Annotated in this window: 108 protein-coding genes, 3 tRNA genes, 1 pseudogene and 1 riboswitch; of the genes and pseudogenes, 56 read left to right on the top strand and 56 right to left on the bottom strand. The window is 69.6% G+C overall.

The features are described from left to right. Positions 1-258 precede the first annotated feature (258 nt). On the top strand, positions 259-2103 hold the full coding sequence (locus ACIREI_RS07670) for a putative bifunctional diguanylate cyclase/phosphodiesterase (RefSeq protein ID WP_403328540.1): 1845 nt from the start codon (positions 259-261) through the stop codon (positions 2101-2103). A 3-nt stretch (positions 2104-2106) separates the two neighbouring features. On the opposite strand, the gene ACIREI_RS07665 is transcribed toward ACIREI_RS07670, so the two are convergent. The 3 genes from ACIREI_RS07665 to ACIREI_RS07655 all read right to left on the bottom strand — a co-directional run bounded on the left by ACIREI_RS07665 (position 2107) and on the right by ACIREI_RS07655 (position 5017). After that, entirely contained in the window at positions 2107-3222 is a 1116-nt protein-coding gene (locus tag ACIREI_RS07665; RefSeq protein WP_403328537.1) for an LLM class flavin-dependent oxidoreductase, read from the bottom strand. A gap of 243 nt (positions 3223-3465) precedes the next feature. After that, positions 3466-4197 carry a decarboxylase gene (locus ACIREI_RS07660; protein WP_403328534.1) on the bottom strand — a complete coding sequence of 244 codons (732 nt, stop codon included), beginning with the start codon at positions 4195-4197 and terminating at the stop codon, positions 3466-3468. A gap of 10 nt (positions 4198-4207) precedes the next feature. Beyond that, the gene (locus ACIREI_RS07655; RefSeq protein WP_403329437.1) at positions 4208-5017 is read right to left on the bottom strand and encodes an aspartate/glutamate racemase family protein; all 810 of its coding nucleotides are present in this window, start codon (positions 5015-5017) and stop codon (positions 4208-4210) included. Positions 5018-5200: 183 nt separating this feature from the next. On the opposite strand from ACIREI_RS07655, the gene ACIREI_RS07650 reads away from it, so the two are divergent. After that, a complete protein-coding gene (locus ACIREI_RS07650) occupies positions 5201-6184 on the top strand; it encodes a D-2-hydroxyacid dehydrogenase (protein WP_403328531.1) in 984 nt (327 codons plus the stop codon). Positions 6185-6207: 23 nt separating this feature from the next. Continuing rightward, entirely contained in the window at positions 6208-7608 is a 1401-nt protein-coding gene (locus ACIREI_RS07645; protein WP_403328528.1) for an amidase, read from the top strand. Here the strand turns inward: ACIREI_RS07645 and ACIREI_RS07640 are convergent. Continuing rightward, entirely contained in the window at positions 7589-8083 is a 495-nt protein-coding gene (locus ACIREI_RS07640) for a DUF3830 family protein (RefSeq protein WP_403328525.1), read from the bottom strand. The genes ACIREI_RS07645 and ACIREI_RS07640 overlap by 20 nt on opposite strands. Positions 8084-8130: 47 nt before the next feature. On the opposite strand from ACIREI_RS07640, the gene ehuB reads away from it, so the two are divergent. The 6 genes from ehuB to ACIREI_RS07610 all read left to right on the top strand — a co-directional run bounded on the left by ehuB (position 8131) and on the right by ACIREI_RS07610 (position 12338). Continuing rightward, positions 8131-9060 (top strand): ectoine/hydroxyectoine ABC transporter substrate-binding protein EhuB, encoded by a 930-nt coding sequence (ehuB, locus tag ACIREI_RS07635; protein ID WP_403328523.1) that lies wholly within the window; start codon positions 8131-8133, stop codon positions 9058-9060. Then, a complete protein-coding gene (gene ehuC, locus ACIREI_RS07630) occupies positions 9057-9779 on the top strand; it encodes an ectoine/hydroxyectoine ABC transporter permease subunit EhuC (protein WP_403328520.1) in 723 nt (240 codons plus the stop codon). Before ehuB ends, ehuC begins: the two co-directional genes overlap by 4 nt. Next, positions 9776-10426, top strand: coding sequence for an ectoine/hydroxyectoine ABC transporter permease subunit EhuD (gene ehuD / locus ACIREI_RS07625; protein ID WP_403328518.1), 651 nt, complete (start codon positions 9776-9778; stop codon positions 10424-10426). The genes ehuC and ehuD overlap by 4 nt, the downstream gene beginning before the upstream one ends. Before the next feature lie 10 nt (positions 10427-10436). Further along, the gene (ehuA, locus tag ACIREI_RS07620; RefSeq protein ID WP_403328515.1) at positions 10437-11213 is read left to right on the top strand and encodes an ectoine/hydroxyectoine ABC transporter ATP-binding protein EhuA; all 777 of its coding nucleotides are present in this window, start codon (positions 10437-10439) and stop codon (positions 11211-11213) included. A gap of 172 nt (positions 11214-11385) precedes the next feature. Next, positions 11386-12144, top strand: coding sequence for an IclR family transcriptional regulator (locus ACIREI_RS07615; protein WP_403328512.1), 759 nt, complete (start codon positions 11386-11388; stop codon positions 12142-12144). A 120-nt stretch (positions 12145-12264) separates the two neighbouring features. Continuing rightward, positions 12265-12338: transfer RNA gene (locus ACIREI_RS07610), tRNA-Lys, on the top strand. On the opposite strand, the gene ACIREI_RS07605 is transcribed toward ACIREI_RS07610, so the two are convergent. The 5 genes from ACIREI_RS07605 to ACIREI_RS07585 all read right to left on the bottom strand — a co-directional run bounded on the left by ACIREI_RS07605 (position 12304) and on the right by ACIREI_RS07585 (position 18052). Then, entirely contained in the window at positions 12304-13965 is a 1662-nt protein-coding gene (locus tag ACIREI_RS07605; protein ID WP_403328509.1) for an AMP-binding protein, read from the bottom strand. The two genes, ACIREI_RS07610 and ACIREI_RS07605, sit on opposite strands and share 35 nt — an antisense overlap. A gap of 40 nt (positions 13966-14005) precedes the next feature. Beyond that, the gene (locus ACIREI_RS07600) at positions 14006-14527 is read right to left on the bottom strand and encodes a hypothetical protein (RefSeq protein ID WP_403328506.1); all 522 of its coding nucleotides are present in this window, start codon (positions 14525-14527) and stop codon (positions 14006-14008) included. A gap of 78 nt (positions 14528-14605) precedes the next feature. Then, the gene (locus ACIREI_RS07595) at positions 14606-15211 is read right to left on the bottom strand and encodes a lytic polysaccharide monooxygenase (protein WP_403328503.1); all 606 of its coding nucleotides are present in this window, start codon (positions 15209-15211) and stop codon (positions 14606-14608) included. A 138-nt stretch (positions 15212-15349) separates the two neighbouring features. Further along, entirely contained in the window at positions 15350-16477 is a 1128-nt protein-coding gene (locus ACIREI_RS07590; RefSeq protein ID WP_403328500.1) for an SPFH domain-containing protein, read from the bottom strand. 75 nt (positions 16478-16552) lie between these two features. Next, on the bottom strand, positions 16553-18052 hold the full coding sequence (locus ACIREI_RS07585) for a peptidoglycan-binding protein (protein ID WP_403328497.1): 1500 nt from the start codon (positions 18050-18052) through the stop codon (positions 16553-16555). Positions 18053-18237: 185 nt separating this feature from the next. Here ACIREI_RS07585 and ACIREI_RS07580 point away from each other — a divergent pair. From ACIREI_RS07580 to ACIREI_RS07565, 4 genes are all read left to right on the top strand, one after another. Next, positions 18238-18311 (top strand) — tRNA-Lys (locus tag ACIREI_RS07580). A gap of 214 nt (positions 18312-18525) precedes the next feature. Next, complete coding sequence (locus ACIREI_RS07575; protein ID WP_403328494.1) at positions 18526-19242, top strand: FadR/GntR family transcriptional regulator; 717 nt, start codon at positions 18526-18528, stop codon at positions 19240-19242. A 326-nt stretch (positions 19243-19568) separates the two neighbouring features. Next, positions 19569-21584 (top strand): glycosyltransferase family 2 protein, encoded by a 2016-nt coding sequence (locus ACIREI_RS07570; RefSeq protein WP_403328491.1) that lies wholly within the window; start codon positions 19569-19571, stop codon positions 21582-21584. Next, positions 21581-23518, top strand: coding sequence for a galactose oxidase-like domain-containing protein (locus ACIREI_RS07565; RefSeq protein ID WP_403328488.1), 1938 nt, complete (start codon positions 21581-21583; stop codon positions 23516-23518). The genes ACIREI_RS07570 and ACIREI_RS07565 overlap by 4 nt, the downstream gene beginning before the upstream one ends. A gap of 76 nt (positions 23519-23594) precedes the next feature. Here the strand turns inward: ACIREI_RS07565 and ACIREI_RS07560 are convergent, their stop codons facing one another. Then, positions 23595-24626 carry a glycoside hydrolase family 6 protein gene (locus ACIREI_RS07560; RefSeq protein WP_403328485.1) on the bottom strand — a complete coding sequence of 344 codons (1032 nt, stop codon included), beginning with the start codon at positions 24624-24626 and terminating at the stop codon, positions 23595-23597. Between the two features lie 208 nt (positions 24627-24834). Between ACIREI_RS07560 and ACIREI_RS07555 the strand changes: the two genes are divergently transcribed. Then, positions 24835-25608 carry an ANTAR domain-containing protein gene (locus tag ACIREI_RS07555; protein ID WP_403328484.1) on the top strand — a complete coding sequence of 258 codons (774 nt, stop codon included), beginning with the start codon at positions 24835-24837 and terminating at the stop codon, positions 25606-25608. Positions 25609-25832: 224 nt separating this feature from the next. Here ACIREI_RS07555 and ACIREI_RS07550 read toward each other — a convergent pair whose 3' ends face one another. The 5 genes from ACIREI_RS07550 to ACIREI_RS07530 all read right to left on the bottom strand — a co-directional run bounded on the left by ACIREI_RS07550 (position 25833) and on the right by ACIREI_RS07530 (position 30201). After that, complete coding sequence (locus ACIREI_RS07550; RefSeq protein ID WP_403328481.1) at positions 25833-26498, bottom strand: class F sortase; 666 nt, start codon at positions 26496-26498, stop codon at positions 25833-25835. A 2-nt stretch (positions 26499-26500) separates the two neighbouring features. Further along, positions 26501-27013, bottom strand: coding sequence for a hypothetical protein (locus ACIREI_RS07545; protein WP_403328478.1), 513 nt, complete (start codon positions 27011-27013; stop codon positions 26501-26503). 128 nt (positions 27014-27141) lie between these two features. Beyond that, positions 27142-27921, bottom strand: coding sequence for an HAD-IIA family hydrolase (locus ACIREI_RS07540; RefSeq protein WP_403328476.1), 780 nt, complete (start codon positions 27919-27921; stop codon positions 27142-27144). 112 nt (positions 27922-28033) lie between these two features. Next, entirely contained in the window at positions 28034-28867 is an 834-nt protein-coding gene (locus tag ACIREI_RS07535; protein ID WP_403328473.1) for a hypothetical protein, read from the bottom strand. Between the two features lie 161 nt (positions 28868-29028). Continuing rightward, positions 29029-30201 (bottom strand): ROK family protein, encoded by a 1173-nt coding sequence (locus ACIREI_RS07530; protein WP_403328470.1) that lies wholly within the window; start codon positions 30199-30201, stop codon positions 29029-29031. 48 nt (positions 30202-30249) lie between these two features. On the opposite strand from ACIREI_RS07530, the gene ACIREI_RS07525 reads away from it, so the two are divergent. Both ACIREI_RS07525 and ACIREI_RS07520 read left to right on the top strand, forming a co-directional pair. Further along, entirely contained in the window at positions 30250-31323 is a 1074-nt protein-coding gene (locus tag ACIREI_RS07525; RefSeq protein ID WP_403328467.1) for a Gfo/Idh/MocA family oxidoreductase, read from the top strand. Further along, positions 31320-31838: a heme-degrading domain-containing protein gene (locus tag ACIREI_RS07520; protein WP_403328464.1), complete on the top strand. Its 519-nt coding sequence runs from the start codon at positions 31320-31322 to the stop codon at positions 31836-31838. The genes ACIREI_RS07525 and ACIREI_RS07520 overlap by 4 nt, the downstream gene beginning before the upstream one ends. Positions 31839-31944: 106 nt before the next feature. Here ACIREI_RS07520 and ACIREI_RS07515 read toward each other — a convergent pair whose 3' ends face one another. The 4 genes from ACIREI_RS07515 to ACIREI_RS07500 all read right to left on the bottom strand — a co-directional run bounded on the left by ACIREI_RS07515 (position 31945) and on the right by ACIREI_RS07500 (position 35007). Beyond that, positions 31945-32802 carry a fumarylacetoacetate hydrolase family protein gene (locus ACIREI_RS07515; RefSeq protein WP_403328462.1) on the bottom strand — a complete coding sequence of 286 codons (858 nt, stop codon included), beginning with the start codon at positions 32800-32802 and terminating at the stop codon, positions 31945-31947. A gap of 150 nt (positions 32803-32952) precedes the next feature. Next, on the bottom strand, positions 32953-33669 hold the full coding sequence (locus ACIREI_RS07510; RefSeq protein ID WP_403328459.1) for a YidC/Oxa1 family membrane protein insertase: 717 nt from the start codon (positions 33667-33669) through the stop codon (positions 32953-32955). 172 nt (positions 33670-33841) lie between these two features. After that, positions 33842-34153, bottom strand: a complete 312-nt coding sequence (locus tag ACIREI_RS07505) for a DUF6412 domain-containing protein (protein WP_403328456.1) — start codon at positions 34151-34153, stop codon at positions 33842-33844. A 74-nt stretch (positions 34154-34227) separates the two neighbouring features. Beyond that, positions 34228-35007, bottom strand: coding sequence for a class E sortase (locus tag ACIREI_RS07500; RefSeq protein ID WP_403328453.1), 780 nt, complete (start codon positions 35005-35007; stop codon positions 34228-34230). A gap of 355 nt (positions 35008-35362) precedes the next feature. On the opposite strand from ACIREI_RS07500, the gene ACIREI_RS07495 reads away from it, so the two are divergent. The 3 genes from ACIREI_RS07495 to ACIREI_RS07485 all read left to right on the top strand — a co-directional run bounded on the left by ACIREI_RS07495 (position 35363) and on the right by ACIREI_RS07485 (position 38435). After that, entirely contained in the window at positions 35363-36835 is a 1473-nt protein-coding gene (locus tag ACIREI_RS07495; protein WP_403328450.1) for a glycoside hydrolase, read from the top strand. 38 nt (positions 36836-36873) lie between these two features. Beyond that, entirely contained in the window at positions 36874-37251 is a 378-nt protein-coding gene (locus ACIREI_RS07490; protein WP_403328448.1) for a hypothetical protein, read from the top strand. Positions 37252-37412: 161 nt separating this feature from the next. Continuing rightward, on the top strand, positions 37413-38435 hold the full coding sequence (locus tag ACIREI_RS07485) for a hypothetical protein (RefSeq protein WP_403328445.1): 1023 nt from the start codon (positions 37413-37415) through the stop codon (positions 38433-38435). Positions 38436-38548: 113 nt separating this feature from the next. Here ACIREI_RS07485 and ACIREI_RS07480 read toward each other — a convergent pair whose 3' ends face one another. Beyond that, positions 38549-38845: a hypothetical protein gene (locus ACIREI_RS07480; RefSeq protein WP_403328442.1), complete on the bottom strand. Its 297-nt coding sequence runs from the start codon at positions 38843-38845 to the stop codon at positions 38549-38551. A 268-nt stretch (positions 38846-39113) separates the two neighbouring features. On the opposite strand from ACIREI_RS07480, the gene ACIREI_RS07475 reads away from it, so the two are divergent. The 5 genes from ACIREI_RS07475 (at position 39114) to ACIREI_RS07455 (ending at position 46888) form a co-directional block, all read left to right on the top strand. Then, complete coding sequence (locus ACIREI_RS07475) at positions 39114-39758, top strand: dihydrofolate reductase family protein (protein ID WP_403328439.1); 645 nt, start codon at positions 39114-39116, stop codon at positions 39756-39758. Positions 39759-40617: 859 nt separating this feature from the next. Further along, positions 40618-42171, top strand: coding sequence for an ATP-binding protein (locus ACIREI_RS07470; RefSeq protein ID WP_403328436.1), 1554 nt, complete (start codon positions 40618-40620; stop codon positions 42169-42171). Positions 42172-42231: 60 nt separating this feature from the next. Continuing rightward, complete coding sequence (locus ACIREI_RS07465; RefSeq protein ID WP_403328433.1) at positions 42232-45252, top strand: Z1 domain-containing protein; 3021 nt, start codon at positions 42232-42234, stop codon at positions 45250-45252. A 105-nt stretch (positions 45253-45357) separates the two neighbouring features. Continuing rightward, complete coding sequence (locus ACIREI_RS07460; RefSeq protein WP_403328430.1) at positions 45358-46377, top strand: NaeI family type II restriction endonuclease; 1020 nt, start codon at positions 45358-45360, stop codon at positions 46375-46377. 37 nt (positions 46378-46414) lie between these two features. Continuing rightward, a complete protein-coding gene (locus tag ACIREI_RS07455) occupies positions 46415-46888 on the top strand; it encodes a very short patch repair endonuclease (protein ID WP_403328427.1) in 474 nt (157 codons plus the stop codon). Here ACIREI_RS07455 and ACIREI_RS07450 read toward each other — a convergent pair whose 3' ends face one another. Continuing rightward, positions 46889-48055 carry a DNA cytosine methyltransferase gene (locus ACIREI_RS07450; RefSeq protein WP_403328424.1) on the bottom strand — a complete coding sequence of 389 codons (1167 nt, stop codon included), beginning with the start codon at positions 48053-48055 and terminating at the stop codon, positions 46889-46891. 161 nt (positions 48056-48216) lie between these two features. Here ACIREI_RS07450 and ACIREI_RS07445 point away from each other — a divergent pair, with 161 nt between their 5' ends. After that, positions 48217-48966: an HNH endonuclease gene (locus ACIREI_RS07445; RefSeq protein WP_403328421.1), complete on the top strand. Its 750-nt coding sequence runs from the start codon at positions 48217-48219 to the stop codon at positions 48964-48966. Here the strand turns inward: ACIREI_RS07445 and ACIREI_RS07440 are convergent. After that, positions 48963-49595 carry an ATP-binding protein gene (locus ACIREI_RS07440; RefSeq protein ID WP_403328418.1) on the bottom strand — a complete coding sequence of 211 codons (633 nt, stop codon included), beginning with the start codon at positions 49593-49595 and terminating at the stop codon, positions 48963-48965. The two genes, ACIREI_RS07445 and ACIREI_RS07440, sit on opposite strands and share 4 nt — an antisense overlap. Before the next feature lie 215 nt (positions 49596-49810). Between ACIREI_RS07440 and ACIREI_RS07435 the strand changes: the two genes are divergently transcribed. The 3 genes from ACIREI_RS07435 to ACIREI_RS07425 all read left to right on the top strand — a co-directional run bounded on the left by ACIREI_RS07435 (position 49811) and on the right by ACIREI_RS07425 (position 51631). Next, positions 49811-50656 carry a helix-turn-helix domain-containing protein gene (locus tag ACIREI_RS07435; RefSeq protein ID WP_403328416.1) on the top strand — a complete coding sequence of 282 codons (846 nt, stop codon included), beginning with the start codon at positions 49811-49813 and terminating at the stop codon, positions 50654-50656. Beyond that, on the top strand, positions 50657-50860 hold the full coding sequence (locus ACIREI_RS07430; protein WP_403328413.1) for a DUF397 domain-containing protein: 204 nt from the start codon (positions 50657-50659) through the stop codon (positions 50858-50860). 225 nt (positions 50861-51085) lie between these two features. Then, positions 51086-51631: a DUF6879 family protein gene (locus ACIREI_RS07425; protein ID WP_403328410.1), complete on the top strand. Its 546-nt coding sequence runs from the start codon at positions 51086-51088 to the stop codon at positions 51629-51631. Here the strand turns inward: ACIREI_RS07425 and ACIREI_RS07420 are convergent. Together ACIREI_RS07420 and ACIREI_RS07415 are read right to left on the bottom strand one after the other, a co-directional pair. Next, positions 51549-52106, bottom strand: coding sequence for a DUF3291 domain-containing protein (locus ACIREI_RS07420; protein WP_403328407.1), 558 nt, complete (start codon positions 52104-52106; stop codon positions 51549-51551). The genes ACIREI_RS07425 and ACIREI_RS07420 overlap by 83 nt on opposite strands. A 358-nt stretch (positions 52107-52464) precedes the next feature. Continuing rightward, positions 52465-53016: a dihydrofolate reductase family protein gene (locus tag ACIREI_RS07415; RefSeq protein WP_403328404.1), complete on the bottom strand. Its 552-nt coding sequence runs from the start codon at positions 53014-53016 to the stop codon at positions 52465-52467. Between the two features lie 367 nt (positions 53017-53383). On the opposite strand from ACIREI_RS07415, the gene ACIREI_RS07410 reads away from it, so the two are divergent. Together ACIREI_RS07410 and ACIREI_RS07405 are read left to right on the top strand one after the other, a co-directional pair. Then, positions 53384-54130, top strand: a complete 747-nt coding sequence (locus ACIREI_RS07410) for a hypothetical protein (RefSeq protein ID WP_403328401.1) — start codon at positions 53384-53386, stop codon at positions 54128-54130. A gap of 166 nt (positions 54131-54296) precedes the next feature. Then, positions 54297-54494, top strand: coding sequence for a hypothetical protein (locus ACIREI_RS07405; protein ID WP_403328398.1), 198 nt, complete (start codon positions 54297-54299; stop codon positions 54492-54494). 114 nt (positions 54495-54608) lie between these two features. On the opposite strand, the gene ACIREI_RS07400 is transcribed toward ACIREI_RS07405, so the two are convergent. After that, positions 54609-56369, bottom strand: a complete 1761-nt coding sequence (locus tag ACIREI_RS07400; protein WP_403328395.1) for a sigma-70 family RNA polymerase sigma factor — start codon at positions 56367-56369, stop codon at positions 54609-54611. A 253-nt stretch (positions 56370-56622) separates the two neighbouring features. Between ACIREI_RS07400 and ACIREI_RS07395 the strand changes: the two genes are divergently transcribed. After that, entirely contained in the window at positions 56623-57036 is a 414-nt protein-coding gene (locus tag ACIREI_RS07395) for an SsgA family sporulation/cell division regulator (RefSeq protein ID WP_403328392.1), read from the top strand. Positions 57037-57208: 172 nt separating this feature from the next. Here the strand turns inward: ACIREI_RS07395 and ACIREI_RS07390 are convergent, their stop codons facing one another. Both ACIREI_RS07390 and ACIREI_RS07385 read right to left on the bottom strand, forming a co-directional pair. After that, positions 57209-57976: a PE-PPE domain-containing protein gene (locus ACIREI_RS07390; protein WP_403328389.1), complete on the bottom strand. Its 768-nt coding sequence runs from the start codon at positions 57974-57976 to the stop codon at positions 57209-57211. A 158-nt stretch (positions 57977-58134) separates the two neighbouring features. Further along, the gene (locus ACIREI_RS07385; protein WP_403328386.1) at positions 58135-60474 is read right to left on the bottom strand and encodes an NACHT domain-containing protein; all 2340 of its coding nucleotides are present in this window, start codon (positions 60472-60474) and stop codon (positions 58135-58137) included. A 247-nt stretch (positions 60475-60721) separates the two neighbouring features. On the opposite strand from ACIREI_RS07385, the pseudogene ACIREI_RS07380 reads away from it, so the two are divergent. The 7 genes and pseudogenes from ACIREI_RS07380 to ACIREI_RS07350 all read left to right on the top strand — a co-directional run. Beyond that, positions 60722-61828: pseudogene (locus ACIREI_RS07380) on the top strand (BTAD domain-containing putative transcriptional regulator); the annotation flags it as partial. Positions 61829-62427: 599 nt separating this feature from the next. Then, entirely contained in the window at positions 62428-63138 is a 711-nt protein-coding gene (locus ACIREI_RS07375) for a DUF6585 family protein (protein WP_403328383.1), read from the top strand. Positions 63139-63323: 185 nt separating this feature from the next. Continuing rightward, positions 63324-63551 (top strand): hypothetical protein, encoded by a 228-nt coding sequence (locus ACIREI_RS07370; protein WP_403328380.1) that lies wholly within the window; start codon positions 63324-63326, stop codon positions 63549-63551. 289 nt (positions 63552-63840) lie between these two features. After that, the gene (locus tag ACIREI_RS07365; protein WP_403329435.1) at positions 63841-64686 is read left to right on the top strand and encodes an LLM class flavin-dependent oxidoreductase; all 846 of its coding nucleotides are present in this window, start codon (positions 63841-63843) and stop codon (positions 64684-64686) included. A 100-nt stretch (positions 64687-64786) separates the two neighbouring features. Further along, a complete protein-coding gene (locus ACIREI_RS07360; protein ID WP_403328377.1) occupies positions 64787-65284 on the top strand; it encodes a hypothetical protein in 498 nt (165 codons plus the stop codon). Positions 65285-65345: 61 nt separating this feature from the next. Further along, the gene (locus tag ACIREI_RS07355) at positions 65346-65648 is read left to right on the top strand and encodes a hypothetical protein (protein ID WP_403328374.1); all 303 of its coding nucleotides are present in this window, start codon (positions 65346-65348) and stop codon (positions 65646-65648) included. Positions 65649-65702: 54 nt separating this feature from the next. Next, on the top strand, positions 65703-66011 hold the full coding sequence (locus ACIREI_RS07350) for a barstar family protein (protein WP_403328371.1): 309 nt from the start codon (positions 65703-65705) through the stop codon (positions 66009-66011). On the opposite strand, the gene ACIREI_RS07345 is transcribed toward ACIREI_RS07350, so the two are convergent. Next, on the bottom strand, positions 65979-66380 hold the full coding sequence (locus tag ACIREI_RS07345) for a VOC family protein (RefSeq protein ID WP_403328369.1): 402 nt from the start codon (positions 66378-66380) through the stop codon (positions 65979-65981). The two genes, ACIREI_RS07350 and ACIREI_RS07345, sit on opposite strands and share 33 nt — an antisense overlap. 149 nt (positions 66381-66529) lie before the next feature. Here ACIREI_RS07345 and ACIREI_RS07340 point away from each other — a divergent pair, with 149 nt between their 5' ends. Next, positions 66530-67987: an alginate lyase family protein gene (locus ACIREI_RS07340; RefSeq protein ID WP_403329432.1), complete on the top strand. Its 1458-nt coding sequence runs from the start codon at positions 66530-66532 to the stop codon at positions 67985-67987. Positions 67988-68033: 46 nt separating this feature from the next. Here the strand turns inward: ACIREI_RS07340 and ACIREI_RS07335 are convergent, their stop codons facing one another. Together ACIREI_RS07335 and ACIREI_RS07330 are read right to left on the bottom strand one after the other, a co-directional pair. Then, a complete protein-coding gene (locus ACIREI_RS07335; RefSeq protein ID WP_403328367.1) occupies positions 68034-69512 on the bottom strand; it encodes an MFS transporter in 1479 nt (492 codons plus the stop codon). A 64-nt stretch (positions 69513-69576) separates the two neighbouring features. Continuing rightward, a complete protein-coding gene (locus ACIREI_RS07330; protein ID WP_403328364.1) occupies positions 69577-70944 on the bottom strand; it encodes a DUF445 domain-containing protein in 1368 nt (455 codons plus the stop codon). Between the two features lie 232 nt (positions 70945-71176). On the opposite strand from ACIREI_RS07330, the gene ACIREI_RS07325 reads away from it, so the two are divergent. Then, the gene (locus ACIREI_RS07325; protein WP_403328361.1) at positions 71177-72514 is read left to right on the top strand and encodes an SGNH/GDSL hydrolase family protein; all 1338 of its coding nucleotides are present in this window, start codon (positions 71177-71179) and stop codon (positions 72512-72514) included. 187 nt (positions 72515-72701) lie between these two features. Here the strand turns inward: ACIREI_RS07325 and ACIREI_RS07320 are convergent, their stop codons facing one another. From ACIREI_RS07320 to ACIREI_RS07305, 4 genes are read right to left on the bottom strand one after another with little or no spacing between them, the layout of a single operon-like run. Continuing rightward, a complete protein-coding gene (locus ACIREI_RS07320; RefSeq protein WP_403328358.1) occupies positions 72702-73394 on the bottom strand; it encodes a DUF1707 domain-containing protein in 693 nt (230 codons plus the stop codon). Between the two features lie 33 nt (positions 73395-73427). Next, the gene (locus tag ACIREI_RS07315; RefSeq protein ID WP_403328355.1) at positions 73428-74456 is read right to left on the bottom strand and encodes an ATP-binding cassette domain-containing protein; all 1029 of its coding nucleotides are present in this window, start codon (positions 74454-74456) and stop codon (positions 73428-73430) included. Positions 74457-74465: 9 nt separating this feature from the next. Next, positions 74466-75278 (bottom strand): ABC transporter permease, encoded by an 813-nt coding sequence (locus ACIREI_RS07310; RefSeq protein ID WP_403329430.1) that lies wholly within the window; start codon positions 75276-75278, stop codon positions 74466-74468. Between the two features lie 46 nt (positions 75279-75324). Then, complete coding sequence (locus ACIREI_RS07305; RefSeq protein WP_403329427.1) at positions 75325-76125, bottom strand: ABC transporter permease; 801 nt, start codon at positions 76123-76125, stop codon at positions 75325-75327. 230 nt (positions 76126-76355) lie between these two features. Here ACIREI_RS07305 and ACIREI_RS07300 point away from each other — a divergent pair, with 230 nt between their 5' ends. Next, positions 76356-78734, top strand: coding sequence for a transglycosylase domain-containing protein (locus tag ACIREI_RS07300; RefSeq protein WP_403328352.1), 2379 nt, complete (start codon positions 76356-76358; stop codon positions 78732-78734). Here ACIREI_RS07300 and ACIREI_RS07295 read toward each other — a convergent pair. From ACIREI_RS07295 to ACIREI_RS07285, 3 genes are all read right to left on the bottom strand, one after another. Continuing rightward, positions 78728-79048, bottom strand: coding sequence for a DMT family transporter (locus ACIREI_RS07295; protein ID WP_403328349.1), 321 nt, complete (start codon positions 79046-79048; stop codon positions 78728-78730). The two genes, ACIREI_RS07300 and ACIREI_RS07295, sit on opposite strands and share 7 nt — an antisense overlap. Positions 79049-79081: 33 nt before the next feature. Beyond that, positions 79082-79151: riboswitch (guanidine-III (ykkC-III) riboswitch) on the bottom strand. Between the two features lie 59 nt (positions 79152-79210). After that, the gene (locus ACIREI_RS07290; protein WP_128428777.1) at positions 79211-79567 is read right to left on the bottom strand and encodes a co-chaperone GroES; all 357 of its coding nucleotides are present in this window, start codon (positions 79565-79567) and stop codon (positions 79211-79213) included. A 55-nt stretch (positions 79568-79622) separates the two neighbouring features. Next, positions 79623-79952, bottom strand: coding sequence for a DUF3618 domain-containing protein (locus tag ACIREI_RS07285; protein ID WP_403328345.1), 330 nt, complete (start codon positions 79950-79952; stop codon positions 79623-79625). A gap of 95 nt (positions 79953-80047) precedes the next feature. Between ACIREI_RS07285 and bcp the strand changes: the two genes are divergently transcribed. Continuing rightward, positions 80048-80515 (top strand): thioredoxin-dependent thiol peroxidase, encoded by a 468-nt coding sequence (gene bcp / locus ACIREI_RS07280; protein ID WP_403328342.1) that lies wholly within the window; start codon positions 80048-80050, stop codon positions 80513-80515. Positions 80516-80554: 39 nt separating this feature from the next. After that, positions 80555-80641 (top strand) — tRNA-Leu (locus ACIREI_RS07275). 1 nt (position 80642) lies between these two features. Here ACIREI_RS07275 and rdgB read toward each other — a convergent pair. From rdgB to ACIREI_RS07255, 4 genes are all read right to left on the bottom strand, one after another. Next, entirely contained in the window at positions 80643-81248 is a 606-nt protein-coding gene (gene rdgB / locus ACIREI_RS07270; RefSeq protein ID WP_403328339.1) for an RdgB/HAM1 family non-canonical purine NTP pyrophosphatase, read from the bottom strand. A gap of 156 nt (positions 81249-81404) precedes the next feature. Next, positions 81405-81809, bottom strand: coding sequence for a hypothetical protein (locus tag ACIREI_RS07265; RefSeq protein ID WP_403328336.1), 405 nt, complete (start codon positions 81807-81809; stop codon positions 81405-81407). Between the two features lie 149 nt (positions 81810-81958). After that, positions 81959-82696 carry a ribonuclease PH gene (rph, locus tag ACIREI_RS07260; protein WP_403329426.1) on the bottom strand — a complete coding sequence of 246 codons (738 nt, stop codon included), beginning with the start codon at positions 82694-82696 and terminating at the stop codon, positions 81959-81961. Between the two features lie 112 nt (positions 82697-82808). After that, positions 82809-83042 (bottom strand): glucose PTS transporter subunit EIIB, encoded by a 234-nt coding sequence (locus tag ACIREI_RS07255; RefSeq protein ID WP_031478364.1) that lies wholly within the window; start codon positions 83040-83042, stop codon positions 82809-82811. A 127-nt stretch (positions 83043-83169) separates the two neighbouring features. Between ACIREI_RS07255 and ACIREI_RS07250 the strand changes: the two genes are divergently transcribed. Both ACIREI_RS07250 and ACIREI_RS07245 read left to right on the top strand, forming a co-directional pair. After that, entirely contained in the window at positions 83170-84459 is a 1290-nt protein-coding gene (locus ACIREI_RS07250) for a PTS transporter subunit EIIC (RefSeq protein WP_403328333.1), read from the top strand. 201 nt (positions 84460-84660) lie between these two features. After that, complete coding sequence (locus tag ACIREI_RS07245; protein WP_403328330.1) at positions 84661-85926, top strand: PTS transporter subunit EIIC; 1266 nt, start codon at positions 84661-84663, stop codon at positions 85924-85926. Between the two features lie 116 nt (positions 85927-86042). Here the strand turns inward: ACIREI_RS07245 and ACIREI_RS07240 are convergent, their stop codons facing one another. Then, positions 86043-86795: an MBL fold metallo-hydrolase gene (locus ACIREI_RS07240; RefSeq protein ID WP_403328327.1), complete on the bottom strand. Its 753-nt coding sequence runs from the start codon at positions 86793-86795 to the stop codon at positions 86043-86045. Between the two features lie 284 nt (positions 86796-87079). Here ACIREI_RS07240 and ACIREI_RS07235 point away from each other — a divergent pair, with 284 nt between their 5' ends. Both ACIREI_RS07235 and ACIREI_RS07230 read left to right on the top strand, forming a co-directional pair. Then, positions 87080-87361: a hypothetical protein gene (locus ACIREI_RS07235; RefSeq protein ID WP_403328324.1), complete on the top strand. Its 282-nt coding sequence runs from the start codon at positions 87080-87082 to the stop codon at positions 87359-87361. Between the two features lie 18 nt (positions 87362-87379). Further along, positions 87380-87856 (top strand): type II toxin-antitoxin system PemK/MazF family toxin, encoded by a 477-nt coding sequence (locus ACIREI_RS07230; RefSeq protein ID WP_403328321.1) that lies wholly within the window; start codon positions 87380-87382, stop codon positions 87854-87856. 26 nt (positions 87857-87882) lie between these two features. On the opposite strand, the gene ACIREI_RS07225 is transcribed toward ACIREI_RS07230, so the two are convergent. From ACIREI_RS07225 to clpS, 7 genes are all read right to left on the bottom strand, one after another. Then, positions 87883-88833 carry a PLP-dependent cysteine synthase family protein gene (locus tag ACIREI_RS07225; RefSeq protein WP_403328318.1) on the bottom strand — a complete coding sequence of 317 codons (951 nt, stop codon included), beginning with the start codon at positions 88831-88833 and terminating at the stop codon, positions 87883-87885. Positions 88834-88840: 7 nt separating this feature from the next. Next, on the bottom strand, positions 88841-89119 hold the full coding sequence (locus tag ACIREI_RS07220) for a MoaD/ThiS family protein (protein WP_302000373.1): 279 nt from the start codon (positions 89117-89119) through the stop codon (positions 88841-88843). A 114-nt stretch (positions 89120-89233) separates the two neighbouring features. After that, positions 89234-89329: a putative leader peptide gene (locus tag ACIREI_RS07215; RefSeq protein WP_019759525.1), complete on the bottom strand. Its 96-nt coding sequence runs from the start codon at positions 89327-89329 to the stop codon at positions 89234-89236. 86 nt (positions 89330-89415) lie between these two features. After that, entirely contained in the window at positions 89416-89838 is a 423-nt protein-coding gene (locus tag ACIREI_RS07210) for a Mov34/MPN/PAD-1 family protein (RefSeq protein WP_403328314.1), read from the bottom strand. Between the two features lie 186 nt (positions 89839-90024). Next, positions 90025-91464 carry an amino acid permease gene (locus tag ACIREI_RS07205; RefSeq protein WP_403328311.1) on the bottom strand — a complete coding sequence of 480 codons (1440 nt, stop codon included), beginning with the start codon at positions 91462-91464 and terminating at the stop codon, positions 90025-90027. A 339-nt stretch (positions 91465-91803) separates the two neighbouring features. Beyond that, complete coding sequence (locus ACIREI_RS07200) at positions 91804-92412, bottom strand: DUF2017 domain-containing protein (protein WP_403328308.1); 609 nt, start codon at positions 92410-92412, stop codon at positions 91804-91806. A gap of 44 nt (positions 92413-92456) precedes the next feature. Then, positions 92457-92774 carry an ATP-dependent Clp protease adapter ClpS gene (clpS, locus tag ACIREI_RS07195; protein WP_024885384.1) on the bottom strand — a complete coding sequence of 106 codons (318 nt, stop codon included), beginning with the start codon at positions 92772-92774 and terminating at the stop codon, positions 92457-92459. A gap of 109 nt (positions 92775-92883) precedes the next feature. Between clpS and ACIREI_RS07190 the strand changes: the two genes are divergently transcribed. Together ACIREI_RS07190 and ACIREI_RS07185 are read left to right on the top strand one after the other, a co-directional pair. After that, positions 92884-94242 carry a nicotinate phosphoribosyltransferase gene (locus ACIREI_RS07190; RefSeq protein WP_403328305.1) on the top strand — a complete coding sequence of 453 codons (1359 nt, stop codon included), beginning with the start codon at positions 92884-92886 and terminating at the stop codon, positions 94240-94242. A 137-nt stretch (positions 94243-94379) separates the two neighbouring features. Beyond that, on the top strand, positions 94380-94970 hold the full coding sequence (locus ACIREI_RS07185) for a nicotinamidase (RefSeq protein ID WP_403328303.1): 591 nt from the start codon (positions 94380-94382) through the stop codon (positions 94968-94970). A gap of 129 nt (positions 94971-95099) precedes the next feature. Here the strand turns inward: ACIREI_RS07185 and ACIREI_RS07180 are convergent, their stop codons facing one another. Further along, a complete protein-coding gene (locus tag ACIREI_RS07180; protein ID WP_403328300.1) occupies positions 95100-95444 on the bottom strand; it encodes a hypothetical protein in 345 nt (114 codons plus the stop codon). Between the two features lie 121 nt (positions 95445-95565). Then, positions 95566-97914, bottom strand: coding sequence for an immune inhibitor A domain-containing protein (locus tag ACIREI_RS07175; protein ID WP_403328297.1), 2349 nt, complete (start codon positions 97912-97914; stop codon positions 95566-95568). Between the two features lie 390 nt (positions 97915-98304). Here ACIREI_RS07175 and ACIREI_RS07170 point away from each other — a divergent pair, with 390 nt between their 5' ends. Beyond that, complete coding sequence (locus tag ACIREI_RS07170; protein WP_403328294.1) at positions 98305-98559, top strand: hypothetical protein; 255 nt, start codon at positions 98305-98307, stop codon at positions 98557-98559. 6 nt (positions 98560-98565) lie between these two features. On the opposite strand, the gene ACIREI_RS07165 is transcribed toward ACIREI_RS07170, so the two are convergent. Both ACIREI_RS07165 and ACIREI_RS07160 read right to left on the bottom strand, forming a co-directional pair. Next, positions 98566-99237, bottom strand: a complete 672-nt coding sequence (locus ACIREI_RS07165) for an RDD family protein (protein WP_403328291.1) — start codon at positions 99235-99237, stop codon at positions 98566-98568. A gap of 90 nt (positions 99238-99327) precedes the next feature. Next, positions 99328-100866: an RDD family protein gene (locus ACIREI_RS07160; RefSeq protein ID WP_403328288.1), complete on the bottom strand. Its 1539-nt coding sequence runs from the start codon at positions 100864-100866 to the stop codon at positions 99328-99330. A gap of 262 nt (positions 100867-101128) precedes the next feature. On the opposite strand from ACIREI_RS07160, the gene ACIREI_RS07155 reads away from it, so the two are divergent. Further along, complete coding sequence (locus tag ACIREI_RS07155) at positions 101129-101542, top strand: SsgA family sporulation/cell division regulator (protein WP_403328285.1); 414 nt, start codon at positions 101129-101131, stop codon at positions 101540-101542. A gap of 23 nt (positions 101543-101565) precedes the next feature. On the opposite strand, the gene ACIREI_RS07150 is transcribed toward ACIREI_RS07155, so the two are convergent. Continuing rightward, a complete protein-coding gene (locus ACIREI_RS07150) occupies positions 101566-102972 on the bottom strand; it encodes an FAD-binding oxidoreductase (protein WP_403328282.1) in 1407 nt (468 codons plus the stop codon). A 103-nt stretch (positions 102973-103075) separates the two neighbouring features. Here ACIREI_RS07150 and ACIREI_RS07145 point away from each other — a divergent pair, with 103 nt between their 5' ends. Beyond that, positions 103076-104581, top strand: a complete 1506-nt coding sequence (locus ACIREI_RS07145) for a tetratricopeptide repeat protein (protein WP_403328279.1) — start codon at positions 103076-103078, stop codon at positions 104579-104581. 13 nt (positions 104582-104594) lie between these two features. Here the strand turns inward: ACIREI_RS07145 and ACIREI_RS07140 are convergent, their stop codons facing one another. Together ACIREI_RS07140 and hppD are read right to left on the bottom strand one after the other, a co-directional pair. Next, on the bottom strand, positions 104595-105455 hold the full coding sequence (locus ACIREI_RS07140; RefSeq protein WP_403328276.1) for a Teichoic acid biosynthesis protein C (Precursor): 861 nt from the start codon (positions 105453-105455) through the stop codon (positions 104595-104597). A gap of 145 nt (positions 105456-105600) precedes the next feature. Next, the gene (gene hppD, locus ACIREI_RS07135) at positions 105601-106746 is read right to left on the bottom strand and encodes a 4-hydroxyphenylpyruvate dioxygenase (RefSeq protein WP_403328273.1); all 1146 of its coding nucleotides are present in this window, start codon (positions 106744-106746) and stop codon (positions 105601-105603) included. A gap of 171 nt (positions 106747-106917) precedes the next feature. Between hppD and ACIREI_RS07130 the strand changes: the two genes are divergently transcribed. Genes ACIREI_RS07130 through ACIREI_RS07115 form a run of 4 tightly spaced genes read left to right on the top strand, consistent with a single transcriptional unit; the run spans position 106918 to position 110143 of the window. Next, positions 106918-107397, top strand: a complete 480-nt coding sequence (locus tag ACIREI_RS07130; RefSeq protein ID WP_403328270.1) for an Lrp/AsnC family transcriptional regulator — start codon at positions 106918-106920, stop codon at positions 107395-107397. Between the two features lie 25 nt (positions 107398-107422). Beyond that, the gene (locus ACIREI_RS07125; RefSeq protein WP_403328267.1) at positions 107423-108070 is read left to right on the top strand and encodes an ABC transporter permease; all 648 of its coding nucleotides are present in this window, start codon (positions 107423-107425) and stop codon (positions 108068-108070) included. Next, positions 108063-109313 (top strand): betaine/proline/choline family ABC transporter ATP-binding protein, encoded by a 1251-nt coding sequence (locus ACIREI_RS07120; RefSeq protein WP_403328264.1) that lies wholly within the window; start codon positions 108063-108065, stop codon positions 109311-109313. Before ACIREI_RS07125 ends, ACIREI_RS07120 begins: the two co-directional genes overlap by 8 nt. Further along, entirely contained in the window at positions 109310-110143 is an 834-nt protein-coding gene (locus ACIREI_RS07115; protein WP_403328261.1) for an ABC transporter permease, read from the top strand. The genes ACIREI_RS07120 and ACIREI_RS07115 overlap by 4 nt, the downstream gene beginning before the upstream one ends. Positions 110144-110179: the final 36 nt, after the last annotated feature.

Here is a 110179-nt window from a genome sequence, read left to right as displayed (position 1 = left end):
GCCCCCGAATCGCTCACGGAACGTCACAATCGGTCGGGGGCCCGAAGAAGCCGTCCAGGTGCGGGCAGAAACGATCTGTCAGAAGGTCGGGTCACATGGGAACACTGAACAGTGGCTGGAAGGGCCCGGGACCAGCCTCTATGATCGGCACACTTTCCTGACACTTTCCTGCACGGACACGGCTTGGCGGCCGACCGCCCCCCGGCCGGCCATTCCGATGAGACCCATCCGAGATCGAGTGCACTGCGGGAGCGAGCGGTGAGCGGAACGTCCGAAGGGCCGACGCCTGCGGCAGACCTCATCCGGCCGGCCGTCACAGAGAGTAACGTACAGACATCTCTTCGTACCGGAGCGCCGCCTCTGGTGCCCCCCTACTGTTCCGCCTTCTCGGCCGCACCTCTGGCGATGGCCGTGGTCGACCGCGAGGGTCTGGTGACCGGCGCCAATCCCGCCTTCGCCGAACTGCTCGGTACGGCACCCGCGGAGCTGGCCGGTTCGGTCGCCGCCGATCTGGTGGACCTCACCTCCGACGCCCGCGCCTGGCACGCCTACCGCGAGGTGCTGCGCGGCCGCCAGGCCCAACTGCGGTGCACACGCCGCCTGAAGCACCCGGACGGGCACTCCCTGTGGGTGCAGGTCACGGTCGCGCCCCTGCCCGGCGAGGAGCCGGGCGGCGTCCTGCTCTCCGTCGCCGACATCAGCGACCACCGCGAACTGCAGGCGAAGCTGCGGCACTTGCAGATGCACGACGCGGTGACCCGGCTGCCCAACCGCACCCTGTTCTTCGAACGGCTGTCGGCGGCGCTGGAGGCGGAGTCGTACGAGGAGAACGGTACGACCGGGCGAATCGGCCTGTGCTACCTGGACCTTGACGGATTCAAGGCGATCAACGACACCCTCGGCCACCGCGTCGGCGACAGCCTGCTGGCCGCCGTGGCCGAACGCCTCACGCACTGCGCCGAGGAGGCGGGGCACACCCGGTCGATCCCGCCGCTGGTGGCCCGGCTCGGCGGTGACGAGTTCGCCCTGCTCGTCGAGGACTCGACGGGCACCGAGCAACTGGCCGACCTCGCCGAATCCGTACTGGAGTCCCTGCGGGCGCCCTTCGACCTCTCCGGCCGGCGCCTGTCGGTGTCGGCCTCGATCGGCGTCGTGGAGCGCCAGGCGGCCGGCACCACCCCGACCGCCCTGATGCAGGCCGCCGACACGACGCTGTACTGGGCGAAGGCCGACGGCAAGGACCGCTGGACGCTCTTCGACCCCGAACGCAACGCCCACCGCATGACCCGCCAGGCCCTCGCCTCCACCCTGCGTCCGGCCATCGACCGCGGTGAATTCGCGCTGGAGTACCAGCCGTTGGTGAGCATGGAGGACGGGCTGCTGCGCGGCGTCGAGGCGCTCATCCGCTGGAATCATCCTCAGTTCGGCGTACTGGCGCCGAATCGGTTCATCGGACTGGCCGAGGAGGACGGCTCGATCGTGCCGCTCGGCCGCTGGATCCTGGCGACCGCCTGCCGCCAGGCGCGCGCCTGGCAGGTCGCGCACCCCGACGAGCCGCCGATCTTCGTGAGCGTGAACGTGGCCGTACGCCAGGTCTGGGACTCCGACCTGGTCGCCGACGTGGCGCGGATCCTCGAGGAGACGGAACTGGCCCCGCATCTGCTGCAGTTGGAGCTCACGGAATCGGCGGTGATGGGCTCGGCGGGAAGGCCGCTCCAGGCCCTCCAGGCGCTCAGCGAGATGGGCGTACGCATCGCGATCGACGACTTCGGCACGGGCTACTCGAACCTGGCCTACCTCAGCCGGCTGCCGGTCTCGGTCCTGAAGCTGGACGGTTCCTTCGTACGGGGCTTCCAGTACGAGAGCGACAACAGCACCGCCACCGCCCCCGCCGTGCCGCCGAACCCCGCCGACGAGGTCGTGGTCGAGGCGATGATCCAGCTCGCCCACCGGCTGGGGCTGACGGTCACCGCGGAGTGCGTGGAGACGCTGGCACAGGCGTCGCGGCTGCGGAGGATCGGGTGTGACACCGGCCAGGGGTGGCTGTACTCACGGCCGGTGCCGCCGGATCGTATCTCCGAGTTGCTGGGTGTGCGGGTGTGAGGCTCAGAGGGCCGTGGGCAACCCGTAGGCGTCCGCGAGGAGTTCGTACGAGCGCAGGCGTATGTCCAGGCCGGGTGCGTTGCTCGTGATCATCAACTCGTCGGCGCCGGTGCGCTTTTGGAGGTCGTCGAGGCCGGCGCGGACCTCGTCGGGGGTGCCGTGGACGACGTTGGCGTTCCAGGAGTCGGCGAACTCGCGCTCCAGCGGGGTGAACTCGTAGGCCTCGGCCTCCTCGGGGGTGGGGATGAGGCCGGGGCGGCCGGTGCGCAGGCGGATCATGCTCAGCGCGGCGGCCCTGATCTGGCGGCGGGCCTCCTTCTCGTCGTCGGTGGCGAGGGCGGAGACGCCGATGAGGGCGTAGGGCTCGTCGAGGACGGCGGACGGCTGGAACGACTCGCGGTACAGGTCCAGGGCCGGGACGGTGTTCCGTGCCGAGAAGTGGTGCGCGAAGGCGAAGGGCAGGCCGAGGACGGCGGCGAGGCGGGCGCTGAAGCCGGAGGAGCCGAGCAGCCAGATCGGCGGGCGGTGCGGGGACTGGACGCCGCCGGGTGACGTCGCCTGGACCGGGCCGGGGACGGCGTGGATACGGCGGTAGGGGTGGCCGTCGGGGAAGTCGTCGTCGAGGAAGCGGGTCAGCTCGGCGAGTTGCTCGGGGAAGTCGTCCGCGCCGTCGTTGAGGTGGTCCGTGCGGCGCAGGGCCGCTGCCGTGCCGCCGTCCGTGCCGGGGGCGCGGCCGAGGCCCAGGTCGATGCGGCCGGGGGCCATGGCCTCCAGGGTGCCGAACTGCTCCGCGATGACGAGGGGGGCGTGGTTGGGGAGCATCACGCCGCCTGAGCCGAGGCGGATGCGGGTGGTGTGGGCGGCCAGGTGGGCGAGGATCACGGCGGGGGACGAGGAGGCCACGCCCGGCATGGAGTGGTGCTCGGCGACCCAGTAGCGGTGGAAGCCGCGGGACTCCGCGAGGCGGGAGAGGGCGACGCTGGTGCGGAGGGCGTCGGTGGCGGTGTGGCCGGAGCTGACTGTGACCAGGTCCAGGACGGAGAGGGGGACGGGGGCGGTGCCGTGGGTGGTGCCCCTGATCTCGTCCGTGTGGGATGTCTGGGTTTCGTCTGGCGCCACGTGTGCCTCCTGCGGTTTCGCCGTGCGGTGTGCCCTGTGCGTTCGGCGTTAACAGGAGGGGGGCTCCGGTTATTCCCTCGCCCCCGCCGCCCCTACCCGTCCCGTCCCCCGGACGGGCTGAAATTCAGCCCCTCCGGCGTTTGAGGAGCGGGGGTCCAGGGGGCGGAGCCCCCTGGGAGCGGGGTCGAAGGGGCAGCGCCCCTGGGGATGGGACGGGTAGGGGCGGCGGGGGGCGAAAAGGCCCTACACCTGCACGATCGGCTCCTTCGTGAACAGTGATCCCAGCTCTGGCGCGTTCACCCGGCGATCCGTCAGCCGCAGTGCCTCCCAGACCGTGACCTGGTTGGCGGTGAGGACCGGCTTGGCGAGGTGCTGTTCCAGGGCCGTGAGGTGGGACGCCGTGTGCAGGGCCGTGTCCGGGAGGAGGATGGCCTCGGCGTCGGGGTGGTCCGCCGCCTCCGCCAGGGCGAACAGCTCCGCGTCGCCCCAGGTCCCGACCTCCGCCGCCGTGATGATCCCGGAACCGCGGACCGCCAACACCTCCACGCCCGCGGCACGCAGGAAGTCCGCGAAGAGGTCCGCCACGTCGTCCGGGTACGTCGCCCCGACCGCCACCCGCCGTACCCCGAGCTCCCGCACCGCGTGCACGAAGGCGAAGGACGTCGACGACGCCGGCATCCCGGCCGTACGGGCGAGGGCGCGTACCTGCTCGTGGGCGCCCTCCCAGCCGTAGACGAAGCTGCCGGACGTGCACGCCCACACCACCGCCTCGGCGCCCGTCAGCCGCAGTGCCTCCACGCCCTCGGCGAGGCGCTCGGCGGCGCCCATCCGGCGCAGTGCGTCCACCCGGTGTGCGTCCTCGCCGATGTCGGTGTGGATGAGGTCGAGCCGGATGTCGCTGGCGAGCAGCTGCTCGATGCGTGGATAGTCGTCCTCGGCGGAGTGGCCCGGGTACAGAAATCCGAGTGCGGTCATGTCAGCCCTTCTACTGCTGTTCCTGCTCGGGAACGTCCGGCACGTCCGGAAGCACGGGCCCGCTCGGGCTCGCCGGGTCGATCCGCGCCGCCGGATCGATCAGCGCCTGATAAGGCCCCACGGCGCGAGTACCCAGCCTGCGCAGCGCAGCCCACATCGTCACCTGGTTGGCCGAGAGAACCGGGATGCGCAGTTCCGCCTCCAGCTGGGGGATGACGTCGTAGGTCGGGAGGTTGGTGCAGCTGATGAACAGGGCGTCGGCCCGGCGGCGTACGGCCTGGCGCGCCATGTCCGCCACATCGCGGTACGGCACCTTCCAGATGTGCCGTGTCAGCCCCATGAACGCGCATCCCGTGACGACGGTCCCCGCCTCCGCCACGTACTCCTCGAGGGCCCGCGTCACCGACACGGTGTACGGCGTCACGAGGGCCACCCGCCGTACGCCGAGCTCGGCCAGCGCCTCCAGGAGCGCCCCGGACGTGGTGACCGCGGGTACCGCGCCCGCCCGTGTCATCGCCTCGCACATCGCCCGTTCGCCCGCGATGCCGCCGACGAAGCTGCCGGAGGTGCAGGCGTAGGCGACGACCTCGGGCGCCACCGCGGTCAGGGTGCGCACGCCGTCGCCGAGCGTCTCGTGTTCGCTGACCAGCCGGGCGAGGTCCAGGCTGACCTCGACCGGGACGAACGGCGTCCGGGTCAGATGCAGTGAGACCTCGTCCGGCACCCAGCGCCACAGTTCGCGGTCGAGCGCGAAGTCGAAGGGGGCGATGACTCCGACGCCGCGCTGCGGGCGGGGGCCGCCGAGGAAGGAGATGTCCATGGCGCTCATGGCTGGCACCGTCCTCACTACGAGAAACAGGTGAGCAACGGACCGTACGTACGCCCGTGTTGACGAAGGTAGGTTCGGGTGCGAGCGTGGTCAAACCTCGCATGTCAGACGGCCATCCCTTCCAGTAAAACCCCGACAGACGACCCCCCGCACCCCCCGGAGAGACGACCCCGTATGACCGCTGCCACCCCCGGTCCGCCGCCCGCCTCCGACGCCCCGCCCACCCTCCTGGTCCTGGACGCCGACCCCCTCCCCCGCCTCGGCCGCCTCACCGGTCGCGCCCGCGTCGAGCACGCGGACGAGTCGACCCTCGCCGAGCGCCTGCCGCACGCCGATGTCCTGCTGGTCTGGGACTTCACCTCGCACGCCGTGCGCCACGCCTGGCCCGGCGAGGGCCCCCGGCCGCGCTGGGTGCACACGGCGAGCGCGGGTGTGGACCATCTGATGTGCCCGGAGCTCACCGCGTCGGACACGGTGGTGACGAACGCGCGCGGGGTCTTCGACCAGCCGATCGCCGAGTACGTCGCCGCCCTGGTGCTGGCGATGGCCAAGGATCTGCCGCGGACGCTGGAGCTGCAGCGCTCCCGGGAGTGGCGGCACCGCGAGGGGCAGCGGGTCGCGGGCACGCGCGCGTGCGTGGTCGGGTCCGGGCCCATCGGGCGGGCGATCGTCCGCACGCTCAAGGCACTGGACATCACCACGGCGCTGGTGGGCCGGGCCCCGCGTACCGGTATCCACGGTCCCGACGACCTCGACCGGCTGATCGCCCGCGCGGACTGGGTGATCGCGGCCGCGCCGCTGACCGAGCAGACGTACGGCATGTTCGACGCGCGCCGCTTCGGTGTCATGCAACCGTCCGCCCGGTTCATCAACGTCGGGCGCGGGCAGCTTGTCGTCGAGGAGGCGCTGGCCGAGGCCCTCGCCAAGCGCTGGATCGCGGGGGCGGCACTGGATGTCTTCGAGCACGAACCCCTCACCGCCGACAGCCCGTTGTGGGAGGCGCCGGGCCTGATCGTCTCGCCGCACATGAGCGGGGACACGATCGGCTGGCGGGATGAACTGGGCCGTCAGTTCGTGGAGTTGTACGAGCGATGGGAGGCGGGCAGGCCGCTGCTGAACGTGGTCGACAAGCAGCGCGGGTACGTACCGGGACGCTGACGTCTACGGCTGGAGGCCGACGCATGACGGATCTCACCGAACTGACCGCCGTACAACTCCTCGACGGCTACCGCAAAGGAGAGTTCAGCCCCGTCGACGCCACCCGCGCGACCCTGGAGCGGGCCGAGCGGATCCAGCCGGAGGTCAACGCCTTCGTCCGCCTCACCGCCGACGAGGCCCTCGCGCAGGCCGGCGAGTCGGCCGGGCGCTGGCGGCGCGGCGAACCGGCCGGCCTGCTCGACGGCGTTCCGGTCACGGTGAAGGACATCCTGCTGATGCGCGGCGGCCCGACCCGGAAGGGCTCGAAAACCATTGCGGAGAAGGGCAGTTGGGACGAGGACGCCCCCTCGGTGGCCCGGCTGCGCGCGCACGGCGCCGTCTTCCTCGGCAAGACGACCACCCCCGAGTTCGGCTGGAAGGGCGTCACCGACTCGCCCCTGTCCGGCGTCACCCGCAACCCGTACGACCCGGCCCGCACCGCGGGCGGCTCCAGCGGCGGCGCGGGGGCCGCGGTGGCGCTCGGCGCGGGGCCGCTCGCGCTCGGCACGGACGGCGGCGGCAGTGTCCGCATCCCGGCGGCGTTCTGCGGCATCTTCGGCCTGAAACCGACGTACGGCCGCGTCCCCCTGTACCCGGCGAGCGCCTTCGGCACCCTGGCGCACGTCGGCCCGATGACCCGCGACGCGGCCGACGCGGCCCTGCTCCTGGACGTCATCGGCAGCCCCGACTCCCGCGACTGGTCGGCGCTCCCCGCGGCGCCCGGTTCCTTCGTGACGGGCCTGACCGGCGGCGTGCACGGACTGCGCGTCGCCTACTCCCCGTCCCTCGGCGGCCAGGTGGCGGTGCGTCCGGCGGTCGCGGCGGCGGTGCGGCGGGCGGTGGAGCGGCTGGCGGGTCTCGGCGCGTACGTCGAGGAGACCGACCCCGACTTCACCGACCCGGTGGACGCCTTCCACGCCCTGTGGTTCACCGGGGCGGCCCGGGTCACCCAGCATCTGGGGCCGCACCAGCGGGAGTTGCTCGACCCCGGGCTGCGGGAGATCTGCGACGTCGGCGCCCGTCTCAGCGCGCTCGACTATCTGGCGGCGGTGGACGTCCGCATGGAGCTCGGCCGCCGTATGGGCCGTTTCCACGACACGTACGACCTGCTCGTCACGCCGACCCTCCCCCTCACGGCCTTCGAGGCGGGCGCCGAGGTCCCCAAGGGCTCGGGGCATCGCAGGTGGACGGGCTGGACGCCGTTCACCTACCCCTTCAACCTGACCCAGCAGCCGGCGGCCACCGTCCCCGTCGGCACGGACGGGGACGGTCTGCCGATCGGCCTCCAACTCGTGGCCGCCCGGCACCGGGACGATCTGGTGCTGCGGGCGGCGCACGCGCTCTACGAGGCCGAAATCGCCGGGCTCACACCCTCCGGAAGCTGAGGGACTCCCCCAGCGCCCCGGACCGCCACAGGTCGTTGCAGCCCTGGGCCATCTCCTCCAGGCCCTGAACGACCTGGCCCCAGACGATGCCGGGCACCCAGCCCACGTCGCCGTTCAGGAGCAGGTTGTTGCGCTCGTAGAACAGGGCCAGGTCGACCAGCGTCGTGCCGGGGCGGACCTCACGGTCGTAGCCGTAGGACTTGGTGCCCAGTTCCGTGCCCGCGAAGGCGAAGTAGCAAAGATCGCCGGGGATGGGGGTGACGGTCGGGTTCTCCAGGGGCGGCTCCGTTTCCGCGAAGGGCGGGAAGAGGGCGTAGATCTCGTTGCGGGCGTACTTGGCGTGGTAGACGTCGCTGGTCAGGGGCAGGGCGTCCCAGACGGCCGCGCAGGTGAGCGGGGCGCGGTCGTCCAGGAGTTTGGCCGTGCAGTGGATGCCCCGCTTGACCAGCGACACCTCGATGAACCGTTCAGTCATGCATTCCAGGGTGCATACATCGCATGGTCTCGGGTAGCCGCGCCGCCATGGCTCCACCACTGGAACATGTCGAAACACATGTCGGACACAGATCCGGGACCACACGCCGGTCGCTGCTCGCGGGGGTGGCGGCGCTCGGCGCGCTGGGCGCGGCAGGCTGCTCACGCGTGGCCACGGCCTCCACGAAGAAGGGTGGCGAGCTGCTCGACCGGCTGCGCGCCGCCGGCGTGGTACGGCTCGGGATCGCGGGCGAGATTCCCTTCGGGTACATCGACAAGAACGGTGAACTCACCGGTGAGGCGCCGGAGCTGGCGAAGGTCATCTTCAAACGGCTCGGCGTGGACCGGGTGCAGCCGGTGCCCACCGAGTTCGGGTCGCTGATACCCGGGCTGAACTCGCAGCAGTTCGACGTCGTCGCCGCCGGGATGTACGTCAATCCCGAGCGCTGTGAGCAGGTCATCTTCTCCGACCCCGACTATCAGATGCTCGATGCCTTCATCGTCCGCAAGGGCAATCCGAAGGGCCTGCACGACTACAAGGACGTCGTCGAGAAGAAGGCCAAGTTCGCCACCGGGACCGGCTATGCCGAGATCCAGTACGCCGTCGAGGCGGGGTACAAGGAGAGCGACATCCTCATCGTCCCGGACCAGGTCGCGGGGCTGAACGCCGTCGAGGCGGGGCGCGTGGACGTCTTCGCCGGTACGGCGCTGACCGCCCGTGAGGTCGTCAAGAAGTCGGCCAAGGCGGAGGCCACCAAGGCCTTCGCACCCCTTGTCGACGGCAAACCGCACGTCGACGGCGGCGCCTTCGCCTTCCGGCCGACCGAGACCACGCTGCGGGACGCCTTCAACGTCGAGCTGCACAAGCTCAAGAAGAGCGGCGAGTTGTTCCGCATCCTTCGGCCCTTCGGCTTCACCAAGGCCGAGATGACCGACCTCACCGCGAAGGAGCTGTGCGGAGGGGGGACGGGCGGATGACCTCGGGACTCTGGGAACTCGTACTTCAAGGCATCTGGGTCACCGTCCAGCTGCTGGTGCTCAGCGCGCTGGTGGCCGCGGTGGTCGCCTTCGGGGTCGGCATGGCCCGCACGCACCGGCTGTGGATCGTCCGCTTCCTCGCGGGCTTCTACACCGAGGTGTTCCGCGGGACCTCCGCCCTGATCATGATCTTCTGGGTGTTCTTCGTGCTGCCGGTCGCGTTCGGCTGGCAGCTGGTCCCGCTGTGGGCCGGCACCCTCGCGCTCGGACTGACCTACGGGGCGTACGGCGCCGAGATCGTGCGCGGCGCGCTGAACTCGGTCGACCCGGCGCAGAAGGAGGGCGGGATCGCGCTCAGCTTCACGCCCTGGCAGCGGATGCGGCTGGTCCTGCTGCCGCAGGCGGTGCCGGAGATGATCCCGCCGTTCTCCAACCTGCTGATCGAGCTGCTCAAGGGCACCGCGCTGGTGTCCGTCATGGGCATGGGCGACCTCGCCTTCAGCGCCAACCTGGTGCGGCTCGCGCTGCAGGAGAGCGCGGAGATCTACACGTACATCCTGCTGATCTACTTCGTCATCGCCTTCCTGCTCACGCGGGGTATGCGCGGACTGGAACGCAAGCTCAAGGCAGGGCTGGGCAAGCCGGTCGGGCGCACGCCCGAGCAGGAGCTGCGCCGTCCTGAGACGACCGGCGTGGGCGCGGGAGGTGCTCTCGGATGACGTGGGACTGGGGCGCTGTCGCCGACTTCATGCCGAAGTTCTGGGACGGACTGCTGCTCACGCTGCAGATCCTGGCCCTCGGCTCGCTGATCTCGTTCGCGCTGGGTCTGGTGTGGGCGCTGCTGATGCGCACGCCGACCCGCTGGGTGCGCTGGCCGGTCGGGGTGGTCACGGAGTTCATCCGCAACACGCCACTGCTGGTGCAGCTTTTCTTCTTCTTCTACGTGCTGCCCGAGTGGGGCCTGACGTGGTCGGCGCTGACCACGGGCATCTGCGCGATCGGGCTGCACTACTCGACGTACACGATGCAGGTCTACCGGGCCGGCATCGAGGCCGTCCCCGCCGGCCAGTGGGAGGCGGCGACCGCGCTGAACCTGCCGGTGCGGCGCACCTGGACCGTGGTGATCCTGCCGCAGGCGATCCGCCGGGTCGTCCCGGCACTCGGCAACTACGTCATCGCGATGCTCAAGGACACCCCGATCCTGATGACGATCACGGTCATGGAGATGCTCGGCCAGGCGCGTCTGTTCGCGCAGGAGAACTTCCAGTTCACCGAGCCCCTGACGGTCATCGGGGTGGCCTTCATCTTCATCGCCTACCCGGCCTCCCTTCTCGTACGAGCCCTGGAGCGACGCCTTGTCCGCTGACACGCCTTTGATGAAAGAACCCGACGCGAGCGCCAACCCGCCGGTGGACGGCAGCGAACTGATCCGCTTCGACAACGTCACCAAGCGGTTCGGGTCCAACACGGTCCTCGACCGGCTCGACTTCTCCGTCGAGTCGGGCAAGCACGTCACCCTGATCGGCCCGTCCGGCTCCGGCAAGACGACGATCCTGCGCATGCTGATGACCCTGCTCAAGCCGGACGAGGGCACGATCACCGTCGCCGGGGACCAGCTCTTCCCGGCCCCGGAGAAGCGGATCCGCGAGGTCCGCAAGAAGATCGGCATGGTCTTCCAGCAGTTCAACCTGTTCCCGAACATGTCGGTGCTGCGCAACATCACCGAGGCCCCGGTCACCGTCCTCGGCCTGTCCAAGGACGAGGCGGAGGCCCGCGCCCGTGAGCTGCTGGACATGGTGGGCCTCGCCGACAAGTGCGACGCCCGCCCGACCCAGCTGTCCGGCGGCCAGCAGCAGCGGGTGGCGATCGCCCGGGCGCTGGCGATGCGGCCGCAGGTGCTGCTGCTGGACGAGGTGACCTCGGCGCTGGACCCGGAGCTGGTCGCGGGCGTCCTGGACGTGCTGCGGGACATCGCCCGCACCACCGACATCACGATGCTCTGTGTGACCCACGAGATGAATTTCGCCCGGGACATCTCGGACCAGGTCCTGATGTTCGACTCCGGCCGGGTCATCGAGTCCGGCGCGCCGGAGAAGATCTTCAACGACCCCGAGAGCGACCGCACACGGGAGTTTCTCAGCGCTGTGCTGTGACTCCGGGATACGGCGCATGACCTTGGCATATGCCAGCGTGCTGGTACCGCAGTTGAGGGCGTTGCAATCTCGACAACAACCGCTCACTACAGGCCTCTTGCCCGTTATCGTGAAGGGGATTGGCTGACTCGAATGCCCCAATGAGAAGCGACGTGCGACCGCAGGGGGAACCGTGGCGCTGCAGCACGAGCCGACGACGCCGTACCACTCGGCCCAGGACGCCCTGCGCGTCCTGGAGACCGTGGCACGGCACACCACCGGAGTCACCGACACCGACCTCGCCCGGCACACGCGCATCGGCATGGAGCGCCTGACCAGCCTCCTGCGGATGCTGCGCCGCGAGGGCTACGTCGAGCAGGTCGCCGACGGGGCGTATGTCACCGGCGACGCCCTGAACCGCCTCGGTTCCGCGCAGGGCCGCGAACAGGCCCTGCGCGAGAACCTCCAGCGCACCCTGGACCGGCTGCGCGACTCCGTCGGTGCGGCCGTCTACATCAGCCGGTACATCGACGGGGAGATCAAGATCGACCAGTACGCCGCCGGCCCGGGCACCCCCGTGGTCAACGAGTGGGTCGACTTCCGCTTCTCCGCCCACGCCACCGCGATCGGCAAGAGCCTGCTCGGGCAACTCGACCACAACGGCCGACGCGACCACCTCTCCCGCCACAAGATGGCCCGCCTCACCTCGCGCACGATCACCAACGACAAGGTGCTGCTCTCCCGCCTGGAGTCCCAGCCGCCGACGGTCCCGCACCTCGACCTCCAGGAGTACGCGGTGGGCACGGTGTGCGCGGCGGTCCCGATCACGGCCGGATCATCGGTCGGCTGCCTCGCCCTGTCACTCCCGGTCGAGCACGCCCACCGACTGCGTCAGGCGGCGGACACCCTGAACCGGAACGCGGCACCGGTGCTGCTGTCGCTGGCGATCTAGGCCTGCTCCCCGTGTTTTCCGGGCCTGGTCCGGGGTGGTCGGAAGCACCCCCGCGGACCAGGTAGTATTTTCTTCGTCGCCAGCCGCGAACCCCCTGGGAACGCGGTCGGCGGGAGTCATGCGCCGCTAGCTCAGTTGGTTAGAGCAGCTGACTCTTAATCAGCGGGTCCGGGGTTCGAGTCCCTGGCGGCGCACCTCCGAAGGGCCTCTCGTGGGAGCGAGGGGCCCTTCGACGTATGCCGGGACATCCGCCCGGGTCAGCCGCCGGTACGTCCGCTCCCCGGCCGGCCGCCACCACACGGGGTCGGCACACCGCAGCCCTTCCCGCCTCAGCCCCGCCCGCTGGATCTTGTTCGTGGCGGTCACCGGCATCCGCTCCACCACCCGCACGAACCGGGGAGCCATCTTGGTGCCCAGATCGGGCTGGACCCGCAGGAACCCGGCGAAGCCGTCCGGATCGAAGTCCCCCGCGATCGTCGCCATGACCTGGTCCCCGGTCACCGGATCCGGCACCGCGTACACGGCGACGGCCGCGGCACCCTCGTACCGGGCGAGGATGTTCTCGATCATCGCGGCGGACAGGTTCTCCCCGTCGACCCGGAGCCGGTCGTCACCGCGCCCCGCGAAGTACAGATAGCCGTCGGCGTCCCGGCAGAACAGGTCCCCCGTCCAGTACCAGCCCTCCCGCCGCCGCTCCGCCTCCGCCTCCGGATTGCGCCAGTAGCCCTCGAAGGGGTTCGGCCCCCGGTTGACCAGCTCGCCGATGGCCTCGTCCCCGTTGACCAGCCGCCCGCCCGCGTCGAAGACGGCCGGCGGGCACTCCGCGCAGGTCTCCGGATCGAGTACGACGAGCCCGGGCGCCGCCCGTCCCACGGCCCCCGCAGGCGTCCCCGGCGACCACTGCACGGCCGCCCCGCCCTCCGACGAGCCGTACCCCTCCACCAGCCGCACCCCGAACCGCCGCTCGAAGGCGGCGGCGTCCACAGTGCCCGCCTCCGTCCCGAAGCCGAGCCGCAGCGTGTGGTCCCGGTCGTCGGGGCGCGGCTCGGTGGCGAGGAGGTACTGGATGGCCCGGCCCACGTAGGTGAAGTACGTCGCCCGGTAGCGCCGTACGTCGTCCAGGAACCCCGACGCCGAGAACCGCCGCCGCAGCGCCACGCCCGCTCCGGCCGCCAGCGCGGGTGCCCAGTCGGCGATCACCGCGTTGCCGTGGAACATCGGCATGCAGATGTAGTGCACGTCGTCGGGGCGGACACCGAACTGGTCGGCCAGTGAACGCCCCGCCGCCGCCAGCCGCCCCTGGGTGCAGATCGCGGCCTTGGGGGCGCCGGTCGAGCCGGAGGTGAAGTAGAGCAGGAGCCGGTCGTGCGGGGTGGCGCGGGAGGTATCGGGCCGGGCGCCGTCGTACGGCGCGAGCAGGGCGTCGTACTCCGCCTCGCCGGTCAGCAGCAGGCGCACGCCGGGCAGGTCGAGGCCGGCCAGGAGAGGCAGGTGGGCCCGCTCGGTGACCAGGATCCGGCACTCGGTGTGCAGGATGTCGCGGGCGAGTTCGGGGCCGCGGCGGGTCGGGTTGATACCGGCGACGGCGGCGCGGGCGAGGGCCGCCGCGCTCAGCCACAGGGGGTACTCGGGCGTGTTGTCGAGCAGCACCCCGATGTGCGAGCGGGGCGGCGCCAGGTCGGCCAGGAGTGCGGCCCGGGCCGCGGCACCCGCCGCCACCTGGTGATGGGTGAGCGCCCGCCCTTCGCACCACAGCCCGGGTCGGTGGTCGTCCCACCGGCCGGCGACGAGTTCCGCGACCGTACGCCTGTTGGACTCCATGGCGGCGCACGGTAATTGATTGGGCGTCAGATGTGGAGGGTCAGGGGGTGATCGTGACCCCGTCGACGACGACGGTGTCGGTCGTGTCGACCACGTCCTCGCCGAAGCCGAAACCGAGACCGTCGAACGCCTGGCTGTACGTGACCATGAAGCCGACGCAGAACACCGCGATCACCCCGAGGAACGCCAGGATGGCGACGGTGGACGCCGCCAGCTTCGCGCGGCCCGGGGACTTGGCCGTGGCGACGACCTCCTGGCCCTCGGCGTAGTGGACGGTGACGATGTCGCCCTCGATCGTCGTCGCCGGGCCGTCCTCCTCCTCGAAGCGGACGAGGCGGCCGTCGCGCGCGGTGAACTCGTAGACGTGGTGCAGCGTGGTGCTCACGGACGTGTCGTTGCCGCCCCCGTGGGTCGTCGTGAACATCCGCAGACAGCGCGCCTCAGCCGTGAGCCCGCTGTTCCAGGCGCGGCGGATCTGCAGCGAGCGGCGCACCACGCGGTACGCGCCGAAGAGGACGACGGCCAGGATGAGGCCGGGTACCGCGTAGAAGAAGAAATCCATGGCGCTTCCCCCGAGGTCAGGTACTGCTGGTCGTGGGGAACCTACCCCCGGGGGAAGCCTTCTTGTCTCAAGTAACACTCAGAACGTGACGTCCGAGCACGCGTAGAACGCGTTGCCCGTGTCGGCGATCGTCCACACCGCGAGGATGACGTGACGGCCGCTCAGCCCGGACGGCAGGGTGCCGCTGTGGGAGAGCGTGGACGGGGGTCGCTGGCCGCCGTACGGGACGGTCAGGAACGGGGTGAGGTTGAGGTCGGAGCGGGCCAGGTTGTGGTTCTGGTTCCAGCCCGGCTTGGTGACGTAGTACTTGAAGTCGGTCGTGGCGTGCATGGCGGTGAACTGCCAGCGGAACGTGTAGCTCTGACCGCCGGTCACCTTGGTGGCGGGCCAGGCGCCGCCGGACGGTGTCCTCGGGGCGCTGAGCTGGGCGAACTGCCCCAGCCCCGCGTTGCATATCTGACCGTCGGCCGGTCCTGAGCCCGGGAAGCCCTTCGGGCCCTCGACGCTCTGCGGCTCCCACTGGATGGATCCGCAGTTGGTCACGGTGCCGTTCTGGCAGAGCTTCTGCCGGCTGATGGGGAGGTCGGTGTAGCCGTGGCTGCTGGCACCTCCGGCGGAGAGCACGAGGGCCCCGGCCGTGGTGAGCCCGAGTGCGGCGGCGTACCACTTGGTCTTTCTGCGCATGCTGCTGCTCCTGGGAACGTGGGGGAAGTTCGGCGAGCTTGCAGGTCTAGACCAAGTCCAGATTATTGCTGATCGTTGAACATGTCCATACCAATCAAGGGACTTGTTCGACGGGTCGTCAGGTGCAGGGCCAGGGGGCTAGGTGGCCGTCTCGCCCCGGCCCGCGCAGAACGCCACCGTCAAGTCCTTGACCAGCGCCTTGCGTTCGTAGTCGTCGAGCTCGACCAGCCCCCGCACGGTCAACCGGGTCACCGTGTCCTCCACCGAGTCGACGACCGAGGTGAGCATGGTCGCCCGGTTCTGCGCGTCCAGCGCGGCGATACGCCTGCGGTGCATGGCGGCGGCGACCTCGGGGGCGTACTCCACGCGCACCGGCCGCACCGAGAACACCTCGACCCCGACCGCCTCCGCGTCCCGCGTCACCAGCCGGGTCAATGCGTCCCCGGACATCTCGACGGACCCCCGCGAGGCACCCGGCATCTCCACCGGCACCCGGGCCAGCGCCGCCTCGACGCACTCACGCAGATACGTCTCGTGGTCGTCCACCCCGAGCACCGCCCGCGCGGTGTCCCGCACCCGCCACACCACCAGTACGACCACCCGCAGCGCGACCCCGTTGCCGTCGGCCGCCGGCATCGGCTCGCTCCGCCAGTGCCGCAGCCGTACGTCGACCCGGCGGCGCAGCAGCAGCGGGTTGACCCACAGCAGACCGGTGCGCCGTACGGTCCCCCGGTAGCCGCCGAACAGCCCGAGCACCCAGGCCCGCCCGGTCCGCCCGCGCGCCAGCCCGCCGAGGCCGACGAGCCCGAGGGTTCCCGCCCCCGTGTACGCCGCCCACTGAACGGGCCCCAGCCCCGCCGCGGACGCGGGCAACCGCAGCGCCTCCACCACCAGCGGCGGCAGCACCCCGGCCCACCACGAGGTGGCCAGGCAGCCGGCCGCCCCGCAGGCCCCGGCGAACACCCCGGCCGCCCCGGGCAGCACCCGTGCGGGCCGCTCCACCAGCTCGGGGTCGACCTCCGGCGCGGGGGGCGGCTTCGGCTGCACCGGGCGGCGCAGGCGCGGCTGCTCCCCCGTGCCCTGCCGGCGCGCCACGACCGTCGGCCTGAGCGGCACGGACACCGGGTCGGGGCCGTCACGGAACAGCAGATGGACGGGGATCTCGGTGGTCCCCTCGTTCTGGATCAGCCTGGCCGGCCGGGCAGGCGCCTCGGCCGGCCCCGCGAGCCCCTCGGGCTCGGGCGTGGGTGAAGTGGTCGTGGTCATGCGTGCCTCCAGCCTCCGCGCCAGATGCGTCACAACGGTGGTTGTCGCGATGTCGGGCTACGACGCGATGTCGGGTTACGAGAAGAGCCGCCGCCAGGTCTCCGGCCCCGGATAGCCGTCCGCCGCGCCGCCCCGCCAGCCCTGGGCACGCTGGAACGCCTCGACGCCGCGCCGGTCCGCCTCGCCCCAGCGCGGTCCCGGCCCGGTCTTGTAGTGCTTGCCGAACCCCTTCTTCACCAGCTGCTCCCCGAGCTGGGTGACGTACTTGTTGCTGACGCCCGGCCGGAACATCGCCCGGCCCGGATAGCCCGGCACCCCGTGCGACGCGGGTGACATGGGTGACGTGGATGACTGGGATGGCTTGGACGACTTGGCTGGCACCGTCGATGCGGGCGACCCGTGCGAGGCCGGCGACGCGGGGGCGCCGTGCCCGCCCAGCCACGTCGCCTGGATGTTCTTGCCCTTGCCCGTCACCAGCAGCGCCCAGGTCCGCGGCCCCGGGAACCCGTCCGCGTCCCGGCCCCGCCAGCCCTGCGCCAGCTGGAAGGCCCGCGTGGCCCTGCGGTCCGTGTCCGACCAACGCGGCCCCGGCCCGGCCGTGTAGTACCGGCCGGCGCCGCGCTCGACGAGCATGCGGCCCAGCTGGGTGACGTACTTGTTGTTGGCCCCGGGGCCGAAATACGCCCGCCCCGGGTAGGGCGCCTCACGCTTGGCGTCCTCCGGTTCGGCGCTGTCCGGCCGCCCGGTGCCCGGCGGATCACCGTCGGGCCGCCCACCGTGGGGCCGTCCACCGTCCGGACGTCCGCCGTCCGGACGCCCGGTGTCCGGTTTCCCGCCGGTCGCGCCGCCCACGAGTCCCTTGTACCGGTAGGCCAGATAGCGGTCGGAGTGGCTCCAGTAGGCGTACGGGGTGGCCTGTCGGCGGACCTGCGGGCGGGTCGCCTCGTAGGCGATGTAGTAGCTGTGCGTGTAGTCCGTCCAGCCGCCGAAAATAACGACGTGCGAGCCTTTCTCGGGGTCCGCCGGATTGTGGAACAGCAGAATGTCACCGGGCTGAAGGTCCTCCTTCGAGATTCGCACTCCGTACTGGTCGAGGCTGCCGGTCCATTCGTTGCCGGGCAGCTTCCAGGCCATCGAGACGAAGCCGGAGCAGTCCTGCCGGTATCCGTCCGACCAGTACTTGGACATGCTGTACGGCACCCGTGCGGCGACCCATTTCTTGGCCCGCCTGATGATCTCCGCGCGGCTCGTCGCGGGCGTCTCGACCACGCCGCCCGGCTTGGCCGGCCTGCCGCCCGGGCCGTGCAGCGGGGCCTTGCCACCTTGGGGGGTCGCGGGCTCGTCACCTGCGGGAACGCTCGGGCGGTCGGGGGCGTGGGGGGCGGCGAGGGCCGGGGCGGTGTGACCGACGGCGAGGGTGGCGGAGGCGGCTGCGGCGAGAATCAGCGTCCGGTGCGCGGCAGGGTGGCGGCCGGTCGTGGAATGCGGCAGAACGCGTCGCCAGTGAACGCATCCGGGGCAGTCGCAGTCACTCGCCGGATCGAATTCCTCGAATACCGGAGTCCGAGCCTCCATGCGATTCCCCTCACACTCCAGTTGGAAATGTCCGCGGCTGTACACCCCGTCAGTTTCTCAACTGTCTTCGGGACTCGCATGTTGACGGTCCGAATGGTTTACGACCGCCCCGGCCGCCCTCCGCCACCCCCGCCCGGTGGTCCGGGGCACCCCCGGAGGTCATGTAGAGTTAACGCCGTCAGCACGCGCCGCTAGCTCAGTTGGTTAGAGCAGCTGACTCTTAATCAGCGGGTCCGGGGTTCGAGTCCCTGGCGGCGCACAGACAGTGAAGGCCTCTCGCAACCGCGGGGGGCCTTCGCCTTTGAAACAGGCCGCCCCAGGCCCCGCACCGGCGGCTGGGGGTCCGGGGGTTACCCCCCGGGGAATGCAGCATCAGCGGGTCCGGGGTTCGAGTCCCTGGCGGCGCACCGACAGAGACAGCCCCTCGTGCAAGCGAGGGGCTCTTCTCGTGTTTGGCCGGATACCCTCTGGCCATGGCAGCGCGAGACCTCCAGGAGCGGATCAAGAAGCTCATCATCGATCGCCGGCTGCCCTCCGGGGCCCCGCTGCCGACGGAGCCCGAGCTGATGGCGCACCTCGGCGCCAGCCGGAACTCCGTGCGTGAGGCGCTCAAGGGGCTGCAGGCGATGGGCATCGTGGAGATCCGGCACGGGTTCGGGACCTACGTCGGCACGATGTCGCTGGCGCCGATGATCGAGGGCCTCGCCTTCCGTACGGTCGCCGGGCACTATCGGGGCGAGGACACCCTGCTCCAGCTGGTGCAGCTGCGGGAGGCCGTGGAGACGGGGCTGGTGTCGCGGCTCGCGGGGCGGGTGCCGGACGCCGATCTCGTTGAACTGGACGCACTGGTCGACCGTATGGAAGAGCAGGCGGCGCATGGCGGTGACGGCATCGCCGAGACCGACCGGGCGTTTCACGCCACTCTCTACCGAGGGCTGGACAACGCGCTGCTGGGCGAGGTCATGGAGGCGTTCTGGGACGCCTTCCACCGTGTCCACACCGACCTCGGGGGCGCGCCCCAGGATCCCCTGGTCACCTGCCGGCAGCACCGGGAGATCGTGGACGCGGTGCGGTCGGGCGATGCGATACGGGCGGAGGAGGCCATAAGGGACCACTTCGGCAACATCCGCGCCCGCGTATCCACAACGGGTACACAACACCCCCACAGGTGCCACAATGAGCGCGTATGACCGGTAAACACCTCGTTTCGCATCTTGCGATCATGTGGAACGACGTAGAACCCTGGTGATTGGTTTTTCAAGATGCTGCGGATACGCGGCAGTTGGGGGGCAAGGAGCCGGTTGTCGGTTTTCGCCCGGGGCATAGGGGGCCCCGTTCATGACCGCATGCCGAGGGGGGCATGATGCAACCGGAAGGTCGCTGTTCCATGTCTATGGTGGAGAAGATGTGGTGACTGCGGCCCACCACTGATACGCCTGTGCAAGGTCGAGGGGGACCGGAGCAGTCGTAAAGGAACCGACAGACACGCGGTGACCTGCGTGTGGGGGGATGACTCATGACGTCGACGCCGACGGGCGCCCGGCAGAACTACGACCCGTCTCAAACAACTCAGCTCAGGGTGCCTTCGCAGACTCGGACCGGCGCGTTCCGCCGGATCAAGAAGACGCTGCCGAAGTACGACTACGAGCACTACAGCCGACTGGCAGGTCCCCTCACCCAGCCCGACCCGAACAAGCCGTACCGGGTCCAGTACCGCTCGCTGATATCGCAGGAGCCGCACCGGATCAGGGTCGCCCTGATGCTGGCGGCCGCTCCGCTGCTCTCGCTGGTCCTGCTGTTCTGGCTGCTGCAGCCCGAGCACTGGACCGAGCGCGACTATCCCGCCTACGACTTCCTGCCGGCGCTCGACGTCGTGATGCTCGTCTCGATCGGCCTGATCGAGTTCTTCCGCTGCATGAACGTGCTGTCCAACGCGCACGCCACGCTGGTCGCCCGCGACCCGATCCCGGTGGTGCCGGAGACCGGCACGAGAGTGGCCTTCCTCACCTCCTTCGTGCCCGGCAAGGAGCCGCTGGAGATGGTGACGAAGACCCTGGAGGCGGCCGTCAAGCTGCGCCACCGGGGTCTGATGCACGTCTGGCTGCTGGACGAGGGCGACGACCCGGAGGTCAAGGAGGTGTGCGCGCGGCTCGGCGTGCACCACTTCTCCCGCAAGGGCATCGCCAAGTGGAACCAGGCCAAGGGCCCGCACCGCGCCAAGACCAAGCACGGCAACTACAACGCCTGGCTCGACGCGCACGGCGACGACTACGACTTCTTCGCCTCGGTCGACACCGACCACGTGCCGCTGCCCAACTACCTGGAGCGGATGCTCGGCTTCTTCCGCGACCCGAACGTCGGCTTCGTCATCGGCCCGCAGGTGTACGGCAACTACGACAACTTCGTCACCAAGGCCGCCGAGTCCCAGCAGTTCCTCTTCCACGCCCTCATCCAGCGCGCCGGCAACAAGTACGGCGCCCCGATGTTCGTGGGTACGTCGAACGCCGTACGCATCAAGGCGCTCAAGCAGATCGGCGGCCTGTACGACTCGATCACCGAGGACATGGCGACCGGTTTCGAGATCCACCGCCACAAGAACCCGGCGACGGGGAAGAAGTGGCGCTCGGTCTACACGCCGGACGTGCTCGCCGTCGGTGAGGGGCCGAGCGCCTGGACGGACTTCTTCACCCAGCAGATGCGCTGGTCGCGAGGGACGTACGAGACGATCCTCAAGCAGTACTGGAAGGGCTGGTACTCGCTGCCGCCGAGCAAGCTCTTCAACTACACGATGATGATCATCTTCTACCCGATGTCCGCCCTCAACTGGATCCTGGCCGCGCTGAGCTGTGCGCTGTTCCTGGGCCTGGGCGCCTCGGGTGTGAACATCGACCCGACGATCTGGCTGATGCTCTACGGCAACGCCTCCGCGCTCCAGATCGGCCTGTACGTCTGGAACCGCCGCCACAACGTCTCGCCGCACGAGCCCGAGGGCTCCGGCGGCGTGGCCGGCATGGTGATGTCCGCGCTGTCGGCGCCGCTGTACGCGAAGGCGCTGATCGACTCCGCCCTGCGGCGCAAGAGCAAGTTCGTGGTGACCCCGAAGGGCGATTCGGCCAGCCCCGACCGGTGGTTCGGGACCTTCCGCTACCACTGGTACTTCATCGCGATCTTCGGCGCGTCCATCGCCGCCGGGTTCGTGTACGGGCACGCGCACCCCGCGATGATCACTTGGGCCACGTTCGCCATGCTGATCACCGCGACGCCGATCTTCGCCTGGCGGTACATGCTGCGGCAGGAGAAGAAGAAGCCCGCGGCGACCGTTCCGGCCCAGCCGGCCCCGGCTCAGCCCGCCCCGGCCCAGACCGCGGTGTACCAGCCGGAGCCGCAACCGCTGCCCGCGCAGCACGCTTCCCATGCCCCGCATGCGGCGCACGCGCCGCAGCACAAGCCGAGTTGGGCCGCCTCGGGCAGTAGTGGTAACGATCAGACGATGCAGATCGCCCTTGGTGGACTTGGGGGACGTAAGGAATGAACGACCGTGCAGGCCGCCGCCGCGCCCGTCGACTCGCGATAGGTACGGCGGTGGTACTCGCGCTGGCCGGAATGAACGGGCCGTGGCTGTACCGCGTCGGCACCGAGAAATACCACCAGTACCAAATCAACAAGCCCGAGTACAAAGCCGAGAACGGCAAGTGGGAGATCGTCGACTTCCCGGAGGAGTACCGCCAGAACACCATCCACGCGGCGCTCCTGCACACCGGCAAGGTGCTGCTGATCGCGGGCTCGGGCAACAACCAGGACAACTTCGACGCGAAGAAGTACGACACCCGGATCTGGGACCCGGTCAAGGGCACGATCAAGAAGGTGCCGACGCCGAACGACCTGTTCTGCACGGGCCACACCCAGCTGGCCAACGGCAACCTGCTGATCGCGGGCGGAACGAAGCGGTACGAGAAGCTCAAGGGTGACGTCACCAAGGCCGGCGGCCTGATGATCGTCCACAACGAGAACCCGGACCGGCCGATCACGCTGCCCGCGGGGACCAAGTTCACCGGCAAGGAGAACGGCAAGACGTTCGTCTCCAAGGACCCGGTGCTGGTGCCGCGCGCGAAGAAGGTCTTCGACAAGGCGACCGGCAAGTTCCTGCGCAACGACCCCGGTCTCGGCCGGATCTACGTCGAGGCACAGAAGAAGGGCAGACAGTACGAGACCGGCACCCAGGACAACTACCGCGTCCAGGGCCTGAGCGGTGCCGACGCGCGCAACACGTACGGCATCGCGCAGAAGCTCGCCCTGGACAAGAAGGACTTCCAGGGCATCCGGGACGCCTACGAGTTCGACCCGGTGGCCGAGAAGTACATCAAGGTCGACCCGATGAAGGAGGCCCGCTGGTACCCGACGCTCACCACCCTGAGCGACGGGAAGATCCTCAGCGTCTCCGGCCTCGACGACATCGGCCAGCTGGTGCCGGGCAAGAACGAGGTGTACGACCCGAAGACCAAGAAGTGGGCGTACACGGCGAAGGTCCGGCAGTTCCCGACGTACCCGGCGCTGTTCCCGCTGGAGAACGGCAAGATCTTCTACTCGGGTTCGAACGCGGGCTACGGTCCTGACGACGTGGGCCGCGACCCCGGCATCTGGGACGTCGACACCAACAAGTTCACCAAGCTGCCCGGGCTGAGCGACCCCAAGCTGCTGGAGACGTCGGGCACGGTGCTGCTGCCGCCGGCGCAGGACGAGAAGTACATGGTGATCGGCGGCGGTGGCGTCGGCGAGTCGAGGGAGTCCAGCGAGAAGACGCGGCTCATCGATCTCAAGGCCGACAGCCCGAAGTTCGTGGACGGGCCGTCGCTGGAGAAGGGCACGCGGTATCCGCAGGCGTCGGTGCTGCCCGACGACACCGTGCTGGTGTCGGGCGGTTCCGAGGACTACCGGGGGCGCGGCGACTCCAACATCCTCCAGGCGCGGATCTACCACCCGGACACGAACACCCTCGACCAGGTCGCCGACCCACTCGTGGGCCGCAACTACCACTCGGGGTCGATCCTGCTGCCCGACGGCCGCGTGATGTTCTTCGGCTCGGACTCGCTGTACGCCGACGCGGCCAACACCAAGCCGGGCAAGTTCGAGCAGCGGATCGAGATCTACACGCCGCCGTACCTCTACCGGGACGCGCAGCCGTCGCTGTCGGGCGGGCCGCAGACCATCCGGCGCGGCGGGACGGGCACGTTCACCTCGCAGCACGCCTCGTCCATCCAGAACGTACGGCTGATCCGGCCGAGCGCGTCGACGCACGTCACGGACGTGGATCAGCGGTCGGTGGCGTTGGACTTCAAGAAGTCCGGGGACAAGATCACGGTGACCGTGCCGAAGAATCGGAACCTGGTTCCGTCGGGGTGGTACATGGTGTTCGTGACGGATGATCAGGGGACGCCGAGCAAGGCGCAGTGGGTCAAGGTGCCCTAGCCGACACGCTCTTGGGGGCGCCCTCCGTGACGGAGGGCGCCCCCAAGGCGTGTACAGGTTGTCAGGCCGCCAGGGCCTACTTGCTGGCCTTCGCGAGGCTCAGGGCGTACTCCGCCCACCACTCGCCAGCCTTCGGACCGCCCTTGCACTCGCCGTCCGACTCGCCCGGGCGCTTGACCCACACGTACGCGTCGACCAGTGGGTCCGCCGTCTTGGTCGTCGGCGTCTCCCCCAGCGCGCGGCCCGGCGGGTTGCACCAGCGCTCGTCCGGGTTGCCGCCGGTGTAGGGGCCGTTGCCGTTGCGGCTGGTGTCGATCACGAAGGGCTTGTTGCCCACCTTGGCGGAGAGCTCCTTGCCGTACGCGATCGAGTCCTGGGTCGTGTAGAAGTTGGAGACGTTGACCGAGAAGCCGTCGGCCTGGTCGATGCCCGCCCGCTTCAGGGGCTCGAAGATCTGGTCGGGATGGCCCCAGCCGGCGTTGCCCGCGTCCAGGTAGACCTTGGTGTTCTTCAGCGCCTTGAGCTTGGCGACGGCGCCGCTGAGGAGGTCGTAGCGCTCCTCGTGGTACTCCTGCGCCGTGCAGTTGTCCACCATGTGCAGCACCGCGTCCGGCTCCAGGATCACCGTCGCCGGGCGGTCGCCGATGCCCTTGGCGACGCTGTCGACGAACGCCCGGTAGGCGTTGCCGTCGGCGGCGCCGCCCTCCGAGAACTGGCCGCAGTCGCGGTGCGGGATGTTGTAGAGGACGAGCAGCGCCGTCCGGTCCGCCTTGTCGGCGGCCTCGGTGAAGCCGCGCGCCTGCTCCTCCGGGCTCTCCGGGCTGATCCACTCGCCCGTCGGGTGCTCCGCTATCTTGCGGATCTGCTCGGCGTCCTCCTTCTTGCCGGCCTTCTCGAAGGCCGCCACCTGTTCTGCCGCGTTGCCGTCCGGGTTCACCCAGAACGGATCGGTCTCCTTGGGCTGTTGGCTTATCCCGGCGCCGGCGTTGTCCTCCGGCTCGTCGCCGTCCCCGGAGGACGAACAGCCCGCGATCAGCAGTGCCGCCCCCAGCACCACCGCGGACGTCCGCGCGCGAGCGCCCCTCCAGGCCCCCCTCTTCAGGTACATCCAGCTCCCCCTCGGGTGCACTGTTCCAAGGCTCAATCCTGACATACGTGTCGTGGGGCCCACGAGGTCGCCGGGCCTTGTCGGGGAGCTGTTACAGCCACGGTCCGGGGAGCTGTTACAGCCGCTGCGGCGGCTCCGATGAGCGGGGTAGGGCGCGCCCGCACAGGGCGGCGCCAACAGGGGCACAGGCGAAGGGGAGTGTGCGGTCATGCACCAGTCCACCCGGGAGATCCGGCTGGCAGAGGCGTTGGTGGAGTCGGCGGACACCCTCAGGGACGGCTTCGAGGCCGTGCGCCACTTACAGGGCGTCGCCGACCACTGTGTGCGGTTACTGGCCGCGCGAGCCGCCGGGTTCATGCTGATCGGCGAGGGCCGGGCGGTGTCGCTGGCGGTGAGCGGCGCGCATCGGGAGGTCGCGACGGAACTGCTCCAGGCCCAGCGCGACGCCGGGCCCTGCCTGGACAGCTACGGCTCCGGCCGGCCGGTGCCTCCGGTCTCGATCAGGGCGGCCCGGGAGACCGCCCGCTGGCCGGAGTTCACCGAGCGGGCCCTCGTCCACGACATCGCCGCCACCTACGCGGTCCCCCTGCGCCGTCGGCACCAACTGCTCGGCGCCCTCAACGTGTTCGTGCCCGACCTCCCCGCGGAGGGCGACGACGGTACGGCGCTGCGGCTGGCCCAGCTCTTCGCCGACTGCGCGGCCCTCGGGCTGCAGAACAACACGGCGTACGTCCAATGCCGCACCGCCGCCGACCAGTTGCAGCGGGCACTGTCGAGCAGGGTGCGCATCGAGCAGGCCAAGGGCATGCTCGCCGAGCGCTGGAACACCGCGGCCGACCGCGCGTTCGTGGCGATGCGGCAGTACGCGCGCCGCCATCGGCTGCCCCTGGACGGGGTCGCGCAGGCGGTCATCGACCGGGTCGCGGACGACGCCGCGCTGCGCCGGGAAGCGGAGGGGGCCGACGGCGAGGGACGTGCGTAGTACCCCCTCGGCCGTCCTCTAGGCCCCGCTCGTCATCCGTTCTACAGTCTTCTCCGGACGACCCCAGCCCCCGGTCGGACAAGTCCCCACTCCGGTCACACAAAGCCTCCCGCGCCGGTCGCCGGGTTACTCCCGCAGCCCGTGCGCCCGCGGTCGAGGACCGGCCCGGTCGGCGGCTTCGGGGGGAGCGGGTCGTCGACCGGGCCAGGTGCGCCCCGGGTCGCTCACAGCCCCGTGCCGGTGAGGTACGCCGAGACGATCACGTTCGCCGTGCAGCCGCGGGCCGCCGGGTCGAAGGTGCCGCCGCAGGTGATCAGGCGCAGTTCGGCCCGCCCGGAGCGGTGGGCGCCGTAGGCCTGCCGGGCGTCGAAGCGGTCGCGGGCGACGATCTGGACGTCGTCCACGGTGAACTCGGCGAGCGTGCCGTCGTCGCGGAGCACCCGCACCGTCGCGCCCGGCTTCAGCGCGCTGATCCGGTGGAAGACGGCGGGCCGGGTGTCGGTGCCGGCATGCCCCACCATCAGCGCGGCGCCGGGGGCCCCCGGTTTCACCCCGGCCGCGTGCCAACCGACGGCATGGGCCTGCTCGTAGGGCGGCGGATCGAGGGCGCCCTGCCGGGCGGGTCCCCGGGCGACGACCGGTGCCCGCACATCGAGGCCCGGTATGTCGAGGCGCTGCGGGAGCGCGTCCCCCAACGGCCGTGCGGCGGACGGCAGTTCCACCTTCGGCGGCCGTCCGACGGCCGCGACGTCGCCCGACACCGGCGCGGACGTGCCCTGCTGTATGTCGCCGGCCTCCCGTCCCCACAGCCACAGCCCGAGCAGCAGCACGACCCAGGCCACGCCCATGAGGAGGCGGCCGCCGTAGGCGGGGCGTTCGTGGTCGGCCATGGTCAGCGGGGCTCGCGTCTGCGGCGGGCGCTGCGCAGCGCCACGGCGGTGGCGGCGACGCCCGCGAGGACCAGCCCGGTCACGGTGTGCGCCGTGCCGGGGCCGGCCGCGCGGGCGTCCACGGCGGCGGCGTGTGCGGTGCCGCCGCCGTCGGCGGGGACGGGGGCCGCGGGCCGCGCACCCTGCCCTACGACGGTGACGGCGCCCGTGCGGGAGGTGCCCCCGCAGGCGACCCTCACGTCGTACGTGCCCTCCGTGAGCGTGGCACGGATGCGGCTCCCGCCGACGAGGGTGCCGTCCGCCGCGGCGGTGAGGCGGGCGTCGGCGGCGAACGCGGTGGAGACGGCCGTGGCCGTCTGCCGGGCGCATCCGCTCAGCCGCAGCGCGATGTCGCCGCCGGGGCGGGGGGACGACGGACTGACCGAGACTCCCCCGTCCGCCGCGTAGGCCGCCGGGGTGACGGCGACCGCGCCCAGGGCGGCGATCGCACAGAGAGTGACCCGCAGTGATCCCATCGTGAACCTCCAGATATCTGGAGACTCCCCCCGGGGCACCCGCCCCGCATCCTCAGTGGGGCCGGACTGCTCCGTACGGGTCGTGTTCCGGGCCGGCCGCCACGCGGCGGAGCCGCTGTCGGCCGCGGTCAGATGCGGTCGACGAGGTCCGCGATCGAGTCCACGACCTTGGACGGCCGGTACGGGAAGTTCTCGATCTGCGCGGGCCGGGTCAGGCCGGTGAGCACCAGGAACGTCTGCATCCCGGCCTCCATGCCGGCCAGTACGTCGGTGTCCATACGGTCGCCGATCATGGCGCTGGTCTCGGAGTGGGCGCCGATGGCGTTCAGCCCGGTGCGCATCATCAGCGGGTTCGGCTTGCCCGCGAAGTACGGGCGCTTGCCGGTCGCCTTGGTGATCAGCGCGGCCACCGCGCCGGTCGCCGGGAGCGGGCCCTCGGTGGAGGGGCCGGTCTCGTCGGGGTTGGTGCAGATGAAACGGGCGCCGTCGTTGATGAGACGGACCGCCTTGGTCATGGCCTCGAAGGAGTAGGTGCGGGTCTCGCCGAGGACGACGTAGTCCGGCTCGTGGTCGGTGAGGATGTAGCCGATGTCGTGCAGCGCGGTGGTCAGGCCCGCCTCGCCGATGACGTACGCCGAGCCGCCCGGACGCTGGTCGTCGAGGAACTGGGCGGTGGCCAGCGCCGAGGTCCAGATGTTCTCGATCGGCACGTCCAGGCCCATGCGGTTCAGCCGGGCGTGCAGGTCGCGCGGGGTGTACATCGAGTTGTTGGTGAGGACGAGGAAGGGCTTGCCGGACTCACGCAGCTTCTTGATGAAGGCGTCGGCGCCGGGGATCGGTACACCCTCGTGGATGAGCACACCGTCCATGTCGGTGAGCCATGACTCGATGGGCTTGCGGTCTGGCATGTTCGCGCTCTCCTGCCGTACGTGCTGCGTGAGCCCCACCCTAAGCACAGGCCCGATCTTCAGGGAACGGTCAGTTTCCAGTGGCTTCCTACCGTTCACCGGGAAGTCCGGCTCAGCGGCGCCGCCGGGCGAACAGCAGCGCGGCGCCGGCCAGGAGCATGGCCGCGGTGGCGGTGAGGGTGGCGCCGCTGGGTGAGGGGAGGCCGGTGCGGGCGAGTTCGTCGGCGAGGGTGAGCTGGTTGCGGGCGGTGCCGGGGGTTGCCGAGGGGCCCGGGGAGGCGGAGGCGGCGGGGTCGGCCGAGGCGTCCCGGCCGGCCGGGTCGGCCGCGTCGGTGAGGTCGGCTTCGATGGTGAAGCGGTAGTCGTTGGACTGGCCGACCCAGTCGCCGTCGCGGTCGTGGCGCTGCACGACGGCCGCGTTGGCGGTGACCTCGTTCGGTACGGCGTCCGAGGTGATGGCGAGCCGGACCTTCACGGAGATGGTCCTGCCGGGCCCGACGGTGAAGCCGGGGAAGCCGCGTGAGCCGCCGAAGGCGCCGAAGGCGCCGACGAGTTCGTCCTCGTCGGTGGTCTCGAAGCGGACGGGGTGGGGGCGGGTGCCCTCCGGGCTGCCGTTGGGGCTTCCATCCGGGCTGCCGTAGAACTCCAGGCGGGGCTGGGACGGCTTGAGGGCTCGCTTGCCGTCGACGAGGACGACGACGGGGTGGATGCCGGTGCAGGTGCGGTCGGTCGTGTTGGTGAGGTCCAGGTACCAGGTGCCGAATCCGCCGCCGGCCGCGTAGGAGGCGGGACCGCCGTGGAGGCGGGTGGTGAGGGGGAAGGCCCCGTCTTCCGTGGCGCAGCTGGGGAGCGCGGCGAGGGGTTCCGCGCGCACCGGGGGCGCTGCGGCGAGGAGGGCGGCTGCTGCGAGGCAGAAGGGAACGGGTGAGTGCAGTCGCATAAACACATGACCATGGCGGGTGGGGGCGGCTCCCGGACGGTGCCATTCCGTACGGCCCCGCAAGTCCCCTCGATCAGCGCAGGGCGAGCCGTACCCGGCCATGAGCGCCCGGCGATCAGGGTACGGCGATCGGCGCGGCGGCCTCCGTCGGTGCACCCCGGCGCCCCTCACCCCTCGGCCCGCCCGAACAGCGGCGCCAGCAGCAGCTGAGCCGCCCCCTCGGCGACGTCCCGCCCCCCGCCGGAGGCGACCCGCACCGGTACCGCGTCCCCGCCCGCGCGCCGGGCGCGTTCGTCGAGGACGGCGGCGACTCCGCGTACGAAGGTCTCAGGGGAGGCGGCGACGGTGCGGCCGCCCAGCAGGACGAGGTCGACGTCGAGCAGGGCGACCAGGTTGCCGGCCGCGGTACCGAGCACACGGGCCGCCTCGGCCGTCTCGCCCCGCGCCACGGCGGCCAGGCACAGCGCCTCGACGCAGCCACGGTTGCCGCACCCGCAGGGCGGCCCGTCCAGCTGGACGACCTGGTGCCCGAACTCCCCGGCTCCCGTACGGGTGCCCCGGTGCACCACACCCCCGATGACGAGTCCGCCGCCGAGCCCCGCGCCGAAGTGCAGATAGGCGAAGGACGCGAAGGCCCCGGCCGCTCCCCCGACCGCGAGCCCGAGGGCGGCGGCGTTGGTGTCCTTGTCGACGAGGACCGGCAGTGAGAGGCGCCGCGCGAGCACGTCCCGCAGCGGGAAGCCGTTCCACTCCGGGAACCCGGTGACCCGGTGCAGCACACCGCGCCGATGGTCGAGCGGCCCGGGCAGCGCGACGCCGACCCCGAGCACGGCACCCGGCGGCCGGCTACTCCCGTCCGCCAGTCCCTCCACCTCACGCACCGCCCGCTCGACGACCGTGTCCGCACCGGCCCCCAGATCCAGCGGGGCCCGGCGCTCAGCCACCACGGCCCCCGTCAGATCACAGAGCACGGCCGTCAGCTCGTCCCGGTCCAGATGCAGCCCCACCGCATGCCCGGCACCCGGCACCAGCCGCAGCACCGTACGCGGCTTGCCTCCCGTGGACGCCCGGCGTCCCGCTTCCGCCGCGAGCCCGTCCTCCCGCAGCCGGGCGGTGATCTTGCTGACCGCCTGCGGGGTGAGGCCGGTGCGCTCGGCGAGTTCGAGCCGGCTGATGCCCTCGGGACCGGCCGTGCGCAGCAGGTCGAGCACGAGCGCGGCGTTGTGACTGCGCAGGGCGCCGAGCCGCATCGAATGGCGGCCCTGCCGCGCGGCGCCGCCGCTCGTGTCGTCTGCCGCCCCGCCGTCGGAACCGCCCTTCGTCCTGTTCACGCCGCCCATTGTCCCCGGCGCTTGCACTTTGGCAACAGCGTTGCGAAAGTGGGCGGCATGAGTGCTACTCCCCTCCGCGTCGGCCTGGTCGGCTACGGCCTCGCAGGCTCCGTCTTCCACGCGCCGCTGATCGCCACCACCGAGGGGCTCGCCCTGGACACGGTGGTCACGTCGAACCCCGAGCGGCAGCGGCAGGCCCGCGCCGAGCACCCGGGCGTACGGGCCGTCGCCGGTACCGACGAACTGCTGGCCCGCGCCGCCGACCTCGACCTGGTCGTCATCGCGTCCCCGAACAAGACGCACGTCCCGCTCGCGACCGCCGCCCTGAAGGCGGGCCTCCCGGTCGTCGTGGACAAGCCGATCGCCAGCACGGCGGCCGAGGCGCGCGAGCTGGCGGCGCTGGCCGAGGAGCGCGGCCTGCTGCTCTCCGTCTTCCAGAACCGCCGCTGGGACAACGACTTCCTGACCCTCCGGCGGCTCCTGGCCGAGGGCGAGCTGGGCGACGTATGGCGCTTCGAGTCCCGCTTCGAACGCTGGCGGCCGCAACTCAAGGGCGGCTGGCGGGAGTCCGGCGACCCGGCAGAGATCGGAGGTCTGCTGTACGACCTCGGCAGCCATGTCGTCGACCAGGCGCTGGTCCTCTTCGGCCCCGTCACGCAGGTGTACGCCGAGTCCGACGTCCGCCGCCCCGGCGCCGAGACGGACGACGACACCTTCATCGCCCTCACGCACGCGAGCGGCGTCCGCTCCCACCTCTACGCCTCCGCGACGACCGCCCAGCTCGGGCCCCGCTTCCGGGTGCTGGGCTCGAAGGCGGGCTATGTGAAGTACGGCCTGGACCCGCAGGAGGCGGCGCTGCGGGAGGGACAGCGCCCCGACTCGGCTGCCGAGTGGGGTACGGAGCCCGAGTCGCTGTGGGGCCGAGTGGGTTCCGGCGACTCCCCCCTGACGGGCGGCGGCCGCGTCGAACCCACCCTCCCCGGCGACTACCCCGCCTACTATGCGGCCGTGGCAAAGGCTCTGCTGGACGGCGGCCCCAACCCGGTGACGGCCCTGGAAGCGGCCGCCGCCCTCGACGTACTGGAAGCGGCCCGCCGTTCGGCCCGTGACGGAGTGGCGGTGGCACTGTGACGACGCACAAGACGCACAACCCGGAGATCACCCCTAAGTTCCACCCGGAGCTCACCCCGCCCCTGGAGGAGCTGGAGGCCCAGGAACGCCGTCTGGTCTTCCGGCAGTTCACCCACGACGACGCCTGGGCCCTCGGCTCCCTCCTGGTCGAGATGGCCCGCGAGCGCCAGGCGCCGGTCGCCATCGACATCCACCGCGCCGGCCAGCAGCTCTTCCACGCGGCCCTCCCCGGCTCCACCCCCGACAACGACGCGTGGATCGCCCGCAAACGCCGGGTGGTGGAGCGCTACGGCGCCTCGTCGTACGTCGTCGGCGCCCGCTTCCGGGCCAAGGGCACGACGTTCGAGGAGTCCTCCCGCCTGGACCCGGACACGTACGCGGCGCACGGCGGCTCCTTCCCGATCAACGTCGAGGGAGTCGGGGTCATCGGGTCGGTGACGGTGAGCGGACTGCCGCAGCTGGAGGACCACCGGATGGTGGCGGAGGCCCTGGAACAGTTCCTGAGCAAGCAGTAAGGGCAACGCCCTCGTTTTTCAGGGGCGCGGGGAACTGCGCGACCAGCCACGTACCACCCGCGGCTGACGAAACACCCGCAGTTCCCCGGCTCTCCCAGCGCAGCGTCTACGCGTCCTTGAATTCCTGCCGCTGACGGCCGAGCCCTTCGATCTCCAGCTCGACGACATCCCCGGCCCGCAGGAACGGCTTCGGCTCGGGCTCCCCAAGAGCCACCCCCGCCGGCGTACCCGTGTTGATGACGTCACCGGGATACAGCGTCATGAACTGGCTGACGTACCGCACGACCTCCGCCACCGGAAAGATCTGCTCGGCCGTCGTCCCGTCCTGCTTCAGCTCACCGTTGACCCACAGCTTCAACGACAGGTTCTGCGGATCCGGCACCTCGTCCGAGGTCACCAGCCACGGCCCCAGCGGGTTGAACGTCTCGCAGTTCTTCCCCTTGTCCCAGGTCCCGCCCCGCTCGATCTGGAACTCCCGCTCGGACACGTCGTGCGCCACCGCGTACCCGGCGACATGCGCGAGCGCCTCCTCGGCCGACTCCAGATACCGGGCCGTACGCCCGATGACGACCGCGAGCTCGACCTCCCAGTCGGTCTTCGTCGACCGGCGAGGCACCAGCACGGTGTCGTTCGGGCCTACGACCGTGTCCGCGGCCTTGAAGAAGATGACAGGCTCGGCGGGCGGCTCGGCGCCGGTCTCGCGGGCGTGGTCGTGGTAGTTCAGTCCGATGCACACGATCTTGCCGATGCGGGCCAGCGGCGGCCCGACCCGCAGCCCGGTCGCGTCCAGTGCGGGCAGCTCACCGGCGTCCGCGGCGGCGCGGATCCGGCCGAGCGCGTCGTCGTCGGCGAGCAGCGGTCCGTCGACGTCCGGCACGACGCCCGACAGGTCCCGCAGGGTCCCCTCGGCGTCGAGCAGGGCGGGACGCTCCGCTCCAGCCGTACCGACTCGCAGCAGCTTCATGATCACAATCTCCCTCGATCGCGGGGCGCCCGCCGATGTGTGCAGCCATCGGAGGACTGGTCGATCCTCCAAGCTCAACGGCCATCCCGCAATACCTGGTTCACGTACTGGACCGTAGGCCCCGGGCCCGTGGCCGGATCGACTGTCCGGTCAGCGATAGAGCACGGCCCGCTCCACCGCGCTCCAGGTCGTGCTGGTCACCACGTACAGCGCGGCCGCCAGCGGCACCACCGCCACGGTGAAGAGCGTGAAGAAGGACATGAACGGCATGACCTTGGTCACGGCCCCCATCCCCGGCACCGGCTCACCCTCGGCCATCGGCACCGCGGTCGGATTCGCGGCCATCATCCGCTTCGTACGGCGGTAGTTGAACGCGGCGACGCAGGCGACGACCACGAACAACCCGACGTACACGAGCCCCGCTCCCCCGAACACCCCGCCGTCGCCGAGCGCGTCCTTCCAGTGGCCGCCGAGGGGCGCGGCGAACAGCTGGTGCGTGAGCAGTTCGTTCGCCTGCCCGCCGATGGTCGTGTTCGAGAACAGGTGGTAGAGCAGGAAGAACGCGGGCAGCTGGAAGAGGCTCGGCAGGCAGCCGGACAGCGGCGACACCTTTTCCTCGGCGTGCAGTGCGAGTACGGCCTTCTGCAGTTTCTCGGGGTTCTTCGCGTGCTTCTTCCGCAGCTCGGCGATCTTCGGCTGCAGTTCGGTCCGGGCCTTCTGCCCGCGCGCCGCCGCGCGGGACAGGGGGTGGACGAGGAGCCGTACGAACGCGGTGAACAGCACGATCGCGGCGGCGGCCGCGGTCGCGCCGAACAGCGGGTGGAGCAGGTCGGCGAGTTGCTGAACAAGGTCGGCGAAAACGGACATGGGTGAGCCCTCCGAGGGTCTCGTCGTGCCGGAGTGATGAGCGAAATGCCGGGATCCGAGATTCGAGATTCGGGATCGAGATTCAGAATTCGGAATTCGGAATTCGGCATGGCGGCATGACGACCCCGCGTGGGGTCACCCGTCCCAGGGGATATCGGGTGTCGGTGCGTTCCTACGCGAGGGTCGCCAGGAGGGCGTGCCCGGGTGCCCTGGGCCGTGGCCGGCCCGAGGCGTCGGGGTCGCGTTGTGGCAGGAAGGCCGTACGGCGGGCCCGGTCGCGGATGGCCGTACGCACCCGCGTCGGCGGCACGGCGGGCGCGGCGCGCGAGGCGAGGAGGGAGCAGACGGCGAAGGCGGAACCGGCGGCGGCGGTCGCGGCGAGCGCGACGGTCGCGGAGAGGCTGCCGGTGTCGAGGAGCGCGATCTCGAGGAAGAGGAGCAGCAGCACGGCGGCGGGACGCAGATTCGCGCACTTGCGCATCATCGGTGCCCCTCCCCTCGTATGGCTCGCTTCGACCGCTCGCTTCATACGACCTGATGTTGTCGTACGTCCTGATGTTACCGGGGCCGCATGGAGACGAGCGTGCCCCACACCACCAGCCGGTACTTCGACGTGTACTCCGGTGTGCAGGTGGTGAGGGTGAGGTAGTGGCCGGGGTCGTCGTAGCCGTAGCCGGGCCGGACGGTGGAGCGCGGGATCGGCCGGATCACGCTTCCGTCGTGGGCGGCGGTCCGCGGCAGCGTCCGGTCGACGGCGTACGTGTACGTCGCGCTGCTCGTCTCGACCCGCACGGTGTCGTCGGGCGCGAGCCGGTTGATGTACCGGAAGGGCTCGCCGTGGGTGTTGCGGTGCCCGGCGAGGGCGAAGTTGCCGGCCTGGCCCGGCTGTTGGGTGCCGGGGTAGTGGCCGACGTAGCCCTTGTCGAGGACACCGCCCTTGCTGACGCCCTCGGCGACGGGGACGCGGAGGTGGAGGCGGGGGATGGTGAGGATGGCGTAGGCCTGGGACCAGTCGGGCGCCGGTGCGGGGTCGGCGGCGGGCCGGCGGCGGCTACCGCCGGGCTGCTCGGGCGAGCCGGTGGACGCGGGTGGGGCCGTGGCCGCCGGTACGGCCGTACCGGAGTCGCCGCCTCCCCCGTCCCAGGCGCGCTCCAGTGCCCTGACCTCGCGCTCGGCGCCCGCTCTGGCCTCCCGGTTGGTCCACCACACCTGATGGACGACGAGCAGCAGGAGCACCACCCCGACGGTGACGAGAACCTCCCCACCGCCCCACAGCACGCGCCGCCGCAGGGCGCGCCGCCGAAGACCGCCGTGCCGCACGACGCGAACCCGCACCATCCGAGCCTCCTCCACCGGGGCCGCCCGCACGACGAAAGCGCGGGGCGCACGCATAGCGGGCGGGGGCACGGTAACGGGCGGCGCGCGAGGTCTCCAGAGCCGTACGCACACCGGTTCCGAGCCGTACGCACACCGGTCCAGAGCCGACCGCACACCGGTCCCGACGCCCCCGCGCACCCGGAGCGTCCGACCCCCCGAACGCTTCCTTCCGCACTTCTTCCACAGGTTTGAGAAAGGGCTGTCGGAACCCTCGACAACCTCATGCGCCACACCCGATGCTTCCTGTCGGCATCAGCTGGACAGGCCACGACGCCGGTTCGACGACGACCGGCCGTTGAGCGAAAGCGGAGAAGTCATGATCCGACGCAGAACTCTGCTGGCGGCAACAGGCGGCGCATTCCTAGGCAGCGCCCTGGCGACGGGCACCGCACACGCGGACGCGACGATCGCCGTCAACCCCGGCACGTCGTACGGCACCTGGGAGGGCTGGGGCACGTCCCTGGCCTGGTGGGCCAACGTCTTCGGCAGCCGGAACGACTTCGCCGACCTCTTCTTCACCACCAACTCGGTGACGTACAACGGCACGACACTGCCCGGCCTCGGCCTGAACATCGCCCGCTACAACCTCGGCGCGTGCAGCTGGAACACCGTCAACGGCGAGGCGATGGTCGAGTCGCCCAACATCCCCGGCTTCAAGCAGATCGAGGGCTTCTGGCAGGACTGGAACAACGAGGACCCCACGTCCTCCGCCTGGGACTGGACTGCGGACGCCAACCAGCGCGCGATGCTGCAGAAGGCGACGCAGCGCGGTGCGACCACCGAGCTCTTCGCCAACTCCCCGATGTGGTGGATGTGTTCCAACCACAACCCGTCCGGCGCGGCGGGCGGCGGCAACAACCTCCAGACCTGGAACTACCGCCAGCACGCCTCCCACCTGGCGGCGACCGCGCTTTACGCCAGGAACAACTGGGGCGTGAACTTCGCGACGGTCGACCCCTTCAACGAGCCGGCCTCCACCTGGTGGACCGCCACCGGCACCCAGGAGGGCTGCCACATGGACCCGGCGGTCCAGGCGGCCGTACTCCCGTACATGCGCAGCGAGTTGGACAAGCGCGGCCTGACGGGGATCAGGATCGCCGCGTCCGACGAGACGAACTACGACACGGCCCGCTCCACGTGGTCGTCCTTCGGCTCCTCCACCAAGTCCCTGGTCAGCCAGGTCAACGTGCACGGCTACCAGGGCTCGGGCGGCCGCAGGGACCTCCTCTACACGGACGTGGTCACGACGTCCGGCAAGAAGCTCTGGAACTCGGAGACCGGGGACAGCGACGGCACCGGCCTCACCATGGCCTCCAACCTCTGCTACGACTTCCGCTGGCTGCACCCCACCGCCTGGTGCTACTGGCAGGTCATGGACCCGTCGACGGGCTGGGCGATGATCGCGTACGACGCGAACACCCTGCAGCCGACGACCATCCAGCCGAAGTACTACGTGATGGCCCAGTTCAGCCGCCACATCCGCCCGGGCATGCGCATCCTCGACACGGGCGTGAGCTACGCGGCGGCGGCGTACGACGCGTCGGCGCGCCGCCTGGTGATCGTCGCGGTGAACACGTCGACGTCGGCCCAGACCCTCACCTTCGACCTGTCCCGCTTCACGACGGTCTCCGGCGGCTCGGGCGGCCTGGTCCCGCGCTGGAACACGGTGACGACGGGCGGCGACCAGTACCGGTCGTACTCGAACACGTTCCTGAGCGGAAAGTCGGTGGCCGTGCCGTTCGCGGCGAAGGCGGTGCAGACGTTGCAGATCGACGGGGTGGTGATCTGACGCGGCGGGGGACGCGACCGGTCGTGGAAGCTGGAGAAGTGACAGCCGACGAGGAGGATGAGCGCGGGTGCCGGCACGGCCTGCTGGCGCCCGCCCTGGCAAACCTGGCCCTCGGCGTGCCCGCGATCATCCCGCTCTACCTGACGTACTGGCTGCTGACCGAGTACGCGCCGCTGAGCTGCGACGCGTTCGCGACCAGGCCGGACATGTCGAACTGCGACTACCACACGCTCGATCACGCGCCCGTGATGATGTTCTTGCTGGCACTGACCGGAGCCCTGCTACTGATCCTGCTGCTGGCGGTGGACGTCCTGGGCCCACGCCGCCGCGGCGACGCCCGCCCGGGCGGGTGGCTGGCCATGGCGACGCTGATCCCGGTGCCGTTCCTGGTGCTGCTGTGGCTGGCTGGGGCGTGAGGCGGGAGGCCTGCAGACGTCAGGCGTGAAGGCAGGGGTGAGCCTGGCTCGTGCACGGCGCGACACGGCATGCCCGCCGCCCACCCGGACCAGGCAATATCCGCCCTCTCATCTCCCCTCTGTTCTCTCCTCCGTCAGCCATGGGCAGTACGGTGTCCCCCATGCGCCCCGACACGCCTGCCGAAAACGTCGACCACACCGCCGAAGCGGCACGCCTGGAGCGAACCGCCGGCCTCTATCCCGAGGACGCCGAGGCCCTGCTCCTCCAGGCCGCGGCCCACCTGGAACTGTCCGGCGACCGCCCCGCCGCGACCGCGCTCTACGACCGCCTGCTGTCCTCGCCGACCGGCCTGGAGAACCCCCACCTGGTACGAGCCCTCAAGGCATCGAACCTCTGGGAGTACGGCCACGAGGCGGAGGCGAGAGCGATCATCGAAGGCGTCCGAGCGGCCTCCCCCCGGGACCCGGCCCCGTGGGTGATCGTCGCGGAGGCCCTGGAGTCGCACGACGAGCTGGAGCAGGCGCAGGAGACGTTCACGGAGGGAGCCCGCCTGCTCCTCACGGACGTACCGGAGCCCCCGTACTCCACGCATCCGCTGCTGTTCGGCCGCCACCGCGTACGCCGCATGCTGGGCATGGCCCACGACGAGTGGGACATCCTGGCGGACACCCTCCACTCGATGCCGATCTCCCTGGACGAACTCCACGACCCCAAGCGCGTCTGGTCCCTCGGCTCGGAGAACCCGGCGGAACTGGAGGCGGAGATCTCCCGGCTGCGGGCGGAACTGGGCGCGTACCGGGAGGCCCTGTCCCGCCCCTTCCCCGTGGCGGTGCTGCACTGGACCTCGGCAGAGCTGACGGAGCTGGTCGCCGCGTACCCGTCCCTCGCGATGGAGTACCCCTCCCATGCCGAGCACCTGACGACGATAGAGGCGTCCCTGCGGGAGCTGTCGTCCTCCGGCACCCCGAACCTGGGGATCGTCACGGGGACGGTCCCTTCATACGAGGCCTTCGCCGCCTCGGAGGGCGCCTCACCGGAGGACGCGACCCTGCTGCCGCAGTACGCGACGACGCTGGCGGCGCGCGGGCGGGCCGTGGCTTGGCCGCCGCAGCGCGGGGCTGGGTGCTGGTGTGAGTCGGGTCAGGTTTACGGGGAGTGCCACGGCCTGGGATCGCAGAGCTGACGACCTCCTGGCCTGGCCGAATGATGCGCGACGCTCGCCGTCGCGCATGCCATGCAGCGAGGGAGTCCGAAGATCGGTTACGACACCTGCTCCGGACCCCCTCGCTCGCTCACTCAGGAAACAGGGGCCGAGGACGACCTCAGGCCGACTGGACGGTCGGCGAACGCCTTCTCCGCGTCGACCTCGTAGCAGACGTTGACGCTCGAGTCTCCGAGAGTTGTGTCGACGTAGCGCTGGACGTCTCCGACGGACTTCGACTCCCAGAGGCACGTCACCGCAGATCCGTCCACATGCGGGTAGGCCTGCAGCACCCGGGTGCCCTCAGGAGCTCCGACACCCTCGGTCAGGGCCTGGCCACGGGAAAACGCTGCCTCGGGGTTCAAGATCTTGTGCTGGACCACGACGTACATGGGACTCTCCTCACATAGTCACCAAGTCCATTGTGGAACAAAACGCCCTATTACCGACAAAGAGGCTCAACCGCAGGGGGGCGTCCACTCATGACGGCAGGCTGCCCGACCCCCCGCAAACTCCACAGGTCAGTCAGGACACCAGGTAGCTCCAGGTAACCCCAGGTAGCCCTAGGTAGCCCGGTTTCTGACCGGCCACGGACCCAGCGATGAGTTTCCCCGGCCCGGAGAGTCTCACCACCGTTGTCCGACTCCACCGGAGGAACACGTGCCTCAGCTATTGAGAGTCCAGAACTTCAACATCTCGAGTGACGGCATCGGCGCCGGCGAGGACCAGCGCCTTGAGCGGCCGTTCGGCCTCGACCATGCCGAGAGGCTGTTCGCCTGGGCCGGCGCCACGGCGAGCTGGCCCATGCGCACGGATCCCGGGGGGAGCCGGGGCCTCGACGACTACTTCACCCGGGACTACGCCCGCAACATCGGCGCCGAGATCATGGGCCGCAACAAGTTCGGACCGCACCGCGGGCCCTGGCAGGACTACGAGTGGCGCGGCTGGTGGGGGGACAAGCCCCCGTTCCGCACGCCGGTGTTCGTCATGACCCACCACAAGCGTCCTTCGTTCACGCTCTCCGACACCACGTTCCATTTCGTCGACGCCGACCCGGCCACGGTCCTCGAACAGGCCCGGGAGGCAGCCCAGGGCAAGGACGTCCGCCTCGGCGGCGGGGTCACCACCATCCGCCAGTTCCTCGACGCCGACCTCGTCGACACCATGCATGTGGCGGTCTCACCGGTGAAGCTCGGGTCCGGCCTACGACTCTGGGAGTCCCCCGACGAGCTGCTCGACCGCTTCCACCTGGAGGTGGTGCCCAGCCCAAGCGGTGTGACACACCACCTGTTCTGGCGAAAGTAACGAGGCCCGAGGGCAGCCCAGTGCGCTGTTTGCCTCTCGGGGCTGCCCTCAGGCGTGGCCGTCAGGGCGGTGGTGGCGGTGTGCTGGGGTATGCGCAAGCCGATGGGAGTCAGTGCCGGTTCGGTGAGGGTGCTGCTGAAGACCGGCCGGTCGACGATGGCACATAGCCGCTGCTTGCACGGGGCCTCCACGTCCTGCCGCAGCATCCCGTCGACCACCGGCCGCCAACCGCCAAACCCGCCCGGCGTGCCGCCGTGACCGACCGCGTCCCACCCACCAACGGAATGCCGCTGAGCCAACCCGGCGTGCATGCGAGACGCGGGCGCGCCCCCAACCCCGGCCGGCCAAGCAGCCGACCCCACCACAACCAACCTGGGCCACCCGCCCTTCCGGGCCGCCCGCTCGCTTCTCCCTCGTGCTGGAGCTGGCCGGGTCAAGGGTGGCCCGGAGGGCCATCGGCGCAGCCGACGTGGAACGCAGCGCAGCGGAGTGAAGCGCCCTTGACGCGGCCTGCGGAAGCGCGACGCTGCCAAAGAAGCGGGCGGCCCCAACGGCAACCACCAGAGGACGGGGCCATCCGCATCCCTCTCCCACTCCAGCCCCAGCCCGTGACCTTGCCGCCCGCAGCACACCAAAGCGCACGCTGCACACATGAAAAGCCGCCGCGGGCAAACCTCGCCTCCCTTCCATCCCTGGCTTCCCTCCATCCCAAAACGCAAGACAGATAAGGGACTTATCAACCCACTTCAGAGTTCTACCTCCCTCTATGTCCTACCTTTGCAGTACGGTCACATTTACCGTCTGAGCTAAAGGGCTGACGTCTTCGGAGTGGCCCTGACCTGTGCACTTTGAGGAACCGATGCCCTACGAGCCCGGCACCGTCTGGCAGTACGACGTCCCCACGACCGGCAGCACGCATCTGCCGCCAGACGCCGGCTACGGGAGAGCGCTGACCAACCAGGGCTACAGCTTCGAGGTCGCCGTTGCGGACCTGATCGACAACTCGATCGACGCGGGCGCCGACAAGATCGTCGTGCACTTCCTCCGTGACGCCAAGCGGATCCTGACCTTGCTGATCATCGACAACGGCAAAGGAATGGACGAGACCGGGCTGGATGACGCGATGACGGTCGGCAGGCGCCGCACCTATGGCGACCAAGCTCTCGGCATGTACGGCACCGGCCTGAAGGCCGCATCGCTCTCGCATGCCTCGTCCCTCACCGTGGTGAGCCGCACGAAGCGCAGCCGCGCCGCAGGCCGCCGTCTTACCGCGGAAGGGATCGAAGACAGCTTCCGCTGCGACACCGTCGACCCTCGCTACGCCCAGGACCTCGTCGACCGCTACGACGGCATCATCGAGTGGCACGGCACGGTCGTGCGGTGGGACCAAGTGCGCACCTTCGAGACAGTGACACCTGGGCAGAGCGACCAGTACCTGTCGCAGGCGATCGCCCGTCTGGAGACCCACCTCGGCCTCTACCTGCATCGCTTCCTGCAGCGGGGTCTCCAACTGGACATAGCTGTATGGGACGTGAGCAGCAGCGCGAACGAACTCGGCGAAGAGGTGGACCACATTGCCGTAGAGGCGCTCGACCCCTTCGGATACAAGGTGCCCGGAAAGAAGGGGTATCCGAGACAGTTCACCGCGCCCGTGGAGGGCATCGGAGACATGCGCCTGACCGCCCACATCTGGCCGGCCAAGTCGAAGCAGGCGGGCTTCCGGCAGATCGGTGCGCTAGCGGAGCGTCAGGGTTTCTACTTCTACCGGAACGATCGCCTCGTCCAGGCGGGAGGCTGGAACGGCCTGCGCAACCCCGAAGGGCATCTCGTACTGGCCCGGGTGGCAGTGGATCTCCCCGCGCACGAGAACAGTGTGCTGAGCCTCGACGTGAAGAAGGAAAGGGTCACGGTCACCCCCGCCTTCACTCTCGGCGTGGACAAGGCGGTGGATTCCGCGGGGAGCACCTTCCATCAGTACCTCAGCGACGCCGAGACCGCGTACCGAGACGGCTCAAGGCGCACGGAGATCGTCCGCAAGCCGGTGACCCCTCCCGGCAAGGGCCTCGACCCGAAGGTCAAGCGGGTCATCAAGGAGGAACTGCCGGAGAAGGGAGGCGAGGAGCCGATCACGTTCACCTGGGCAGCGCTCCCCCGCGACCAGTTCTTCGATCTGGACCGCGAGAACAACACCGTCGTCCTGAACAAGGATTTCCGCGAGGACTTCAACGACGGCAGACGCGGCGGCGCGAACGACGCTCCTGTCACAAAAACCCTGCTGTACCTGCTCCTTGAGGACTGCTTCGGGCTCGGGCGCTGGGAGCGAAGCCGCCAGGACCGCGTGGACTACTGGAACACCATCCTTCTGGCTTCCGCGGAAGCACATCGCGCCCGGCGCACGCAGAGGTTCTCCTGACCGCCGTACATCACTCGCCCTCGTCCCCTCCCCTCACCGACCGCTGATTGAGGCCCGCACATGAGCCACACCCCGGCCGACGTTCTCCTGGACATCCATGCTTCCGCTCTCGCAGGCATGGCCACCAGCCCCAAGCACTTCGAACGCTGGGCCGCGCTGGCTGCTGACGAGGACCATCCGGACGCCGATCTCAGCGAAGAGCGTTTCCACGAGAGTCTGGTCAACGCGGACGAGACGCTCACGGCCCTCTGGAGCCGACACCTCACCGCATGGGACTTCGCGGAAGAACCTCATTGGGCGCTGGGCACCCCCGCCCGCACCGACGAACGACGGGTGGTCGTCTACGACCGGCTCAGATTCGGCAGCGACCTGCGGAAGGCGCTGGACAATGCCGTTCCCGTGGCAAAGCTCCCCGGTCCCACCGTGATCACTCGCGAGTTCACCCCCTGGTACACCCCCGAGCGCACGGCTGCCCGGTCCTTCTACTGGAAGTCGTATGAGGGGAAGCTCCGCGCCAAGGGCTGGTCCGAAGCGGCGATAGCCAGCCTGGACGAGGCCAGCCAAGCGGTCGTCGAACGCCTCACCGACCCCGAACAGCCCGCGGCCCGACAGGCGAAGGGCCTGGTCGTGGGATACGTCCAGTCGGGCAAGACAGCGAACTTCACCGGAGTCACCGCCAAGGCGATCGACGCCGGCTACCGCCTCGTCATCGTGCTCGGCGGAACCCTCAACCTCCTGCGCGCACAGACCCAGCGCCGTCTCGACATGGAGCTGATCGGCCAGGAAAACATCCTGCGGGGCGCGGACATCACCGACCTGGACTCCCTCGTCGGCGTGGACTACGTCAGCGACGACGACGCCGACTGGCCCCACTTCGTCCAGCACGGAGGGCGCCCCTCCACACTGGGCGCCTTCGACATCGAGCGCCTGACGACCCGGGACAACGACTACAAGAGCCTCGCCCAGGGCATCCGAGCCCTGGAGTTCGAGAAGCGCGAACCCACCCGCCCGCTCTACGACGCTGCGAACATCCATCACGCCGCAGCTCGGGTACTGGTGGTGAAGAAGAACAAGTCCGTCCTCACCAAGCTCGTCAAGGACCTCAAGCAGATCCACGGGCTGCTCGGGGAGCTACCCGCCCTGATCATCGACGACGAGTCCGATCAGGCTTCCGTGAACACGCTTGACCCGAAGAAGTGGGAAGCGGGTACCACCGAGCGCACCGCGATCAACGGGCTGATCTCCCAGCTCCTGGAGCTCCTACCGCGGGCGCAGTACGTGGGTTATACGGCCACTCCCTTTGCCAATGTCTTCGTCGACCCCGGTGACGACGAGGACATCTTCCCGAGCGACTTCCTGATCTCGCTTCCTCGCCCCACCGGATACATGGGCGCTCAGGACTTCCACGATCTCGACTCTCCAGTGGCGGAAGACGAGCGAACATTCGCCAACTCACAGGAGAAGGCGCATGTCCGGGGCATCTACGAGGCGACCGGTGATCGCCTCCAGGAGGCTATGGACGCCTTCATCCTGTCCGGTGCCCTCAAGCTCTACAGAGCCGATCACGGCGTCCCAGAAGCCCCATTCCGGCACCACACGATGCTCGTGCATCAGTCGGTACGCAAGGACGATCACGCCGAGCTCGCGTTGCGCATCAACTCCATGTGGCACCAGGCGGGATACAGCTCCACGGTCGGCCATGAGCGCCTTGCCTCGCTATGGGCCGCAGACTTCATCCCCGTAAGCGAGGCGCGTGCGTCTGACCTCCCGTCGCCGACGTCGTACGAGGCACTTCGCCCATACGTCAGCGAGGCGCGGCGGCGCATAGGTTCAAACGGCCAGCCGGTCATCGTCGTGAACGGTGACAGTGATCGCTACTTCGATCAGCTCGGCCTCGACTTCGACCGGACCCCGCACGTCTGGAAGATCCTCGTGGGCGGTACGAAGCTGTCACGTGGCTTCACCGTGGAGGGCCTGACTATCACCTACTACCGGCGTACCACCCAGCAGGCGGACACGCTGATGCAGATGGGGCGTTGGTTCGGGTTCCGGCCTGGTTACAGGGACCTGGTCAGGCTCTACATCGGGCGGGAAGAACCCTTCGGGCGCGACAAGACCGCGGATCTGTACGAGGCATACGAGGCTATCTGCCGGGACGAGGAAACGTTCCGCGAGCAACTGGCCCAATACGCCGTAGTGGTCGATGGACAGCCTCAGTTGACGCCCATGGAAGTGCCCCCTCTCGTCGCACAACACCTGCCCTGGGTCAGACCGTCCGCACGCAACAAAATGTTCAACGCGGAACTCGTGGAGATCCGGTCCCCTGGACGCCCCATCGAGCCTGCCTCGTACCCGCTGAACAACAGCGCGGCTCACAAGCGGAACACAGAACGCTGGCGCCCGTTGCTGGACAGACTTGGCACGACGCCGGTGTCGTTCAGCAATCCGCCGGACAGCTCCAGCTCGCTGACGCGCACCTTCGAAGCACTCACCGGGATCATTGCTCACGACGAACTCCTTGGCGTGCTGTCCCAGCTTGAGTGGGAGCGTCCGCGCTACTTCGACCCCCACCTGACCTATCTGAGGCAGCTTGACGGCTCACTGGCCAAGGTCGACAACTGGCTGCTCGTCTCGCCCCGACTTGCCTCAAACAAGCGAGTCGAAGCCAGCATCCTCGGCTCCACCCCGCTGTCTCTGGTCCGACGAAAGCGGCAGGCCGGCAAGACGTCCTTCGGGCGCATCGCCAGCGTCGAGCACCGCACGGCCGCACAGCGTCTCATCGAGAATGCAGCCACACCGCTCGGGCTCCACCCGGATCAGACCGCCGAGGCCGGAACCACAACCGGAGTCATCCTTCTGTACCCCGTCGTCGATGGCGACAGTCACAGTGACGTCCACGCCGTCGTACGCAACGGATCGGCCGACCCATCGAAGATCGTGATGGCGTTCACTCTGATCCCGCCGACCTCAGCCATGAGCGCAGACCGCCGTCTGGTGCGGTTCCGGGCAAAGGACTCCCGACACGGCAACGACGCTACGATTCCGGTTACTGACCTTGCACCCAGACTGCCGTCGGTGTGAGGCGAAGTCCTGTCCAGCGAGTCATCCGCCGATGAGGTCAGTACGGCATCGGACCCATCGGCCAAATCTACACATTGGCATCACGGTACCGCACAGGGATACGATTTGCTTCCGTTTGAAGAAGACGATGTAAATGCCGCCACTTGGATCGCCAACCAAGAACTTTTGAAACTGGACCCCGAGCTTAAGGAAGTAGCAGAGCATATTCGCTCTCTCGATCCGACCGGACAACGATTCGCTTCCGTTCTCCGAGATACAATTGACCAGCTACTCAATGGCGAGGCGACAGGACGGTTCGCATGGAAGCAGCTTTTTAAGACCGAAAAGACTCACGCGGGCACGCTCGTCGAAATCAACCTTCAGCGAGAGTTCAGATTTCATGACGGCGGCGATGTCGGCGACGACAGCAAGCACCCTATGGACTACCGAATCCTCGGCATAGATGTTGACTGCAAGTTCTCCCAGGATTTTGGCGGCTGGATGATACCGCCAGAGGCGATGGGCTACCTGTGCCTCCTGGTGTGGGCAGACGACTACAAGAGCCGTTGGAGTGCCGGACTTTTCCGGGTCCGTGAAGAATTTCTCAATACAGGCAGCAATCGCGACAAGAAGCTGACCCTGAAGGCGGAGTATCGAAAAAGCAAGGTATTTTGGATCTGGCATGAGGCGAAGCTTCCCGAGAATGTCCTCTTGCATCTTCCCGAAACCACGCGCAATCAGATCCTCATCGATGGACCTCGTCAGGGACAGAGGCGAGTCATCGAGTTGTTCCGGAGAGTTCAGAATCGCCGCGTCGGACGAGGAGCCGTTCGCACAGCAGCACAGCAACTCGACTACATGGCACGTCTCCGAGAAGGAAAAGGCCGGGCCCGAACGGTACTCCGCGAAGAGGGCATCGTGATCGCCGGGCCTTACAGCAAGCACCAGGATATCGCCCAGCAGCTTGGAGCCGAGGTGCCGCAGCGGGGAGAGTTTGTAAGCTTCCGGCTAGCTGAAGCAAAGCCCCATCACGGCAACCGTCCATCGGTCAAGTTGGAGGGACGCCACTGGGTGCTTGCCAAACCAGAGGACCCAAAGGAAACGGCGCCGCGCCTCCCCAAGGTCACTGGCGAAGAGGAATCCTGACCAAGTAGGCACGAGCTGGGGAGGTGGAGGAAACAGGATGGCCAGCAACGAGACATGGGAACCTCCAGTCGGTTCCTGGGCCTCTTCAGCTGCCCGCAGGCGCAACATGCAGGCTATCCGCAGCCGTGACACGGCACCCGAGCGCCTCATCAGACGGCTCGTCCACGCGCAAGGGCTCCGTTATCGGGTAGCTGCCAGGCCCCTTCCCGACCTTCGCCGGACTGCTGACATGGTCTTCCGTTCGGCGAAGGTGGCCGTCTTCATCGACGGCTGCTATTGGCACGGCTGCCACGAACACTACGTGCCGCCGAAGACCAACCCGGGCTACTGGTCCGACAAAGTTGCCCGGAACATGGCCCGCGACCGGGACACCGACCAGCGCCTCAAAGAGGCGGGCTGGACGGTGCTCCGGTTCTGGGAGCATGAACCTTCGGAAGACTGCGCTGCACGCATCGCGGCCGAGGTCGAGAAGCGCCGCAGCGCAGCCCGGAAGCCGAAGCCTGAAAGTTGATCAGCCCTTCGCCTGATCGCGCTCCCGTGCCGCCCTCAGCACATCAATGATCGATTCGCCGATGGCCTTCGCAACAGGCGGCGGAAACGCGTTTCCGACCTGCCGGTACTGGGCCGTCTTCCCCCCGCTGAAGTCCCAGCGCGTCGGGAACCCCTGAATGATCGCGGCCTGCCGCACGGTGAGCATCGGACCGTCGTCACCGAACAGATCCCTGTCCTCCGTGCCCGTTGGCTTACCATCCACGGGCGCGTTGGCCACGCCCATGCCCGAGACACCCAGCGCTCGCCATGCCTTCTTAGCCCGGCTGGGGCCGAGGTCGGCGCCCCCGTGCTTCTTAGAGCCACCGACAAGCGTGGGAGCCACGTCCTTGTCAGCCTCCCGCTTCCAGTCATCGAAGACCTGCTGCGCCTCGGCGGCCCGAGGCCCCTTCTCAAACGGCCGGATGCGCTCCAGCATCGTCTTCTCGAGTGCCTTGAAGACCGAGACTCTCTCAGCACTGGGGGCGGGAGCTTCGTACTTCAGATCCTTGAGGACATCCCTGCGGAAGGCCACAAGGATGGAGCGAGGCCGCAACTGCGGGACGCCAAACTTCTCCGCCTCGTACACCTCCCATCCCACGACCTCATAGCCAGGCAGCCCGTCGCCGGTGGGCTCCATCTCCTCAAGGCTGGCCCGAATTCGTGACCTGTAGTCATCGAACTTGGCATCCATAAGGCCGCGGACGTTCTCGATCATCACGGCTCGGGGACGGATCAGCTCGGCCAAGTCCAAGATGCGAGGAAAGAGATCACGTTCATCGTCTTCACCGAGTTGCTTGCCAGCGTGCGAGAACGGCGGGCACGGCACGCCGCCGGCCAGGAGATCAACCTCACCCCGGCGATAGAGGCCGGCGCCCTTCTTCAGGTCACGCTCGGGCTCAAACTCCAGCACGTCCTGGCAGAGTACGTCGCAGTTGTCGCGCTCCCAGTCCCACTTCGGGTGCACCTCGATGTTCTCGCGCAGTGTGGCCGCGGCGTACTTGTCGATCTCGACCAGCGCCAGGTGCCCGAAGCCAGCCTGATGCAGACCGATGGCCTGTCCGCCGGCCCCAGCGCAGATCTCGATCGACGTGAACTCAGGCACCCGCGCCTCGGTAGCGACGTCCCCTGGTTCCTTCGTGTGGGCCATGCCCCCTCCTTACAGCCGTACAGCGGCAGACACATCTTGCAATCCACCATCACTGAGGGTGACAGACCCCACTGACAACGAGACCTCACCAAGTTTGCAGTACGCTCCGCGGTTCGCTGAACGCACCCTCCGTTGCGCCGAACACTCATACGATATTGTCCATGCGGATACCTGCCTGGGCTGAGGATGAACTTGTACTGGCCGGAGCCCTTGTCGTAAAGAACGGCTGGCGAGAGCTGCGGACCAAAGATCGCGAGGTCCAGGAGCTGTCGGAGCTGATCCGTTCGCTCCCCATCCACACTCCGGAGGAACGCGCCCTTCCCGGCTTCCGGTCCCCTGACAGCGTCAGTCGCAAGACCACCGACTTCATGACGAATCACGAGCTGTACACCGGCAAGCCCACCCGATGCGGCAAGCCCACGCTGCTCATGATCGAAGCCTTCACGGAGCGTGAGGCGGAGATGCTTCAAGCAGCCCAGGCCCTTGAAGAAGGCATCGGATCGGGCGAGCTGCAGCTCATTCCCCCGCAGTCGGACGAAGTTGACGACTCGGGGGCCACAGCAATCGAGGGTCGGCTCCTCGCCCGCTGGGCACTTGCCCGCGAGCGAGACCCAAAGCTCCGCAAGCTCAAAATCGAGCAGGTGCGCCGCCTCAAGCGCGCCCTGCGATGCGAGGTCTGCGACTTCGATTTCGCCAGTACATACGGAGACCTGGGCGAGGGCTACATCGAAGTGCACCACGTCACCCCCCTCTACATCTCCGGAATCCGGGCGACCAAGCTCGACGACCTCGCCTGCCTGTGCGCCAATTGCCACCGCATGTGCCACAAGAGCCGTCCCGGAGAATCCTGGCGTACTCCGTCCGCCCTGCGGCAGCAGATACGCAGGTCCGCTCAGAGGGCCACCCACTAGGCAGCCTCAGCTTCGGCTTCGTAGTGCATCTGAGCGCGGTCGAGGATGTCGTCCGGGTCAAGGCCTCTGGCGGCGGTCCAGTGCAGCAGGTCCGCGATCAACTCGACCGCAGACTCTTCGAGGCCGATGCCTCGCTTGCTCCCCCGAAGCTCAGCACCGCGGCTGGCCCCCCGGTAGGCCTCAAGCATCTCGACGGCACGCTCGATGCGCCTACAGGCACTTCCTGCGCTGATTGAGATCTCACACCAGACCGCCTTGCCCATGGCGGTGAGGACTGTGCCCCAGTCCACTGCTAACGCAGTAAGCAGGTGGAGGCCGCGGCCGCACTCCTCACCACAGTCCGCCGACTTGAGCGATGGCACCTGTTGGCTTTTGTCGTGGACTTCAAGCCGGAGCCGCTCTCCCATCCGCTCAAGGACCAATGCCGCCGAGGCGCCCTCCCCCACGTGCTTGACGACGTTCGTCGCCAGCTCTGTGACGAGCAGTTCCGCATCGTCAGCGGCAGTCGGCACACCCCATCGGCTGAGCTGCTTCGCGGCGGCTCTCCGTAGCAGGCGCACTTCTGTCGGCGCAGCCTCAAAGGGCAACACACAGCGGAGTCGGGTTCCGGTGTCTTCGCAGCCAGGCATGGCCGCTCCTCCCTCCCAAGCCACGCAAATGCTGCGCCTGCCGTGTCCGAACGGCTGCACTGCGTAGCGATCTGAGAGGCGAGCATGACACAGAGAACTCTCGCTGTGTAACTTCTCACGAGAATCCATCGAGTGAATCTGATGGTGGGCTGCTTGCCTGCTGCCTAGCCTGAGGTGGATCTCCGGGCCCAGCCCGGCCCACGTCGAGGAGTCGCATGTCAGTACGGGTGACAACGCGCCGCCGCCAACTAGGCGCGATGATGCGCAAGTTGCGCGCCCGCAAGGGGCTGACCCTTGAGGAGGCCGGCCAGCTTGTCGGCGTATCTAAGGCAACGGTCAGCAGGTACGAGACGCAAGCCGGCCCGGTCAAGTGGATCGTCGTCGACGCCCTTTGCCGCGAGTACGGGGCAACTGAGGCTGAACGCAGCGCCGTTGTCGGGCTCGCAAAGGACGCCAAGCAGCAAGGTTGGTGGAGTTCCTTCGCCGACTCCATTCCGGAGAGCATGAACCTGCTGCTGACACTTGAGGACGAGGCCGTTCGCGAGAGTCACTTCTCTTGCGTCTATGTGCCTGGCCTCCTGCAAACCCAGGCCTACAGCACAGCACTGCAGAAGGCGAACGAAGTTCCCCTGGAGTCAGCGGAGATCGAGCGGCTCGTCGATATCCGCATGAAGCGGCAGGAGATTCTCACCCGCCCGAAACCGCTACATCTGTGGGCAATCCTCGACGAGTCCGTGATCCGCCGGGTCGTCGGGTCGCCCCAGATCATGAAAGAGCAGCTCGATCGGCTACTCGAAGCGAACGAGTCCCCTCACATCACGCTTCAGGTGCTGCCCTTCTCCAAGGGAGCCCATGCCGCAGCACTTGGCAGCTTTGTCATCATCGGCGGCACCGAGCAGGCCCTCGACGTGGTGTACGTCGACTTCCATACGGGCTCCCTCTTCCTGGAGAAGGATGAGGAACTGGACCGCTACAGACTTGCGTTCGAGTACCTTCGGGCACAAGCGTTGGACATGGAGGCTTCCTCCGCCATGATCCATCGCGCCTGCAAGGAGCTATGAATGTCTGTTGGCTCTCAGCCCGTCTCAGAGCCCGTCTGGTTCAAGTCGTCGTACAGCGGCGGCAACGCCACCGAATGTGTAGAGACTGCTTTTACCCTGTCCGGCGTTCGCGTACGGGACTCAAAGCGGCCTCAGTCCCACTACCTCCTGATCTCAGCAGAGGCGTGGCGAAACTTCTTGGCCGGCGCACGCGACGGTCACTGAGGGCGAGTCTTGGTGACGGCGCCCTCGGCATACCAATTGGTTCAAGTCCTCGTACAGCGGTGAGAGTGGGACCGAGTACTTCCCCGAACGCCGAGCCGACGCCTGTACTGGCTTCACACCTGTTTGCACGCAATCCGTAGCCCTCGAGCATGATGCGCAATCTCGGAGCGAAACCGCCTCCGTACTCGCATCCTGGATCTCCAATCCGCTCAAGTGGAGGGCAAGATGGCGCTTAGGTTCCTCGGCACAACCAGCGACGACGGTGACTGCCCCACCCTCTACGACATCGAGGGCACGGACGAAATCTCGTCCATGGCGAGCGGGAGACCGACCCGGAGCACCTCGTCCAACTGCGCCGTCAAGGAGTCCGAGACCTTCGTACGAGTTCCCCGCAGCCTGCTGACCCGCTACGCGCCCCGGGGTGACGCCCCGGAGCTCCAGCCATTCGCCTCCATCTCCCACCTCTTCCGGAACTTCAGGCACACCGCCTGGCGTCTGGAGACTCGCCGCGGCTACGCCTCCGACCGCAATGGCCCCAAGTGGCCGCGGTTCCTCGCAGGCGAGGACATCGCCCGCGATCCTGACAACGCGTGGCGCGAGAACGTCCGGGTGCAGACGGCTCAGGGGAAGCGGTTCGAGCGAGTTCGCCTCGTCGACGAACCACGTACGCACGGGCAGGAGTTCCTCCTCAGCGAGCCTGGTCACTCTTCGGCCCGGTGCCTTTCATCCTGGTCGGAGTTCCCTCTGGGGCGAACGAGTCGTGGAAGGTGAAGGCGTGCGGCGCGGAGCCGTGGTCGTGGAGGTGTTCCAGCCTGGAAACACCGTCCTGCCAGGTTGGTATCACGCCGTCGGAGACCCACCAGATCACGTAATTGGGGTGGCCTGCCCTCTCGAACCAGTCGTAGCGCCTGTTCAGCGCCTCACGGTGTAGACCGGTGTAGACGGCGTCGAAGGCGGGGCGCAGGGCGGTCCAGAGTGAGAGGGTCGCGGCCAGGGCGGTGGTGTCCACCGTTCGGCCCTTGTCGTACCAAGTCGGTACGGCGAACTCGCCCCATGCACCCCAGTCCGCCTCGAAGAGCATGCCCCGGTCATCGCCCGCCGGTTCAGCACGCGCGAGGTACCCGGGGTGCTGGCTGATCTTCCGGTAGACGGCCTCGCCAATGTCGTAGAACTCGTGTGTGACAGGTGCGGGATCGGCGAGAGGTGATTTCAGGACGCCGAATGTGTACAGCGCAAGATGGGGCATGCGTCTCTCCCTGGTTGGGGGTGCCTGGTGTGGACCCGGTTCGGTGGCGGTTCGGTGGCTTACGCCTGGGAGCGAGGATTCGTGGGCGTGACCGACTCGTCCCGGCGCGGGTGGCTCAGCCTGAAGGAACTCCTGTGCGACCGTGGGCGATCGCCGAAGACCAGGTGAAGGTAGCTGCCTCCGCGGGCCATGTCGAAGTTGCGTTTTCCCTGTCCAAGTGGCCTCTTGCACCGGTCATTGCGGGGGCCGGGGCGGTGGCCATTGCGACGGCGGACGAGATCGCGTGCGCCTCCCGGACTCGGTCGCTGGGTCGTCGAGGCGACCCCTTGTGCCCGCATGTCCCGGCGGGGCAGGCGGGTCAGGCCGGTCGGTAGGTCAGCAGGACGTTGCCGGAGTGGAAAGTCGTGGTCCGCAGTAGTTCAAGGCGGAGGCGGTCGTTCAGGGTCGAGAACATCGAGATACCGGCTCCGAGGACGATCGGGAAGATCATCACCCGCAACTCGTCGACCAGGCCGAGTTCGAGCAGGCTCGCGGTCAACTGCACGCTGCCGAACATCGCGATCTCCTTGCCTTGCTGTCCTTTCAGCTCGGCGACGGTTTCGGCGACGTCGTCTCGACCGACCAGGGTGGTGTTGGCCCACTCGACCTGCTTGAGCGTGGAGGACACGGCAATCTTCCGTACGCCGTTCATGAACGCGATGATCTCGGGGTCGGGTTCGGTGGCGTCCGGCCAGTAGGCGGCCATGTGCTCGTAGGTCTCCCGGCCGAACATCAGGGTGTCGATGTAGGCGTCCTGTCGGTTGGAGAACTCGAAGAACTCCTGGTCGACGGTGGCGAAGTCGAACTCGCCGTTCGGTCCCTTGTAGTAGCCGTCGAGGCTGATGCCGATGAACGCGATGAGTTTGCGCATGAGGATCGCTCTCCGAATGGTCAGTGAACGTGATTCTGGATGCGTGTCGGGCCGCGGTGGAGACTCAGCGGTGGTCGTTCTGTTCTCCTTGGGCTCTATCACTCAGGAGTGGCGTTCGGGGGCTTGCCGCGCGCAGGAGGAAAGACTTCGGCCGTCGACATGCACCGCACCTCGCCGGTGGCGCGTCGGGCTGGGCCGGCCGACCAACTCCGCCATGACGACGTCGTGGTGGCATGACGGATTTGGAAGGCGACCGCCGCCGCCACCTCCTCCTCCACCACCGCCGCCTTCACCGCCAACCAAAGTCGCGGCCCCATAGACCATCGGCCGACGACAGTCTGTCCAGCTGGGCACCAGACTCGGCGGTATGGAGTTGGAGACCGGGCGCGTAGGCGTGGGGGACATGAGGGATACGGGGGAGCTTTCGAAGGAGGGTGGCGCGGCGGACGGTGGCGTCAGCGTGATCGATGAGACCGCCTGGGTGCTCGTGCTCTTCTGTGTGGGGTGCGGGGCCGCCGTCGGCTGGTTGGTCACGGTTCTTGCGCATGGGCTGGTGACCTTGCGCTGGGCGCCGTTCAAGGGGCCCGCCGAGTTGCTGACCTCTGTTCCGGAGCCGTGGTTGGGCGTTGGGGGCGTCGTGGTGGGGGCCCTGCTCGGGCTGGTCGTCGGGTTTGTCGCGGTGCATGAGTCGCTGGCTGTCAGGGTCTCCCGGAGCCGTGTCGTTCTCGGAGTCAGGGATGCCACGCAGGAGTTCGATGGCGATGAGATCGGGCTCGTGGTGCGGGACGGCAAGCAGCTCGTGTTGCTCGGGGTGGACGGTATGGAGCTTGCTCGGGAGGACTGTCGGCTGTCCTGGACGCGGCTTGCCGGTGCCTTCGTCGAGCATGGTCATCGGTGGGCGGACGAGGATCCGCACCAGGAGGAGTTCAGGCGCTGGGTTCCTGGGATGCCTGGGCTGCCCGAGGGAGCGGACGCGCTGTTGAGGGCTCGGGCCGCGGCGCGGAAGAAGGGGGAGCAGGATGCCGACGACGCCCGGGAGCTGCGTCGGGAGTTGCTGAGGCTCGGCGTTGTCGTACGGGACGAGAAGAAGAGGCAGTACTGGCGTATGCCTTGACGGCCATGACGGCCATGACCGCCTCGTCGGCTCTGACTTCGGGGTTCTTCTTGCCTGTGTGTACGTCCCGCACGCGTTCCGTAACAGGCAACCGTGCAGCCGTATCGACGCCCGCGCGGGCTGCGAGGATGACGTTGACCTTGAAGGAAGAAGAGGGGGATCGAGCGTGACCGTGCTCATCCTGGTCGGCGTTCTCTTGCTCGCCGTCGGTGGTTGTGTCTGTGTCGTGTGGGCGTCGCGGGGTGGGCCGCGCTGGGTGCGCGGGGTGGCTGCTGTGACCCTCGCGGCGGGTGAGTTGGTGCGGGCGTCCGGGCGCTCGCGGCGGGGGTCGGGGTCGAACTCCGACTCCGGCACGGACGACTGACGACTGACGTTCTCCGGAAGTCGTCCGGTCGTTGCCCGCCCCGGCCCCGGCCCCGGGACGCCGACGCGGGCCGCGCCGACCATCAGGGTCGGCTCGGCCCGCGGTTGAGGTGGGTCAGATTCCGCAAGGGATTCCTGGGTTCTCGTTCTCCGGTGTTGGCTCCGGGGCGGGTGCGGGAGCGGGGGCAGGGGCGGACGTGTCCGGAGGAGGGGGGGCGCTCGGGGGCTGGGGTGTGTCCGGAGTGGCCGGGGCCTGGGGGGTCTCCGGTGACTCCTCAATCGGCTTCGGGTCTACGGGAGTTGGGGTCGGCGGCTCCGGCCTAGGTGAGGGCGACGGCGTTGCGGGGGCCTCGGCCTCCGGAGTCCCTGGGTTCGCCGGGTTCGCCGGGTTCGCCGGGCTCTCCGGTTTCGGGTCCTGCTCCCCCGCCCCCGGTGCATCCGGGTACGACGGTTCCTCATGCCCGGGCGCCCCATGTCCCGGTGCCCCATGCCCCGGCCCCTCCGGCTGCTCTTCCACCGGTGCCGGCACCGCCGGAGGCGCGGGCGTCGGCTCCTCATGAGGCGGTGCCGGGACGTCGGCGTCCGGCGCATCGGCCGCCGGCTCGGGTGCAGTGCTCGGCTCAGTCCCCGCCGCCACGCCACTCACCGCCGTATCCGAATCGGCCGAATCAGCCGAATCAGCTGGGTCGGCCGAATCGACGGCATTAGCGACCTCGGCGTCGACAGCCAAAGCCTCCACTCCGCCGTCCGTCCGGCGCTGTTCCGCCCGCTTCGTCACCGGCGTCCCCGCCGGGCCACCGGGCTCCCCCGGCGTCTCCGCCACCGCAACCGGTCCGTCCGGCGGCCGGGCGGCCACCGGCGCTTCCGCGAGCGGACCCCGGTCCGGTTGCGGCGTCGGGGACGGGGTGCTCGTGCCCAGGGCGAGCATCATCGCGAGGGCCGCGCCCGCGACCGTCGCGCCCGCCGCGATCGCCGTAGGCACCTTCGCACCGCCCGTGCCGCCGGTCACCGCCTGGCGGGCCGCGTGCAGTGCGGTGCCGATCTGGCCGCTCAGGGCGGCCGTGGCGCCGGCGGATCCGGCGATGAACGGCAGCAGGAACTTGCCCGCGCCGCCCACGGCGAAGACCAGCAGGGCCGGGCCGACCAGGGCGGGCAGGCGGTCGTTGGCGCGCATGAGCACCGCGAGCCGGCCGCGACAGTCGTCGCAGGCGTCCACGTGGGCGAGGAGACGTTCCGACTGGCGGGGCGTCGCGTTGCCGCGGACGTACGCAGGCATGCGCACCCAGTGGACCTCGCAGGCGGGGTCGTCGGGGGCGCCGGTCTGGTTGCGCAGGAACGCCTGGCGCATGCCCTCGCGGGCACGGTGCAGGAGTACGGCCGTCGCGCCCTGCTTGGCGCCGATGCGCTGCCCGACCGTCTCCAGCGGCTGGCCCTCCGCCTCCGCCAGCCACAACGCCTGCACCCAGCGCTCGGGCAGTTGGCCCAGTACCCGCACCAAGAGGTCCACGGAGGAGATCTGTTCGGCCGGGTCCACCGTGTCCCCCGCATGGACGGCGATCTCCGTGCGCTCGGCGGTCCGCGGGTCGTGCGGGGTCTCGCGCGTCTCGCCGACGACGGCCGTCGCCGCCAGGTGCCGGACCGTCGTCATCAGGTACGCCGGTACGTTCTCGATCTCGTGCCCCGCCGACAGCCGTCGCCAGACACGGAAGTGCGCCTCGGCGACCAGGTCCTCGGCGGCCCACGAGTTGTTGCGGGTGAGCGAGCGGGCGTAGGCGACCAGGCGCGGCTGCTGCTCCTCGTAGATGCGGGCGTACGAGGCGGTGGCGGACGCGGGAGGTGACGCCTGGGCGGGCACCTTGGGGGAACCGTCGGACATGGCTGGAACGCTCCGGTTGCCTGCGGGCTGGTGGGCGCGGACGAGTTTGTCAGCGTAGATGACTTAAAACTCAACTAAATGGTTCACGTGAGTTAGATCACAGGGGCGGACTTCCGATTCCGCGTAATCAACGGGCCTGCGAGGCGGTCGAGAAGGCGCACAGACCTCAACAACAGGCATCAACAACAGACGTCAACAACGGACACCGCCAACAGGCACCGCCAACAGACATCGCCATCGGAGAAGACCGACCATGCGCCTCGACCTCGAACAGCCCGTCCGCGCCCGCATCGTCACCCCCGAGTTCCCGGAGTTTCCGATCCGCCCCACGCTGCGCTACCGCGCCGCCGAACCCTTCGCCGTGCACATCGACTTCCCGGCCCATGTCTCGGCCGACGAGGACGGGGTCACGTGGACCTTCGCCCGCTCGCTGCTGGAGGAGGGGCTCGACGGGGCGGCCGGGGTCGGGGACGTACGGATACAGCCGTGCGGACGGTCCCGCACGGTCGTGGAGTTCCACGCGCCGCACGACATGGCCGTGATCCGGTTCGGTACGGCTTCTCTTCGGCGGTTTCTGCAGCGGTCGTACGCCGTCGTCGAGCCGGGGAGAGAGGATCTCGGGCCCGAACTCGACCACTGCCTCATGTCCTTGCTCGACGGGGTCTGAGCTCAGTGGGTCCGATGGGCGTCGGGCACGAGGAGAGCGGCGGGCCGGGTGGCATGCGGACGGTCGTACGGACCGTTGCACTCCGGCACGAGACGCGGGACGCGGAATGCGGGACGTGGAAGAGGCCCAGGTCAGAGCCTTCTGACCTGGGCCTTTTCATGTCCCTGCGCTGTCAGGACTCGTACCAGAACACCCCGTTCAAGCCGTCCTTGGCGATGGTCCGGGCCATGACGTTGCCGTCCTGGACGTAGCGCCTGTGCTTGTCGGTGAGGAAGAAGTCCAACGCTGCCACCGGCGTCGTGGCGTCGCAGGCCAGGTCGCCGCGGATGCAGAAGCGGGCGACCGGGATGCCCGGGAACTCCTTGGGGCCGGGGCCGGTGGAGGTGAAGCCGAGGGCGCCCAGGCCCTTGGGGACCTTGGCCCACATGCCGGTGTCGGGCTGCTTCGGGTCGGCGTAGAGCATGCCGTTGACCTGGTCCCGCGGGATGTCGGTGGCGCCGTTCGCGATCGTCTCCAGTACGGCGTCGGCGGCCTGCGCGCCCTGTGAGTAGCCGACGATCGTGAGGTGTGCGGTCGGGTCCTTGCGGTGGGTCTCCTTGACGGCGGCCAGGAGGTTCTCGTAGCCCTGGGCGACGCTGCTGTCGTAGCTCGGCGCGGTGATGTCGGGCGTGTTCTGGCCGTTGAGCCAGGGGCCGGCGCTGGCCGGGTAGCAGACGGGGACGACCTTGGCGCCCTCCTCCAGGTACTGGTTGGCGAAGCCGTACGTGATGGTGCAGTGGGGCGCGGGCTGCGCGGTGCCGGTGCCGCCGATCTCGATGTAGTAGTGGCTCGGGGCGTCGTCGGCCTGCGCGACGGTGGGTGTGAGGGCGGCGGCTGCCGTCATCGCCGCCGTGACGGCGACGGCCTTGGCTCGGCGGGTGAGTCGCTTGGTCTTTCGCATGGGTGTTCCCCCGGTTCGGATGGCGTGCACGGGCAGGTGGTTGGTGGGACGGCGCCAGACGTTAGGGACGGGCGATGAAATCGCCGTGAAACTCGACCGGGCGGAGGCGCGAGGCGCCGGTCGCTGGACGCCGGGCGATGGACGCCGGCCGCCGGGTGCTAGCGCTGTTGGTGGGCCTGGGCGAGGTGATGTTGCAGGCGGGCGTGGCGGAACTGGTAGACCGCGCCGGCCTGGCGCAGTACGCCGCGCTGGTAGGCGTCCTCCAGGAACGTGACCACGTTCCAGGGCAGGCGGCCGGTCAACGGCAGCCAGATGCGGGCGAGTACGAGCCACTGGCCCCAGGCGGTCATCGTGAGGGCGTATCCAAGGGCCCCGCAGAGGCCGCTGATGGTGCCGGTGACGAGGCTGGCTGTGGGACTCCAGAGGAGCTGGCCGAGGTGCCCCTGGAGGAGGTCGACCACCACTCCGGATCCGAAGCCGACCACCGGACCGAAGGTGAGCGCCCAGACGAGCAGTTGGGTGATCACTGTGCCGCGGTTGGTGTCGAGGAGACTCCGGGGGTGGACGGCGGAGCGGATGTCGAGGGGGCTTTCCAGCAGGCCGAGGAGGCAGAAGGTGAGTCCGGTGCCGCCGCTGAAGAACAGGCCGTAGACGATCCCGTCGACCACCCCGATGTGCAGCGCGATCGAAAATCCGGTCTTCCAGACGAGCCCGGAGTTCATCACGCCGACCACGAATCCGTAGCCGAAGCCGAAGGCCAACCCGCCGAGCATCCCGATGAACAGTCGAGGGCCGGCCTTCCACCGAAAGGTCCCGGGCCTGCCGCGGATCTGCAGGCGTACGACAGACGGTGTCACCGGTATGTCCTTGACCGCGAACGTGAGCCAGTGCGCGCACCCGAACATGAGCCCGGCGAGGACTCCGACGATCACGCCGTCCACGATCGGCCACGGGAACGAGCTGCCGATGACGGTCGAGACGGCGCAGTCGACGAGGCCGATGGCCAGCCCGACCATCAGTGCGGTGACCAGCGTGCGGGTGGAGCGGCTCAGTCCGCTGCCGAGTCGCCACCAGGCGAGGTCCGGGGTCTGGAGCCGGTCGAGGTGGTGGGCGAGGTAGCCGAGCCAGTGTCGGGCGCGCTCCGGATCGAAAGTGGGGCGAGGTCCGTGGCCCGGGGCCTGCGGGAGTCGGCGGCGGTAGACGGTGGGGATGAAGTTGTCCAGGAGGTGGTCCTCCAACTCCTCCGGGCCGGCGAATCGGTCGGTATCGAGGAGCGAGGCCGGATCGTGGTCGGGTGTGTCGCTGTAGATGGTGCGGGCGAGCGTGACCATCAGCGGGGTCGTCAGGACCGTGGCGAGGGGGGACGCGGCTCCGTCCCGTGACTCCTCGCCCAGTTCGGTCAGGACCTGCTTCCAGGCGTTCGTGTCGGGGTCCGCGCGGCCGGTCTTGCGGGTGGTGAGGGGCAGGTAGTCGGCCAGGTCGTCGAGGGTCAGGTCGGTGAGTTCGATCGCGGCGGCGGCGGTCAGGACGTCGGTCTCGGCGACGGCGGCGGCGTATTCGGCGGGGCGGCTGGTGAGCAGGAGGGGGAGGGTGGTGGCGTTGAGGGCCTCCAGGGCGGGGCGGCGCAGGCCGGCGGCCATCTCGTCGAAGCCGTCCAGTACGGGGAGGATGCGACCGGACTCGACCAGCGCGGAGGCCAGGCTCTGCCCGTCGGGGCCCTGTGCGGCGTAGCCGGGGTGATCCCGCGTCAGCCGAGCGGTCAGCCAGTCCCGCAGGGTGATCTTGGTGGGGTTCCAGGCGCCGATGCTGAAGATCACCGGGACGGGGTCCGTGTGGCTGCGGGCGGCCAGGTAATCGAGGACGAAGCGCAGGGCCAGGATCGTCTTTCCCGAGCCCGATCGGCCCAGCACCACCAGTCGTCCGGACGGGATTCGCCGGAACGTCTCGGTGATCTGGTCCAGTTGGCCGTCCAGGTCCACGGGGTCGGCCGGGGCCGTGTCCCTGGTGCGGCGCCGGAGGATGATGTCCCAGTGGTCGGTCAGTGACTCCGGGGCCGTCCGCCAGCGGACCGGGAGGGGGGAGGGGTCCTGGACCTGCCGCTGTTCCTCCTCGCGCTGCCAGCGGGCGGCGACCAGTCTCGCGAGTTGTTCGGCCGGGTCGGCGGGCGTGAGCGGCGGGGTGAGCGAGGTGGGCGCTGCCGACTCGGGTTCGGGCTCCGGACCCCGCCCCGGCTCCGGCCCCGGCTCGGGATCCGGCGGTGCGGGCTGTCCCGGGTCGAGCAGGCCGGCAGCGATCAGTAAGGTCTCCCGGTCGTCGGGGCCGAGTTCCATGGCGTCGGCCAGTTGCTCCACCGTGTTCATACGGGGGTTGGAGCGCTTGCCTGTTTCCAGGCCCCGGATCGTGCTCACACTGACCGCCGAGCGCTCCGTCAGCTCCTCCTGAGTCATCCCCTTCTCGCGCCGCAGCCGCCGTAACTCATCGCCGAACTCATTGGCCACAGTTCACGACCCTTCCCCCCTCAGAAGTCGATTTCCGCAGGTGGGGACAGTAGCGCGGCTACCGGTCACATATGGACGGTTCGATGGCCTGTCCACGCTTCCTCCACCTCCGCGACCTTCGATGACATCGACGCGATCAACGCGATCAACGCGATCAACGGGATCGGCGCGATCGACGGGGATCGGCGCGATCAACAGGATCGACCGGGTCGAGTGCATCGACCGGTCCGGAGAACGGGGAACCACCATGCCTTCGACGACCTCACCCCAGGGACGCCCGAGCCGTCCTGGGCACCCGAGCCGCGCGAGCCGGTCCAGCCGTCCGAGCCCCGCGGCCCTCACCGCTCAGGAGCGCGAGGTGCTCTACGCGCTCGGATGCGGACTGGGGGACGCGGAGATCGCCGACGCCCTCGCGCTGCCCGAGCATGTGGTGGCCGGACAACTGGGCCGCGTCCTGGTGAAGTTGGGACTGCGGGACCGGGCCGCCGCCATCGTGTACGCCTTCGACTGCGGTCTGGTCCTGCCCGGTCAGGGCCCGCGTCGGCAGGCGGCGGCTGTGGGGGCCGGGGGCCGGCAGCGGTCGGGCCCCGCGTCCGGGCCCTGGCTTCGGGTCTCCGTTCTCGGGCCGTTGCGGGCGTGGCTCGCTGGGCGGCCCGTGGACGTCGGGCCGCTGCGGCAGCAGGCCGTCCTGGCGGCGTTGGCGCTGAGCCCGGACCGGTCGGTCAGCCGACGGGAACTGCTGGACGGCGTCTGGGGGATGGAGTCGCCGGGCGGGAACGTCGTACCGGTCTATGTGTACCGGCTGCGCAAGAGTCTGCGTCTCGGGGAGAGCGCGGACTCGGTGATCCGGAGCGACCGGTACGGCTACGGGCTGGTGCGCGGGGTGGCCGAGGTGGACGTGGCGTGCGTGGAGGAACTCGTCACCGAGGCCGGGGCGGCCGAGCGAGCCGGTGACCTGTCCGAGGCGGTACGGCTGTGCGCCCGGGCACTGGAACTGTTCCGGGGCGAACCGCTCGCCGGACTGCCGGGGCCTTTGGCCGAGTTGGAGCGGCTGCGGCTCACCGAACGCAGGGTCGCGCTGGCACAGCGGAAGGCGGAGTGGCTGCTGCGGCTCGGCCAGGACGCCGAGGCGATCGCCGAACTGTCCGCACTGGCCCTGGAAGAGCCACTGAACGAACCGGTCGCGGCCCTGCTGATGCACGCACTGCAGCGCGGCGGCCGACGCGCCGAGGCCCTGGCCACCTTCGACCGCACCACCCGCCGGCTCAGGGAGGAGTTGGGGGTGGCTCCGGGAGATCTGTTGGTGCGGGCACGGGGGGCGGTTCTGCGTGGGGGTGGAGCGGGTGTGGGTGGGGGTAGGGCGGGTGTTGGTGGGGCGGGTGCTGGTCGGGGCGGGGCGGGTCCCGGGCGGGGCTGGGCGGGGCCTGGTCGGGAGGGCGCGGCTTACGGGCGGGGTGGCTCGGCTTACGGCCGGGAGGGCACGGCTCACCGTGAGGGCGGCTCGGCTCGCGGTCGGGGCAGCTCCGTTTCCGTCCGGGCCGACTCAGGATCCGACAGGGAGGCCGCGGCTTACGGCCTGAACAGCGCGGTTTCCGGCCCGGCGGGCGCAACCGCCGGCGGGAACGGCTCAACTCCCGGCGGGAACGGCTCAACTCCCGGCGACACCGGCACGATCCACAACCGGAACAACTCTCCCCACAGTCGAGACAGCGCAGCTACCAGCCAGGACGGCATGGCTTCCAGTTGGGCCGGCACGCCCCACCGCGGAGACAGCTCGGCTACTGGTCGACACAGCGCGACTTCCGACCAGACCGGCACGCCCCACCGCGGGAACGGCTCAACTCCCAGCCGGGACAGGACGGCCACCAGTCGGGACAGTACAACTCCCAGCCAGACCGGCACACCCCCCACCCGGGACAGCGCGGCTCACCCCCGTAAGCAGGCCGGTGCGGCATGAGCGAGCGGGCTCCCCGGGGACGCGACGACGACCGCGCCGGCGAGTTGCTGTTGGCCAGGGTTTCCGAGGCCGCGGGACGGGCGCGGCTCGGCAGGCGGCGGGCCACCTATCGGGCGCCGCTCACCGAACCCGGCCTCTGGTGGGCCGCCGCCAGAGGACTGCGTCGTCTGCGGCGGGCCGGTGGCAGGACGGAGTCGAGCGCGGGCGCGCGGCTGGACTTGTACGAGCACGGGCTGACGGTGGCCGTCGATGGGCGGATCCATGTCGTCCGCTACGACACCACCGTGGTGCGTCGACGCAGGGTGCTGTCCCCGCAGGGCCTCGCCCGCGCCCATGTACTCGTCGACGTCGACGGTGAGCGGATCGTGCTGCGCTCCGGCGACTTCGGCCATTCGGGGGTGTGGGAACCCGAGATCCGCCGGGCCGTCACCGAAGCACAGGTACCGCGGGCCCTGGCCGCGCTGGCCGAGGGGGCCCGGCTCGCCTTCGGCCCCGTGTGGATCACCAGGGACAAGGTCGGCTCCCGAGGGACCTCCCTGCGTTGGGCGCAGATCCAGCGGATCGAGATCCTCAACGGCTCCGTCGCCGTACGCGCCGCCGGCCGGTGGCAGGTGTGGGGAACCGTCACGTCCGGGATCCCGAACCTCTGCGTCCTGCACGCCCTCGCCGAGCACCTGGCCGCGGGCGAGCGGGACGACGACGACTGACGTACAGCCCCGGACGACTGACGTGCCCCCCCTTTGACGTACGACTCCCCCTTTGACGTACGACTCCCCGTTTCACGGCGATTTCACAGGCCGCTTCTAGCTTCCGACCGGACGTGCCGACGACGGCCACACCCCAACCCCCGAGCCCCGAGCCCCCGGGCTCGTCACGACCGAAGGAGACCGGCATGGCCGACAGCTACCGATACCGGTGCGGTGAGTGCGGGCACCGCACCGCCTGGGGCAGCGAATCCCAGGGCGAGCAGGCGATGGAGACCCACTACGCCCGACGCCATCCGCATGTCGCCCCCGGCGGAATGGTCGAGTTCCGCAAGGGGTCCTCCGGGTGCGGCTCCGGTTGCCTGATCGCCCTGGGGATCGTGGTCCTGCTCCTGATCCTCGCTTCCCGGCACTGACGCCGGCACGGGACGGCCAGTGCGTCATCCACTCGGGCGGCAGCAGTGAAAACAGCCCTCACGGCAAACGGCCCCGACGGCACACACAAATGGTTTGTCCCGCGAAATCGGCTCGACCTACAGTGAGTTGACTTCGATGAGACGTTCCCCCGGATAGAAGCCGCAGAGCGGGAGCGTCCCACCTCACCGAGGCCCTTGGAGGCTCACGGAGGTGCCGGAGGGGCGGCAGCTGTCTTTGTCGACCCCTCTTTTCGGAGGCTCCTTCATGAACGTCGGTATGGACGCCCGCATGAACGTAGGCATCGGCCTGCCCATCGGCGACCCCACCACCCTGCTCACCTGGGCCCGCCGCGCCGACGCCGGTCCCTTCAGCACGCTCGGCCTGCTCGACCGGCTCGTCTACGACAACCCCGAGCCGCTGGTCGCGTTGGCCGTCCTCGCGGGCGCCACCTCGCGCATCCGCGTCCAGACCGAGGTGTTGCTCGCCCCGCTGCGGGACACCGCCCTGCTGGCCAAGCAGGCGGCCACCCTGGACCGGTTGACCGGCGGCCGCCTCGTCCTGGGCCTCGGCATCGGCGGCCGGGAGGACGACCACCGGGCCACGGGCACCGACCCGCGCACCCGGGGGCGGCGCCTGGACGAGCAGATGGCGACGCTGTGCCGCCTGTGGTGGGGCGAGCCGTACGGCGACGGCGTCGGCCCGATCGGTCCGGCGCCCGCCCGGCCCGGCGGCCCGGAAGTGCTGTTCGGCGGCTTCAAGCCGGCCGCCCTCGAACGCGTCGCCCGCTGGGGCGACGGCTTCCTCGCGGCGGCTCCGCCCTCCTGGGCGGGCGGCCTGTTCGACACCGTCCGCGGGTTCTGGAAGGAGTACGGCCGCGACGGCGAGCCCCGCCTCGTGGCCCAGGTGAACGTCGCGCTCGGTCCCCAGGGCGTGCTCGACGACGCGCGCGCCCGCATGCACGCCTACTACGCCTTCACCGGCGCACCCGACCGCATGACCGCCGACCTGCTCACCACCCCGGCCGAGATCCGCGCCGCGCTCACCGCCTTCGCCGACCTGGGCGCCGACGAGGTCATGCTCTACTGCTACGGCCTCGACCCGGACCAGGTCGACCGCCTCGCCGACCTGCTGTAACGCCCCTGTTGCCGGAACTGTGGGCTCCACCACAGCCGGGTGCGCCGAGCCCTGTTGGACTCGGCGCACCCGTCCGTCGTCCGCCCGGCCTGGAGGCCACGTGTTCCTGCTGATCCTGCTGTTCGCCGTGGTCGCGGTGATCGTCGCCGTCGGCCTGTGCGGATACGGCGGCCGCACCCTGTCCGACCACGGCCTGCGGCGCGCCGGCGCTCCCGCCGTACTGCGCGGCGTCGCCGCCCTCGCGGGCGCGGGCGCCTGCGCCCTGTACGCGTGGGGGCTGCTCGCCGTCTGCGGCGCGGTCATGACGGCGGAGGACGGCGGCACCGACTCCTCGCCGCCCCGGTCCTGCCGTACGGCGGGCTGGTCGGAGCGGCACCAACAGGGCATCGAAATCGTCGACTACAAGGTCACGTACGTCCCGCTCGGCTTCGTCTGCGAGACGAGCGACGGCGGGAGTTACGACAACGGTGACGTGCCCGGGTACGTCAACCCGGCCGTCCTGGGCCTGGGCCTCACCGCCGCCGGGGGCGCGATCGGCTCGGGGTACGCCTCGGAGCTGCGGGCCCGGGCGGAATCGCGCAGGGGCCGGGCCGGTTAGCCTCGGTTCTCCAGGGACCGGCAAACATGGCCGGGGCCCGGCAGAAGTGGTGGGAGGCAGCATGGCGAGGATCCCCAGCGCGGTGGTCGCCGCGGGCGGGCTCGTGGGTGGCTACGGCGTGGCCCGCTGGACCAGGAAGCGTCAACTGGGCGGGGCCGTACTGGCCGTCGCGGGGGCCACGGCCGCGCAGCAGTGGCGGCAGCAGGCGGGCGGGAAGGCCGCGGGGGCGCTGACCGCCGCCTATGTGGCCGCCTTCGCCGGGTCGCATCCGCTGGCCAAGAAGGTGGGCGCCTGGCCAGCCGTCTTCGGGGTGGCGGGGGCGGTCGCCCTGGCGTCCTGGGCGGTGGCGGACCGCAGGGGCTGAGGCAACGGGCTCGTCCCGTCGCCCGGCCCCGGCGGCGCTCGCTACCCTCCCGCCATGCCGAGGAAGACGCCGACCGAGCTGGTGGTGGACCTGCGGGGGCGGTCGTTCGACTCGCTCGACGACTTCTGGGACGCCGTCGCCGGCCCGCTCGGACTGCCGGAGGGGTTCGGCCGGAACACGGAGGCCCTGCGGGACACCCTCCAGGTCGGCGGCGTCTCGGAGGTCGTCGACCGCCACGACGTCGTGAGTGTCCACGTCGACAAGCGCGGCGTCTTCACCTCGCGGGACCGCGAGACGCGGGCGTTGCGCAGAGCGTTCGCCGGCCCGCGGTCACGGCTGGTCGCCCACGTCGTTTTGGACTGACGTCGGTCCGGCGCGCAGATGCGTCAGAACGTTCACGACCCGCCCGCCCGGATCCCGTACGAAGAAGCGCCGTACGCCCCACTCCTCGTCCCGGAGCTCCCGTACGACCTCCGCGCCCGACGCCACCACCTGCGCGTACACGGCGTCTACGTCCTCGACCTCCACGCTCAGATCGGGGACGACGTGGGCGGTGCGTTCCTCGGTGAAGAAGCTGATCTGGGCGGTGGGGTTGGCGGGGGACGCCATCGTCATCACCCAGCCCATGTGCATCACCTCCTCGAAGCCGAGCAGGCCGTAGAAGTCCTGGTTCGTCCGCACGGCGGCCTCGGACCCGACGTGGACATTGGGGACGATCCTGCGGATGGTCATCGAATGCGGCTCCTGATCGGCGTCGGTTCTCCGTGATCGGCGTGCGGAGTTTCTGTTATCCCCCGCAGTCTCCCCCCGTCTCCTCACCGTCCCCAGCCGCAGGCACGCGAGGAATTGACGACGTGACACGACAGATCAGCCGCCGGAGCATGCTCAAGGCCGCGGGTGCGGCAGCCGGAGCCGTCGGTATCGGTACGGCCGTGCTGCCCACCCCTGCCGCGGCGGCCGGCGCCTACGCCCACCCCGGCCTCCTGCACACCCGCGCCGACCTCGACCGTATGGCCGCCAAGGTGAAGGCGGGCGCCGCTCCCTACACGGCCGGGTTCGCCAAGCTGACCGCCAACCGGCACTCCCAGAGCGGCTGGGCGGCCAATCCGCAGGAGATCGTGTACCGGGGTTCCGGCTCGCCGCAGAACTACCGCACCCTCTACAACGACGTCCACGCCGCCTACCAGAACGGCCTGCGCCACCACGTCAGCGGTGACGGCGCGCACGCCGACACCGCCGTCGCGATCCTCAACGCGTGGTCGGCCAAACTGACCGCGCTGCACGGCAGCGCCGACCGCTTCCTGGCCGCCGGCCTGTACGGCTACCAGATCGCCAATGCCGCCGAACTCGTCCGCGACCACCCCGACTTCGAGCTCGACCGGTTCCAGGAGATGCTGAGCACCGTCTTCGCGCCGCTCAGCGACGACTTCCTGGCCCGGCACAACGGCGCCGTCGTCAGCAACTACTGGACCAACTGGGACCTCGCCGCCATGGCGTGCGTCCTGGCCGGCGGCATCTTCTGCGACGACAAGGCCCAGGTCGCCCGCGCCGTCGAGTACTTCAAGCACGGCGAGGGCCTCGGCTCGGTCAAGAACGCCATGCCCGTCGTGCACGACGACGGACTCGCCGAGTGGCTGGAGGCCGGCCGCGACCAGGGGCACGCCCTGCTCGGCGTCGGCCTGATGGGCACGTTCTGCGAGATGGCCTGGAACCAGGGCATCGACCTGTACGGCTACGACGACAGCCGCTTCCTCAAGGGCGCCCAGTACGTCGCCAAGTGGGCCATGGGCGGTGAGGTGCCGTTCACCGCGAACACCCGCAGGAAGGGCGCGATCAACGGCTGGTCGGGGTCGGAGACCGTGACGTCGGCAGCGCCCGTGGACCCGGCGATGACCCGCCCCATCTGGGCGATGATCGCCAACCACTACACCAAGCGCCGGGGCCTGTCGGCGTCGTACCTCACGCAGATCGCCGCGAAGTCCGCGCCGGAGGGCGGCGGCGGGGACTACGGCCCCAACAGCGGCGGCTACGACCAACTGGGCTTCGGCACACTGGCGTTCACCCGGGACAAGGCGACGGCCACGGGCACGGGCGGTTCGCCGAGTCCGGCGGCGTCGGCGTCCGCCGCTGCCGGCTCGGGGTCGGACCCCCGGCCGCAGACCGGCGGCTCCCCGGCGTCGCCCTCCGCGTCCGCCTCCTCCGCCGCCGCCGCAGGTGACCTCGCCGCCACCGGCTCGAACGACATCATCGGCTGGACCGCCGCCACGGGCATCACCGCCCTCGCCGGCGGTGTGCTCCTGCTGCGCCGCCGCGACCGGGCCCGGCGCGCCTCGCAGTAGAGGGCGCGGCAGCAAGGGGCGGGCGAAAGGCTCCGGTCCCGGCTCTTTACCGGGGGAGAGCCGGGGCCGGCCCGGCCACCGCCGTGAGCGGGCGGGCGATGTCCTCCAGCGAGCGGCGTTCCGCGCGTACCGCGAGGAGCGCCGCGGCCAGGCCCGCCAGGCACATCAGGGCCGCGCCGATCTGGAAGGCGAGGACCGTGTCGCCGACCCTGCCGGTTTCGGTGAGGTCGGCGAACAGCAGCGGCCCGCTGATGCCGCCGGCCGCCGTGCCCAGGGCGTAGAAGAAGGCGATGGACATCGCGCGGGTCTCCATCGGGAAGACCTCGGAGACCGTGAGGTAGGCGCTCGACGCGCCGGCCGAGGCGAAGAACAGGACCGCGCACCAGCAGGCCGTCAGGGTGGCCGCGCTGAGCACACCCCGGTCGAACAGCCAGGCGGTGCCGAAGAGCAGCAGGCCCGAGAGCAGGTACGTCGACGAGATCATGATTCGGCGGCCGACCGTGTCGAACAGCTTGCCCAGCAGCAGCGGGCCCAGGAAGTTGCCGACCGCGATGACGGCGAAGTAGTAGCCGGTGGCGTCCGACGGCACGTCGTAGAACGTCGTCAGGATCGCGCCGAAGCCGAAGGTGATGGCGTTGTAGAGGAACGCTTGGCCGATGAACAGGGCGAAGCCGAGCGTCGCCCGCCTGCGGTACTTCGCGAAGACCGTACGGCCGATCTCCAGGAACGTCACGCTCCTGCGCTGGCGGATGGTGATCTCGCCCTCGGGGCGCGGCAGCGGCTCCTTCCGCCCGGCCTCCACCTGCCGCTCGATGGCGGACACGATCCGCTCGGCCTCGTCGTCGCGGCCGTGGATCAGCAGCCAGCGCGGGCTCTCCGGGACGTGCCGCCGTACCAGCAGGATCACCAGGGCGAGGACGGCGCCCAGCGCGAACGTCAGCCGCCAGCCGAGGTTCGCGGGCAGCACCGCCGTGTTCAGCGCGACGATGGACAGCAGGGAGCCGCCGACCGCGCCCAGCCAGAAGCTGCCGTTGATCATCAGGTCGACGCGGCCGCGGTACTGAGCCGGGATCAGCTCGTCGATCGCGGAGTTGATCGCCGCGTACTCGCCGCCGATACCGAAGCCGGTCAGGAAGCGGAACAGGAAGAACCACCAGGTCTCGAAGGAGAGGGCGGTCAGGGCCGTCGCCGCCAGATACACGGCGAGCGTGATCATGAAGAGCTTCTTGCGGCCCCACTTGTCTGTCAGACGGCCCCAGAACAGGGCGCCGAGACAGGCGCCGGCCACGTACAGCGCGGCGGCCAGGCCGGTGACCTGGCCGGAGGTGATGGGCAGTCCGCTGCCGGGCTCGGAGAGGCGGGGGGCGATGTTGCCGACGACCGTGACCTCCAGTCCGTCGAGGATCCAGACGGTGCCGAGACCGATCACGATCGTCCAGTGCCAGCGCGACCACGGCAGGCGGTCGAGACGGGCGGGGATGTCGGTGGTGACGGTACGGCCGGTCTCGGCCTGCGCGGTGGCCATGGGCTCCCTCCTCGTCGAGCGGAACCCGGGTCGGGTGCCCCGGCGGGGACCGCCTACGCCACCACTACGCCCCCAGCGCCCGCGACACCGTGTAGATCAGCAACCCGGCCAGCGATCCCACCACGGTGCCGTTGATCCGGATGAACTGCAGGTCGCGGCCGATGTGCGCCTCGATCTTCTTCGTCGTGTGCTCGGCGTCCCAGCTCGCCACGGTGTCCGTGATCAGGGAGGTGATCTCCTTGCGGTAGGTGGTGACGACGTACACCGCCGCGCCCTCGACCCAGCTGTCGACCTTGGCCTGGAGCCGTGGCTCGACCGCCATCCGCGATCCCAGCGACAGCAGCGAGGCACGCACGCGCAGACGCAGCTCACTGCGCTCGTCCTCGGCGGCCGAGACGATCATCGACCGTACGGCCGTCCACGCGGACGCGATCAGATCCTGGACCTCGCCGCGGCCCAGCACCTCGCCCTTGAGCCGCTCGACACGCGCGCGGGTGTCCGTGTCGGACTGCAGGTCGGAGGCAAAGTCGGTGAGGAAGCGGTCGAGGGCGCCGCGGGCCGGGTGGGAGGGCATGTCGCGCATCTCGGTGACGAAGCGGAGCAGCTCCTTGTAGACACGCTCGCCGACCCTCTTGTCGACGAACCTCGGGGTCCAGCCGGGGGCGCCGCCCTGGACGGCGTCCATGATCTCGTCGTCGTGCAGGATCAGCCAGTGCTGCGCCCGCGCGACGATCAGGTCGACGGCCCGCTTGTGGCCGCCGTCCGCGACGATCCGCTCCAGCATCTTCCCTATGCCTGGCGCGATCTCCTGGGCGTCGGCCCGCCGGGTGATCGCCTCGCCCACCACCGCCTGGACGTCCGAGTCCCGCATGACCGTCAGGGCGCCTCTGAGCGCCGCCGACAGCTCCGCCGTCACCCGGTCCGCGTGCTCGGGATCGGCCAGCCATCCGCCCAGCCGGCTGCCGATGCCGACGGCGCGCAGCCGCTGCCGTACGACGTCCTCGGAGAGGAAGTTCTCCCCGACGAACTCCCCCAGCGAGACGCCCAACTGGTCCTTCTTGTTGGGGATGATCGCGGTGTGCGGGATGGGGATGCCCAGCGGGTGGCGGAACAGGGCCGTGACCGCGAACCAGTCGGCCAGCGCGCCGACCATGCCGGCCTCGGCGGCCGCGGCGACGTAGTTCGCCCAGTCTCCGGCGCCCTCGTTCGACGCCCACTTGGCGAGGACGTACACCAGCGCCACGAACAGCAGCATCCCGGTCGCGGTGATCTTCATCCGCCGTACGCCGCGCTGTTTCTCCTCGTCCGCGGCGGTGAACGTGGTCATCGCACGTACGGCCGATACGGGGACGCGCCGGTTATCGGCGGCATCCGGCCGGGCATGCTCCTCAATGTCAGATGTTCCCATTACATCCGGATTCGTACGTTCCATCCGCTCCACCCGTCCAGTGATCCCCCGCACACATTGTCCCTTCCTGACCGACTCCTGGAACGAATCAGGAGTTCCCGGCGTCTGTCGGATGGGGGGAGGTCGATGGCGAACTCCGGATGAACTCCGGCGGCCCAATGGGGGGTCCGTGCAACTCCCCTCTGCCTCATGACGCATCATGAGGTGATCACATCGGAGCCTCGGGCTCCCATCCGCCCGAGGAGACACGCACCGCATGACCAGGCGTAACGGTTATGCCTTGCTCGCCGCGATGATCGCTCTGATCGTCACGCTTTCGGCCGCCATATACATCGGATTCGCCTCCGACGAGGGCAGCGCCACCGGCAAGAGCGCCCCCGCCCAGGAAGGCGCCCCACGCAACCCCGCCGCACCCGCCTCCACCGGCATCTGGGTCGGCGCCTGGTCCGCCTCCCCGGTCGGCGCCGAGCCCGGCACCGAGGTCGCGGGCCTGGCGGGCAGTTCGGTCCGCAACGTCGTGCACACCAGCGTCGGCGGCAAGAGCGCCCGGATCACACTGTCCAACCTCTACGGCCAGTCGGCGCTGACGATCACTCACGCGTCGATCGCCGTCTCCGCCGGCACCGGGACCGCGGCGGCCATCGCGGACACCATGCGCAGGCTGACGTTCGGGGGCAACCCCACGGTCGTCATCCCGCCGGGACAGCAGGTGCTGAGCGACGCCGTGCGCCTGGCGATCGCCGCGGACAGCGACGTCCTGGTCACCACCTACTCCCCCACCCCGTCGGGCCCGGTCACCTACCACCCGCACGCCCGCCAGACCAGTTACGTCGCCCAGGGCGACCTCACCGAGGACGCGACCGGCGTGGCGTACACCGGCCGGGTCGAGGCCTGGCGCTACCTGACCGCGCTGGACGTCCTCAGCAACGAGTCCGACGGCACCGTCGTGGTCTTCGGCGACTCCCTGACCGACGGCATCACGTCCACCGAGAACGCCAACCTCCGCTGGACGGACGCCCTGTCGCGCCGGCTGCGCACGGCGATCACGGCCGGCGAGAACGTGCCGCGCTACAGCGTCGTCAACCAGGGCATCAGCGGCAACCAGATCCTCGCCAGCGGCGCCGGGCGCCCCGCGAACAACGAGGCGGGCCTCAGCCGCTTCGAGCGCGACGTCCTCTCCCGCACGAACGTCAAGGTCGTCGTCATCGACCTCGGCGTCAACGACATCCTGCGCAACCCCAACCTCGCCGACCCCGACCGCATCCTCGACGGCCTGCGCACCCTGGTCCGCCAGGCCCACGCCCGCGGCATCAAGGTCGTCGGCGCGACCTTGATGCCCTTCCAGGGCCACCGCGGCTACACCGACGCCCGCGAGAACGTACGCCGGCAGATCAACGCCGAGATCCGCGCGGGCCGGGTCTTCGACGCGGTCGCCGACTTCGACCAGGCCGTACGCGACCCGTACAACCCGCGCAAGTTCCGCCCCGACTACGACTCGGGCGACCACCTCCACCCGAGCGACAAGGGCTACGAGCGGATGGCGCAGGCCTTCAACCTCCAGGACCTGAGGGGCTCGGCACCGGCGAAGCTGTAGGGGGGCCGGCCCGTCAGCGGGCAGTCGTAGCCTGCTCAGCCTGCGGGCAGTCGGCCCGCCCAACTGCGGGCAGTCGTGCCGCTTGGGGCGGCACCCGTCCCAAAGAGAGGCGGCACCCCGCCAGCGCCGGGCTGCGCACCCACCCCCGCCCAGCCCCCACGCCGGGCAGCCCGCAGCCAACGGCAGCTCAGTCCAGCTCCCGCCGCTGTTCCCGCCGCTCCAGCTTCTCCCGCCGCCGCTGCTCCCGAACCTCCTGCCGCTGGGCCCGCGTCAGCTTCCGCTGGACCTCGACGCCGCCCCAGAAGGCGAACCCGGTCACGATCACCCGCGGCGCTCCCGGATCCCCCGGCACGCTCTCCTCACGTTCGTCGAAGCCGCCCATGATCCCGACACCGCGCACCACGACCTCGACGCCGGGCGGCACGATCACTTCCACCCCGCCCATGATCGCGACGCAGTTGATCACGATCTCCCGGTCGGCGAAGTTCGCGTCCCGCAGATCGATCTCCCCGCCGCCCATGAGGGCGACGCCGGTGAACCGCTTCGGCGCCGTCCACCGCCCCTTGCGCTGAAATCCCGCCATCACGGCGACGCCCCACGTCGACGACCCCTCCCCGCCGACGATCCGATCCGCCCAACTCCCGCCCGAGAGCTCGGCCTTCTTCACCATGTCGACCGTGGGCACGGCGACCGCGCCGACGGGCAGATCCCGGGTGATCGGCGCCAGTTCCCCGTACGTCCGCGCCTTGTACGTGGCGTCCAGGCGCTCCTCGAACTCCTCCATGTCGAGCCGCCCCTCCGCGAGGGCGTCCCGCAGGATCTCGGCGACTCGTTCACGATCGGCGTCGGAGGCACGAAGCTCCGGGGCATCGTCGGTCATGCACAGCAGCCTACGAGCAACCCCGCCCCGGTGCTACGAGACCGCCTTGCCCGCGTCCCCCACGTTCCCCGCGTCCGCCGCCTTCTCCGCCTGTTCGGCGTACATCTTCGCGATCACGGCCTCGATGTCCGGCTCCCGCACCGACAGATCCACCAGCGGATACTCCGCCGCGACCCGCGCCACCAGCACCGCCGCCGACTCGGCCGCCGGAAACGCCAGCCACTGCCGCGGCCCCTCCACCTTCACCACGCGCGCGGGCGCCGCCTCGATCGGCGGGAGCTCGCGCTCCAGGTCGACCACGAGGGTGCGCTCGCTCTCCCCCACCTCGTGCAGGCCGGCGAGCGGGCCGTCGTACATCAACCGCCCGTGGTCGATGACCATCACCCGCGAGCACAACTGCTCGATGTCCTGCAGATCGTGCGTGGTCAGCAGCACCGTCGTGCCGCGCTCGGCGTTCAACTCGCGCAGGAACTCCCGGACCTTCGCCTTGGAGATGACGTCGAGCCCGATCGTCGGCTCGTCCAGGTACAGCACCTCCGGGTCGTGCAGCAGCGCCGCCGCGATGTCACCGCGCATCCGCTGGCCGAGGGAGAGCTGGCGTACGGGGACGTCCAACAGCTCGCCCAGATCGAGGAGTTCGACGAGACGGTCGAGGTTCTCGCGGTAACGGGCGTCCGGGATGCGGTACATGCGGTGCATCAGCTTGTACGAGTCGATCAGCGGCAGATCCCACCACAGGGTGGTGCGCTGCCCGAACACCACGCCGATGCGGTGCGCGAGCCGCATCCGCTCGCGGGACGGGTCGATGCCGGCCACCCGGAGCCGGCCGCCGCTCGGGGTCAGGATGCCGGTCAGCATCTTGATCGTCGTCGACTTGCCGGCGCCGTTCGGCCCGATGTAGCCGACCATCTCGCCGCGCGCCACGCGGAAGGAGATCGAGTCGACGGCCCGCACCTGCCGCCGCTCCCGCTTCAGGAAACCGGTCTTCTTGCGTACGTCGAAGACCTTCTCGACACCGTCGAGTTCGATGAACGCGTCCGTGTCCGTGTTCGTGCCCTCCATCGCCTGCCCCTAACTTCCCGTACTCCGATACGACCGCAGCCCGGCCCGCCACGCCAGACCTGCCGGCACACAGCACGCCGCCGCCACCAGCGGTGAGGTGAAGGCCGCCCACTGCGGCAGGTCGAGCGGATACGGCCGCTCCAGCACATAGGCGGCCGGCACCCAGTTGACGAAGGCGAGCGGCAGCATGAACGTCACCCCGCGCAAGAAGTCCTTGCCGAACACGGTCGGCGGGTACTGCAACAGCGTGGTGCCGCCGTACGTGAAGGCGTTCTGCACCTCGGCGGCGTCCTGCGCCAGGAACTGGAACGCCGCGCCCGCCACGAACAGAGCGCAGAAGATCACCCCGCCGCTGACCACCATCACCGGCACCAGCAGCACCTTCGCCAGGGTCCAGTCGACGTCGACCGCCGACAGCCCCCAGCCCAGCACCAGCACGCCCTGGGTGATCCGGCCCAGGCGGCGCAGCGCGAAGTGGTCCGCGGCGACCTGGGCGAGCACCGGGGCGGGCCGCACGAGCAGCGTGTCGAAGGAACCGTCGCGCATCCGGCCGCCGAGGACGTCCATCGAGCCGAAGGTCAGGTCGGCGAGCCCGAACGCCGTCGCCGAAAGCCCGTACAGGAAGGCGACCTCGGCCAGCGGCCAGCCGCCCAGCGAGTCGACCTGCGAGAACATCAGCAGGATCGCCACGAAGTCCAGGCCGGTCACCAGCAGGTTGCCGAAGACGGTGACGACGAAGGAGGCGCGGTAGGTCATGGTGGACCGGATCCACATCCCGGCGATCAGCCGATAGGTCCGCAGCGCCTCACCCGCCCCGGACATCCGGGAGATCCCGGCCGCCCTGCTTCCGGAGATCCCGCTCCCGGTCTCACCCACCCTGCACCACCACCCGCCGCGTCGCCGCCGACTGCATCAGCCGCCCGGCCGCCAGCAACACCACCGCCCACGCCGCCTGGAAGGCGTACGCCCGCAGCGGGTCGGTCTCCCCCATGAGCACGTCCGCCGGCATCTGCAGCTGCGCCGCCCACGGCAGCACCCGCACGATCTCGCCGAACGCTCCCGGGAAGGCGTTCAGGGGCAGCACCATGCCGGAGAAGAAGATCCCCGTGATCATCAGGGCCTGATTGACGCCCATGCCGTCCATCAGCCAGAACACGCTCAGCGCCGCCAGATAGCGGATCGCGAAGCTGACCAGCGTCGCCAGCAGGAGGGCGACGACGAAGGCCGCCCAAAGGGTGACGTCCGTCGGCAGTGCCATCGGGAAGAAGACGGCGCCGAACACGAACGGGATCACCCCCCGCCCCAGCATCTGGAACAGCGCCCGCCCCACGTCGCCCGCCAGCCACCACAGTTGGAGATCGGCCGGCCGGTACAGGTCGACGGCGATCTCACCGGTGCGGATTCGCTCCATCAGGTCCTTCTCGGCACCGCCGCCCTGAATGGCCAGCGTCGCGTAGAGGCACTGGCCCAGCCACACGTAGGTCACGGCCTGCGCCTGGTCGTACCCGCCGAGATGCGGCTTCTCGTCCCACAGCGCCAAGTAGGTGTAGACGAGGATCACTCCGAAGACGGTGTTGGTGAACACCCCGGCCGCGGTGGCCGCCCGATACGTCGCGTATCGTCTGAATCCGCCCGCCGCGACGGCTAAGTACAACCGCCCCGATCCCACATCCACAGCCCTCCTCGCCCGCCCGGCACCGAAGCGCAGGAGCCTAGTGCGCGCAAGACGGGAGCTGCCAGCCGATTTCGGGGATGCCCGGCGCGAGAGCCTGCTCACTTTCCGGGGACTCGCGCCGTTTCCGGGAACGGAACGCCCGGTGCGAGAGTCTTCAATGGGGGCGCAGTAGGCGTACGAGGCGTACGGGAACGTACGACGCGAAACAGGAGTCCGTGCACGACATGAGCGACGAGCAGCAGCCGCCACAGCAGTCGACCCGGAAGCCGGGACGGCCGAAACGCACGGGCTGGCGACGGATCATCCCGACCTGGCGCACGGTGCTCGGCACCTTCGTGATCGGCGCACTGCTGCTCTTCGGCCTGTTCTTCCTCGGCTACTCCATGGTCAAGATCCCGCCGGCCAACGCGCTCGCCACCAAGCAGGCCAACGTCTACATGTACGCGGACGGCACCGTGATCGCCCGCGACGGTGAGGTCAACCGGGAGAACGTCACCCTCGCGCAGATGTCCAAGGCCGCCCAGCACGCGATCCTGGCCGCCGAGGACCGCGACTTCTACACCGAGTCCGCGATCGACCCGAAGGCGATGCTGCGCGCGGCCTGGAACACGGCCACCGGCAAGGGCAAGCAGTCCGGCTCCACCATCACCCAGCAGTACGTGAAGAACTACTACCTGCGTCAGGAGCAGACCGTCACCCGAAAGGTGAAGGAGTTCTTCATCTCGATCAAGCTGGACCGCGAGAAGAGCAAGGACGACATCCTCGAGGGCTACCTCAACACCAGCTTCTTCGGCCGTAACGCCTACGGCATCCAGGCCGCCGCCCAGGCCTACTACGGCATGGACGCCAAGGACCTCGACCCGGCCCGCGCCGCCTACCTGGCCGCGCTGGTCAACGCGCCCAGCGAGTACGACGTCGTCGCCCACCCGGAGAACAAGTCCGCGGCCGTGGCCCGCTGGAACTACGTCCTGGACGGCATGGTCACCAAGGGCTGGCTGTCCGAGAGCAAGCGTGCGGGCATGAAGTTCCCGATGCCGAAGGAGGCCTCGGGCTCCACCGGGCTGTCCGGGCAGCGCGGTTACATCGTGGGGATCGTCAAGGACTATCTGACCAAGAACAAGATCGTCAGCGCGGAGGAGCTCGAGGCCGGCGGCTACCGCGTCACCACCACCCTGCACAAGGACAAGCAGGACGCCTTCGTCGACGCCGTCAACGACCAGCTGATGTCCAAGCTGGACAAGAAGAACAACAAGGTCGACACCTACGTCCGCGCGGGCGGCGCCTCCGTCGACCCGAAGACCGGCAAGGTCGTCGCGATGTACAACGGCATCGACTACGTGAAGCAGTACACCCCGAACGCCACCCGCCGGGACTTCCAGGTCGGCTCCACCTTCAAGCCGTTCGTCTTCACCTCGGCCGTGGAGAACGAGTCGACCACGCAGGACGGCCGCCAGATCACCCCGAACACGATCTACGACGGCACCAACAAGCGCCCCGTCCAGGGCTGGAGCGGCGGCAGTTACGACCCCGCGAACGAGGACGACGTCTCCTACGGCAACATCAACGTCCGTACGGCCACCGACAAGTCCGTCAACTCGGTGTACGCGCAGATGGCTGTCGACGTGGGTCCCGAAAAGGTGAAGGACACCGCCGTCGAGCTGGGCCTGCCGGCCAGCACCCCGGAGCTGTATCCGTCCCCGTCCATCGCGCTCGGCGTGGCCACCGCCAGCGTCCTCGACATGGCGGAGGCCTACGCGACGCTCGCCAACCACGGCAAGCACGGCACGTACACCATGATCGAGAAGATCACCAAGGACGGCGCCGACGTCATCGAGATGCCGGAGCGCAAGACCTCCCAGGTCGTCAGCCGCGAGGCCGCCGACACCACGACCTCCGTCCTGCAGAGCGTCGTCGACAACGGCACCGCCACCGCCGCCCAGGCCGCCGGCCGCCCGGCGGCGGGCAAGACGGGTACGGCGGAGGAGGACCAGGCCGCCTGGTTCGCCGGCTACACCCCCGAACTCGCCACGGTCGTCGCCGTCATGGGCCAGGACCCGGTCACCGCCAAGCACAAGTCGCTGTACGGCGCGATGGGCCTGGCCCGCATCAACGGCGGCGGCGCGCCCACCGACATCTGGGCCCAGTACACGAAGACGGCGCTGAAGGGGAAGCCGGTCAGCGAGTTCGACCTGGAGCTCCAGGAGGGGGCCGACCAGCCCCAGTACCCGACGACCGACCCGACCCAGGGCGACCAGAGCACCGGTGGCCAGAACGACGGCGGCACCACCGGGGACGCCACCGGCGGCCAGGACACCGAGGGCCAGACCGGCGGTGAGACGCCGGGTCAGACGGACGGCGGCACGACGGGCGACACGACGACCGGCGGCACGACCGACGGGGGCACGACCACCGACGGCGGCACCACCGGCGACACGACAACGGGCGGCACGACCGACGGGGGCACGACCACCGACGGGGGCACCACCGGCGACACGAGCACCGGCGGGGCGGATACCGGAGGCAGTACGGGCGACACCAGCACCGGAGGTGCCGACACCGGAGGCGGAGAGACGACGGGAGACCCTGGCGGACTGGGTCAGTGACCGCTGGTCGCCTTGAGCCCCACCACGGCGACCAGCAGCAGGCAGACGAAGAAGATCCGCGCGGCGGTGACCGGCTCCCCCAGCACCGCCATACCGACCACCGCCGCGCCGGCCGCGCCGATGCCCACCCATACGCCGTAGGCGGTACCGATGGGCAGCGACCTCGCCGCGTACGACAGCAGCAGCATGCTGGCGACGATGCCGGCGCCGGTGAACAGGCTGGGCAGGGGACGGGTGAAGCCGTCGGTGTACTTCATCCCGATCGACCAGCCGACTTCCAGCACACCGGCGACGACGAGCAGAACCCAGGCCATGACGAGCACCTTTCGCAAAGACGGAAACCTGGCGGTGCGTCGTCTTTGCCTTCACCCGGTACGGCGCGTCTCGTCGGGGCCCTTCAAAGCTAGCAAGAAACGAGGAAGGGGCTGGTGACGAGAGTCACCAGCCCCTTCCAACCGTCGATTCAGAGGTAGAGCTCAGAGATAGAGCCCCGTCGAGTCCTCCGACCCTTCGAACCGGTCGGCGGCCACGGCGTGCAGATCACGCTCGCGCATGAGTACGTACGCGACGCCGCGCACCTCGACCTCGGCACGGTCCTCCGGGTCGTACAGGACCCGGTCGCCGGTCTCCACGGTCCGTACGTTCTGCCCCACCGCGACGACCTCGGCCCAGGCCAGCCGGCGGCCGACGGCGGCGGTGGCGGGGATCAGGATGCCGCCACCGGAACGCCGCTCGCCCTCGCTGGTGTCCTGCCGCACGAGGACTCGGTCGTGCAGCATCCGGATGGGCAGCTTGTCGTGGTGGGTGCTGTGCTCGTTTCTGTTGGCGCTCACGCCTTTGAACCTACCTGCCTTTGCCGCGTCCGTACGCCGGTGGGTCCGCCGCCGCTCAGTCCTTGCGGCGCCGGGTGCCGAGGGCCAGCAGGCCCACGAGGCCGACGGCGACGAGCGCGACGGGCACGATCCGCTCCAGGCGGGGCGCGCCCTCCTCGTCGGTGAACTTGGCCTTCACATCGCTCACGGCCCGGTTGACCCCGACGTAGGCCCGTCCGAGCGTGTGGTCGATGTTCGAGACGACCTTGGCCTTGGCGTCGCCGACGATCGTCTTCGGATGCACGCGCACCCCGATCTCGTCGAGCGTCTCGGCCAGCGCTGCGCGGCGGGCTTTGATGTCCGCCTCGATCTGCGCCGGTGTTCTGGTGTCCGACGTGTCCGCCACCGTACGGCCTCCGAAGTGAAGCTGATGCTGTTTGCGGACAGTCTGTCAGCTCCACGCCGGACCGCACTGTCAGGCTCCCCGGTTACGCTGGTCCGATGAGCGAGCGACTCCAGCCGGGGGACGTGGCCCCCGCCTTCACCCTGCCCGACGCCGACGGCAACGAGGTGTCCCTGTCGGACCACAAGGGCCGCAAGGTCATCGTGTACTTCTACCCGGCGGCCCTGACGCCCGGCTGCACCAAGCAGGCCTGCGACTTCACGGACAACCTGGAACTGCTGGCCGGCGCCGGGTACGACGTGATCGGCGTCTCCCCCGACAAGCCGGAGAAGCTCGCCAAGTTCCGCGACCAGGAGTCCCTGAAGGTCACCCTGCTCGCCGACCCGGAGAAGTCCGTCACCGAGGCCTACGGGGCCTACGGCGAGAAGAAGAACTACGGCAAGACGTACATGGGCGTCATCCGGTCCACGATCGTGGTGGACGAGGAGGGCAAGGTCGAGCGGGCGCTGTACAACGTGCGGGCGACCGGCCACGTGGCGAAGATCATCAAGGATCTGGGCATCTGACCACCCGGCCCGGCCAGTAGCATGGCCGGGCAAGGTCACGCGGCCGTGGTGGAATTGGCAGTCACGCTGGGTTTAGGTCCCAGTGGGGTAACACCCGTGAGGGTTCGAGTCCCTCCGGCCGCACCAACTACTGCGTCAGCAGTTCCCTTACGACCGGCACCAGCGCCCGGAACGCCTTGCCCCGGTGGCTGATCGCGTTCTTCTCGTCCGGCGTCAGCTCGGCGCAGGTGCGGGTCTCGTCCTCCGGCTGGAGGATCGGGTCGTACCCGAAGCCGTTCGTGCCCACCGGCGTGTGGCGCAGGGTGCCCCGCAACTGCCCCTCGACCACCCGCTCCGTGCCGTCCGGCAGGGCGAGCGCCGCCGCGCAGGCGAAGTGGGCGCCCCGGTGGGCGTCGTCGATGTCGGACAACTGGGCGAGCAGCAGCTCCAGGTTGGCCTTGTCGTCACCGTGCCGGCCCGCCCAGCGGGCGGAGAAGATGCCGGGGGCTCCGTTCAGGACGTCGACGCAGAGCCCCGAGTCGTCGGCGACGGCGGGCAGCCCGGTCGCCTGGGCCAGGGCGTGCGCCTTGAGCAGGGCGTTCTCGGCGAAGGTGACGCCGGTTTCCTTGACATCGGGAATGTCCGGGAAGGCGTCCGCGCCGACGAGGTCGTGAAGCAGCCCTGCGTCGGCGAGGATCGCCCTGAGCTCGGTGATCTTCCCGGCGTTACGGGTGGCGAGGATGAGGCGGGTCATGGCCACACAGTAGCCATGAGGCTCGATGGCGCCCCAAAACAGGGCGCGGAGGCGCCCCTATAGGGGCGCGGGGAACTGCGCGACCAGCCACAACGAACCCGCAGCCCTCCACCTACAGAACCCGGCACACGAGAGGCCCCCGCCCAGCCGGCGCAGCTACGACGTGCAGACCTTGGTCAGCTCGCCCGCCGCATCCGTCACCGGGCTGACGTCCGGCGTCTCGTCCCCGTTCTTGACGGCGTCACGGACGTTGGTGACGGCCGTCTGGAGGTCGTCCACGGCCTTGTTGACGTCGGCGTTGTCCGTCTTGTCGCCGATCTTGTCGAGGTTCTTGTCGATGGAGTTCAGGGACTCCTCGAGCTGGGTCGGGTCGTTCGACGCGTTCTCCACGGCCTGCTGGAGCTCGGTCACACTGTCGGCGATGGTCTCGGCCGTCTGGACGCAGTCCAGCGCCTTGTTGACGGCGTCGCAGCCGGTGGTCAGCCCGGCCGTCAGCCCGACTGCCGCAACGGCTGCGGCGGCTATGGCGATACGGCTCCGGCGGCGTCGGCTCGTGGCCATGGTTGACGTTCCCTCCCTGCTCTCAGGCCCGCAGGGCCCCCGTTTGTCACTGGCCGGGCGTACGGTGGTGTGCCGTACGCCCGTACCCCTAATGACGCCACGCAGGACTGCGCGGTTGCCCGGAGCTGCGGCTCTTCTTGGTGCGTCCTTTACTTTTCGAGGACGGTATCAAGTGCCTTGCGCTGCGCTTCCGCCAGCTCCCCGCAACCGGAAACCGCGAGGTCCAGCAGGGAGTTGAGTTCCTCGCGGGCGAAGGGCTCGGCCTCGGCGGTGCCCTGGACCTCGACGAAGCGGCCGTCGCCGGTGCAGACGACGTTCATGTCGGTGTCGGCCTTCACGTCCTCCTCGTAGCAGAGGTCGAGGAGCGGTACGCCGCCGACGATGCCGACCGAGACGGCGCTGACCGTGCCGGTGATCGGCTTGCGGCCCGCCTTGATCAGCTTCTTGCCCTGGGCCCAGGAGACGGCGTCCGCGAGTGCGACGTAGGCGCCGGTGATGGCCGCCGTACGCGTACCGCCGTCGGCCTGGAGGACGTCGCAGTCGAGGACGATGGTGTTCTCGCCGAGCGCCTTGTAGTCGATGACCGCGCGCAGGGAGCGGCCGATGAGGCGGCTGATCTCGTGGGTACGGCCGCCGATCTTGCCCCGGACGGACTCGCGGTCGCCGCGGGTGTTGGTGGCGCGCGGCAGCATGGCGTACTCGGCGGTGACCCAGCCCTCGCCGCTGCCCTTGCGCCAGCGCGGGACGCCTTCGGTGAAGGAGGCGGTGCACAGGACCTTCGTGTCGCCGAAGGAGACGAGGACGGAGCCCTCCGCGTGCTTGCTCCAGGCGCGTTCGATGGTGACCGGGCGGAGCTGTTCGGGGGTGCGGCCGTCGATTCGGGAGATCGAAGACGAAGCTGACGAGGCTGACGTGGCTGACATGGCGTCGAGCCTAGCCGCACATGGGGAAGGGGCCGCTCCCCCGGTGGGAAGCGGCCCCTTCGGCGAGCTCGGGAGCTCACATCATGTCTTCGATCTCCGCCGCGATCGGGTCGGCGTCGGTGCCGATGACGACCTGGATGGCGGTGCCCATCTTCACGACGCCGTGGGCGCCGGCGGCCTTCAGGGCGGACTCGTCGACCAGCGAGGGGTCGGAGACCTCGGTGCGAAGGCGGGTGATGCAGCCCTCGATCTCCTCGATGTTGTCGATGCCGCCGAGCCCGGCGACGATCTTCTCAGCCTTGCTGGCCATGTCGGTCTCCTCACGCACTGTTGGCCCAACTTCACGAGCGATTGTGTCGTGCGTACCGAAGGATGACGTCACAGCAACCCAATCGTCGGTAACTGGTCTACACCACGTGACAGGCGGTCGCCAACCCATGAGTGCCGAGACCGAGATCTCCCCCGCGCGCCGGCGGTGGCAGGCGGTGTTCCAGGGCCTTCAGAAGATGGGCCGCAGCCTCCAGTTGCCGATCGCGGTCCTGCCGGCCGCCGGCATCCTCAACCGCCTCGGCCAGCCTGATGTGTTCGGGGACGACGGTCTGGGCTGGGACAACGTCTCGAAGGTGATGGACGGCGCGGGCGGCGCGCTGCTCGACGGGTCGCTCGGGCTGCCGTTGCTGTTCTGCGTCGGTGTGGCCATCGGCATGGCGAAGAAGGCGGACGGTTCCACGGCGCTCGCGGCGGTGACGGGGTTCCTCGTCTACTACAGCGTGCTGCGCGAGTTCCCGGAGGACTGCCCGGAGGGGACGAGGGAGATCCCCGACATCGGGTGCGCCGCGGCCGAAGGGGCGGTGAGCGCGTACGAGTACCAGAACCCGGGGGTCTTCGGCGGCATCGTGATCGGTCTGCTCGCGGCCTTCTTCTGGCAGCGCTACCACCGGACGAAGCTGGTGGACTGGCTCGGCTTCTTCAACGGGCGGCGGCTCGTCCCGATCATCATGGCGTTCGTGGCGATCGTGGTCGCGGTGCTGTGCCTGTGGGTCTGGCCGCCGATCGGTGACGCGCTGGAGAGCTTCAGCGACTGGATGAGCGACCTGGGCGCCTGGGGCGCGGGCGTGTTCGGCATCGCCAACCGGGCCCTGCTGGTCGTGGGTCTGCACCAGTTCCTCAACGTGCCCATCTGGTTCCAGTTCGGCAGCTACACCAAGCCGGACGGTGAGGTGGTGCACGGCGACATCAACATGTTCCTCGCGGGCGACCCGGACGCCGGCCAGTTCACCTCGGGTTTCTTCCCGATCATGATGTTCGCCCTCCCGGCGGCGGCCCTCGCGATCACGCACTGCGCGCGGCCGAGCCGCCGCAAGGAGGTCGGCGGCCTGATGCTGTCGGTGGCCCTGACGTCCTTCGTCACCGGCATCACGGAACCGATCGAGTACTCGTTCCTCTTCATCGCCCCGCTCCTCTACGCGGTCCACGCACTGCTGACGGGTGTCTCGATGGCGGTGACCTGGGGACTGGGCGTGCACGACGGCTTCAGCTTCTCGGCCGGGCTGATCGACTACATCATCAACTGGAACCTGGCGACGAGACCCTGGGCGATCATTCCGATCGGCCTGTGCTTCGCCGTCCTCTATTACGCGATCTTCCGTTTCGCGATCACGAAGTTCGATCTCAAGACTCCGGGTAGGGAGCCGGAGGAGGAGGTCGAGGACGTCACCAAGGTCTGACTGAAGGTCCGGAAGCAGGGCACTGCGCGTAGCGCTTCGGTTGCGGATTTCACGGGTTCCTTATATCGCCCCCACCGTGCTACAACAGGTCTACACCACTCAGTGGTGTAGACCAGACGCCGCCGTCCCCTTCCTGTCCCCCGGGCGGCGCCGCCATGCCCTCCCCCAGCCTACGGCCGGGCGGACCCCCAGGAGGAAGTTGTGACCACGGCCAGCGCCGCTCCCGCGGCCGACAAGAAAAAGGGCGCCGCTGTGATGGCTGTGATGCAGCGCATCGGCCGCAGCCTGATGCTGCCGGTGGCGGTCCTGCCCGCCGCCGCGCTCCTGGTCCGCCTCGGCAACAACGACATGCTGGGCCGTCCGGAGTTCCCCGGCTTCCTCACGAAGATCGCGGGCTTCATGGCGGCCGGCGGGAACGCCATCCTCGACAACATGGCGCTGCTGTTCGCCGTCGGCATCGCGATCGGCTTCGCGAAGAAGTCGGACGGCTCGACGGCGCTCGCGGCCGTCGTCGGCTACCTGGTCTTCAAGAACGTGCTCGGCACGTTCACCGACCCGAACCTGCCCCAGGTGGCGACGGCCGTCGACGGCAAGGTCGTGATGGTGGACGCACCGGTGGACGCCAAGGTCCTCGGCGGTGTGGTGATGGGCATCGTCGTGGCCCTCCTCTACCAGCGCTTCTACCGCACCAAGCTGCCGGACTGGGCGGGCTTCTTCGGCGGCCGCCGAATGGTCCCGATCCTCTCGGCCTTCGCGGGCCTGGTCATCGGCATAGTCTTCGGCTACGTCTGGCCGGTCCTGGGCACGGCTCTGCACAACTTCGGCGAGTGGCTGGTCGGCTCCGGGGCCGTCGGCGCCGGCATCTTCGGTGTCGCCAACCGTGCGCTGATCCCGATCGGCATGCACCACCTGCTGAACTCCTTCCCCTGGTTCCAGGCCGGCGAGTACAAGGGCAAGAGCGGCGACATCGCCCGGTTCCTGGCGGGCGACCCGACCGCCGGCCAGTTCATGACCGGCTTCTTCCCGATCATGATGTTCGCGCTGCCGGCCGCGTGCCTCGCGATCGTGCACTGCGCCCGGCCCGAGCGCCGCAAGGTCGTCGGCGGCATGATGTTCTCCCTCGCGCTGACCTCCTTCGTCACGGGTGTCACCGAGCCGATCGAGTTCACCTTCATGTTCATCGCCCCGGTGCTGTACGCGATCCACGCGGTGCTGACCGGTGTGTCGATGGCCCTGACCTGGTCGCTCGGCATGAAGGACGGCTTCGGGTTCTCGGCCGGCGCGGTCGACTTCGGCCTCAACCTGGGCATCGCGACCAACCCGTGGGGCCTGGCCCTGGTGGGCCTGTGCTTCGCCGCGGTCTACTACGTGGTCTTCCGGTTCGCGATCATCAAGTTCAACCTGCCGACCCCGGGCCGCGAGTCCGACGAGGAACTCGCCGAACTCCAGAAGGCGGAGGCGAAGTAGGCCCGACGGCCGTCGACAACGCAACGCGAAGGCCCCGGAACCTGAACAGGTTCCGGGGCCTTCGCGCGCCTGCGCACATACGGGCCTGAACCCCGTACGGGCTGTTTCCCGACCGGCTAGATCTCGTACGTCCGCCGCGGCACCGCCAGCTCCACCGGCCCGTCGTAAACCGCCCGCGCATCGGCCAGGTTGACCTCGGGGTCGGTCCACGGCGGGATGTGGGTCAGTACCAGGCGGCGGGCGTTCGCGCGGGACGCGGTCTGGCCTGCCTCGCGGCCGTTGAGGTGGAGGTCGGGGATGTCTTCCTTGCCGTGCGTGAAGGCGGCCTCGCACAGGAACAGGTCGGCGTCGCGGGCGAGTTCGTCCAGGGCCGTGCTGATGCCCGTGTCGCCGGAGTACGTCAGGGTCTTCCCGCCGTGCTCGATCCGGATGCCGTACGCCTCCACCGGGTGGGCCACGCGTTCCGTGTGCACGAGGAACGGGCCGATCTCGAAGGTGGACGGCTTGACCGTGTGGAAGTCGAAGACCTCGCTCATGGACGAGGCGGTGGGGGTGTCGGCGTAGGCCGTGGTGAGGCGGTGTTCGGTGCCTTCGGGGCCGTAGACCGGGATCGGCGCGCAGCGGCCGCCGTCGTGCCGGTAGTAGCGCGCGACGAAGTACGCGCACATGTCGATGCAGTGGTCGGCGTGCAGATGGCTGAGGAAGATCGCGTCGAGGTCGTAGAGACCGCAGTGGCGCTGCAACTCGCCAAGGGCGCCGTTGCCCATGTCGAGGAGCAGCCGGAAGCCGTCGGCCTCGACGAGGTAGCTCGAGCAGGCCGATTCCGCGGACGGGAACGACCCCGAGCAGCCGACGACGGTGAGCTTCATGAAACAGAAACCTCCGCTGGCGGAAAAAGAGAAGATCGAGGGATGGGGCGTCGGGGGTCGTGCGGTTTGTCGAGCGTAAGGCGCAAAACCTCCGGTCGCTCCTCCGCCAAGGGCTGTTGTGGGCGAACTCACCTGTGGTGTCACCGGTTCGGCTGCCGACGCTGTCCAGTTGTTCGAGGCCGGCCCCCGGGTGGCGCAGAGACGGTCATCTACGGTCGCTGCCCCCCATATACGGACGTAGCGTCGGAAAGACGTGTTGCCGAAGTGAACCAAGGGGTCCGGACATGAGTGTTTTGGTCGTCAACCAGGGTGCCGAGTGGACCCAAGAGCTCTACCAGGCCACCTTCGACCGGGCGATCCCGGATCGCGCGAATCCACCCGCCGGGCTGATCGCGCACTTCGGGGCACCTGCCGAGGGAGGCGGGTGGCAGGTCATCGACGTGTGGGAGTCGGAGGAACACTTCCGGCGCTTCCTGCAGGAGTCGGTGATTCCGGCCGCGCAGGCCATCGGCGCGCCGCCGTTCGACAGCCAGGTGGTGGAGCTGTACAACTCGCTGATCCCGTAGGGCGGTACCGTCGTCTTCATGGACACGTCCTGGTGGCTGGCGCTCGCGGCGGTGGTACTGCTCGCGCTCGTCGCCGCGCTCGTGGACGGGTGGGGGCGGGGGCGGCGTCCCGAGAAGCGGCGGACGCGTCCGCCGGGGCGCTCGGACCGGCGCACTCCGGCTCGTCCGCGGGGGCGCGGTGCCGTTCGTCCGGCGCCCGCGGAGATCTGGTGGGCGAACGTGCCGTACGAGGACGGGCCGGGAGCGAAGGACCGGCCGTGCCTGGTGCTCGCGGTGCGCGGGCAGCGGGTCACGGTCGCGAAGATCACCAGCAAGTACCGCGACGAGCGGGGCGGAGTGATCCCGCTGCCGCCGGGCTCCGTCGGGGACACCCGGGGGCGGGCGAGCTATCTGGAGACGGGCGAGCTGCGGGACGTACCGGTCGGGGACTTCCGGCGGCGGGTGGGGGTGATGGACCCGGTCGTGTGGGACCAGGTCCGTCACCTGGCGACCTAGGGGCTGTCCGGCGGACAGCCCCTAGGTCAGGCCCAGAGCTGACCCTGCAGGGTCTCGATGGCGGCCTCCGTCGTGGCGGCCGTGTAGACGCCGGTCGAGAGGTACTTCCAGCCGCCGTCGGCCACGACGAACACGATGTCCGCGCTCTCGCCGGCCTTCACGGCCTTGTTCCCGACCCCGATCGCGGCGTGCAGCGCGGCGCCGGTGGAGATGCCCGCGAAGATGCCCTCCTGCTGGAGGAGTTCGCGGGTGCGGGTGACCGCGTCGGCCGAGCCGACCGAGAAGCGGGTGGTCAGGACGGAGGCGTCGTACAGCTCGGGTACGAAGCCCTCGTCGAGGTTGCGCAGGCCGTAGACGAGGTCGTCGTAGCGCGGTTCGGCGGCGACGATCTTGACGTCCGGCTTGTGTTCGCGCAGGTAGCGGCCGACGCCCATGAGGGTGCCGGTGGTGCCGAGGCCGGCGACGAAGTGGGTGACGGAGGGGAGGTCGGCGAGGATCTCCGGGCCGGTCGTGGCGTAGTGCGCACCGGCGTTGTCCGGATTGCCGTACTGGTAGAGCATCACCCAGTCGGGGTGCTCGGCCGACAGTTCCTTGGCGACCCGTACGGCGGTGTTGGAGCCGCCCGCGGCGGGGCTGGAGATGATCTCCGCGCCCCACATGGCGAGCAGGTCACGGCGCTCCTGCGAGGTGTTCTCGGGCATCACGCAGACGATGCGGTAGCCCTTGAGCTTCGCCGCCATGGCCAGCGAGATCCCGGTGTTGCCGCTGGTCGGCTCCAGGATGGTGCAGCCCGGGGTGAGGCGGCCGTCCTTCTCCGCCTGCTCGATCATGTGCAGGGCCGGGCGGTCCTTGACCGAGCCGGTGGGGTTGCGGTCCTCCAGCTTGGCCCAGATACGGACGTCGGCGGACGGCGACAACCGCGGCAGGCACACCAGAGGGGTGTTGCCGACCGCGGCGAGCGGGGAGTCGTAGCGCATACCGGTCTCAGGCCATGCCGCCGGCGACGGCCGGCAGGATCGTCACGGTGTCGCCGTCGGACAGCTTGGTGTTGATGCCGTCGACGAAGCGGACGTCCTCGTCGTTCAGGTAGACGTTGACGAAGCGGCGCAGCTGGCCGTCGTCCACGATGCGGGCCTGGATGCCCGTGTGCCGGGTCTCGAGGTCGGTGAACAGCTCGGCGAGGGTGTCACCGCTGCCCTCCACCGCCTTCTGACCGTCGGTGTACTGGCGGAGGATGGTCGGGATGCGGACCTCGATGGCCATGGCTCAGGGCTCCTGTCGGGAGTAGTCAGTCGGGGGCGCGCGGCAGCGCAAGTACAGCAGGTGGTGCGTGTGGGCAGCGCCGCGGCTCACGGCCGTACGGCGGCAGGGGCAGCGTCAACAGATGGCGCTGGCGAGCCTGCACAGGTCGACGTGCAGCCGCGCCACGAGCAGCATGCCCGGCGTCTTCTCGCTCACGTCATGGGAAACCATGGGCTCATCGTATCGATTCCCGGTCGGCCACCCGGAGTGTGATCTCGCATGGTGGACCGATTCTGGCCAAATAGCGGGACGCCGTATCAGTAGGCCGCTACGACCTCGACGTCCTCCTCCGTCACCTCACCGTCCACGATCCGGAACGAGCGGAACTGGAACTCGCCGAGGCCGTCGGTGTCGGCCGTGGAGACCAGGACGTAGTGCGCGCCGGGCTCGTTCGCGTAGGAGATGTCGGTGCGCGAGGGGTAGGCCTCGGTCGCGGTGTGGGAGTGGTAGATGACCACCGGCTCCTCGTCGCGGTCGTCCATCTCGCGGTAGAGCTTGAACAGATCGCCCGAGTCGAACTCGTAGAACGTGGGCGACATGGCCGCGTTCAGCATCGGGATGAAGCGCTCCGGGCGGTCCGAGCCCGCCGGGCCCGCCACGACGCCGCACGCCTCGTCGGGGTGGTCCTTGCGCGCATGGGCGACGATCTGGTCGACGAGGGCCTGGGTGATGGTCAGCATGCTCGTCAGGATAAGCAGAGGGCCGTCCCATACCGAAGGGTGGTACGGGACGGCCCACATGCCGGACGTCCTGAGCGGCAGCCGCCGGGGGCGCCACGAGTGCTCCCGGCGACTGGACGTCCTCGACCGTGAATACGGCGGCCGGAATACGGCGGACTCAGCCCGCCCTTCTCCGATACGGCGGACTCAGCCGACCTTCTCGAACTCCGGCTCCTCGCCGCCGCGCTCGGCGATCTGCGGGTTGCGGCTCTTGAGGACCGCCCAGCCGACGCCCAGCGCGACGGCCCAGCCGGCCGCGACGTACAGGCAGACCCGCGCGTCCTTGTCGTACGCGATCATGCAGGTCACGCCGACGAGGAAGAGGAGCGCGACCCAGCTGAAGACCGCCCCGCCGGGAGCGGGGAAGGACGAGGCGCGCAGGCGGCCGGCGTCGACCGCGGCGCGGTAGCGGATGTGGCTGACGAGGATCATCATCCAGGTCCAGATGCCGGCCGCGGTGGCGACGGAGGTGACGTACTGGAACGCCTTCTCCGGCACGACGTAGTTCAGGACGACGCCGATGCCCATGAGCGCCACGGAGACCGCGATGCCGACGGCGGGCGTCTTGCGGGCGGTGAGCTTGCCGAACGCCTGGGGGGCCTCGCTGTTGGCGGCGAGGTCGCGCAGCATCCGGCCGGTCGAGTACATGCCCGAGTTGCAGGACGACAGGGCCGCGGTGAGCACCACGAAGTTGACGATGCCCGCGGCGAGCGGGATGCCGATCTTGCCGAAGGCGTGGACGAAGGGGCTCTCGCCCGCGGAGAACTCGGTCCACTTGACGACGGAGAGGATCACGAGGAGGGCGCCGACGTAGAAGACGATGATGCGCCAGGGCAGGGTGTTGATGGCCTTGGGCAGGGTCTTCTCGGGGTTCTCGGACTCGCCCGCGGTGACGCCGACGAGCTCGACAGCGAGGTAGGCGAACATGACGCCCTGGAGGGTCATCAGGCTGGAGCCGATGCCGTTCGGGAAGATGCCGCCGTGCGACCAGAGGTTGGAGACGGTGGCGGTGTCACCGGCGTCGGAGAAGCCGAGGGTGAGCACGCCGAGGCCGATGACGATCATGCCGATGATGGCCGTGACCTTGATCATCGAGAACCAGAACTCGACCTCGCCGAAGATCTTGACGGAGATCAGGTTGACGCCGAAGAGCACCACCAGGAACACCAGGGCGCTGACCCACTGCGGGATCTCCGGGAACCAGAAGTGGATGTAGATCGCGGCGGCCGTGAGCTCGGCCATGCCGGTGACCACCCACATGAGCCAGTACGTCCAGCCCGTGACGAACCCGAAGAACGGGCCGAGGAACTCGCGGGCGTACTCGGCGAAGGAGCCGGAGACGGGCCGGTAGAGGAGCAGTTCGCCCAGGGCCCGCATGATGAAGAAGATGACGACGCCCGCGAGGGCGTACATGAGGATGATGCTGGGGCCGGCCTTCGCGATGTTCGCTCCGGCACCCATGAAGAGGCCGACGCCGATGGCGCCGCCGATCGCGATCATCTGGACCTGACGGCTGCCGAGCCCGCGCTCGTACCCCTCCTCGGGGGCGCCCGCGGCCTTCGCGTCAGTGACCTTCGAAGAGGTCATGTGTAGTGCGCCTTTCTCCATGCCGACCCGGGCCTTCGTCGGCCGCGGAATCGGGTCTCGATCCCCCCGGATTGCTGGAGCGTGCCCGGCCGACGATCCGTCGGCCATGTGGCGCACCCGGCCGAACATTCGGGTGGTGTTCGCCGGGCGTCGTGAAGATTTATCACGGCCGTAACAGTGATCAGGCACAGGCCATGTGGCGCATCACACAGGAAGAACCGGACAAAATAATCGCCGCCCCCCAGAGCGGGCGGCGGCGGTGACGGGATCGTTATCCGGATTTGAGCGTCCGCTGAGCGAACACAAAATCGTCACATACGACTACAAGAACGTCGCGATCTACGGCATGAGCGTGTCGACCAGCGTCTCCTGGAGACCGCCCAGCCACAGATAGGCCATCACCATCGGCTTGCGCGGGTCCTCGTCCGGGAGCCGGTAGAGCAGGTCGGTGTCGTCCTCGGCGGTGATCTCCAGACGGGAGCCGATGGCCAGGCGCAGGTCGTTGAGGGCGCCGAGCCACTGCTGGGACCCCTCGGGGGAGAGCTTGAGCACCGCACCGCCCTCACCGGCGGAGGCGGAGCTGAGCTCGTCCAGGGAGCGGACCACCGCGAGCGCGTTGTCCCGCTTGCCGGCGCGCAGGTCGTTCTCGGTGTACCGGCGGAACTCCGAGGAGTACGCCCGCTGCTCCTCGGTCTCCATGGGGCCTGGGGTCGCCTCCGGGTCGCTGTAGGCGTCCGGGAAGAGCCGCTTGAGGACCGGGTCGGCGGGCGGTTCGCTCGGGCCCTCGGCGAACAGCTCCGCGAGCGGGTCGTCGGAGGCGCCTTCGGCGGGGCCGGGGCCGATGAGTTCCAGGAGCTGGACGGCCAGCGACCGGATGATGGAGATCTCGACGTCATCGAGGGCGACGGCCGCGCCGCCGCCGGGGAGCGGTTCGAAGGTTCCTGGCATGGAGGCGATTCGCTACTTCCGGTCCTGCGGGCGTGGACGAGCGGTCACTTGCGGTCGTGCTGGAGGGTGGCCCACAGGCCGTAGCCGTGCATGGCCTGCACATCGCGTTCCATCTCCTCGCGCGTACCGCTGGAGACGACCGCCCGGCCCTTGTGGTGGACATCGAGCATGAGCTTGGTGGCCTTGTCCTTGCTGTAGCCGAAGTACGACTGGAAGACGTAGGTCACATAGCTCATGAGGTTGACCGGGTCGTTGTGGACGATCGTGACCCAGGGGACGTCCGGCTCGGGGACGGCGAAGACCTCCTCCGCCGACTCGGTTCGTTCGATCTCTAGGGGAGCGGGTGACGTCACAGAGCCCATGCTGCCACCCGAGGGGGGTGGTCGCACAAACGGGCTGCGCAAGCGCGCCCGTTGTGACCTCCACCCCACAAATCGTCAGACTGACGAAATGGGGGTACTATCCATTGCCATGGACACAGCGGACCTTGGGCTGCCGGTAGACGTTCCCTCGACGGCGCTCTTCACGGATCAGTACGAGTTCACGATGCTGCAGGCCGCCTTGAAGGCGGGCACCGCCGAGCGGCGGAGCGTGTTCGAGGTCTTCACCCGGCGGCTGCCCGAGGGGCGGCGCTACGGCGTCGTGGCCGGCACCGGCCGCGTGCTGGACGCCGTCGAGAACTTCCGCTTCGACGCCGACGTCCTCGGCTTCCTGCGCGAGCGGAAGATAGTCGACGAGGAGACCCTGGCGTGGCTCGCGGACTACCGCTTCTCCGGCGACATCTGGGGTTACCCCGAGGGCGAGGTCTACTTCCCGGGCTCGCCGATCATGCGGGTGGAGGGCACCTTCGCCGAGTGCGTGCTGCTGGAGACGGTGATCCTGTCCATCCTCAACCACGACTCCGCGATCGCCGCGGCCGCCTCCCGCATGGCGTCGGCCGCCGGGGAGCGCCCGATCATCGAGATGGGCGCCCGGCGCACGCACGAGCTGGCCGCCGTCGCCGCCTCCCGCGCCGCGTACGTCGGCGGCTTCACCTCCACCTCCGACCTGGCCGCCGGCTTCCGCTACGGCATCCCCACCGTCGGCACCAGCGCCCACGCCTTCACCCTGCTGCACGACCGCGAGCGGGACGCCTTCCAGGCCCAGGTGAACTCCATGGGCCGCGGCACCACGCTGCTCGTGGACACCTACGACGTCGCCGAGGCGGTCCGTACGGCCGTGGAGGTCGCCGGGCCCGAGCTGGGCGCCGTCCGCATCGACTCGGGCGACCTGCTGCTGGTCGCGCACCGGGTCCGGCAGCAGCTGGACGAGCTGGGCGCGACGGACACGAAGATCATCGTGACCTCCGACCTGGACGAGTACGCCATCGCCTCGCTGGCGGCGGCGCCGGTGGACGCGTACGGCGTCGGTACCCAGCTGGTGACCGGGTCCGGGCATCCGACCTGCTCGATGGTCTACAAGCTGGTCGCCCGCGCCGAGTCGGCCGACCCCGGGGCCCCGCTGATCCCCGTCGCGAAGAAGTCCAGCGGCGGCAAGACCTCCATCGGCGGGCGCAAGTGGGCCGCGCGGCGCCTCGACGAGTACGGCGTCGCGGAGGCCGAGGTCGTCGGCACGGGACAGGTGCCCGACGGGCTCGCCGACCGGCAGCTGCTGGTCGAGCTGGTCAAGGGCGGTGACGTGGTGGCCCGTGAGCCGCTGGACGCCGTACGGGACCGGCACACGGCCGCTCGCGCCAATCTGCCGCTGTCCGCGACCCAGCTCTCGCGCGGGGAAGCCGTCATTCCGACGGAGTATGTCAATGGGCGCGCGGGGAGCCGTACGGGGGCGTGAAGTGAGCGCGCCCGGCATGCTCACTCCGTGCCCCCTCCCGCGCGGCACCCGAAGTCTCTAGGCTCGGAAGTTCACGGCCGGGCCAGCACCGATTTCACCGTCCCGACCCCAGCGTCCATAACCGAAGGACACCGACCATGCGCCGCGCCTTGATCGTCGTAGATGTGCAGAACGACTTCTGCGAGGGAGGCAGCCTCGCGGTGCCCGGCGGTGCCGACGTGGCCGCCGCCGTCACCGAGCTGATCGGGCAGGCGGGCGGTTCCGGCTACCAGCACGTCGTGGCCACCCGCGACCACCACATCGCACCCGGCGGCCACTTCTCCACGAACCCCGACTTCGCGCACTCCTGGCCCGCGCACTGCGTCGCCGGCACCGAGGGCGTCGGCTTCCACCCGAACTTCGCGCCGGCCGTCGCCTCCGGCGCGGTCGACGCCGTGTTCGACAAGGGGGCGTACGCGGCGGCTTACAGCGGGTTCGAGGGGGCCGACGAGAACGGCGTGAGGCTGGCGGACTGGCTGCGGGCCAGGGAGGTCTCGGAGGTGGACGTGGTGGGGATCGCCACGGACCACTGCGTGCGCGCCACCGCTCTGGATGCCGCGCGGGAGGGGTTCCGTACGCACGTCCTGCTCGACCTCACCGCCGGGGTGGCCTCCGAGAGCACAGAACGGGCGCTGGAGGAGATGCGGGAGGCGGGGGTCGAGCTGTCCGGGAAGCCAGTGGTCGCGTAGCGCTCCGCGTGGGTCGCCGGGCGCTCTGCGGGGGTGCCGCGATTGGTTGTCGGGCGACTGCAGCGCCGTTGTGGCCGGTCGCGCCCGCGCGGCGGCGGGGCCGCATATCGATGCAGCCCCGCGCCCCTTTCAGGGCGTTGCCGCCGGCCGCCTCAAGAGGGCTCTGATCGGATGCCACAGCTCCTGCGCCAGCTCCGGTCCCGCCACGACACCGTTGTCAGGTGCCGTGCGCCATATCAGGCCGTCCGGGTGGTGCAGGACGGCGGTGATCTCGTCCGGCGTGGGCGGGGCGGCGTTGCCCCGCAGGTAGACGGCCCGCATGCCCAGGTTGCGGAGCCTGGTCAGGGCTCGGGCGCGGTTGTGGGCGTGGACGAGGACACGGACGCAGCCCGTGCCGTCGGCGGTGGGTCTGGGCAGGTTCAGAGCCACCACCACGCTGCCGGTCGGCAGCTTGCAGAAACCTCCTGCGGCCATGCGGTCACACCCCCGTGCGAGTCGGTGTCAATAAGGGAAGCACAGGGTGCACCTAAACACGATCGGCGGCAACCCGCCAGGGGGCTACCGCCGATCATGCTCTGACCTGCGAAGATGACGTTTACTTCACCGCAGCGCCGACCTCGACCGTGATCGTGGAGCCATCCTTGGCCTCCTGGATGATCTTGATCTTGGTGTTGGTGTCAGTGATCTTGACGCCCGCGGTCGGGGTCGCCGCGTCGTAGTACGTGTTGGTGTGGTCGTTGAAGACCGGCACCCCCGCCCGCGACGGGATCTTCGTCGCGGCGTCCGCGTTGTGCAGCGTCATGCCGTCCGTGCGGAACCGGCTGAACGGCGAGTCGTAGGACTGGATGCGGTTGCGCATCAGCGTGCCGTCCGCCCACTTCAGCGCGGTCGGGTGGGAGTCGACCGGCAGGACCAGGCCGACACCGGGGTGCTGGCTGGTGTTGTTGTCCGCCTGGGAGGTGTCCCACTTCCAGATCAACAGGCCGTTCTGGTACGCGTAGTGCTCCACCCAGTCCGGACGGGTCGACGAGAAGCCGAAGTTGTACGGGCCCGTCTTCAGGGTCTTGTCGTACGACACGTACTGGCGGTTCTCGGCGATGTAGTACTGCGCGTAGTCGTCCGTGATGGACCCGCCGATGCGCTTGAAGCCCTTCGTCGCCCAAGCGGCGTCCGCGCTCTCGGCGTTGTCGGAGAACAGGGCCGCGCCGTCGGCGGTCACGGTGATCCGGTCGGCCGCGAAGCCCTTCTGGGCCACGCCGCCGTCGGTCTGGTAGCGGAAGCGCAGGTCGATCTTCTTGCCGGCGTAGGCGTCGAGCGGGAAGACCAGCTTCTTGTAGGCGTCCACGGTGCCGGTGAGGGCGGGCTTGCCGCTGGCGTCCTTCGGGAGGGCCGCACCGTCGACCGTGCCGTCGACCGCGGTCCAGTTGGCGCCGCCGTCGGTGGAGACCTCGGTGTAGAGGTAGTCGTACTCGGCCTCGATGTCGTACCAGCCGTCGAGGGTCAGCGAGGCCGCCGACTTGCCCGTGAGGTCCACGGAACGGGTCAGCGTGTTGGCGAGGTTGTCGCCGCTGCCGCTCCACCACTGGTTCGCGCCCTGCGCCGGGGCGACGATCTCGGTGGTGACCTTCTTCTTGGGCAGCTCGACCACGAGGGCCTGCTTGTGCCGGGTGTTGTACTCGGCGACGCCCAGCTTGTGCTCGGACACCGTCGCGGCCTTGGCCCGGTCGTAGTTCAGCCAGCCCAGCTGGAGCTTGTCCCAGGCGGTCATGTCGCCGGGCAGGTCACCGATCTCGCCCTTGCCCGTGCCGAGCCAGGAACCGGAGGACATCAGCGTCCAGAAGCCGGTGGAGTTCTCGCCGCCGGAGGTGTCGTAGTGGTCCGGCAGACCGAGGTCGTGGCCGTACTCGTGGGCGAAGACGCCCAGGCCGCCGTTCTCCGGCTGGACGGTGTAGTCGCCGACCCAGATGCCGGTGGAGCCGATCTGCGCGCCGCCCAGCTTGTTGCCGGCGGGGCCGGTGGCACCCGCGTCGGTGCCGAACGCGTACCAGCGGTGGGCCCAGATCGCGTCGGTGCCCTGCGCGCCGCCGCCCGCGGACTCGTCCTCACCGGCGTGCACGATCTGGAAGTGGTCGATGTAGCCGTCGGCCTCGTTGAAGTTGCCGTCGCCGTCGAAGTCGTAGCGGTCCCACTGGTCGAACTCCGCGACGTCCGCCTTGATCTCGGCGTCGGTCCGGCCAGCTGCCTTCTGCTGGTCGACCCACGCGTTCAGGCCGTCGCTGACGACGTTCCAGACGCTGGAGCAGTTGGTCTGGCCGCAGGCGTTGTTGCCGTAACGGGCCTCGTTGTAGGGGACCTTGACCCAGTCGGACACCTCGCCCTCGACCGAGTAGCGGCCCGAGGACTGCTTCTCGTAGTACTTCTTCATCGACTCGGTGTTCTTGCCGGTGCCGAAGTAGAGGTCCTGGTAGTGCTTCTGGTTGTAGTCCGCCTGCCAGGCCGTCGAGTTGTCCTTGGCGCGGTCGGGCTCGGCTATCTGGTTGTGGGCCGGACCGGGCGTGCCGCCGAACTCGCTGATCTTGTCGCCGAACTCGACCAGGATCGTGAATATCTTGTCGGTCTTCTCGCGGCCCAGCTCGACGTACTTGCTGTCGCCCTTCTTGCTCTTGAGCTCGACGACCTGCGAGCCGGCGCGCTCCTTCACCTTGGCCTTGCCGGATATGACCTGGTTCAGGGCTTCTTCGCGCTGCGCCTCCTGGGTCTTGCTCAGGGGGCCTTCCAGGTCGTGGTCGACGTGAGTGTGCTCCGCCGGGTCGTGCCGCTCCACGGATGCCGCCGAGGTGTCTTCGCCGGCCTGCGCCACCGCGTAGGTCGAGCCCGTCGCCGCGGCCGCCGCGAGCGCGACGGCGGTTGCCGCCGCTCTGAACGTCCAGGGTCTACTGGTCACTTGCTTCCTCCCCCGCGTCCGGGCACGCGGAAGGAGGGTCCCGGTCATGGAGGGTCCGCGCGCGCCTGATCAACGCGTGTAGTCAAGTGACGACATTTGACTAGAGGTTAAGGAGAAAAGACAGACCTTGACTTGGACAGGTCAATTGCACTATGCGGAGTCGATGTTCGTTTAACGGACAACGATCTTTCGCCAACGGGCGCGTTCCCCTGTCCACTTGATGGACGGCATGACTCCGTGCGCCCCCTGTGCACCGGCACTGTTGGTTAGGTCACGCTTACGGTTTGTTCCGCTCGGGCATGCACGCGGTTAGAGTCGGATGGCGGAACGCCCGGATGTCGGCGGAAAGCCAGGCCGAGACCCCCGTGCACCCCTGATTCCGAGGACACGATGATCATGCCTCGTCCGACTGCCGCACAGCTCTCCTACGGCTCGTGCACCGTGATCTTCTCGACGCTCGCCATGCTGCTGCTGTCGCAGACGAGTTCGGGTGTGGGGATCGCGGTCATCGCCGTCTCGGCGCTCCTGCTCGGGCTGCTGGTCGCCATGACGGTGCCCATGCCGAAGAAGCCCCGCGTGGTGGCGGTGCGCAAGCCCGCCGCGGAACGGGAGCAGGCCGAGGAACCGGTGCTGACGCAGTCCTGACCCGCCTCAGGTGTTGGTGCTGACCACCACCGTCTTCGCCGCCTTGTCGTGCAGGCCCTGCTTGTAGGGCCGGTCGAAGAAGCTCCAGCCGCCGCAGAGCGCGGTCCAGATGCAGGCGCAGCAGAAGGCGAACGGGATCCACAGCACCGCCGCCCGGATCAGCGCGGTCTGCACCAGCGGTGTGGCGCCGTTGTCCAGGTTGGCCACCCGCATGTTCAGCAGCTTCTTGCCGAGCGTCTGCCCCGTCCTGACGGTCATGAAGGTGTCGTAGCCGATGAAGAGCAGGGCGGCGACCACCGACTGCACGAGGGACTTGCCGTACTCGACGTCGTCGGCGTCCACGTCGTACTCGGTGACGCCGAATCCCCACGTGAGCAGCCAGACCACGACGCCCACCAGGATCATGTCGATGATGCGGGCCAGCGTGCGCTTGCCGCTGTCGGCGAGCGGCGGCATCCCGGCGAGCGGGTCGGTGGGGTAACCACCGCCGCCGTACGGATCCCCGCCGTAGGGGCCACCACCGTACGGGCCGCCGCCGGAGGGGGGCGGCGGCTGGCCGCCGTACGGGGGCTGCCCGCCGTACGGCGAACCCGAGCCCTCGGACGGCGGGGGCTGCTTCCTGAACGGGTCGTCTTCCGGGGGGTGCTGACCGGAGCCGGGAGGCGGTTCACTGCTCATGGCCCGAGTCGACCGCGAACCTCCCGGCTTCGCATCCGGCGCGGGGCCGTCCGGAGTACGTAAATCCTCTCGGCCGTTTGCCGTATGCGGTCAGCCCGCGACGAACGTACGCGCCGCCTTGTCGTGCCAGCACTGGTGCCACGGCCGGTCGAACAAGCACCACAGCACGCCGACGACGCCGATGCCGAGCAGGCCGGGGATGCTGTAGACGAGCCAGCGGCGCAGCGCGGGACCGAAGGTCGGGGGCTCGTGGGCCTCGATGTCCCGGACCTCCAGACCGAGCACCTTCTTGCCCAGCGTGCGGCCCCACTTGACGGTGGGCAGGACCTCGTAGACGACGCCGAACAGGAGCAGGACGGCCAGGATGATGCCGAGATACGTCGATGTCGTGCCGTCCAGCAGCCAGACGGTGACCGTCTCGCCGGAGAGCTTGGCCGCGTCGATCTTGTCGTTGACGTGGTCGATCGCCTGGGTGCCGAGCGGTACGGCGGCCACCGCGGTGACGGCGGCCAGGACGACGGTGTCCAGCAGCCGCGCGGCCAGCCGCTTGCCGAGGCCGGCGGGGCGGGCGGCGGCCTGGCGCCTGGCGGCCGCCTGGAAGATGTCCTCGACCGGGGGCTTCCAGGGGGCGACCGGCTGGTCGTCGTCGGCCGGGCCCGCGAGCCGGTGCACCTGCTGCGCCCAGGACGACTGGCCGCCGCCGGCACCGGAGCTCATGGGCGGGGCGGACGCCGCGGCCGCGGACTGGGGGCCGGCCTGCTGGGGAACGCTCGGGGCGGCCTGCTGCGGGCCGGACAGGGCCGTGGGGGCGGCGCCGGGTGCCTGGGCGGCAGCCGCGGCCGGAGCGCCCGCCTGGGCCTGTCCCTGGGCCCCCGCGGCGCGGTCGGCGGCGGCCTTCCCGGCGCCGAAGCCGGGCCCCTGTGGGGCGCCGGGCGCCGAGGGGTGGTGGGCGTCCGGATGTGCGGCGCCCGGGCCGGCGGACGCGCCCGTGCTCCCGGCCTGCGCCCCGGCCGCCCCGCCCTGCTGTCCCGTGCGCGGGGACAGCGCGCGGATGGCCATGGTGCCGTCGACGGGCGCGGAACCGGTGGGGTTCGGGATACGCGGAGTGGCCTGCCCCGAGGCGCCGGAGGACTGCGCTCCCCCGGACTCCGCCACGGGCCGGCGGATCATGAACGTGTCACCGGAGGCGACGCCCCCGGCGCCCGCGTCCGGCTCGCCGTCCGCCGCGCCCGGGTCCCTGGGGTCGGCGCCCTGCTGGGCGCCCCAGGAGACGCGGCGGTCCTGCTCGCCGCCGAAGCCGGACTGGTGGGCGGAGTCGGCGCCCCAGGCGGACGCCGGCTCGGGGCGGCCGCCGTGCCGGCCGTCGGCCTGCGGGGGCTCCTGGACCGGGTCCTCGTCGAAGAAGTGCGGGCCCGTCTCCTCGACCGGGGCGGGCGCGGCCGAGGTGGGCCGGTCCGGGTTCGCGCCCGGTGGCGGGCTGAGCGATTCGCCGTCCGTCGGGGCCGGACGGCTGGTGCCCGGTACCCAGGAGGCACCGTTCCAGTACCGGACATATCCAGGAATGGACGGGTCCGGGTAATACCCTTCGCGGGGCCTGTCGTCACCGGGGGCCGGGGTTGGGGCGCTCATGTCCGTCGTCCGGTATCTGCTCGAGGGTCTATTGGGGGGCTCCACATCTATCAGACCGGCGCAACAAGCACCGCCAGTCCCGTAGGACCCACTCCTTTCCGGGCAACCTCGTACACGTACTTCACACGTACGGAACCGGCCCGGGAACAGGCCGGAAAAAAGTTCCGTGAACCCGCGTAATGATCCGGCCCTCTCCTCGCTCTCCACTCGTACGGGCCCGCCCACAGGACCCGCACGCGTCACGAGAGAGGACACCCAGGCCATGCATCACACCGTCGTAGAGCGCGAACTGGAGCTCAGGCTCATCCTGTCGCCCGAGCGCAGCATCCCCGTGCCGGCCCGGCTGAGCTACCACAGCGACGATCCGTACGCCGTCCACGTCACCTTCCACATCAACTCCGAGCAGCCCGTGTACTGGACGTTCTCCCGCGATCTGCTGGTCGAGGGGGTGTTCCGGCCGTGCGGGCACGGGGATGTACGGGTGTGGCCGACGAAGGTCGAAGGACGCAGCATCGTGCTCATGGGACTGAGCTCGCCCGACGGGGACGCCCTGCTGGAGGCGCCGGCCGCGCAGGTGTCGGCCTGGCTGGAGCGGACGCTCAGGGTGGTGCCGCCGGGGACCGAGGGCGAGCAGCTGGGGATCGACGACGCGCTCGACCAGTTGCTCGCCCGGTGAGCCGTACGGGCAACAAGGCCGGATCAGAACAGTTTGCCCGGGTTAAGGATGCCGAGCGGGTCGAAGACCTGTTTGATCCCCCGCTGCATCTCCACCCCCACCGGGCCGATCTCGCGCGCCAGCCACTCCTTCTTCAGCACGCCCACGCCGTGCTCGCCGGTGATCGTGCCGCCGAGTTCCAGGCCGAGGGCCATGATCTCGTCGAAGGACTCGCGGGCGCGCCGGGACTCGTCGGGGTCGGCCGCGTCGAAGCACACGGTCGGGTGCGTGTTGCCGTCGCCGGCGTGCGCGACGACCCCGATGGTCAGCTGGTGTTTCTCGGCGATCCGCTCGACGCCCTCGATGAGGTCGCCGAGCCGGGACCGGGGCACGCACACGTCGTCGATCATCGTCACGCCCCGCACCGCTTCGAGCGCGGTGAGGGACAACCGCCGCGCCTGGAGGAGGAGTTCGGACTCGGCCGCGTCGTCCGCCGGGACCACCTGGGTGGCGCCGGCCGCCTCGCACAGCGCGCCGACGGCGGCGAGGTCGGGGCCGGGGTCCGGGGTGTCGAAGGCGGCCAGGAGGAGTGCCTCGGTCGTCTCCGGCAGTCCCATGTTCGCGATGTCGTTGACCGCTTTGACCGTCGTACGGTCCATCAGTTCCAGCAGTGACGGGACATGCCCGCCGGCCATGATCCTGCACACCGCGTCGCAGGCGGCGGCCGCGGACGCGAACTCGGCGGCGAGGACCAGTTGCTGCGGCGGCTGCGGCTTGAGCGCCAGGACGGCCCGTACGACGATGCCGAGCGAGCCCTCGGAGCCGACGAAGAGGCGGGTCAGGTCGTATCCCGCGACGCCCTTGGCCGTACGGCGGCCCGTGGACATCAGCCGTCCGTCGGCCAGCACCACCTCCAGCCCGAGGACGTACTCCGCCGTCACCCCGTACTTCACACAGCACAGGCCGCCCGAAGCGGTGCCGATGTTGCCGCCGATCGTGCACATCTCCCAGCTGGAGGGGTCCGGCGGGTAGTACAGGCCGTGTTCGCCCACCGCGCGGGAGAGGGCGGCGTTGATGACGCCGGGCTCGACGACCGCGATCCGGTCGACCGGGTTGATCTCCAGGATGCGGTCCATCTTGGTCAGGGACAGCACGATGCAGCCGTCGGAGGCGTTGGCCCCGCCCGACAGGCCCGTGCGAGCACCCTGCGGGACGACCGGGACGCGCAGCTCGGTGGCGGTGCGCATGACGTGCTGGACCTCTTCGACGGTGCGCGGCAGCACGACCACGGCGGGGGCGCCGGCCGGGCAGAAGCTGGCCATGTCGTTGGCGTAGGAGGCCGTGATGTCGGGGTCGGTCAGGACGGCCTCGGCGGGCAGCCCCGCGAGCAGCCGCTCGGTGAGGTCACCGCGGGTCTGGTCGGGCGCGGCTTCGGTACGGCTCATGATCACAGCGTGACACCCGGGGCCATCGGTGTGAACCCCGCATGCGGCAGCCGCCGCCGGACGGGTGTGGTCGTCGTATTGACGCAAGGTTTCACGCACAGTGATCGCCATGGAGAACAGCGCCCCGGAGAACGACGCCGCGGAGAACAGCGTCACGGAGAACGCCGCCTCGACGGACGAGAACGACGCCGCCGGGAAGGACCGGCCCACGCCGGACCGCCCGCGCATCCGGCGACGGGTGCTGATCGCCGCGGTGGCGGGATGTGTCGTGCTCGGCGGCGTGCTGACGCTGCTGCCGTGGGGGACGACCGGCACGCGGGAGGCCGCACCACCGGCACCGGGGGCGCAGGCGCTCACCGCGGTCACCACGGGCGTGCCGGCCGCGCTGCCCGATCTGGCGGTGCTGATCGAGGAGCGCGAGGCCCGCGTGCGGACGCATCCCAAGGACGCGAAGTCGTGGGCGGTGCTGGGCTCGGCGTATGTGGAGCAGGGGCGGCGGACCGCGGAGCCGGTGAACTACCCGAAGGCCGAGAAGGCGCTGCGTACGTCGCTGAGGCTGCGGGCGAGGAACGCCGCGGCGCTGGACGGCATGGCGGCGCTGGCGAACGCGCGGCGGGACTTCCGGGCGGCGCTGACGTGGGGCGAGGCGGCGCTCCAGGTGGACCGCAAGCGGTGGACGACGTATCCGCAGCTGATCGACGCGTACACGGGGCTGGGCGAGTACAAGGCGGCCAAGCGGACCCTGGACCGGCTGCTGAAGCTGCGCTCGGGGCCGGCGGTGCAGGCGCGGGCGGCGGCCGTCTACCGGGACCGGGGCAACCGTGAGGACGCCGCGGCGGCCCTGTCCGACGCGGCGGCGGCCGCCGAGGCACCGGCCGAGCGGGCGGCGTATCTCGAACGCGCCGGTCAACTCGCCTGGGAGCGCGGCGACTTGGAGGTGGCGCTGCGGCACTTCCAGGAGGCGGTGCGCCTCGACCCCGACCAGCGGGCCGCGCTCGCCGGGCAGGGGCGGACGCTGGCGGCGCTGGGCCGCACGACGGAGGCGCTGAACGCCTACCGGGTGGCGCTCGCCAAGCAGCCGCGTCCCGAGTACGCGCTGGAACTGGGCGAGTTGTACGAGTCGCTGGGGCTGGGGCAGGCGGCGGGGGTGCAGTACGACCTGCTGCGGGAGCGGGCGGCGCGGGCCGCGGCCGGCGGGGTGGACGAGGAACTGGTGCTGGGCCTCTTCGAGGCGGACCACGGCGACGCCTCGTCCGCCGTACGGCGGCTGCGGACCGAGTGGCGCCGCCAGCCCGGTATCGCGGTGGCCGACGCGCTGGGGTGGGCGCTGCACCGGGCCGGGAAGCACAAGCAGGCGCTGAAGTTCGCCAGGATCGCCACCGACGAGGCGCATGGGGGCGGGGTGCGCAGTGCGCTGTACGCCTATCACCGGGGGATGATCGAGCGGGAACTGGGGCTGGCGGGGCCCGCGCGGCGGCATCTGCAGGAGGCGCTGCGGATCAACCCGCATTTCTCGCCGACGCGGGTGCCCCTGGCCGAGGCCGCGTTGGAGGAGCTGGGCGAGCCGTCGGTGCAGGACGTGCCGGAGATGGACGCCAAGCCACGAAAGGGCTGAGCGTCCGGCTCTCTCAGGTCGCGCGCGGCTTGTAGTAGATCGAGAACCTGCGCTTCCCCTCCGGCCCCGACGCGAGCCCCAGACACAGCCGTGCCGCGGAGCCGTGGCGGACGGCGAGGCCCTCCGGTTCGCGGTGTTCGAGGGAGTGACCGGCCTCGGTGCGCTGCCGGTCGAGCAGCTTGCCGGTGCGGATGTCGAGGCAGGAGATGTGGGCGTTGCCGCGCTTGGCCGGCGGGTTGGTCTTGGCGTCGTAGGCGGTGCCGGCCAGTTGGTAGAGGTGATCCCCGTCCAGGGCGTACCCCTGGAAGGGGATCCGGGGGTCGGGGTGCGCGCCGGTCTGGGGGAAGTCGGCGACCGGGTCGGCGTAGTCGCGGGCGACGAAGGCGTCCAGGTCCCAGACGCGGTAGCGGGGCTGGTCGCCGACGCGGTGGCGTACGGCGATGCGCCGCGAGGCCATGCAGACCGAGGGCTGGTTGTGGGTGGAGCCGGGGATCGGGTGGCGGACCTTGACGTCCTTCCCGGTGCGGACGGCGCCGTCGAAGAAGCGGAACCGGGTGACGCCCCGGCCGTAGCCGCCCTTGGCGTCGGCCTCGGTCCAGATCCAGACCGTGCCGTCGGCGGCGTTCTGCACTCCCAGGCTGACGCCGTGCCCGAAGCCCTGGAGGTACATGTGGCCCAAGCGCTTTCCGGTGAGGTCGAGCTTGTTCAGGCACAGGTGGCCGGCGACGCCGCCGCCCCGCCGCAGCTGGAGGACGTACAGGTGCCGGTTCACCTCGTCGAAGGCGAAGGACTGCAGGATCGTGGCTTCCCGCAGCGTCGCCTTCTTCCACAGCCAGCGCTCGGACGGTGCGGACAGGTCGAATGGGTCGGCCACTGTTCTCTCCCGGCTCGTGGGGGCGCCCCCGTGGCGCCCGCACGTCTGGAGAGGCCCGACCGGGCACATGTGGTTGCGCTTTCTACGAATTCACAGGTTTCGCAGAAGGCTCAGAAGCCCCAGAAGCATCAGAGGCCTCGGTGCCTCACAGGTTCCCGCGCTTGGCCTGCTCCCGCTCGATCGCCTCGAACAGCGCCTTGAAGTTGCCCTTGCCGAAGCCCATCGAGCCGTGCCGTTCGATGATCTCGAAGAAGACGGTCGGACGGTCCTGGACCGGCTTGGTGAAGATCTGCAGCAGATAGCCGTCCTCGTCGCGGTCGGCGAGGATCTTCAGCTCGCGCAGGGTCTCGACGGGGACGCGGGTGTCGCCGACCCACTCGCCGAGGGTGTCGTAGTACGAGTCGGGGGTGTCGAGGAACTGGACGCCGGCCGCGCGCATGGTGCGGACCGTCTGCACGATGTCGTTGGTGTTCAGCGCGATGTGCTGGACGCCCGCGCCGCCGTAGAACTCCAGGTACTCGTCGATCTGGGACTTCTTCTTGGCGATGGCGGGCTCGTTGATCGGGAACTTGACCTTGAGCGTGCCGTCGGCCACGACCTTCGACATCAGGGCGCTGTACTCGGTCGCGATGTCGTCGCCCACGAACTCCTTCATGTTCGTGAAGCCCATGACCTTGTTGTAGAAGCCGACCCATTCGTTCATCCGGCCGAGCTCCACGTTGCCCACGCAGTGGTCGATGGCCTGGAAGGTGCGCTGGGCGGGCGGTTCGACCATCGGCGCGGCGGCGACGAAGCCGGGCAGGTACGGGCCCTCGTAGCCGGTGCGCTGGACGAGGGTGTGGCGGGTCTCGCCGTACGTGGCGATGGCGGCCAGGACGACCGTGCCGTGCTCGTCCTTCAGCTCGTACGGCTCGGTCACCGAGCGGGCGCCGTGTTCGAGGGCGTAGGCGTACGCGGCGCGCGCGTCCGGGACCTCGATGGCGAGGTCGACGACCCCGTCGCCGTGCTCGGCCACGTGCTGGGCGAGGAAGTGGCCCCAGGTGGTGGCGGGCTTGATGACGGAGGTGAGGACGAAACGGGCGGAGCCGTTCTCCAGCACGTAGCTCGCGGTCTCGCGGCTGCCGTTCTCCGGTCCGGAGTAGGCGACCAGCCGCATGCCGAAGGCCGTCGAGTAGTAGTGCGCCGCCTGCTTGGCGTTGCCCACGGCGAAGACGACCGCGTCCATTCCCTTGACCGGGAAGGGGTCGGCCTGCCGGGCGGTGTCGGGAGTGTGGTGTGTGGTCTGCGTCATAGGCGCAGCCTCACTCCGGTACGGCAAGGTGCGCAATAGTTTGGTTTCTCGCTGGGCAATCTGCTCAGTGCCGGACCCGGTTCGGCGGGCTTTCTGTACAGGATGACCATCCCGAGTGGCGAGGGTCGCAGAGGGAGTCGTAGAGGGACTCGCAGAAGGAGGCGGACGGTCGTGGCGATCGATCTTCTGGACGGGCGGATCATCGTGCTGCTGGCGCGGGAGCCGCGGATCGGGGTGCTGGAGATGTCCCGGCGGCTGGGGGTGGCCCGCGGGACCGTGCAGGCCCGGCTCGACCGGCTTCAGTCGAACGGAGTCATCCGCGGCTTCGGGCCCGAGGTGGATCCGGCCGCGCTCGGGTATCCGGTCACCGCCTTCGCCACGCTGCAGATCAGACAGGGCCAAGGGGCTGACGTACGGGCGCACTTGGCGACGGTGCCGGAGGTGCTGGAGCTGCACACGACCACCGGGAGCGGGGACATGATGTGCCGCCTCGTGGCGCGCTCCAACGCCGATCTCCAGCGTGTGATCGACCGGGTTGTCGGTTTCGATGGGATCGTCCGGGCCTCCACCGCGATCGTGATGGAGAACCCCGTTCCGCTGCGGGTCATCCCGCTGGTGGAGCAGGCGGCCCAGGACCGGGAGAGCAGCTAGCCACGACCTGGCGGGGTGAGTCCGAGTGAGCTTCTGGGAGTACCTGGGCAACCGCCACCAGCAGCTGCTCACCGACGCCTACCAACACGCGAGCGCCGTCTTCCAGTGCATGGTCGTGGCGACCCTGCTCGGGGTGCTGATCGGTGTGGCCACCTACCGCAGCGACCTGGCGGGCAACCTCGCCACGACGTCCACCTCGACCGTCCTGACCATTCCGTCGCTCGCCATGATCGGTCTGCTCATCCCGATCGTGGGGCTGGGCGTGGCGCCCACGGTGATCGCGCTGACCCTGTACGGGCTGCTGCCCGTCGTGCGCAACGCGATCGTCGGGCTGCGCGGTGTCGATCCGTCGCTGGTGGACGCGGCGCGGGGCATCGGCATGTCCCGCCCGGCCCAGCTGCTGAAGGTGGAGCTGCCGCTGGCCTGGCCGCCGATCCTGACCGGGATCCGGGTTTCGACACAGATGCTGATGGGCATCGCGGCGATCGCCGCGTACGCCTCCGGCCCCGGCCTCGGCAATGTGATCTTCCGCGGCCTCGCCTCGCTGGGCAGCGCCAACGCGCTCAACCAGGTGCTCGCGGGCACCCTCGGGATCATCGTCCTGGCGCTGCTGTTCGACGCCGCGTACGTCCTGCTCGGGCGGCTGACCATTCCGAGGGGGATCCGTGTCTGACACCAAGGGCGCCACCAGCGCCACGGGCGCCACGATCGAGCTGGAGAACCTCAGCAAGCGGTATCCGGGCAATCCCAGCCCCGCCGTCGACAACGTCACCATGGAGATCAAGGCGGGCGAGACGGTCATCTTCGTCGGCCCGTCCGGGTGCGGTAAGTCCACGACGCTCAAAATGATCAACAGGCTGATCGAACCGACCGGCGGCCGGATCCGCATCAACGGCGAGGACGTCACCGACATCGACCCGGTGAAGCTGCGCCGCAAGATCGGCTACGCGATCCAGTCCGCCGGCCTGTTTCCGCACATGACGGTCGCGCAGAACATCGGACTCGTACCGAGGATGATCGGCTGGTCGAAGGCGCGGATCGCGTCGCGGGTCGAGGAGCTGCTCGACCTGGTCGGCCTGGACCCCGGGGAGTTCCACGGCCGCTACCCGCGTCAGCTCTCCGGCGGGCAGCAGCAACGTGTGGGCGTGGCACGGGCGTTGGCGGCCGATCCGCCGGTCCTGCTGATGGACGAACCGTTCGGGGCGGTCGACCCGATCACCCGCGATCATCTCCAGGACGAGCTGATCAGGCTGCAGCACGAGCTGCACAAGACGATCGTCTTCGTCACGCACGACTTCGACGAGGCGATCAAGCTCGGTGACCGTATCGCCGTTCTGCGCGAACGGTCGCACATCGCTCAGTTCGACACCCCCGAGGCGATCCTCACCAACCCGGCGGACGACTTCGTGTCCGGGTTCGTGGGCGCCGGGGCGGCGCTGAAGCGGCTGAACCTGACCCGGGTACGGGATGTGGAGGTCACCGACTATCCGACGGTGACCGTCGAGGACCCGCTCCAGGAGATCTTCAACCGGCTCCGGGCCGGCGGCACCAACGAGATCCTGCTCCTCGACAAGCGGCGCCGGCCGTACAAGTGGCTGCGGCGGGGCGATCTGATGCGGGCCAGGGGTTCGCTGGCGCGGGCGGGGACGCTGGTGCACGACACGGTGACCCGGGACGCCACGCTGCGGGACGCCCTGGAGGCGGTCCTCATCGACAACGCGGGGCGGGTCGCGGTGACCGGGCGGCGCGGTGAGTACACCGGGGTCGTCGACATGGAGACGCTGATGAACTCCGTGCACGAACTGCTGGAGGCCGACCGGCTGGAGGCGCTGGAGGCCCAGCACGAGCTGGAGGGCGCCCGGGCCGACCGGACCCATGCCGAGCAGGAGGGCAACGGAGGGGAGGCGAAGGCGTGACCGCTCCCGAGCTGGAGGAACGGAATGCGGAAGGCGCAGAGGCACAGGCAGAGGCAGAGGCACGGACAGCAGCGCCGAAGCTGCCAAGTACCCCGCGCAGAAGAATCAGTTGGCAGAAGCTGACCGTCCTGCCCGCCCTGCTGGTGGCGATGCTGCTGGCGACCTGGCTGTGGTTCCAGCAGGCCGACCTGGACGCGGTCTCCGAGAACGCGCTGTCGGGAGGCCAGGTCTCCAAGGCTCTGTGGCAGCACGTCGAACTCACGGTGATCTCCACCTTCTTCGTGCTGATCATCGCGATCCCGCTGGGGATCCTGCTCACCCGGCGGGCGTTCCGGAAGGCCACCCCGGTGGCCATGGCGTTCGCCAACATGGGCCAGGCGACCCCCGCGATCGGACTCCTCGCCCTGCTGGTGATCTGGCTGGGCATCGGCCGCAGGGCGGCCCTGATCGGCATGATCGCCTACGCCGTCCTGCCGGTGCTCTCCAACACGATCGCCGGCCTGAAGGCGAACGACCCGACGCTGCTGGAGGCGGCGCGCGGCATCGGCATGTCGCCGACGGGGGTCCTGACACGGGTGGAACTACCGCTGGCGGTCCCCCTCATCCTCGCGGGCGTGCGCACAGCCCTGGTCCTGAACGTCGGTACGGCGACCCTGGCGGTCTTCGGCGGAGGCGGCGGTCTGGGCGTACTGATCACGGCCGGCATCACCAACCAGCGCATGCCGGTACTGGTACTGGGCTCGATCCTCACGGTCGCACTGGCCCTGCTGGTGGACTGGCTGGCGTCACTGGCCGAACTGCTGCTGCGGCCACGGGGGTTGGGGACGTGAGGCGGCTTACGGGCTTGTCGGGGGTGGGGGTGGGGT

This window comes from Streptomyces sp. NPDC093591 (assembly GCF_044764885.1).
In the GTDB taxonomy this organism is placed as follows: domain Bacteria; phylum Actinomycetota; class Actinomycetes; order Streptomycetales; family Streptomycetaceae; genus Streptomyces.
Note: the sequence above shows the minus strand (reverse complement) of the source record. Positions and strands in the feature narration are given on the sequence as shown.

What these genes read in the sequence shown, in the direction of transcription:
- ACIREI_RS07660 (WP_403328534.1), bottom strand. Translation starts at nt 4,197, where the DNA reads ATGACCGCACTCGGATTTCTGTACCCGGGCCACTCCGCCGAGGACGAC.
- ACIREI_RS07655 (WP_403329437.1), bottom strand. Translation starts at nt 5,017, where the DNA reads ATGGACATCTCCTTCCTCGGCGGCCCCCGCCCGCAGCGCGGCGTCGGA.
- ACIREI_RS07650 (WP_403328531.1), top strand. Translation starts at nt 5,201, where the DNA reads ATGACCGCTGCCACCCCCGGTCCGCCGCCCGCCTCCGACGCCCCGCCC.
- ACIREI_RS07645 (WP_403328528.1), top strand. Translation starts at nt 6,208, where the DNA reads ATGACGGATCTCACCGAACTGACCGCCGTACAACTCCTCGACGGCTAC.
- ACIREI_RS07640 (WP_403328525.1), bottom strand. Translation starts at nt 8,083, where the DNA reads ATGACTGAACGGTTCATCGAGGTGTCGCTGGTCAAGCGGGGCATCCAC.
- ehuB (WP_403328523.1), top strand. Translation starts at nt 8,131, where the DNA reads ATGGCTCCACCACTGGAACATGTCGAAACACATGTCGGACACAGATCC.
- ehuC (WP_403328520.1), top strand. Translation starts at nt 9,057, where the DNA reads ATGACCTCGGGACTCTGGGAACTCGTACTTCAAGGCATCTGGGTCACC.
- ehuD (WP_403328518.1), top strand. Translation starts at nt 9,776, where the DNA reads ATGACGTGGGACTGGGGCGCTGTCGCCGACTTCATGCCGAAGTTCTGG.
- ehuA (WP_403328515.1), top strand. Translation starts at nt 10,437, where the DNA reads ATGAAAGAACCCGACGCGAGCGCCAACCCGCCGGTGGACGGCAGCGAA.
- ACIREI_RS07605 (WP_403328509.1), bottom strand. Translation starts at nt 13,965, where the DNA reads ATGGAGTCCAACAGGCGTACGGTCGCGGAACTCGTCGCCGGCCGGTGG.
- ACIREI_RS07600 (WP_403328506.1), bottom strand. Translation starts at nt 14,527, where the DNA reads ATGGATTTCTTCTTCTACGCGGTACCCGGCCTCATCCTGGCCGTCGTC.
- ACIREI_RS07595 (WP_403328503.1), bottom strand. Translation starts at nt 15,211, where the DNA reads ATGCGCAGAAAGACCAAGTGGTACGCCGCCGCACTCGGGCTCACCACG.
- ACIREI_RS07590 (WP_403328500.1), bottom strand. Translation starts at nt 16,477, where the DNA reads ATGACCACGACCACTTCACCCACGCCCGAGCCCGAGGGGCTCGCGGGG.
- ACIREI_RS07585 (WP_403328497.1), bottom strand. Translation starts at nt 18,052, where the DNA reads ATGGAGGCTCGGACTCCGGTATTCGAGGAATTCGATCCGGCGAGTGAC.
- ACIREI_RS07575 (WP_403328494.1), top strand. Translation starts at nt 18,526, where the DNA reads ATGGCAGCGCGAGACCTCCAGGAGCGGATCAAGAAGCTCATCATCGAT.
- ACIREI_RS07570 (WP_403328491.1), top strand. Translation starts at nt 19,569, where the DNA reads ATGACGTCGACGCCGACGGGCGCCCGGCAGAACTACGACCCGTCTCAA.
- ACIREI_RS07565 (WP_403328488.1), top strand. Translation starts at nt 21,581, where the DNA reads ATGAACGACCGTGCAGGCCGCCGCCGCGCCCGTCGACTCGCGATAGGT.
- ACIREI_RS07560 (WP_403328485.1), bottom strand. Translation starts at nt 24,626, where the DNA reads ATGTACCTGAAGAGGGGGGCCTGGAGGGGCGCTCGCGCGCGGACGTCC.
- ACIREI_RS07555 (WP_403328484.1), top strand. Translation starts at nt 24,835, where the DNA reads ATGCACCAGTCCACCCGGGAGATCCGGCTGGCAGAGGCGTTGGTGGAG.
- ACIREI_RS07550 (WP_403328481.1), bottom strand. Translation starts at nt 26,498, where the DNA reads ATGGCCGACCACGAACGCCCCGCCTACGGCGGCCGCCTCCTCATGGGC.
- ACIREI_RS07545 (WP_403328478.1), bottom strand. Translation starts at nt 27,013, where the DNA reads ATGGGATCACTGCGGGTCACTCTCTGTGCGATCGCCGCCCTGGGCGCG.
- ACIREI_RS07540 (WP_403328476.1), bottom strand. Translation starts at nt 27,921, where the DNA reads ATGCCAGACCGCAAGCCCATCGAGTCATGGCTCACCGACATGGACGGT.
- ACIREI_RS07530 (WP_403328470.1), bottom strand. Translation starts at nt 30,201, where the DNA reads ATGGGCGGCGTGAACAGGACGAAGGGCGGTTCCGACGGCGGGGCGGCA.
- ACIREI_RS07525 (WP_403328467.1), top strand. Translation starts at nt 30,250, where the DNA reads ATGAGTGCTACTCCCCTCCGCGTCGGCCTGGTCGGCTACGGCCTCGCA.
- ACIREI_RS07515 (WP_403328462.1), bottom strand. Translation starts at nt 32,802, where the DNA reads ATGAAGCTGCTGCGAGTCGGTACGGCTGGAGCGGAGCGTCCCGCCCTG.
- ACIREI_RS07510 (WP_403328459.1), bottom strand. Translation starts at nt 33,669, where the DNA reads ATGTCCGTTTTCGCCGACCTTGTTCAGCAACTCGCCGACCTGCTCCAC.
- ACIREI_RS07505 (WP_403328456.1), bottom strand. Translation starts at nt 34,153, where the DNA reads ATGATGCGCAAGTGCGCGAATCTGCGTCCCGCCGCCGTGCTGCTGCTC.
- ACIREI_RS07500 (WP_403328453.1), bottom strand. Translation starts at nt 35,007, where the DNA reads ATGGTGCGGGTTCGCGTCGTGCGGCACGGCGGTCTTCGGCGGCGCGCC.
- ACIREI_RS07495 (WP_403328450.1), top strand. Translation starts at nt 35,363, where the DNA reads ATGATCCGACGCAGAACTCTGCTGGCGGCAACAGGCGGCGCATTCCTA.
- ACIREI_RS07485 (WP_403328445.1), top strand. Translation starts at nt 37,413, where the DNA reads ATGCGCCCCGACACGCCTGCCGAAAACGTCGACCACACCGCCGAAGCG.
- ACIREI_RS07480 (WP_403328442.1), bottom strand. Translation starts at nt 38,845, where the DNA reads ATGTACGTCGTGGTCCAGCACAAGATCTTGAACCCCGAGGCAGCGTTT.
- ACIREI_RS07470 (WP_403328436.1), top strand. Translation starts at nt 40,618, where the DNA reads ATGCCCTACGAGCCCGGCACCGTCTGGCAGTACGACGTCCCCACGACC.
- ACIREI_RS07465 (WP_403328433.1), top strand. Translation starts at nt 42,232, where the DNA reads ATGAGCCACACCCCGGCCGACGTTCTCCTGGACATCCATGCTTCCGCT.
- ACIREI_RS07455 (WP_403328427.1), top strand. Translation starts at nt 46,415, where the DNA reads ATGGCCAGCAACGAGACATGGGAACCTCCAGTCGGTTCCTGGGCCTCT.
- ACIREI_RS07450 (WP_403328424.1), bottom strand. Translation starts at nt 48,055, where the DNA reads ATGGCCCACACGAAGGAACCAGGGGACGTCGCTACCGAGGCGCGGGTG.
- ACIREI_RS07445 (WP_403328421.1), top strand. Translation starts at nt 48,217, where the DNA reads ATGCGGATACCTGCCTGGGCTGAGGATGAACTTGTACTGGCCGGAGCC.
- ACIREI_RS07440 (WP_403328418.1), bottom strand. Translation starts at nt 49,595, where the DNA reads ATGCCTGGCTGCGAAGACACCGGAACCCGACTCCGCTGTGTGTTGCCC.
- ACIREI_RS07435 (WP_403328416.1), top strand. Translation starts at nt 49,811, where the DNA reads ATGTCAGTACGGGTGACAACGCGCCGCCGCCAACTAGGCGCGATGATG.
- ACIREI_RS07430 (WP_403328413.1), top strand. Translation starts at nt 50,657, where the DNA reads ATGTCTGTTGGCTCTCAGCCCGTCTCAGAGCCCGTCTGGTTCAAGTCG.
- ACIREI_RS07425 (WP_403328410.1), top strand. Translation starts at nt 51,086, where the DNA reads ATGGCGCTTAGGTTCCTCGGCACAACCAGCGACGACGGTGACTGCCCC.
- ACIREI_RS07420 (WP_403328407.1), bottom strand. Translation starts at nt 52,106, where the DNA reads ATGCCCCATCTTGCGCTGTACACATTCGGCGTCCTGAAATCACCTCTC.
- ACIREI_RS07415 (WP_403328404.1), bottom strand. Translation starts at nt 53,016, where the DNA reads ATGCGCAAACTCATCGCGTTCATCGGCATCAGCCTCGACGGCTACTAC.
- ACIREI_RS07410 (WP_403328401.1), top strand. Translation starts at nt 53,384, where the DNA reads ATGGAGTTGGAGACCGGGCGCGTAGGCGTGGGGGACATGAGGGATACG.
- ACIREI_RS07400 (WP_403328395.1), bottom strand. Translation starts at nt 56,369, where the DNA reads ATGTCCGACGGTTCCCCCAAGGTGCCCGCCCAGGCGTCACCTCCCGCG.
- ACIREI_RS07395 (WP_403328392.1), top strand. Translation starts at nt 56,623, where the DNA reads ATGCGCCTCGACCTCGAACAGCCCGTCCGCGCCCGCATCGTCACCCCC.
- ACIREI_RS07390 (WP_403328389.1), bottom strand. Translation starts at nt 57,976, where the DNA reads ATGCGAAAGACCAAGCGACTCACCCGCCGAGCCAAGGCCGTCGCCGTC.
- ACIREI_RS07375 (WP_403328383.1), top strand. Translation starts at nt 62,428, where the DNA reads ATGAGCGAGCGGGCTCCCCGGGGACGCGACGACGACCGCGCCGGCGAG.
- ACIREI_RS07370 (WP_403328380.1), top strand. Translation starts at nt 63,324, where the DNA reads ATGGCCGACAGCTACCGATACCGGTGCGGTGAGTGCGGGCACCGCACC.
- ACIREI_RS07365 (WP_403329435.1), top strand. Translation starts at nt 63,841, where the DNA reads ATGAACGTAGGCATCGGCCTGCCCATCGGCGACCCCACCACCCTGCTC.
- ACIREI_RS07355 (WP_403328374.1), top strand. Translation starts at nt 65,346, where the DNA reads ATGGCGAGGATCCCCAGCGCGGTGGTCGCCGCGGGCGGGCTCGTGGGT.
- ACIREI_RS07350 (WP_403328371.1), top strand. Translation starts at nt 65,703, where the DNA reads ATGCCGAGGAAGACGCCGACCGAGCTGGTGGTGGACCTGCGGGGGCGG.
- ACIREI_RS07345 (WP_403328369.1), bottom strand. Translation starts at nt 66,380, where the DNA reads ATGACCATCCGCAGGATCGTCCCCAATGTCCACGTCGGGTCCGAGGCC.
- ACIREI_RS07340 (WP_403329432.1), top strand. Translation starts at nt 66,530, where the DNA reads ATGCTCAAGGCCGCGGGTGCGGCAGCCGGAGCCGTCGGTATCGGTACG.
- ACIREI_RS07335 (WP_403328367.1), bottom strand. Translation starts at nt 69,512, where the DNA reads ATGGCCACCGCGCAGGCCGAGACCGGCCGTACCGTCACCACCGACATC.
- ACIREI_RS07330 (WP_403328364.1), bottom strand. Translation starts at nt 70,944, where the DNA reads ATGGAACGTACGAATCCGGATGTAATGGGAACATCTGACATTGAGGAG.
- ACIREI_RS07325 (WP_403328361.1), top strand. Translation starts at nt 71,177, where the DNA reads ATGACCAGGCGTAACGGTTATGCCTTGCTCGCCGCGATGATCGCTCTG.
- ACIREI_RS07320 (WP_403328358.1), bottom strand. Translation starts at nt 73,394, where the DNA reads ATGACCGACGATGCCCCGGAGCTTCGTGCCTCCGACGCCGATCGTGAA.
- ACIREI_RS07315 (WP_403328355.1), bottom strand. Translation starts at nt 74,456, where the DNA reads ATGGAGGGCACGAACACGGACACGGACGCGTTCATCGAACTCGACGGT.
- ACIREI_RS07310 (WP_403329430.1), bottom strand. Translation starts at nt 75,278, where the DNA reads ATGTCCGGGGCGGGTGAGGCGCTGCGGACCTATCGGCTGATCGCCGGG.
- ACIREI_RS07300 (WP_403328352.1), top strand. Translation starts at nt 76,356, where the DNA reads ATGAGCGACGAGCAGCAGCCGCCACAGCAGTCGACCCGGAAGCCGGGA.
- ACIREI_RS07295 (WP_403328349.1), bottom strand. Translation starts at nt 79,048, where the DNA reads ATGGCCTGGGTTCTGCTCGTCGTCGCCGGTGTGCTGGAAGTCGGCTGG.
- bcp (WP_403328342.1), top strand. Translation starts at nt 80,048, where the DNA reads ATGAGCGAGCGACTCCAGCCGGGGGACGTGGCCCCCGCCTTCACCCTG.
- rdgB (WP_403328339.1), bottom strand. Translation starts at nt 81,248, where the DNA reads ATGACCCGCCTCATCCTCGCCACCCGTAACGCCGGGAAGATCACCGAG.
- ACIREI_RS07265 (WP_403328336.1), bottom strand. Translation starts at nt 81,809, where the DNA reads ATGGCCACGAGCCGACGCCGCCGGAGCCGTATCGCCATAGCCGCCGCA.
- ACIREI_RS07255 (WP_031478364.1), bottom strand. Translation starts at nt 83,042, where the DNA reads ATGGCCAGCAAGGCTGAGAAGATCGTCGCCGGGCTCGGCGGCATCGAC.
- ACIREI_RS07250 (WP_403328333.1), top strand. Translation starts at nt 83,170, where the DNA reads ATGAGTGCCGAGACCGAGATCTCCCCCGCGCGCCGGCGGTGGCAGGCG.
- ACIREI_RS07240 (WP_403328327.1), bottom strand. Translation starts at nt 86,795, where the DNA reads ATGAAGCTCACCGTCGTCGGCTGCTCGGGGTCGTTCCCGTCCGCGGAA.
- ACIREI_RS07235 (WP_403328324.1), top strand. Translation starts at nt 87,080, where the DNA reads ATGAGTGTTTTGGTCGTCAACCAGGGTGCCGAGTGGACCCAAGAGCTC.
- ACIREI_RS07230 (WP_403328321.1), top strand. Translation starts at nt 87,380, where the DNA reads ATGGACACGTCCTGGTGGCTGGCGCTCGCGGCGGTGGTACTGCTCGCG.
- ACIREI_RS07225 (WP_403328318.1), bottom strand. Translation starts at nt 88,833, where the DNA reads ATGCGCTACGACTCCCCGCTCGCCGCGGTCGGCAACACCCCTCTGGTG.
- ACIREI_RS07220 (WP_302000373.1), bottom strand. Translation starts at nt 89,119, where the DNA reads ATGGCCATCGAGGTCCGCATCCCGACCATCCTCCGCCAGTACACCGAC.
- ACIREI_RS07215 (WP_019759525.1), bottom strand. Translation starts at nt 89,329, where the DNA reads ATGGTTTCCCATGACGTGAGCGAGAAGACGCCGGGCATGCTGCTCGTG.
- ACIREI_RS07210 (WP_403328314.1), bottom strand. Translation starts at nt 89,838, where the DNA reads ATGCTGACCATCACCCAGGCCCTCGTCGACCAGATCGTCGCCCATGCG.
- ACIREI_RS07205 (WP_403328311.1), bottom strand. Translation starts at nt 91,464, where the DNA reads ATGACCTCTTCGAAGGTCACTGACGCGAAGGCCGCGGGCGCCCCCGAG.
- ACIREI_RS07200 (WP_403328308.1), bottom strand. Translation starts at nt 92,412, where the DNA reads ATGCCAGGAACCTTCGAACCGCTCCCCGGCGGCGGCGCGGCCGTCGCC.
- clpS (WP_024885384.1), bottom strand. Translation starts at nt 92,774, where the DNA reads ATGGGCTCTGTGACGTCACCCGCTCCCCTAGAGATCGAACGAACCGAG.
- ACIREI_RS07190 (WP_403328305.1), top strand. Translation starts at nt 92,884, where the DNA reads ATGGACACAGCGGACCTTGGGCTGCCGGTAGACGTTCCCTCGACGGCG.
- ACIREI_RS07185 (WP_403328303.1), top strand. Translation starts at nt 94,380, where the DNA reads ATGCGCCGCGCCTTGATCGTCGTAGATGTGCAGAACGACTTCTGCGAG.
- ACIREI_RS07180 (WP_403328300.1), bottom strand. Translation starts at nt 95,444, where the DNA reads ATGGCCGCAGGAGGTTTCTGCAAGCTGCCGACCGGCAGCGTGGTGGTG.
- ACIREI_RS07170 (WP_403328294.1), top strand. Translation starts at nt 98,305, where the DNA reads ATGATCATGCCTCGTCCGACTGCCGCACAGCTCTCCTACGGCTCGTGC.
- ACIREI_RS07165 (WP_403328291.1), bottom strand. Translation starts at nt 99,237, where the DNA reads ATGAGCAGTGAACCGCCTCCCGGCTCCGGTCAGCACCCCCCGGAAGAC.
- ACIREI_RS07160 (WP_403328288.1), bottom strand. Translation starts at nt 100,866, where the DNA reads ATGAGCGCCCCAACCCCGGCCCCCGGTGACGACAGGCCCCGCGAAGGG.
- ACIREI_RS07155 (WP_403328285.1), top strand. Translation starts at nt 101,129, where the DNA reads ATGCATCACACCGTCGTAGAGCGCGAACTGGAGCTCAGGCTCATCCTG.
- ACIREI_RS07145 (WP_403328279.1), top strand. Translation starts at nt 103,076, where the DNA reads ATGGAGAACAGCGCCCCGGAGAACGACGCCGCGGAGAACAGCGTCACG.
- hppD (WP_403328273.1), bottom strand. Translation starts at nt 106,746, where the DNA reads ATGACGCAGACCACACACCACACTCCCGACACCGCCCGGCAGGCCGAC.